Annotated in this window: 98 protein-coding genes and 2 pseudogenes (2 of these 100 only partly in view); 6 read left to right on the top strand and 94 right to left on the bottom strand. The window is 44.1% G+C overall.

What is annotated here, in order from left to right; all coding sequences use genetic code 11:
• A protein-coding gene (locus ACAW68_04020) for a DUF6020 family protein (protein ID XGA16733.1) crosses the window boundary here: on the bottom strand, positions 1–559 show its 5' portion. 437 nt of this gene lie to the left of the window's left edge; 559 of the gene's 996 nt are visible here — the first part of the coding sequence; the start codon lies at positions 557–559; its stop codon lies off the left edge, out of view.
• A gap of 180 nt (positions 560–739) precedes the next feature.
• Here ACAW68_04020 and lexA point away from each other — a divergent pair, with 180 nt between their 5' ends.
• On the top strand, positions 740–1,372 hold the full coding sequence (gene lexA / locus ACAW68_04015) for a transcriptional repressor LexA (GenBank protein XGA16732.1): 633 nt from the start codon (positions 740–742) through the stop codon (positions 1,370–1,372).
• 47 nt (positions 1,373–1,419) lie between these two features.
• Here lexA and ACAW68_04010 read toward each other — a convergent pair whose 3' ends face one another.
• The 49 genes from ACAW68_04010 to ACAW68_03770 all read right to left on the bottom strand — a co-directional run bounded on the left by ACAW68_04010 (position 1,420) and on the right by ACAW68_03770 (position 62,235).
• Complete coding sequence (locus tag ACAW68_04010; GenBank protein XGA16731.1) at positions 1,420–1,935, bottom strand: adenine phosphoribosyltransferase; 516 nt, start codon at positions 1,933–1,935, stop codon at positions 1,420–1,422.
• A gap of 4 nt (positions 1,936–1,939) precedes the next feature.
• A complete protein-coding gene (gene recJ, locus ACAW68_04005) occupies positions 1,940–4,246 on the bottom strand; it encodes a single-stranded-DNA-specific exonuclease RecJ (GenBank protein ID XGA16730.1) in 2,307 nt (768 codons plus the stop codon).
• 12 nt (positions 4,247–4,258) lie between these two features.
• Positions 4,259–5,248: a ribonuclease Z gene (gene rnz, locus ACAW68_04000; protein ID XGA16729.1), complete on the bottom strand. Its 990-nt coding sequence runs from the start codon at positions 5,246–5,248 to the stop codon at positions 4,259–4,261.
• 125 nt (positions 5,249–5,373) lie between these two features.
• The gene (locus ACAW68_03995; protein ID XGA16728.1) at positions 5,374–6,120 is read right to left on the bottom strand and encodes a hypothetical protein; all 747 of its coding nucleotides are present in this window, start codon (positions 6,118–6,120) and stop codon (positions 5,374–5,376) included.
• A 12-nt stretch (positions 6,121–6,132) separates the two neighbouring features.
• Positions 6,133–6,405, bottom strand: coding sequence for a hypothetical protein (locus ACAW68_03990; GenBank protein ID XGA16727.1), 273 nt, complete (start codon positions 6,403–6,405; stop codon positions 6,133–6,135).
• Between the two features lie 211 nt (positions 6,406–6,616).
• Positions 6,617–7,528: a DnaJ C-terminal domain-containing protein gene (locus tag ACAW68_03985; GenBank protein ID XGA16726.1), complete on the bottom strand. Its 912-nt coding sequence runs from the start codon at positions 7,526–7,528 to the stop codon at positions 6,617–6,619.
• Positions 7,529–7,642: 114 nt separating this feature from the next.
• Positions 7,643–9,472 carry a molecular chaperone DnaK gene (dnaK, locus tag ACAW68_03980; protein ID XGA16725.1) on the bottom strand — a complete coding sequence of 610 codons (1,830 nt, stop codon included), beginning with the start codon at positions 9,470–9,472 and terminating at the stop codon, positions 7,643–7,645.
• 57 nt (positions 9,473–9,529) lie between these two features.
• Complete coding sequence (grpE, locus tag ACAW68_03975; GenBank protein ID XGA16724.1) at positions 9,530–10,090, bottom strand: nucleotide exchange factor GrpE; 561 nt, start codon at positions 10,088–10,090, stop codon at positions 9,530–9,532.
• 15 nt (positions 10,091–10,105) lie between these two features.
• Complete coding sequence (hrcA, locus tag ACAW68_03970) at positions 10,106–11,131, bottom strand: heat-inducible transcriptional repressor HrcA (protein XGA16723.1); 1,026 nt, start codon at positions 11,129–11,131, stop codon at positions 10,106–10,108.
• Positions 11,132–11,274: 143 nt separating this feature from the next.
• Entirely contained in the window at positions 11,275–12,759 is a 1,485-nt protein-coding gene (locus tag ACAW68_03965; protein ID XGA16722.1) for a polysaccharide biosynthesis C-terminal domain-containing protein, read from the bottom strand.
• A gap of 113 nt (positions 12,760–12,872) precedes the next feature.
• The gene (locus tag ACAW68_03960) at positions 12,873–13,850 is read right to left on the bottom strand and encodes a 1,4-beta-N-acetylmuramidase (GenBank protein XGA16721.1); all 978 of its coding nucleotides are present in this window, start codon (positions 13,848–13,850) and stop codon (positions 12,873–12,875) included.
• A gap of 175 nt (positions 13,851–14,025) precedes the next feature.
• Positions 14,026–15,993 (bottom strand): LTA synthase family protein, encoded by a 1,968-nt coding sequence (locus ACAW68_03955; protein ID XGA16720.1) that lies wholly within the window; start codon positions 15,991–15,993, stop codon positions 14,026–14,028.
• 250 nt (positions 15,994–16,243) lie between these two features.
• Entirely contained in the window at positions 16,244–18,508 is a 2,265-nt protein-coding gene (locus ACAW68_03950) for a GDSL-type esterase/lipase family protein (protein XGA16719.1), read from the bottom strand.
• A gap of 188 nt (positions 18,509–18,696) precedes the next feature.
• Positions 18,697–20,631: a GDSL-type esterase/lipase family protein gene (locus ACAW68_03945; protein ID XGA16718.1), complete on the bottom strand. Its 1,935-nt coding sequence runs from the start codon at positions 20,629–20,631 to the stop codon at positions 18,697–18,699.
• 176 nt (positions 20,632–20,807) lie between these two features.
• Complete coding sequence (locus tag ACAW68_03940; protein XGA16717.1) at positions 20,808–22,268, bottom strand: polysaccharide biosynthesis C-terminal domain-containing protein; 1,461 nt, start codon at positions 22,266–22,268, stop codon at positions 20,808–20,810.
• Between the two features lie 86 nt (positions 22,269–22,354).
• A complete protein-coding gene (locus tag ACAW68_03935; GenBank protein ID XGA16716.1) occupies positions 22,355–24,259 on the bottom strand; it encodes an NlpC/P60 family protein in 1,905 nt (634 codons plus the stop codon).
• An 88-nt stretch (positions 24,260–24,347) separates the two neighbouring features.
• Positions 24,348–25,379 carry an acyltransferase gene (locus tag ACAW68_03930; GenBank protein XGA16715.1) on the bottom strand — a complete coding sequence of 344 codons (1,032 nt, stop codon included), beginning with the start codon at positions 25,377–25,379 and terminating at the stop codon, positions 24,348–24,350.
• Between the two features lie 7 nt (positions 25,380–25,386).
• A complete protein-coding gene (locus ACAW68_03925; GenBank protein XGA16714.1) occupies positions 25,387–26,286 on the bottom strand; it encodes a glycosyltransferase family 2 protein in 900 nt (299 codons plus the stop codon).
• A gap of 191 nt (positions 26,287–26,477) precedes the next feature.
• Positions 26,478–27,425, bottom strand: coding sequence for a glycosyltransferase family 2 protein (locus tag ACAW68_03920; protein XGA16713.1), 948 nt, complete (start codon positions 27,423–27,425; stop codon positions 26,478–26,480).
• Complete coding sequence (locus ACAW68_03915; GenBank protein ID XGA16712.1) at positions 27,418–29,145, bottom strand: hypothetical protein; 1,728 nt, start codon at positions 29,143–29,145, stop codon at positions 27,418–27,420. Before ACAW68_03915 ends, ACAW68_03920 begins: the two co-directional genes overlap by 8 nt.
• A 16-nt stretch (positions 29,146–29,161) precedes the next feature.
• Entirely contained in the window at positions 29,162–30,097 is a 936-nt protein-coding gene (locus ACAW68_03910; protein XGA16711.1) for a glycosyltransferase family 2 protein, read from the bottom strand.
• A gap of 138 nt (positions 30,098–30,235) precedes the next feature.
• Positions 30,236–31,945, bottom strand: coding sequence for a hypothetical protein (locus ACAW68_03905; GenBank protein ID XGA16710.1), 1,710 nt, complete (start codon positions 31,943–31,945; stop codon positions 30,236–30,238).
• A 94-nt stretch (positions 31,946–32,039) separates the two neighbouring features.
• Positions 32,040–33,218, bottom strand: coding sequence for a UDP-galactopyranose mutase (gene glf / locus ACAW68_03900; GenBank protein XGA16709.1), 1,179 nt, complete (start codon positions 33,216–33,218; stop codon positions 32,040–32,042).
• A gap of 132 nt (positions 33,219–33,350) precedes the next feature.
• Positions 33,351–34,124: a DUF4422 domain-containing protein gene (locus ACAW68_03895; protein XGA16708.1), complete on the bottom strand. Its 774-nt coding sequence runs from the start codon at positions 34,122–34,124 to the stop codon at positions 33,351–33,353.
• Positions 34,124–35,506 (bottom strand): hypothetical protein, encoded by a 1,383-nt coding sequence (locus ACAW68_03890; GenBank protein XGA16707.1) that lies wholly within the window; start codon positions 35,504–35,506, stop codon positions 34,124–34,126. Before ACAW68_03890 ends, ACAW68_03895 begins: the two co-directional genes overlap by 1 nt.
• A gap of 24 nt (positions 35,507–35,530) precedes the next feature.
• Positions 35,531–36,157, bottom strand: a complete 627-nt coding sequence (locus ACAW68_03885) for a YveK family protein (GenBank protein XGA16706.1) — start codon at positions 36,155–36,157, stop codon at positions 35,531–35,533.
• A gap of 158 nt (positions 36,158–36,315) precedes the next feature.
• On the bottom strand, positions 36,316–36,789 hold the full coding sequence (locus ACAW68_03880; protein ID XGA16705.1) for a hypothetical protein: 474 nt from the start codon (positions 36,787–36,789) through the stop codon (positions 36,316–36,318).
• Between the two features lie 40 nt (positions 36,790–36,829).
• Positions 36,830–38,479, bottom strand: coding sequence for a GH25 family lysozyme (locus ACAW68_03875; protein XGA16704.1), 1,650 nt, complete (start codon positions 38,477–38,479; stop codon positions 36,830–36,832).
• A gap of 219 nt (positions 38,480–38,698) precedes the next feature.
• Entirely contained in the window at positions 38,699–39,328 is a 630-nt protein-coding gene (locus ACAW68_03870) for a sugar transferase (GenBank protein ID XGA16703.1), read from the bottom strand.
• A gap of 13 nt (positions 39,329–39,341) precedes the next feature.
• The gene (gene map / locus ACAW68_03865) at positions 39,342–40,124 is read right to left on the bottom strand and encodes a type I methionyl aminopeptidase (protein ID XGA16702.1); all 783 of its coding nucleotides are present in this window, start codon (positions 40,122–40,124) and stop codon (positions 39,342–39,344) included.
• A 168-nt stretch (positions 40,125–40,292) separates the two neighbouring features.
• Positions 40,293–41,816, bottom strand: coding sequence for a hypothetical protein (locus tag ACAW68_03860; protein ID XGA16701.1), 1,524 nt, complete (start codon positions 41,814–41,816; stop codon positions 40,293–40,295).
• Between the two features lie 168 nt (positions 41,817–41,984).
• Positions 41,985–43,352 carry a hypothetical protein gene (locus tag ACAW68_03855; GenBank protein XGA16700.1) on the bottom strand — a complete coding sequence of 456 codons (1,368 nt, stop codon included), beginning with the start codon at positions 43,350–43,352 and terminating at the stop codon, positions 41,985–41,987.
• A gap of 10 nt (positions 43,353–43,362) precedes the next feature.
• Complete coding sequence (locus ACAW68_03850; protein ID XGA16699.1) at positions 43,363–44,004, bottom strand: hypothetical protein; 642 nt, start codon at positions 44,002–44,004, stop codon at positions 43,363–43,365.
• Between the two features lie 19 nt (positions 44,005–44,023).
• Positions 44,024–45,157, bottom strand: coding sequence for a CDP-glycerol glycerophosphotransferase family protein (locus ACAW68_03845; GenBank protein ID XGA16698.1), 1,134 nt, complete (start codon positions 45,155–45,157; stop codon positions 44,024–44,026).
• Positions 45,158–45,188: 31 nt separating this feature from the next.
• Positions 45,189–46,211 carry an alcohol dehydrogenase catalytic domain-containing protein gene (locus tag ACAW68_03840; GenBank protein ID XGA16697.1) on the bottom strand — a complete coding sequence of 341 codons (1,023 nt, stop codon included), beginning with the start codon at positions 46,209–46,211 and terminating at the stop codon, positions 45,189–45,191.
• Positions 46,204–46,911, bottom strand: a complete 708-nt coding sequence (locus ACAW68_03835; protein XGA16696.1) for a 2-C-methyl-D-erythritol 4-phosphate cytidylyltransferase — start codon at positions 46,909–46,911, stop codon at positions 46,204–46,206. Before ACAW68_03835 ends, ACAW68_03840 begins: the two co-directional genes overlap by 8 nt.
• A 26-nt stretch (positions 46,912–46,937) precedes the next feature.
• The gene (locus ACAW68_03830) at positions 46,938–47,744 is read right to left on the bottom strand and encodes an ABC transporter permease (GenBank protein ID XGA16695.1); all 807 of its coding nucleotides are present in this window, start codon (positions 47,742–47,744) and stop codon (positions 46,938–46,940) included.
• A gap of 1 nt (position 47,745) precedes the next feature.
• A complete protein-coding gene (locus ACAW68_03825; GenBank protein XGA16694.1) occupies positions 47,746–48,843 on the bottom strand; it encodes an ABC transporter ATP-binding protein in 1,098 nt (365 codons plus the stop codon).
• Positions 48,836–49,645 carry a phosphorylcholine transferase LicD gene (locus tag ACAW68_03820; GenBank protein ID XGA16693.1) on the bottom strand — a complete coding sequence of 270 codons (810 nt, stop codon included), beginning with the start codon at positions 49,643–49,645 and terminating at the stop codon, positions 48,836–48,838. The genes ACAW68_03825 and ACAW68_03820 overlap by 8 nt, the downstream gene beginning before the upstream one ends.
• A complete protein-coding gene (gene tagD / locus ACAW68_03815) occupies positions 49,645–50,067 on the bottom strand; it encodes a glycerol-3-phosphate cytidylyltransferase (GenBank protein ID XGA16692.1) in 423 nt (140 codons plus the stop codon). Before tagD ends, ACAW68_03820 begins: the two co-directional genes overlap by 1 nt.
• 299 nt (positions 50,068–50,366) lie before the next feature.
• A complete protein-coding gene (locus ACAW68_03810) occupies positions 50,367–51,575 on the bottom strand; it encodes a glycosyltransferase (protein XGA16999.1) in 1,209 nt (402 codons plus the stop codon).
• Positions 51,576–51,620: 45 nt separating this feature from the next.
• Positions 51,621–51,848, bottom strand: a complete 228-nt coding sequence (locus ACAW68_03805) for a hypothetical protein (GenBank protein ID XGA16691.1) — start codon at positions 51,846–51,848, stop codon at positions 51,621–51,623.
• A 185-nt stretch (positions 51,849–52,033) separates the two neighbouring features.
• On the bottom strand, positions 52,034–53,140 hold the full coding sequence (locus ACAW68_03800; protein ID XGA16690.1) for a CDP-glycerol glycerophosphotransferase family protein: 1,107 nt from the start codon (positions 53,138–53,140) through the stop codon (positions 52,034–52,036).
• 97 nt (positions 53,141–53,237) lie between these two features.
• Positions 53,238–56,642: a DUF5776 domain-containing protein gene (locus tag ACAW68_03795; protein XGA16689.1), complete on the bottom strand. Its 3,405-nt coding sequence runs from the start codon at positions 56,640–56,642 to the stop codon at positions 53,238–53,240.
• A 16-nt stretch (positions 56,643–56,658) separates the two neighbouring features.
• Positions 56,659–56,853 carry a hypothetical protein gene (locus ACAW68_03790; GenBank protein ID XGA16688.1) on the bottom strand — a complete coding sequence of 65 codons (195 nt, stop codon included), beginning with the start codon at positions 56,851–56,853 and terminating at the stop codon, positions 56,659–56,661.
• Between the two features lie 343 nt (positions 56,854–57,196).
• Positions 57,197–58,933, bottom strand: a complete 1,737-nt coding sequence (locus tag ACAW68_03785) for a hypothetical protein (GenBank protein ID XGA16687.1) — start codon at positions 58,931–58,933, stop codon at positions 57,197–57,199.
• A gap of 127 nt (positions 58,934–59,060) precedes the next feature.
• On the bottom strand, positions 59,061–60,389 hold the full coding sequence (locus tag ACAW68_03780; protein XGA16686.1) for an O-antigen ligase family protein: 1,329 nt from the start codon (positions 60,387–60,389) through the stop codon (positions 59,061–59,063).
• Positions 60,390–60,392: 3 nt separating this feature from the next.
• Positions 60,393–61,004: a hypothetical protein gene (locus ACAW68_03775; protein ID XGA16685.1), complete on the bottom strand. Its 612-nt coding sequence runs from the start codon at positions 61,002–61,004 to the stop codon at positions 60,393–60,395.
• Positions 61,005–61,143: 139 nt separating this feature from the next.
• The gene (locus ACAW68_03770) at positions 61,144–62,235 is read right to left on the bottom strand and encodes a glucosaminidase domain-containing protein (GenBank protein ID XGA16684.1); all 1,092 of its coding nucleotides are present in this window, start codon (positions 62,233–62,235) and stop codon (positions 61,144–61,146) included.
• 304 nt (positions 62,236–62,539) lie between these two features.
• Between ACAW68_03770 and ACAW68_03765 the strand changes: the two genes are divergently transcribed.
• A complete protein-coding gene (locus ACAW68_03765) occupies positions 62,540–63,433 on the top strand; it encodes an LCP family protein (GenBank protein XGA16683.1) in 894 nt (297 codons plus the stop codon).
• A gap of 45 nt (positions 63,434–63,478) precedes the next feature.
• On the opposite strand, the gene ACAW68_03760 is transcribed toward ACAW68_03765, so the two are convergent.
• The 6 genes from ACAW68_03760 to ACAW68_03735 all read right to left on the bottom strand — a co-directional run bounded on the left by ACAW68_03760 (position 63,479) and on the right by ACAW68_03735 (position 70,867).
• Complete coding sequence (locus ACAW68_03760; protein XGA16682.1) at positions 63,479–63,907, bottom strand: GtrA family protein; 429 nt, start codon at positions 63,905–63,907, stop codon at positions 63,479–63,481.
• Between the two features lie 56 nt (positions 63,908–63,963).
• Positions 63,964–64,683 carry a PucR family transcriptional regulator gene (locus ACAW68_03755; protein XGA16681.1) on the bottom strand — a complete coding sequence of 240 codons (720 nt, stop codon included), beginning with the start codon at positions 64,681–64,683 and terminating at the stop codon, positions 63,964–63,966.
• A gap of 155 nt (positions 64,684–64,838) precedes the next feature.
• Complete coding sequence (locus tag ACAW68_03750; GenBank protein XGA16998.1) at positions 64,839–66,047, bottom strand: arginine deiminase; 1,209 nt, start codon at positions 66,045–66,047, stop codon at positions 64,839–64,841.
• Positions 66,048–66,052: 5 nt separating this feature from the next.
• Positions 66,053–67,102 (bottom strand): hypothetical protein, encoded by a 1,050-nt coding sequence (locus tag ACAW68_03745; protein XGA16680.1) that lies wholly within the window; start codon positions 67,100–67,102, stop codon positions 66,053–66,055.
• A 107-nt stretch (positions 67,103–67,209) separates the two neighbouring features.
• Complete coding sequence (locus ACAW68_03740) at positions 67,210–68,706, bottom strand: helix-turn-helix domain-containing protein (protein XGA16679.1); 1,497 nt, start codon at positions 68,704–68,706, stop codon at positions 67,210–67,212.
• 340 nt (positions 68,707–69,046) lie between these two features.
• On the bottom strand, positions 69,047–70,867 hold the full coding sequence (locus ACAW68_03735; GenBank protein XGA16678.1) for a helix-turn-helix domain-containing protein: 1,821 nt from the start codon (positions 70,865–70,867) through the stop codon (positions 69,047–69,049).
• Positions 70,868–71,009: 142 nt separating this feature from the next.
• On the opposite strand from ACAW68_03735, the gene ACAW68_03730 reads away from it, so the two are divergent.
• On the top strand, positions 71,010–72,248 hold the full coding sequence (locus ACAW68_03730; GenBank protein XGA16677.1) for an aminopeptidase: 1,239 nt from the start codon (positions 71,010–71,012) through the stop codon (positions 72,246–72,248).
• Positions 72,249–72,361: 113 nt separating this feature from the next.
• Here the strand turns inward: ACAW68_03730 and ACAW68_03725 are convergent, their stop codons facing one another.
• From ACAW68_03725 to ACAW68_03560, 34 genes and pseudogenes are all read right to left on the bottom strand, one after another.
• Complete coding sequence (locus ACAW68_03725) at positions 72,362–73,393, bottom strand: CAP domain-containing protein (GenBank protein ID XGA16676.1); 1,032 nt, start codon at positions 73,391–73,393, stop codon at positions 72,362–72,364.
• Positions 73,394–73,536: 143 nt separating this feature from the next.
• The gene (locus ACAW68_03720) at positions 73,537–73,875 is read right to left on the bottom strand and encodes a hypothetical protein (protein XGA16675.1); all 339 of its coding nucleotides are present in this window, start codon (positions 73,873–73,875) and stop codon (positions 73,537–73,539) included.
• 57 nt (positions 73,876–73,932) lie between these two features.
• Positions 73,933–74,826, bottom strand: a complete 894-nt coding sequence (locus tag ACAW68_03715; protein ID XGA16674.1) for an RluA family pseudouridine synthase — start codon at positions 74,824–74,826, stop codon at positions 73,933–73,935.
• Positions 74,827–74,892: 66 nt separating this feature from the next.
• Positions 74,893–75,093, bottom strand: coding sequence for a cold-shock protein (locus ACAW68_03710; protein XGA16673.1), 201 nt, complete (start codon positions 75,091–75,093; stop codon positions 74,893–74,895).
• Between the two features lie 176 nt (positions 75,094–75,269).
• Positions 75,270–75,581 (bottom strand): ArsR/SmtB family transcription factor, encoded by a 312-nt coding sequence (locus ACAW68_03705; GenBank protein XGA16672.1) that lies wholly within the window; start codon positions 75,579–75,581, stop codon positions 75,270–75,272.
• Positions 75,582–75,593: 12 nt separating this feature from the next.
• Positions 75,594–76,490 (bottom strand): cation diffusion facilitator family transporter, encoded by an 897-nt coding sequence (locus ACAW68_03700; GenBank protein XGA16671.1) that lies wholly within the window; start codon positions 76,488–76,490, stop codon positions 75,594–75,596.
• Positions 76,491–76,632: 142 nt separating this feature from the next.
• A complete protein-coding gene (locus tag ACAW68_03695; protein XGA16670.1) occupies positions 76,633–77,394 on the bottom strand; it encodes a LysM peptidoglycan-binding domain-containing protein in 762 nt (253 codons plus the stop codon).
• Between the two features lie 369 nt (positions 77,395–77,763).
• Positions 77,764–78,708, bottom strand: a complete 945-nt coding sequence (gene coaA, locus ACAW68_03690) for a type I pantothenate kinase (GenBank protein ID XGA16669.1) — start codon at positions 78,706–78,708, stop codon at positions 77,764–77,766.
• A gap of 6 nt (positions 78,709–78,714) precedes the next feature.
• Positions 78,715–80,997, bottom strand: a complete 2,283-nt coding sequence (helD, locus tag ACAW68_03685) for an RNA polymerase recycling motor HelD (GenBank protein XGA16668.1) — start codon at positions 80,995–80,997, stop codon at positions 78,715–78,717.
• Between the two features lie 228 nt (positions 80,998–81,225).
• Positions 81,226–81,480 (bottom strand): hypothetical protein, encoded by a 255-nt coding sequence (locus ACAW68_03680; GenBank protein ID XGA16667.1) that lies wholly within the window; start codon positions 81,478–81,480, stop codon positions 81,226–81,228.
• A 239-nt stretch (positions 81,481–81,719) separates the two neighbouring features.
• Positions 81,720–82,865 (bottom strand): recombinase RecA, encoded by a 1,146-nt coding sequence (recA, locus tag ACAW68_03675; protein XGA16666.1) that lies wholly within the window; start codon positions 82,863–82,865, stop codon positions 81,720–81,722.
• A gap of 84 nt (positions 82,866–82,949) precedes the next feature.
• Positions 82,950–83,426, bottom strand: coding sequence for a nicotinamide-nucleotide amidohydrolase family protein (locus tag ACAW68_03670; GenBank protein ID XGA16665.1), 477 nt, complete (start codon positions 83,424–83,426; stop codon positions 82,950–82,952).
• 126 nt (positions 83,427–83,552) lie between these two features.
• Positions 83,553–84,137 (bottom strand): CDP-diacylglycerol--glycerol-3-phosphate 3-phosphatidyltransferase, encoded by a 585-nt coding sequence (pgsA, locus tag ACAW68_03665; GenBank protein ID XGA16664.1) that lies wholly within the window; start codon positions 84,135–84,137, stop codon positions 83,553–83,555.
• 21 nt (positions 84,138–84,158) lie between these two features.
• Positions 84,159–85,079 carry a helix-turn-helix domain-containing protein gene (locus ACAW68_03660; protein ID XGA16663.1) on the bottom strand — a complete coding sequence of 307 codons (921 nt, stop codon included), beginning with the start codon at positions 85,077–85,079 and terminating at the stop codon, positions 84,159–84,161.
• Between the two features lie 51 nt (positions 85,080–85,130).
• On the bottom strand, positions 85,131–86,420 hold the full coding sequence (yfmH, locus tag ACAW68_03655; GenBank protein XGA16662.1) for an EF-P 5-aminopentanol modification-associated protein YfmH: 1,290 nt from the start codon (positions 86,418–86,420) through the stop codon (positions 85,131–85,133).
• Complete coding sequence (yfmF, locus tag ACAW68_03650; GenBank protein ID XGA16661.1) at positions 86,413–87,681, bottom strand: EF-P 5-aminopentanol modification-associated protein YfmF; 1,269 nt, start codon at positions 87,679–87,681, stop codon at positions 86,413–86,415. The genes yfmH and yfmF overlap by 8 nt, the downstream gene beginning before the upstream one ends.
• Before the next feature lie 152 nt (positions 87,682–87,833).
• A complete protein-coding gene (locus ACAW68_03645; protein XGA16660.1) occupies positions 87,834–88,064 on the bottom strand; it encodes a hypothetical protein in 231 nt (76 codons plus the stop codon).
• A gap of 124 nt (positions 88,065–88,188) precedes the next feature.
• A pseudogene (locus ACAW68_03640) lies at positions 88,189–89,690 on the bottom strand (gluconate:H+ symporter).
• 903 nt (positions 89,691–90,593) lie between these two features.
• Positions 90,594–91,973, bottom strand: coding sequence for a gluconate:H+ symporter (locus ACAW68_03635; protein ID XGA16659.1), 1,380 nt, complete (start codon positions 91,971–91,973; stop codon positions 90,594–90,596).
• Between the two features lie 116 nt (positions 91,974–92,089).
• Positions 92,090–93,631 (bottom strand): gluconokinase, encoded by a 1,542-nt coding sequence (gene gntK, locus ACAW68_03630; protein XGA16658.1) that lies wholly within the window; start codon positions 93,629–93,631, stop codon positions 92,090–92,092.
• 201 nt (positions 93,632–93,832) lie between these two features.
• Positions 93,833–94,783 (bottom strand): 3'-5' exoribonuclease YhaM family protein, encoded by a 951-nt coding sequence (locus tag ACAW68_03625; protein XGA16657.1) that lies wholly within the window; start codon positions 94,781–94,783, stop codon positions 93,833–93,835.
• A complete protein-coding gene (locus ACAW68_03620; protein XGA16656.1) occupies positions 94,780–97,107 on the bottom strand; it encodes an AAA family ATPase in 2,328 nt (775 codons plus the stop codon). Before ACAW68_03620 ends, ACAW68_03625 begins: the two co-directional genes overlap by 4 nt.
• Complete coding sequence (locus tag ACAW68_03615) at positions 97,097–98,290, bottom strand: exonuclease SbcCD subunit D (protein ID XGA16655.1); 1,194 nt, start codon at positions 98,288–98,290, stop codon at positions 97,097–97,099. The genes ACAW68_03620 and ACAW68_03615 overlap by 11 nt, the downstream gene beginning before the upstream one ends.
• Before the next feature lie 309 nt (positions 98,291–98,599).
• A complete protein-coding gene (locus tag ACAW68_03610; protein XGA16654.1) occupies positions 98,600–98,944 on the bottom strand; it encodes a YlbF family regulator in 345 nt (114 codons plus the stop codon).
• Between the two features lie 54 nt (positions 98,945–98,998).
• Positions 98,999–101,104, bottom strand: coding sequence for a transglycosylase domain-containing protein (locus ACAW68_03605; protein ID XGA16997.1), 2,106 nt, complete (start codon positions 101,102–101,104; stop codon positions 98,999–99,001).
• 4 nt (positions 101,105–101,108) lie between these two features.
• Positions 101,109–101,567 carry an arginine repressor gene (locus ACAW68_03600; GenBank protein ID XGA16653.1) on the bottom strand — a complete coding sequence of 153 codons (459 nt, stop codon included), beginning with the start codon at positions 101,565–101,567 and terminating at the stop codon, positions 101,109–101,111.
• Positions 101,568–101,697: 130 nt separating this feature from the next.
• Positions 101,698–102,729: an anion permease gene (locus ACAW68_03595; protein ID XGA16652.1), complete on the bottom strand. Its 1,032-nt coding sequence runs from the start codon at positions 102,727–102,729 to the stop codon at positions 101,698–101,700.
• Between the two features lie 158 nt (positions 102,730–102,887).
• Complete coding sequence (locus ACAW68_03590; protein XGA16651.1) at positions 102,888–103,556, bottom strand: diphthine--ammonia ligase; 669 nt, start codon at positions 103,554–103,556, stop codon at positions 102,888–102,890.
• Positions 103,557–103,569: 13 nt separating this feature from the next.
• Positions 103,570–103,725, bottom strand: a pseudogene (locus ACAW68_03585) (DNA-3-methyladenine glycosylase I).
• A gap of 84 nt (positions 103,726–103,809) precedes the next feature.
• Positions 103,810–105,495: an arginine--tRNA ligase gene (gene argS / locus ACAW68_03580; GenBank protein ID XGA16650.1), complete on the bottom strand. Its 1,686-nt coding sequence runs from the start codon at positions 105,493–105,495 to the stop codon at positions 103,810–103,812.
• A gap of 3 nt (positions 105,496–105,498) precedes the next feature.
• Positions 105,499–105,843: a hypothetical protein gene (locus ACAW68_03575; GenBank protein ID XGA16649.1), complete on the bottom strand. Its 345-nt coding sequence runs from the start codon at positions 105,841–105,843 to the stop codon at positions 105,499–105,501.
• 117 nt (positions 105,844–105,960) lie between these two features.
• On the bottom strand, positions 105,961–107,487 hold the full coding sequence (locus ACAW68_03570; GenBank protein XGA16648.1) for a UDP-N-acetylmuramoyl-L-alanyl-D-glutamate--2,6-diaminopimelate ligase: 1,527 nt from the start codon (positions 107,485–107,487) through the stop codon (positions 105,961–105,963).
• A 33-nt stretch (positions 107,488–107,520) separates the two neighbouring features.
• Entirely contained in the window at positions 107,521–108,126 is a 606-nt protein-coding gene (locus tag ACAW68_03565) for a non-canonical purine NTP pyrophosphatase (protein XGA16647.1), read from the bottom strand.
• 3 nt (positions 108,127–108,129) lie between these two features.
• The gene (locus tag ACAW68_03560; protein XGA16646.1) at positions 108,130–109,425 is read right to left on the bottom strand and encodes a folylpolyglutamate synthase/dihydrofolate synthase family protein; all 1,296 of its coding nucleotides are present in this window, start codon (positions 109,423–109,425) and stop codon (positions 108,130–108,132) included.
• 322 nt (positions 109,426–109,747) lie between these two features.
• Here ACAW68_03560 and ACAW68_03555 point away from each other — a divergent pair, with 322 nt between their 5' ends.
• From ACAW68_03555 to ACAW68_03545, 3 genes are read left to right on the top strand one after another with little or no spacing between them, the layout of a single operon-like run.
• On the top strand, positions 109,748–110,497 hold the full coding sequence (locus tag ACAW68_03555; GenBank protein XGA16645.1) for a metal ABC transporter ATP-binding protein: 750 nt from the start codon (positions 109,748–109,750) through the stop codon (positions 110,495–110,497).
• Position 110,498: 1 nt separating this feature from the next.
• Complete coding sequence (locus tag ACAW68_03550) at positions 110,499–111,347, top strand: metal ABC transporter permease (protein ID XGA16644.1); 849 nt, start codon at positions 110,499–110,501, stop codon at positions 111,345–111,347.
• A 10-nt stretch (positions 111,348–111,357) separates the two neighbouring features.
• Positions 111,358–112,308: a metal ABC transporter solute-binding protein, Zn/Mn family gene (locus tag ACAW68_03545; GenBank protein XGA16643.1), complete on the top strand. Its 951-nt coding sequence runs from the start codon at positions 111,358–111,360 to the stop codon at positions 112,306–112,308.
• A 54-nt stretch (positions 112,309–112,362) separates the two neighbouring features.
• Here the strand turns inward: ACAW68_03545 and ACAW68_03540 are convergent, their stop codons facing one another.
• The 4 genes from ACAW68_03540 to gatB form a co-directional block, all read right to left on the bottom strand.
• The gene (locus tag ACAW68_03540) at positions 112,363–112,752 is read right to left on the bottom strand and encodes an MmcQ/YjbR family DNA-binding protein (protein XGA16642.1); all 390 of its coding nucleotides are present in this window, start codon (positions 112,750–112,752) and stop codon (positions 112,363–112,365) included.
• A gap of 136 nt (positions 112,753–112,888) precedes the next feature.
• Positions 112,889–113,332 (bottom strand): hypothetical protein, encoded by a 444-nt coding sequence (locus tag ACAW68_03535; GenBank protein XGA16641.1) that lies wholly within the window; start codon positions 113,330–113,332, stop codon positions 112,889–112,891.
• Between the two features lie 51 nt (positions 113,333–113,383).
• A complete protein-coding gene (locus ACAW68_03530; protein XGA16640.1) occupies positions 113,384–114,337 on the bottom strand; it encodes a diacylglycerol kinase in 954 nt (317 codons plus the stop codon).
• Between the two features lie 106 nt (positions 114,338–114,443).
• Positions 114,444–115,343: the 3' portion of an Asp-tRNA(Asn)/Glu-tRNA(Gln) amidotransferase subunit GatB gene (gene gatB, locus ACAW68_03525; protein XGA16639.1), read on the bottom strand. Its footprint extends 543 nt past the window's final position; the window shows 900 of its 1,443 coding nt (coding positions 544–1,443); its start codon lies off the right edge, out of view — the gene reads right to left on this strand; its stop codon occupies positions 114,444–114,446.

The raw sequence follows: 115,343 nt of genomic DNA, 5'->3' as shown, positions 1-115,343 counted from the left end.
TAATACTTAAGCTCATCAAAATATATTGACCTAACACCACGGTCGCAATAGCCCCATTTGCATTTTGGAACACTGTTTTTCCTAATGAAAAAAGAGTCGCCAAAAATAAGCTAGACATAAAAGGATGATGATTTGTTAAATAGAATTGCTGATTTGGAAAATTATAATTTGTTCCATAAAAGTGAATAGCCTGTTTAGGCATGTCCACTTGGAAAAAAGCATTTAATTGATCCGCACCATCCCAACCAACCACTCCTGGAAATGCCAGCATCACATATGGCGCCCAAAAAATTAAAAGCAGCGCCCAAACCTTCCACCATGGAAAATCACCTTCAAGATAAGTAAATCGCTTTTTATATAGTTGTTCTAAAGCGTAGATTATCCCAGATATCACAATCGTCATAAACAGGAACAAAAATACATTACCAAAAATTAGGTCGCTGTTCATAATACCAGCAAAAGGATCCCCGGTTTTAGAAATCGAATTTGCCATTACCCAACCAGCGCTAATAAATAATATGACCACAATTTTTAAAACAACATTTTTCTTTTTTATCATTTTCCCGCCTCAGAATTAATTGCATTTTTCACTAACCATTTCATTCTACCAAAAACCCTTACCGAAAATCCTGATTTTTTAAAAATAAACTTCAATTCCATTCCTGCCCCTACTTTATTTCCACCCGAATTAAAAGTAAAATAGATAGTAATATATTCGAATTAGGAGGTCCTTCAGCTTATGGCCGAAAAAGAAAGTAATCAAATTGCGATCCTCCGTTTTGTTTACGAGAAACAACTCGAAAAAGGGTATCCGCCAACTGTTCGTGAAATCGGTGAGGGCGTTGGTCTTTCATCATCTTCAACGGTTCACGGCCACTTAAGCCGCTTGGAAAAGAAAGGATACATTCACAAAGACCCTGATAAGCCGCGCGCTATCGACGTCACACCAGAAGGCATCAAGGCACTTGGACTACACGAACCAAATAAAACCATGATGCCCATTATGGATGAGAATGAGCCCATCACATCTGATGAGCATCTCAATAACCATATCGTCGATTACTTCCCAGTACCAGATGATTTGATTCGTTTTGAAGGTGATTTGTTCATGATTCGCAATCGAGGCAACGCCATGATTAACATTGGGATTCTAGATGGCGATTATATGATTGTGCGTCGACAAAATGATGCGGATAACGGTGACATTGTTGTCGCAAAACCTGATAACGGGCAAACGCAAATCAAACGTTTCTTCCGTGAAGCATCACAATATCGATTGCAACCAGAAAACGATAACCACGAACCGGTCATCACAACTGACATCACTATTCTAGGTAAAGTTGTCGGTTTGTATCGCGATTCAATTTATTAAAAAATAAGGACCATCCGTTCAAATTTGAACAGATGGTCCTATTTTTGTTAGTAATTCATCAATGCCAACAACTCGTAACCGTCAAGACGATCACGACCGTGCAAAGCGTTAAGCTCAATCAAGAAAGCCAAACCAACGACTTCACCACCAAGGGCTTCAACCAACTTAATCGTGGCTTCAATCGTACCACCAGTGGCCAACAAGTCGTCCGTAATCAAAACCTTATCACCAGGCTTGATAGCGTCCTTGTGCAGTTCCAAAGTTGCTTCACCATATTCTAGCTTGTAGCTTTGGCTAATAACTTCGCGAGGCAACTTGCCTGGCTTACGGGCTGGAACCAATCCAATTCCCATTTGGTGGGCAACTGGTGCCCCAACCAAGAATCCGCGTGATTCTGGGCCAACAATAACGTTAACACCACGCTCCTTAGCGAATTCAGTAATTTGACGCGTTGCTTCCGCATAAGCGGCACCATCAGCCAACAAAGGCGTAATGTCGCGGAACGTAACCCCTTCTTCTGGGAAGTTAGGGATTGAGGCAACGTAATCATGCAAATCCAACATCTGCTTAGCTCTCCTGCTTACTTAGGTTCGTGAGCAATGATTCCAATTCAGAAGTTGAACTGTAAATCAATTGCTCTTCAAGTTGCCGACGAGCCAGGAATTGCTGATAACTAGCAGTTTCCTCTAACGCCATTGGCGCTGGCTCAGGTACGGCATTTAAAACACCATCAACTATTGTAACAAACTTTGCGTCCAAAAACACCTGTAATATCAACGTTAACATTGAACGTTCCATCCCCAAGTGCGCCAAAACCGCATCATATTGCGTTCTCAGTGCGATATCTTGGAATGAACGGGCAAACTTGTACACCTTCGCAAAGTCGGCTTTTGAAGGGACTTTTTGCAAATATGCCGGTGTCTTCGCATAAAAGATTGGTGCCAAACGACCCGCTGGCACAAACTTTAGCAAGTCGGCCAATTGTGACATATCGTCAGGGATATCCACAAAGGCCATTGTGCCGACGCTTGTTCGGTTAAAGGCATCTTCCCAATACAACGCTTCAGCCGGCGCCTTAATTGTTGGCGCTAGTTGTTCATAATGCTTCTTGTTAAAGAAAATATATGTGGCTGGGTTGGCAAACGTTTGCGTCGTCAAACGCGTCGTACGCCAATCTAACAATGAAGATCCCTTAGCTTCGATATCCGTGAGCATCATTTGATATGACACATCCCCACGGAAACTATTTTCACTCATCGTCCCGACAATGCGAATTGACTCAAAACGGCCCGCTAGATCTTCAGCAAGCGGCCCACGACCAAATGCAACTACCGGCAATGTACCGGCAGATGTTTCAGCCGTAAAGCGCAAGTGCTTGCCTTCACTCATTGTCTTAACGTTCTGGACACCTGCCAAATTAACGGCGAATAATGGCTCAGGATTCCCTTCACCAAATGGTGCCAGCACCTGCAATTGCTCGTAGTTTTGACGGTTAAAGTCCTTGGCTGTCACTTCAGCGGCGATTCGAATTTCTGGCAAACCAGCTTCCGCCAAATGTTGATTGGCTGCCTCTTCGCGCAAAACATCACGTACCGCTTGCAAGTTGGCCGTGGGAATCGTCATACCAGCCGCACTGGCGTGACCACCAAACGCAGTCAACAAGTCACGGTGCCCGTCCAACGCAGCGAACAAATCAAAGGCCGCCACTGAGCGACCAGACCCCTTCATTTGACCATCTTCGTTATTCAAGACAATCGCCGGCTTACCCGTCGCTTCAACTAACTTACTAGCAACAATACCCAGTACACCTTCGTGCCAGCCACTACCGGCAACCACCAATACTGGATCAGTTGTTAGCTCGGCCGCTTGAGCAAGTGCTTCTTCAGAAATCGATGCCACCAAGTCTTGACGCTCACGGTTCAACTTATCAATGCGCTTGGCTAGTTCACTGGCTTCCTCAGGGTCATCTGACAACAATAGACGCACACCATCTGTTGCATCAGCCATACGTCCCAATGCATTCAAACGCGGACCAATCGTAAAGCCGATAGTCATTGAGTCGATATCCGCCTGGGCAGTGCCAGCAACTTCTAACAAAGCCGCCAAACCAGGGCGTGGATCTTCTTTCAAGTTCGCCAAGCCCATCGCCACAATCGCACGATTTTCATCGACCAACTCCATGACGTCAGCCACTGCACCTAAGGCCGCTAAATCCATCACCTCATCGGCTGGTTCTTCTAGCAACGCTGATGCCACCTTAAAGGCGACACCGGCACCAGAAAGTCCGCCGAATGGGTAATCACCTTCCGGGTGACGTGGGTGCACAACTGCAACCGCATCAGGTAATTGTTCTGGTAACTCGTGGTGGTCGGTCACAATAACATCAACGCCATTGGCCATCAACCAATTCACTTCTTCACGACCAGAAACACCGTTATCGACCGTAATCAACAACTGCATGCCTTCGCTAGCCAAACGTTGATATTGCGCCATGTTAGGGCCATAGCCATCATTAAAGCGGTTCGGCACATAGTAACTCACATCAGCGCCCATCAATTCAAGCGCCCACGTCATAATCGCCGTACTGGTAATTCCATCGACGTCATAGTCACCGTAGACCACAATCTTTTCACCGTTGTCGATAGCTGTCATAATGCGGTCAATCGCCACATCCATGTCATGCAACAAAAACGGATCATACAACGCATCCATCCCCGGACGCAAAAAGGCATTGGCACTTTCAACAGTGTCATACCCTCGATTAACTAAGATTTTAGCGACCAAATCTGAAACACCGAATGTCTCAGCGATTTCTTTGGCAGCCCCTTCATTGGCTACAGCTGGAAAATCCCATTGATAGCGTGGTGAAATCATCGTTTGGTCCTCCTATCCTTCTAGTTCTTCATCATCTACTGGTGTTAATTTAATTGGCTTGCTGTTGCTTTGCTTCCCGAATGGAATTTCAAAGACATCAAAGTCATTCACAACTCGCGTGTTTTCAAACGTCGTACGCGCTTGATAGGCCAACTCATTTGCTGACTTACCCGCATAGCGCGCTGAAATGTGCGTCAATAGCAAACGCCCAGCACCAGCTTCCTTCGCCACATCAGCTGCCTGCATGCTCGTTGAGTGGTAGTGATTACGGGCTTGCTTCCCTTCACCCTTACCGTAAGTTGATTCGTGCACCAAAACATCGGCATCACGTCCCAAAACAACTGAATTAGGTGTTTTACGCGTATCACCCAAAATCGTCACGGTACGGCCCTTTTTGGCTGGTCCAATAACATCAGCGCTCTTAATTGTGCGTCCATCAGGCAACGTGACGTCCTTACCACGCTTCAACTCACCATAAAGCGGTCCTGCGGGCACGTTCATCTCGCGCAAACGGTCAACCAACAACTCGCCGGCGTGATCATGCTCCACCACGCGGTAGCCAAATGACAAAATCTTGTGATCCAAAGGCAAAGCCGTCACCGTAAACTTATCCGTGCGCAACACTTCGCCACCTTCATTAGGCAACTCCACAAACTTCAGTGGATATGTTAGGTGGGTTTGAGCAACGCGCAAACTCGTTTCAACGAATTGCTTGATACCATGAGGCCCATAGATAACCAATTCATCTTCACCGCCTTGGAATGAGCGTGATGACAACAATCCTGGCAGTCCGTAAATGTGATCACCGTGTAAGTGGGTCACAAAAATCTTATCAACCTTTCGTGGTCGAATCGTTGAACTCAACATTTGCATTTGCGTACCTTCACCGGCATCAAACAACCAAACGGAATTAATTTCTTCAAGCAGGCGTAGCGCGATACTCGTCACATTACGAAAACGCGCTGGAACGCCGGCACCAGTTCCTAAAAACTCGATTTGCATGGCTTCGGAACTCCTTATCTTTCATCTTTACCAAATAAAAAACCGTCAAACTGACGGTTTACAGCTAACTATTAGTTTACCATTTTTAGCAAGGCTTTTATAGTCAATCACCCAACGGTTTCCGACTAGAACGTCACGGTCATCGCACGCGTTGGTTTCGTGACCTGTAAGCCATTCGAATCAAACAACGCTGAGAATTGCAAATCCACGCGATTCACTTTTTTGCCGTATTCCTTTGGTACCAAAGCAGTCATCATGGCTGTTGATGACCCACCGGAAATAACACCAGAGGTCGTCGCCAAACCACTATTCACCAGTCCTGTCAGCATTGACATGGCAACTTTGTTTTTATACGTCGCAGCGGTTACGCCACGTGTCACAACGGTATTCGCAGAATCGTTTGCAACGGTATACGAAAGCGTCAACGTATAGTACTCAGAGGATAATCCATGGTCGTTGTACAAACGACGGGCGATTTGCAAGGCATGGTTGTCACGGGCACGCTCACGAACCAACGCAACGCCAGTAATATGATACGTGAAATCACCATCGGTCATGTACTTGTTCAGCGTCTTCATCTTCACCAGCTTCTGCTCAATACCATCAGCAGTTAATCGATATTGCCCCACCTCGGTCAATTGCGCAGTCCCCACGAAGTTAGATGACGCTTGATCAGTAGCCGTTGGCTGGTTACCAGCGCCACTCATGCTATCATCATCACCAGTCGGCGACTTAAATTGTTTTGTGAACTTCTCTTCAGCAATCGTATTTACACGCGTTTGCATATGCCCGGTGAAATAAAAAAACACCATCACACTACCAACCACGACCAATAATAAGCTAAAAATCAGCCATCCTAAACGTTTCTGCATGTCTCTCTCCAATTAACCCAGCACCAATTGCTCCGCCACCACGCGGTAGCCAAAAACAGGGTGCAACTGTTGTGCCTCATCGCGCACAACCAGGTTTAAATTATTATCTTCTAAGGCAATGACATCCGACAACGTCACTTGCCGGTCAACATCGGTACCCAATATCAATTGATCACCATCAATCCCGACCAATCGCAATGGCACGATGTCACCATCAACCCTAGCTGCCAACAACCGGTCAATCGGCATACCAGCCGTCGACAATTTAAAATCTGCTAGCAACATGTTTATCACCTTTTCCTATTAGCCTATTTTGCCATAAAAAAAGATGACGAACCTTAAACGGTTGCCATCTTCCCTTAAAATTCTGGAGTATTATCACAGCAGCTGTTGGTCTAAACCCCCTGACTGAAGTCAGGGGCAGACCAAAAACGCACCTGATAAGGGCGACTTGGTCACGTCGAAGGTCTAAAACCTCCGACATTCCCAGTCTACTTTATCCGAAGAAGCCCTTCTTGTGCTCGCCATTCATCGCAGCTTGGAAGGCTTCAAGGGCCTTCTTTTGGTCCTTGTTCAACTTCTTAGGCACATCAACGTAAATTGTCACAATGTGATCACCTTGACCACCACGCATAAATGGCGCTCCTTGACCACGTAGACGGAAGTTCGCTTCAGTTGGCGTTCCTGCTGGAATCTTCAACTTCTTCAAACCATTAACTGTCTTAACCTCAATTTCACCACCAAGAACAGCTGTGGCATAATCAATCGCAACACGTGAGTAAATCGTGCCACCATCGCGCTCAAAACCATCCTTTGAAGGTGCAACACGGAAGACCACGAACAAATCTCCGTAAGGACCACCGTTGTAGCCGGCCTCACCTTGACCAGACAAGCGCATTTGTTGACCGTTCTCGACACCGGCTGGCACCGTCACCTTCAACTCCTTGCTTTCTTGGCCACCGTTCTCCGTTGAACGCGTGTATGAAATCGTTGTTTCCTTACCAAAAACAGCTTCCTCAAACGTCAAGTTCATGCGATATTGCAAATCTTGACCCTTGCGAGGACGGTTAGGATCTTGGAAGCCACCGCCAAACATTTGGCTAAAGATGTCCCCAAGATCTGAGAAGTCGCCGTATTGGCCACCACCAAAGCCACCGAAACCACCTTGACCGCCAAAGCCACCAGCTTGACCATCAGTTGCACCGTATTGGTCGTACATGGCACGCTTTTGCTCGTCACCTAGCGTCTCATAGGCTTCTTGAATTTCCTTGTACTTCGCCTCGGCACCTTCCTCGTGGTTGATGTCTGGGTGATACTTCTTTGATAGCTTACGGTAAGCCTTCTTAATCTCATCTTGTGAAGCGCTCTTATCAACGCCCAAACGCTCGTAGAACTCTGTGTTGTTCATGAGGCCAATCCTCCCAATTTTCTCAATATGTATCACAAAGCGAGGCATTGCGGCCTCGCTTCGTGTCACTCAGTAACCATAGGGGTAGTTAAGAGTGTGTTTTTAGTTACTAAATTACTTCTTGTCGTCAGAAACGTCTTCGAAGTCACCGTCAACCGTGTTGTCATCGTTTGATGCAGCACCGTCAGCAGCTTGTGCACCTTGCTCAGGAGCAGCTTGTTGATACAACTTAACTGCCAATTCTTGGGCAACCTTCTCCAAAGCTTCCTTCTTTGTCTTCATGTCATCCAAGTTGTCAGCTTCCTTAGCAGCCTTCAACTCAGCAACTGCGTCTTCAACTGGCTTCTTGTCAGTATCAGGCAACTTGTCGCCAACTTCTTCCAAAGTCTTTTCTGATTGGAAGATCAATTGGTCAACATCGTTACGCAAGTCAACTTCTTCCTTACGCTTCTTGTCGGCCTCTTCGTTAGCCTTGGCGTCGTTCATCATACGCTCAATTTCTTCTTCTGACAATGAACCTGAGCTTTGGATTGTAATCTTTTGCTCCTTGTTCGTTCCCAAATCCTTAGCAGATACAGAAACGATACCGTTACGGTCAATGTCAAACTTAACTTCGATTTGTGGAACACCACGTGGTGCAGCAGGAATGTCAGTCAATTGGAAGCGACCCAACGTCTTGTTGTCGGCAGCCATTGAACGCTCACCTTGCAAAACGTGGATATCAACAGCTGGTTGGTTATCAGCGGCCGTTGAGAACACTTGTGACTTTGACGTAGGAATCGTCGTGTTGCGGTCGATCAACTTCGTGAACACACCACCCATCGTTTCGATACCCAATGACAAAGGTGTAACGTCAAGCAAAACAACGTCCTTAACATCACCAGTGATAACACCACCTTGTACAGCAGCACCCAAAGCAACGGCTTCATCAGGGTTGATTGAGTGATCTGGCTCCTTACCAGTCAAGGCCTTAACAGACTCTTGCACAGCAGGGATACGTGTTGAACCACCGTTCAAGATAACCTTGTCGATATCGTTCATCGTCAAACCAGCATCCTTCAAAGCGTTGCGAACTGGCTCTTCAGCACGCTTTACCAAGTCAGCCGTCAATTGGTTGAATTGGGCACGCGTCAAAGTCGTTTGAATGTGCAAAGGACCTTCGTTCGTTGCCGTGATAAACGGCAAGTCGATTTGTGCTTCGTTAGCTGATGACAACGTCTTCTTTGCCGTCTCTGCAGCATCCTTCAAACGTTGCAAGGCCAACTTGTCAGCCTTCAAATCAACACCGTGCTCGTTCTTAAAGTTCTCGGCCAACCAGTCGATAACCTTTTCGTCGAAGTCGTCACCACCAAGGTGCGTGTCACCATTCGTTGACAAAACTTCGAAGACACCGTCACCCAACTCAAGGATAGAAACGTCAAACGTTCCACCACCCAAGTCGTAAACAAGAACCTTTTCATCGCTCTCCAACTTGTCCAAACCGTATGCCAAAGCAGCAGCCGTTGGCTCGTTGATGATACGCTCAACTTCCAATCCAGCAATCTTTCCGGCGTCCTTCGTAGCTTGACGTTGGGCATCGTTAAAGTATGCAGGAACCGTGATAACGGCCTTATCAACCGTCTCACCTAGGTAGTCTTCAGCGTACTTCTTGATATATTGCAAGATCATTGCTGAGATTTCTTGTGGTGTGTAGTCCTTACCGTCTACAGTTACCTTGTAGTTGGCATCACCCATGTGTGACTTGATTGACAAAATCGTGTCTGGGTTTGTGATGGCTTGGCGCTTTGCCGTGTCACCAACTTGCACTTCACCGTTCTTAAATGAAACAGCTGATGGTGTCGTGCGACCACCGTTAGGGTTAGTGATAACCTTTGGTTGTCCACCTTCCAAAACGGCAACAGCTGAGTTTGTAGTTCCCAAATCAATTCCAATGATCTTTGACATAATTACTTTACCTCTTATTGATCAGTTTTTTGTTTTAATAAATAAATGAATAGTTGTTTAGTTATAAACAGCTACCATTGCTGGACGAATCACACGGTCCGCCAACACATAACCCTTTTGAAGAACCTGAGCAATTGTATCTGCCGGGTGATCATCATCCGCCGGTACAGATTGAATTGCTTGGTGGAAGTTAGGGTCAAACGGTTCACCTTCGGCTCCAACAGCCTTGATGTCGTTATCTTCCAAAGCAGATACAAGCGTCTTGTACACCATCTCGACTCCCGTCTTGATTTGTTGTGCCGCTGCATCATCTGCTTCAACTTGCAAAGCACGTTCCAAATTATCAAGCGCTGGCAAAACTGACTTTGCCAAGTTTTGACTAGCATACTTCACTGCCGTCGCTTGTTCCTTTGCATAACGTGTTTGCATGTTTTGCATTTCTGCGTGAGCACGCAAGTACTTGTCTTCTGCTTCAGCGATTTTTTCTTCCGCTTCTGCAATCTTCGTTTCTAGCGCAACGATTGGATCTACATCCGCCGTTGCGTCGGTGTCAACATCCGGTGTCTCAACCGTTTCTTCTACAACTTCTTCTTCAGGAGTTTGCTTATCCTCTGCCATGCTAACACCTCTTTTCTAACGATAATATTCTAATAACTGTGTTGATAATGTACTGCGGTAGGCATCTACCAAATTAACAACATCCGCGTAACGCATTGCCGTCGGTCCAAGCACTGCCAGCGCACCGACACCATGCTGTGGCACGCGGTATGTGGCTGAAATCAAACTGTATGGTGACAACAAGCTGTTCCCGTTTTCATCCCCAATTTGAATTAACACCCCATCGTTTGCGTTCCCCATTACCTGGCGCATTGCACTTGGTGCATCAAGCAATTGCAATAATTGCTTGATTTCTTGCAGCTCCGTGTCATCCGTGTAATCCAACACATTTAGTCGACCACCAACAAACACTTTATCGCGAATCGAGCGGGCCAAAACATCACCGAACAATTGCAAGAATGCAACTGGTGTACGAATTGTTCGCTCCATCTTTAATGGTAAATCTCCTGACAATGTTCGCAACACATCCACAATCGGTTGGTTAACCAACGTTTGATTAATGTAGCGCACCATGTCATCCAGACCACGTACATCCATTCCCTCGGGTAGTCTAAAACTCTGACTCGTAACCTGACCGTCATTTGTGACGATTATCGCCATCACTTGTTGACCGTCGACCGGTACCAGCCGGAACCCAGACAATCGCGTGTCAACTGATTCCGGCTTCAATGCAACCACCGTGTAACCTGTTATATTTGCTAATTCAGTCACCATCGTCTGCATCAAATCGTCAATTTGCTGAAAATTACGATTGAAAACACGTTCAAGGGATTGTTGAGCAACCTGGGTCATATGTTCACTACGCATAATCTTATCTACATAGTAACGATAACCACGTTGTGAAGGTACCCGCCCCGACGATGTATGTTCCTTTTGCAACAAACCTTGCTCTTCCAATGAGGCCATCTCATTACGAACCGTGGCTGAACTGACTGCCAACCCTAATTCTTCAAGCAACGTTTTTGATCCAACAGCTTTACCGGTTTTTGCGTAATCTTGAATTATTGCGGCTAAAATTAACCGCTGCCGTTCTGTTAACATACGCTTCACCTCTCTTAGCACTCTCAAGTACTTCGTGCTAACGATTATTATAATACACGTCTCATACACCCTTGTCAACATTTTTAGCACTCTAAATTTCAGAGTGCTAAAAAGCGTCGCAATCCCTTGCGACGCTTACATTTCTATTTTTTAATTCTTAGCACAATGCGAATAAACTCAATCGTTGATTCAAACATTCTTTTACCAGAGAATAGCAAGACTTGGTTAGTCGCCTTCGCAACCGGTGTATCGAACGAAACAACCACCAATGCATATACAACTAATCCAACCGCCGCTTCTAATGCTGAATACTTTGGATAAGCAGGTACACCAGCACGCACCATCGCAATCAACACAACCGCTGTTACAACGCCAGCTACAATGTAACGCCAGACGACTGCTACCAAACGCCATAAATGAATAACGTGGCGCAATGAGAGCAATTGCAACACCAACGCCACAATTTCACTCACGAGCGCAATCCACGCAGCGGCCATCACACCTAACCACGGAATCAAAGCTAAGCTCAACACCACATTGAGACCAGTCGCAATTTGAACTGGCATCGATAAATTGCGGAAACCACGTTCAGCTGCCAATTGTTGCAACGCTAAACTGTAACGCCATGAAGCGACCACAATTACGAACGCAAGCACATGCAAAATTGCCCCCACTTGTTCGTAGTCAATTCCTAAGAACCAATACACAGTTTGTGACCCAACAATTGCTACACCGACCGCAATAATAATCGCCAACGCCGTACTATTCTCCACAGCATCATAGAACGATTGCTGCACGCCTGATGCATCTCCTTGACGTCGTTGTTCAACCACTCGGCCCATCATTGCAATTCCGATGCCAAGTACCAATGCAATCCCGACTTTCACCATCAACTCAGCACTATAATAAGATGCAACCTCGTCAACGCCATCATGCCAAAACAACAACACTTTATTCAAGTACAACGCCAATTGGGGCAAAATAGCCGCCAAGAAGAACGTTGTCATCAAGCGCATATGCCGCCGAATTGGAATGCGCGCCACATCGACACGCACTAGGGTCTGTGGCAACTTAAACCACATCACCACATTTCCAATAATCGTCGTAATCGCCAACAATAAAATGAACGCTGCCAAGTCATCCGGACTTTTAACGAATATGATCAACGGCACAAAACGAGCCATTTGGATAATCGCATCACGACGCACAACAATCCGTGTCTTATTAATCCCATTGAACAACCATGAAATATCTAACATCGCCCCAACATAGAACAATAATTGTAATCTGATTGCCCCTTCGTACGGCAAATCAAACAGTTGCACGAATCCATAGGTCAATAATGCTAGGACTGCGAAAGTTAAGACCTGAATTGACCAAACACCCCAAAAGAAATGCGAATTCCCTTTTTTATCAGGCGGCATCTTATTCAATTCAGTCTGCGCATAAAGACGAATAGCGGTTGAAAAGATGCCAATTGTTAGCATCACCAGCGCATACGTCCAAACCTGAATACCAAAAGCATGTTGTCGTAAAATATGGGCAATGTAGGTTAAGAAGAAAAGCGGCACCAGCTCAGTCGGCAACCGCATTCCTGTTTCTTGTAAATAAACTTTTAATAATTGCATGTGAAACTCATTTCTGCACTCTAATATCTGTTTCTAATGATAACAAAAAAACTGGCAGTTATCGCATAACTCCCAGTTTAATTACAGAATATTACTATTATCGACAGTTCAGATTAGTACCAACCATGTGAGCGGATGTGACCCCATGCATTTTGGGGGTTACCGTAACGGTTTGCAATGTAAGCCAATCCAACACGTGCTTGTCCTTCAACAGACGTATCTGTAATACCCGTTGTTTGGAAGAAGCCGAAGTATTGACCGTTTTGAGCGTATTGGTTCCAACCTGATTCATAACTAATCAACAAGTTCAAGTAGTATTGTTGATTGTGACCCCAACCATACCATGATTGGGCAAAGTTATTCATTTGGTCTTGCACTGAAGCAGAACCCGTACGCGTTACAACACCATTGCCATCAGCTGAATACGTTGCCCCATTCAATGAGAATTGCGTGTTCTTACGCATGTTAAACGTACCGTCATTACCGAAGTAGTATTGCTTACCACCAATGTTTACCAAACCTTGGGCAGCACGGCCGTCGCCACCAACCCAGTATGTGTTACCCCAAGCATATTCCCATTGGTTATCTTGACGCACACCATTTTGGAACCAGTAGTAGGCACCCATGTAGAAGCGGAATCCTGTGAAACGTGAACCGTTTTCCATCCACAACCATTGGCCGGCCGCTTGATCAAATACATAGCCATTTGAGCGACCACGCATGTAGAACGTGCCGTTGTCACCGAAGTTATATGCAACACCGCCAATTGAGTAGTGACCCTGTACTGAGCGACCATCGTTACCAACGTAATATGTCAGTCCCCATTCTGTTTCCCAGCTGTTTTCTTGACGCACACCATTTACAAAGTAGTAATATGCCCCCATGTAGTTACGGAATCCCGTATACTTTTGACCACCTTGGAACCAGTACCAGCCTGTACCGTCGTTCAAGTAACCTGTCTTTTGTTGTGATTGAATTGACTCAAGTGTATCGGCAGAAGCTTTAGTTTCAAGCATGTTACTGTTCAAAGCAACCAAACCCGCTGTCGCCGCCATCGCTGTTAATGATAACTTTACTCGTTTACTAACCACGTTCATCTCTCCCGTTTTTCGGTCTCTATTTTTAAATTACAAATTAAATCCTAATTACATAAAATTGTACCGGCCTAAAATAACAGTCCGTTAGACGTTATTTCGCAGTTTTGTGTCATAAATTTCACGTATGTAACAAAGGACCCAGAAACTAGGTTCCTGGGTCCTTTGGTGTCTATTTATTGTTTTTAAAGAACGACGTTTTACTTAGATAATTATCACCAATTGAGCTGTCATAATTTATCAGTTCTAAGTCATGCCAAAGCTTTTGTTGATGTGTTGTCAACTTATTCAACGGCTTTTCTTTACCATCAACCACAAACAGCGGATTACCTTCCGCATCATGTCGGTAAGTAATTGCCGTTGGCAACTTATTCGCTACTTCCGTTTGCAATGCAAAAAATGGCGTGACATTCATATTATTCACTTGCAACATCATCGAATTAAATTCATTTGGCGACACAACCGACTTATCAACCGTTTGCGATCCGTTTGCTGCCTTCGCAGCATCGTTCTGCCAGATAAAGTATTGTGTCTTATGCGCCTTGATTTCATTTTTCTTCTCAGAAGCTCTCACGAATGTAAAAATGCCTGGCCAGTGATCGCCATACCAAACTACAGTAACAGGCCGGTCCAATTCATTTAACGCATTAATAAACGAACGTGTTGCAAGATCGGTGTTGTACAAACCATTTAAGTACGTTGTGACTTGCTCATTGGTATTTTCTCCAGGCAAAGCCTTCGTTACCTTAATCGGTGCATTCTCTCCGGTATACGTCCCGTCGTAGTATGGCAAGTGATTCTGCATTGTTAGCAATTGCAAAAACTGACTCTCATCCTTACTCTTGCTAATCAAATCTAGCGTATCTTGGTAAGCCTCCGAGTCCTTAACATTACCCCCTTGGAACCAAGTGCCTAGGTGATTAAGTTGCCCATCAGTTTCCTTATCCGTCGTTAAAAACTTTTGCATGCCCATCTGATGGTATGCCCCCCGGCGGTTATACAAGCTACCGTTATACGGGTGTACTGTCACACTCTTATCAAAGTAAGACAGAATGCTTGGCATTTCGTTAACGTGTCCGGTCAATTGAACGTAAGGTGTATCCACTGCCGGGCTAAACGCAGACAGTGGCGTACCGGTTAACGTCATGTACTCAACATTCGCTGTTCCAGCACCATATCCTGATGATAACATTTTCCCAGACGCTGGCGATTCAGCTGAAATGTCTTCAATATTCGTTAGCGGATCTTGATTGATTTTAAGGCCCGGCACATTTTTAGGGTTCGTCAACGATTCCGACAAAACGTAAATAACGGTTTGACCATCAAAATTCGCATTACCACGACTTTCGTTAATCGCAGCCGCTTCTTTTTCGTACTTGTCGGCCAATTCTATCATCGTCTTTTTGGAATAATCGGCTGGTTCCGTCATAATAATTGCCTTTAAATTAGACGTGAACGTCATAATCGGACCATTGTACGCCGCATCTGCCGATGACGACCATGATTGTCTTGAACGATCAAAAACACCATAAAATTCTTCATACGATTCGGCTGGGATAAAGAAAGGCGTGACCACAACAGCCATCGAAACAAGCGACACAGCAATTCGTGTTTGTTCTCGTTTAAAGAACTGACCACCTACAAATTGAAAAAAACTTTGAACAGCTTTGGGCATAGCCGACAAGCGCCCTTTATTAATCAATCTGGCGACAATTAGCAGCACAAACATCACAATGATGACGGCACCCAAACTAATCAGTGTCACTTTTAAAATCTGAGGATCAATCATCTTGGCTAATTTTGCACTTGAGCCAATCTCTGAAATATCAGCCGGAACAATTCCTTCATTTCGTAAACTTATTTTTTCATACTCAGCCACAACGAAAGCGACACCACTGGTTAAAAAGATTGCTAGCGATACAACAAAGCGATTGATAATCCCAACTAACATGGCAAAAAACGCAATAAGCCACAGCACTGAAAACCACAGCACCCTAGATTCAAAGAACATTGACCACGCCATCTCTTTTGCTTCTTTGTAGTCAGAAACAGTGTGCGGAGCACCCCACACTTGCCAAACTGCCGCCACTTGCAATGCATAAGTCAACGCCACTGCTAACAAAAAAGCGACAAGTAGCATAATAAACGCTCTGCTTTTAAGTATACGAACTACTTGTTTTCTCACTATAAAGTCTCCAATTTTGAAATTTAACAACTACACCGTCGAGTCATCTGCGCATCAACGGTTGCGAAAAATTCCATTTTTCTTCATTTAAAAAATAAAATATAAATACATATTATTCTTTTCAGTTAACGGTGTCTTGTTGATGGTTTTGCAATGTTATTACGAAAAAACAAAAAAGACCGGCCGGAGCCGATCAATTCATCTATTAACGTAGGTAGTATGTGCCGTCATTTCCAAAGAAATAACGTTGGCCATCAATTGTTTGCCATCCTTGAACTGCACGTCCATCCTTGTCAGTCCAGTACTTATAACCCCAAGCAGTACGCCAACCTTCATTTTGTCGAACACCATCTACGAACCAGTAGTACGTGCCCATGTAGAAGCGGAAGCCGGTGTACAATTGACCGTTCTCATACCAGCGGTAACCACCGTTGAACTGAGAACCGTCATACAAGTAACCACTCTTGGCACTGCTTGCGCTACCGTTATAATCACTTACATCACCAGTAAACTTCGATCCGTCAGCATTACGCAAGAAATAAGTGCCATCATTTCCAAAGTAGTAACTTTGTCCATTAATTGTTTGCCATCCTTGGACAGCACGTCCATTAGCATCCGTGTAGTACTTGTTACCCCATGCTTCACGCCAACCAGCATTTTGACGAACACCGTCAACGAACCAGTAGTACGTGCCAGTATAGTAACGGAAACCGGTGTAAAGGGTACCATCTTCGTACCAACGGTACCCACCGTTAGACTGTGATCCATCGTACAAATAACCGCTAGCTGTACCACGAAGGTTAAACGTACCATTCGTGCCGAAGTTGTAAGCTACACCATCAATGATGTAGGCATCACCTTGAACTGAACGACCGTCAGCACCAACGTAGTACGTGTTGCCCCATTCCTTCACCCAACGATTTTCTTGGCGAACACCATTGATGAAGTAGTAATAAGCACCATAATAGCTACGGAAACCGGTGTATAGTTGGCCATTTTCAAGCCAGCGCCAACCATCTGACGTGTTTAGATAACCTGATTCACCGCCACGAAGGTAGAAAGTGCTATCCGTTCCAAAGTCATAGGCCACGCCATTGATTTTGTAAGCCTTCCCTTGCACTGAACGCCCATCGGCACCGACATAATACTTCTTGCCCCATTGTGATACCCATTGATTTTCTTGACGAACACCATCTACAAAGTAGTAATAAGCACCATAGTAGCTACGGAAGCCGGTATAAAGCTGTCCATTCTCAATCCAGCGATAGCTATTATCCCCCATTTGAATGTAACCAGATTCGTCAGACTTGTATCGCTTATAGTACGTATTGTTATCACCGTAGTAGTTAACTTGTCCATTAACAACAACATAACCCTGAATCAACTTACCATCTGCACCAGTGTAGTAAGTCTTGCCATTTTCGGCAACTTCGCCAGCTTTCTTAGCTAGCACATTGGTCTTAGGATCGAACCAATAGTATACACCGTTAATCTTGGTTTTGCCGCTAGCTAGCGTAACGTTGCCTTTATCATCTTTCATACTATATTGGACATCACCGTTATCCAAAGATTGCCACCCAACTGATTGATAATTACTCGTTGTATCAGTTTCAGTGTTATCCTTCAAAAGGCCGGCATTAGCTTGCAAAAACTCAGCGACAACTGCTGACATCTTTTGATAAGTTTCGGCTGTTGGGTGAACAACCTTATCTCCTAGCGCATCAGGCGAACGGTCAATATCATACTTTGACCAGTCCAAAACCGGAATGTTAAAGCCTTTGTACACATCGGTCAATGCATCAGTTAGTTGGTTGTAACTGTATCCACCACCATGAACAGTATTGAAGTCACCGCCCAGGTAATCTGCAAATGGCAAAATACCATAAATCACAATGTTAGGATTTGCTGCTCGTAACGTGCGGATATTTTGTACCAAACGTTGTTGCACGTAACCTAAATTATTTCCGCTGTAATTTAGATCGTTAACACCTAGTTCAATAATGACAATTGGTTGTTGCTCAGCCTTAAAATCCGGATCAGCAATAACATCTGCAACTGTTTTCGTAAAATTGATTGGATTTGTTGAAGAACTTGGTCCAGAAATTTGAGAACCTGAGTGTGAATGTCCACGCTTAGAACTTCCATAATCCATTACCGGCTTCAAATTTTCTTCTGATGACCAAGAGTCGACCGTATTGCTGCCAGTGTAACCGACTGACAAAGAATCACCCAATGCCCATAGGTTTCGACCATCAAATGCTTGCTTAGTATGTGACGTATCATCAACCGGAACTTTTTGATCAGCATCTGGTTGAGTTGGCAATACTCCTTCAATCGCTTGTGTCGTTGTCAAACTTTCACGTGGCGTTGTACCCTCATCCGCAGATGCCATCTGCAACGATCCATTCACCAATAAACTTGTACTTAATGCCAACCCAGCAAGTAACAAGTTTTTCCCAACTTTTCCCATAACCTAACAGACTCCCCTTTTAATTAATGCTCTTATACAAAGAATAACAAGCAACGGATTAACGTCAACCTATTGATAAATTGTACGTATTTTTCATTACCATTTCGTAACAATTGCTAAACACCTATTCACACGGAAGTAAAAAATAAAGAACAGCACGCATGCTGTTCTTTACTAAAACCCTTAAATTATCGTAGGAAGTATGTACCGTTGTCTCCAAAAAAGTAACGCTTGCCGTCGATTGTTTGCCAACCTTGCACTGCGCGACCGTCCTTGTCAGTCCAGTACTTGTATCCCCAGGCTTCTCGCCAACCTTGGTTTTGACGAACCCCGTCAATGAACCAGTAGTATGTGCCCATGTAGTAACGGAAACCGGTAAATAACTTACCATCTTCATACCAGCGGTAGCCACCATTCTTCTTTGATCCATCATACACGTAACCAGATGTACGACTACGCTTATAGAATGTCCCGTTATTACCAAAGTCATAAGCAACGCCATTAATCATGTAGGCATTTCCTTGAACTGACCTTCCATCGCCACCAACGTAGTATGTGTTGCCCCATTCTGAGACCCACTTATTTTCTTGGCGAACGCCCTTCTTAAAGTAGTAGAACGCACCCATATAATCACGGAAACCTGTGTACGGCTTACCGTTTTCATACCACATCCAACCACTTGGTCCGTTTAGGTACCCAGATGCTGCACCTCGCAGGTGGAAAGTGCCGTTTGTACCAAAGTCGTATGGCACGTCATCAATAAAGACTGCTGAACCTTGCACTGATCGACCATCAGCACCAACGTAGTACTTGTTACCCCATTCTGAGACCCACTTGTTCTCTTGACGAACACCGTTGATGAAGAAGTAGTAAGCCCCCATGTAACTACGGAATCCAGTGTACAATTGGCCCTTTTCGAACCAGTACCAACCACCATTCAATGGTTGCAAGTAACCAGTTTGGTCATTTTGGCGCTTGTGGTACGTACCATTGTTACCATAGTAGTTAATCTTGTCATTAACCATCACTAGACCTTGAATCAACTTACCATCTGCACCTGTGTAATAACCCTTACCATTATGCGTCACTTCACCAGCGCGATTAGCCAATACACCTGTTTTAGGGTCGAACCAGTATGTGACGCCAGCAATTTTTTGTGGACCGGCTGCTAATTGCGTTACGCCATTAGTTCCCTTACCCAAACCATATTGCGCTTGGTCATTATCATTGTATTGCCAACCATTAGAATAAAAATATTTATTCTTATCCGTTTGAGCACCAGCAACTAAGGCATTGGCATTCTTATCCAAAAACTCAGCGACAATTTCAGACATGCGGGCATACGTACTGGCAGTCGGATGAACCGTCTTATCACCAAGTGCATCCGGTGAACGATCAATATCATAATCAACCCAATCCAAGACCGGAATGTTGAAACTTGTATAGACTTCCGCCAAAGCATCAGTTAGTTGATTGAAGCTGTAGCCACCACTATGAATGGTGTTAAAGTCACCACCTAGATAATTTGCAAACGGCAAAATACCATAGATAACAACATCCTTGTTTGCAGTTCGTAACGTTCGAATGTTCTTTGACAGTCGCTCCTGCACATAGCGCAAATTATTTGAGCTATAGTTCAAATCATTAACGCCCAATTCAATCATCACAATTGGTTGCTTTTCAGCTTTAAAATTTGCATCGTTGATAACTTGTGAAACTGTCTTCGTAAAGTGTACCGGCTCTGCTGAACTTGTTGAACCAGCAATCTGCGAGCCAGAATGCGCGTGGTTGTTGTACAGCTGGTCAAATGTCATATTATTGGCAAGATTCACTGACCACGATGGCACGGTTGACATACCATCATAGCCGACAGATAGTGAATCACCCAACGCCCATAAATTACGACCAGCAAAAGCTGTCTTTTCACCCGACTTGTTTGCAACAGTTGCTTGACCCGAAGTTGATGCAACAGCCGTAATCCCTTCAATCGCCTGCGTCGTCGCTACTGTTTCAGTCGCCGGCACAATCGTGTCAGCAAATACTGGCTGACTCGTACCCGCAAGTACCCCACCAGCACTCAATACCAAAACAGCCATCAGTAGCTGTTTGCGTGTATCTCCCATGACTAGAAAATACCTCCCTAAAAATTCGATATGTATCAGAATACGGGGCGGTTTTAACCAATTTTCTATCAATATGTGAATATTCTTGGTTGCTTACAAAACGAAAATGAACTGAAAAGGCATGTTAGCAAAACGCTAACATGCCTGAAACATAATCTATTTATATGACGTTGCTGTTACGCGCGGTGAAGCTTCCCCTTCACGAAATCAATAATGATACCAGCGAAGTTCGTCTTCAACACCACGATTAAGACTGCATAGATAATACCACCGATGGCAATTTCAATCATTGACCACAAGGCCGTTGCTGGCATCGCCAATTGAATCGGCCATACGACGATGAACATGGCTGCGCCCGCAATGAAGTACTTCCAAACACCACCAAACAATTGGTGCATGTCCAAATCTTTACGGACAACCCAAATTTGATAAACCGTTACGATCAACTCTGACAAAGCCGTCGCATAGGCCGCACCATACAAGCCCCACAACGGAATGAACCCGAAGTTCAGCACAATATTAACAACCGCACCTAATGTTACAGACACCGTGTAATCACGTACGCGGTTAACCGGCATCAAATATTGTGTGCCAATCACATTACTCCATGCAATGAACAAGATGATTGGTGATAAGAATGCAATCGTCACACCAGTTGGCGCAAACGGTTGACCCAAGAACCACAAAATCAACTTTTGTGACACAGCGGCCATACCGAACATCAAGGGCACCGCCAAAGCCGTCACAAAGTCCATTGAACTGTAGATTGCCTTGTTAACGCCCTTATGATCACCATTCGCAAATTGGTTCGCGACACGCGGCAACATCACCGTCCCCATCGCCGTAACCAAAGCCAATGACACCTTAACAATCTTATCAGCATTGTCATAGAAACCTGACAAGTCAGCTGAACCGTGTGCCAACATTGGCAACATCGTCTTGTTCAGTTGCAAATAAATTTGTGTGGCAATCGTTGGAATGAACATCGCCACTGTTGGTCCCAAGTGGCGCATGATTTGCATGTCAGACCACTTTGGCAGCTTTACCTTACCAGGCAAGTAGAACCACATTGTGATGTTTCCAATCACTTGCGTCAATGCCAACAGCAAGATGTACTTGTTAACGTCGTGACTTGACTTAACCAAAACGAAAATCAAAATCACCATGGCAATTTTAACCAAAGAATTACGGACAACCGTCTTCTTAAAGTCTTCAAGTCCCATGAAGTACCATGAAATATCCAAGATACCTGAGACAATCACCCACCCTTGTAGAATCAATTGTGGATAATACTTATGGAATTCGTTAGTCATCACTTGTGACATGCCAAATATGAACACGAAGTAAATGATTAATGCAATGACTCCGACGATGATATGTAGGATTTGGATTTCCCAGAAACGCTTATCTCGTTCAGCGACATCATCACGAACATACGCAATTTCACGTTGACCGTACAGGGTAATTCCCAGCGTTGCTAGCAACAAGAAGTACGTCACAACGGAATTTGTCCAAGCTTGGATACCAACACCTTGCGTACCCAAAACGTGCGCTAGGTAGGTCATCGTAAGCAACGGCGCGATCACCGTCAACAACTGATACCCTACGTTGTACAAATAATTTTTAACAATTTGCATGTTATTCACCTAATTTACATAATTAAAAACACTTCTTCCAGTTTAGCACGGAAGAAGTGTTTTGAGTATGCTATTCCAATACCCGCCTAGCCTTGCACACGGCGTGTTGCCCATGTGTCAGCGATTGACGCCCATGAATAACGTGCATCATGTTGGTTAACGATATCATTCAAGTGTGACACGCCAACCCCACCAGTTGGTGAGTTTGGCGAATCATGCAAGAAGTAGCCGCCACCAAGGTATAGACCCACGTGACCCAAACTACCGAAGAAAATCAAGTCACCACGACGCAAGTTACCCCAGTTAACGCCACGGCCACGGTTTACTTGTGAGTAAGTCGTTGTGTAACCAACCGGCTCCAACGTTAACCCTGCGTTGGCATATGACCAGTGCACGAATGATGAGCAATCAAACTTGCGACGCGCAATTGACCAGTCGTTACGCCCACCACCCCAAACATATGGCGAGTGACCAACCAACGTTGAACCAATGTTGATGGCGTTATCAATTGTCCAGTCGACTGTCACGTGTCCTGAACCATTTGCCCAGTAACGGTTACCGTTTTCATAAACGTGTTGGTTAACTGCCTTGGTGAACGTGCCACCGTGGAAGTAGTACAACTGACCGTACCAGTACTTGTATCCTGAAATCACACGTCCTGAGCCATCAAACATATACCAGTCGCCCCAACGCGCCAAGTCATATGAGTTCGTGTGCTTTGTATAGGTATTATGGTCGAAGTAGTAGTATGATCCAGCCCACTTCACCACGTCAGTCAAGATGCGACCGTCACCACCAAACATGTACCAGTCACCCCAGCGAGCCAAATCATATGAGTTTGTGTGCTTCTTAAACGTGTTGTGATCGAAGTAGTAGTACGTACCGGCCCAGTGATAAACATCAGAAACAATCTTACCGTCTTCACCGAACATGTACCAGTTACCATCTTGGGCTTGCACGTAATTGTGCTTCACCATTTGCTTTGTGTTGAAGTCAAAGAAGTAGTACGTACCATCAATCTTTTGACGACCAGCTTGCTTTACACCGTTCTTGTACAAGTACTTTGTCTTCGTGTTGTCAGCCATGTAACCGTTGGCTGCAACACCATTCACGTAGTATGTGTTGCCGTTATAGCCCGTCAAGACCACCCCGTTTTGGTAGAACTTACCATCAGAGTGCTTCCCTGTTAGCAAAACACCGTTCTTGTACACCTTGCCGTTCTTCGTACCGTTAAACTTAGCACCATTCGCGTACAAAACGCCATCCTTCGTACCATTGAACTTCACACCGTTCACGTACAAGATGCCGTTCTTTGTGCCATTATACTTGGCACCGTTTTCGTACAAAACGCCATCCTTTGTACCATTGAACTTCACACCGTTCACGTACAAGATGCCGTTCTTTGTACCGTTGTACTTGGCACCGTTTTCGTATAGAACACCATTCTTTGTGCCACTAAACTTCACACCGTCAACGTAGAGTAATCCGTCCAGCGTACCGTTGAACAAGACACCATTCTTGTACATCTTCTTATCGACTGAAGAAATCCCTGACAGCAACTTACCAGCCTCATACATCTTGCCATCTGCTTTGGCGATCCCCGTCAATACCTTGCCGTCTTGATAGTACAAACCGTCTTCCTTATTCACACCATCAGCAATTTCTGGCGTTGAAGGCACTGTTGGATTCTCTGGTGTTGTTGGGTTTTCTGGTTCAGCCGGCGCCGTTGGCACAACTGGTTGCGTTGGCACTGACGTTGGCGTTTCCGCTTCATCATTTGGTGTCGTTGGGGCGACATCCTTTTCCTCTTCAACTGGTTGGCTTGGCACCTCCGGTGTTACCGGGTCCGTTGTCGGCTTGTTAACAAGTGCCGTTTCCGTTGAAACACCTTGATCAGCTGATACGGATGCGCCACCAGCTAACCCAATTCCGGCAATCGCTACTGCGGCAGCAACCCAGTGCTTGCCGACCTTGTACATCTTTTTACGCATGTTCTACTCCCTGAAAATTAAAAAAATACTCGATACGTATCAGAATACGCACCGAGTATTAAAAATTATCAGTTAATATGTGAAAATTTTAAGGCATCAAGCGGTTAATCACTGGAATCTTTTGCAATGCCAACGTAATTGCGATTGACAATACCCAGACAAACCATGGGAACACAATCATGTGCCACCACGATCCCGCTTGTAGGTGGTATGTGTTTTCCGCGATGTAAATAATAAACTCGTGGATAACATAGACACCGAGTGATGCACCAGACAGGCGCTTTAACCAGGCTGCCATCTTTGGTGATGGTTCCCAATTTTCTAACGCATCGCGAACATATACCCAGATACCGAGTGGCAAAAAGAAGCCCCCAATACTGAAGATGCTGTAGACTGCGTTAATCGTCTTACCGGCTTGGTGTGACATATATACGGTCAACCCTAGCATAAACAAGAATGCTAGCACACTACCAAGTGCATACCACTTCTTTTGTGACTTTGCTGGTGGAAATTGTTGCAAATACCAACCGGCAAAGAAGAAGCCAATTCCCGTCGACATAATTAATGGCATGTTTGAGAAGAAGGAATCAAGCGGCGTTGCACGCAACGAATGCGTGTAACCCACGATACCAACGCCCAAAACAAACCAAGCGATTACGTACAATACCGTCTTCTTATTCTCGCGCGTCGTAATCAATGACAAAAACGGCACTGCGAAGTAGAACGGAATAATAAAGTAAAAGAACCAGAACACTGCTTGAATTTGACCATGCATCAACAAATCAAAAAAGTTACGGATACCCCAATCATGATTCAAAAAATAGAAATGATTAAAGATATACCAGATCAAAGACCAAGCTAAGAAAGGTACCAAGACCTTCCCTAAACGCTTTTTAAAGAACGTCTTCGTGTCATATCGCTCTCGATAATTCAGCAAGTTAGCGCCTGAAATCATAAAGAAAATCGGTACGGCCCAAATAAATGCGATTTGAATAACAACCGCAACACCCCAACGAAGTGTTGGCTCATAATTAAAAGCAAATTCGGATGTGTGCAAGAACATCACAGCCAACGTAGCGATGATGTTCAGTACATCCATATAATAATACCGACGCTTCATTGGCAGACTAGGCCTCCTTGGCGTTCGTTGCGTGTTCAACTACTGGGTTGAACTTACGGCCATCCTTAACACCCTTTGCCAAAATCTTTAGCTTAGCTGATCGGTCTTCAACACCAGGTGTAACAGCCAACTTAATCCATTCCATCGTGATACGTGCATTTGACTTCATGTGGCCCACGAAATCACGCTTGCGACCATAATAAACCTTGTTACGGTATGAGTAGTAGTAACGTGGCGTACGGTCCTTCGTGTCGTTCAAGATGTTTGATCCAACGTTTGTGGCCATCTTGTGTGTTACCTTAGCCTTTGGAATAAAGTAACCAGGGTAAACACGTCCAGCACGTTCTGTGTACTCAATGTCATCGCCCCAGATGAAAAAGTCCGTGATTGGCAAACCAATCTTGTCGACTACTTCACGGCTCATCAACAATGACACGAACGTTGCATTACGCAATTGTTCTGGTTCCGTGGCATCCTCAGGGATAACACGCAAACGGTTCATTGGTGCCGGTTGATTCATCAAAGCACGGTGACCATCAGTCCAGCGCACGTCTGATGACAAGAAACCAAACTTAGGGTTTTCAGCAGCGTATGCCGTCAACTCAGTCAACGTGTCAGCATGTGGCACAGTGTCGTCGTCCATCAACCACACGTAATCGTCAGTCGTGTTTTCCATGAAGTAACGGACACCGCGGTTGAATCCACCGGCTCCACCAAGATTTTCTTCCAAGCGGACATATTCAATTTGGTCACCCAAGCTCGTCAAGTATTCCTTCGTGTCTTCGTTTGACTTGTTATCAACGATGATGATGTGATCAACAGGTGTTTCAGAAGCTTGCAAAGCGGCAATAACTTCCTTCAACATTGGCAAACGATTATATGTAACGACGACAGCACTAACTGACATGTTAAGTTCCTCCTATTTGAATTACAGTGAATTCAAGCAATCTCTTCTTTATATTTTTCGTTTAATATTTTTTCTGGTAACGAGGACTAAAACTCGTTAAGGGTCTAAAAAACCACCGTATTTAATAATACCATTAAACACGGTGGTAGTTAAAGCTAATTTAGCTTAGTATTTTTTTAACATTCAATCCGTTACTCGTGATATAAATCATCCTGGACTGTGAAGCGTGGTCGACGCTTTACTTCCGTGAAAATCTTACCGATATATTCACCTAAGATTGCAACTGAAATCAATTGGGCACTACCAACGAACCAGATTGAAATCATCAATGACGACCAACCCGTTTCTGTATTTCCCGTAAAGTGTCGAACCAAGGCCATCACGATTAACACAAAAGCAACAATCACACCCAATACACCCAGCCCAAAAATCAGCTTCAACGGTGTCGTCGAATAAGATGTGATTCCATCCAAAGCAAATTTCAGCATCTTTGACAAAGGATACTTTGACTCACCCGCTTCACGTTCCAAGCGCGTGTAATAAACATTCGTTGATGGGTAACCTACTTGTGGCACCATACCACGCAGGAACAAGTTACGCTCAGGGTATGACAAGAGTGTTTTAACAGCACGACGACTCATCAAACGGAAGTCCGCGTGATTAGGAATCGTGTGTGTGCCCAAAGCCTTCATCAAGCGGTAAAACGCCATTGCCGTACCACGCTTAAATGCAGTGTCACTATCCCGATTATTGCGAACACCGTATACAACATCGTAACCGTCGTGATAAGCATCAACCATTTTTTCAATGGCATTGATATCATCTTGCAAATCAGCATCAATTGATACCACCATATCAGCATCCTGGGCTGCTTCCAGCCCAGCTAGAACAGCGTTTTGGTGACCGAAATTGCGAGAAAAATTAATTCCCGTAACCAATTCGTTCTCACGATGTGTATTCTCAATAATTTCCCATGTCTTATCACGAGACCCATCGTTCACAAACAAGACACGACTTTCAGCCGAGATTTTCCCCTTGCCAATCATGTCTGTTAAAATGCCGGTCATAGCCGGAATCGTGACAGGTAACATTTCCTCTTCGTTATATGCAGGAATTACGATTACCAATTTGTCAGTCATATTCTCTTTCCACCTTACTCTTATTACTCATACCCAAGGAGCGAATAAAAATGACTACCGTAAAAACGGTAATTGCAGCCCACAGCAACAATTCAAATCCTAGCATCGCTGTATACCAAACTGGTACCGGTGTTTTGATTTGAATATCATTTTGTCCTTGTTTTAACTTTAACTGCATAAAGCCAGCGTCGTTCGTTTTTGGTGCTATACGCTCACCATTCAACATAACGTTGTACTTCACACCGTCATATTTAAATACTGGCAATGTTACCAGCTTTTTTTCATTAACACTAATCTGTGCACGAATTCCGTCACCCGAAACTTGTGTGACATGGTAACCCATCGCTTTCGCATCATTCAATGTCTGATACATACGATTACGCCCCTCGTCCACAGTTGCATTCGAATTAACAATGGCACTGTAGGCAAAGGAAGGCGCCAAATTCATTAATTCATGCTCGTAGTTTTGATCCGTATATTGGAAAATAGCTGTACTTGCAGTTGCCTGCTTGACATACGCCCCGACGCTTGTATACGTTTGCAACGACACTAGACCAAGTGCAATGACAAATAGCCCAGCTAAAATAGTATTCGTCGTTTTCTTGACCGGTGCTACCGTTAGGCTACTTCCAACAAAGATTGCCGCAAAGAACACAGCAGGCAATAAGAGACGACCAGGAAATTGAAACACACCTAGTCCCAACTTTGTTAGCAATCCCCATGGTGCCCAAGTCGAGCTTAAGAACCCAAACACAACAATGCCGATAAATGACATAATTTGCGTTTTGTTAATCTTTTTGAAGTTAACTACTGAATAGACAAGCGCAATAACCACAAAGATTACGACAACCAAGCCGGGATTCCAATCGGTCGTTCGATTAGCCTGCCACAAGCTGCCAGAAACCATGGTTTGCCAAGCGATTCGTGGGTGCACCGCCAATTCAAACATACTACCCCAATAATCAGATGGAATGATGTGATTCTTCATGTGAATCATTCCGAGCGTCAACAACGGTAGCATCGATAGTAAGAATGACAAAACAGCCGCAAGAGCTTCCAAAATCAGCGTTTTAAGATCAAATTTAACCCATACCTGATGGATTGCTTCCGCTATGGCGGCCAGAGCGACAACTACTACTGTTGAAAGTAAGTGTGAATTAATCGTTAACGCCACTCCACTGGCCAACCAGATGATTCCCGTTTTCTTGTGTTGCCAGATTTGTACAATTCCAATTGCAGCCAAAGGTAACATTGCATAACCCAGTACCTCGCCCACTGATTGTCGTTGATACAACTCAATTAAGTGGTACGTTGAATACAAGTAAATCATGCTACTGAATAGAGCCGCGATACGTGTGCTATTTAATGTACGTACTAATTTGTACATACCGATTGTCGTCACCAAATTAATGATGTACATGCCCACCGCGTATCCAGTAACTGACCCAAACAACATTTGTGGAATGGCAATTAATAGTAACGTTAGCCATGGATAGGTCATATTCACCGCAAATCCCATGTTGCCTTGACCAGCCCAGTCAATCCATCCAGGAACAGTCCCAGACTGCATCTCAGTTAGTAAACTTTGTAATCTAGAGAGGTGGAAGACCATGTCGTTTCCAGAAGTCGCCAATATTCCAAATCGGAAATAACTCATCACAACAAACGCAGGCATTACCACCAAGATAGCGTAAACAAGCCAATTTCTATATTTAGTCACTTAACCAGCTGCCTCTCTATTTAACTTTTCGTGCGACATAAAGCGGACGCTTCTTCACTTCTAAGTAAATACTTGAGATGTAGCGACCAACAATGCCTAGGCTTAATAGTTGAATACCGCCCATTCCGAGCATAATCACAACCATAGATGGCCAACCGAACGCAGACGTGCCAGGGATAGCTAGCGCACGAACAATTACAAACGCAGCACCAATCAAGGCTAAGATGAACGAAATCAATCCGAGCACCGACACCAGCATCAATGGGAATTGTGAAAAGGCAACAATCCCTTCAATTGAGTACTTAACCAGCTTCCAGAATGACCAAGACGTTTGTCCAGCAACTCGCTCAGTGTTCTTATATGCCAAGTACTTTTGACGGAAGCCAACCCACGTAAAGATCCCCTTTGAAAAGCGGTTGTACTCAGGTAGTGACATAATGGCGTCAACAACTTGGCGTGACATGACACGATAATCACGAGCGCCGTCAACAATATGGTTACTTGAAATCTTGTTAATCAACTTGTAAAAGAGCTCACTGAAAAACGTACGAATTACCGGCTCACCTTCACGTGTTTCACGGCGCGTTCCAACGACATCCCATTCACCACTTGCGACACCGTCAACCATTTCAGGCAACAATGCTGGCGGATCTTGCAGATCGACGTCCATTACCGCGACGTAATTTCCGGTTGCATGTTCTAGTCCAGCGTAAAGCCCGGCTTCTTTTCCAAAATTGCGTGAAAATGAAATGTAGTGCACATTTTCATCATGTTGCTGAAGTTTCTCAATAGATGCAACGGTGCCATCTGTCGATCCATCATCAACAAACCAATATTCAAATGCAAAGTTTTTTAAAGACTCACCGTGAATTTTTTCCACTGCATCATAAAACAGCGGCACTGATTCTTCTTCATTAAAAACCGGCACGATAATTGAAAGCATATCAGCCATTTGATTCTCCTAGTCATCCAAAATAATCTAAATTCTAGTATACACGTTACAAACAGCAAGAAACAAGCCTTCCTTAGTGATTTAAAGCATAAAAAAACAGATAAGCGGCGCACCTGGTGCCACTTATCTGTATAAAGTCTAACGACGCTTTTTAATTAAGTTCACAGCATACAAAACCACAACGATTAACCATCCAAATAGTGCGCTAATCCATGGCAAGTAAAGCCATTTAGGTGTGACATACGAAACCGAAATTTCGTGTGTTCCTTTATCAACTGAGACCAAAGTTGTTCCGCGTTGACTTAATTTAGCTGGCACAGTCTTACCATCTACCTTCACAATCTCATTACCATAATGGAAGATTGGCACATCGACTTGGTTTGCCTTTTTCAATCGAATGTTGAACGTGGCATTGGTCAATGAATACGTATCCTGTGCCTTATGCTCCTTACCATCAACCCATACTTCATGTGCCATCACGTGGTGAATATACGATGTCTTCCAAACATCCTTTGGACCATAATCCACCGAACCAATGTAATCGTGACGCGATTGATTCAATAGCTTCAAATCGTTTGAATTAGCTTTGAATGATGTCTCTAGCTGAACATCTGGCGCATTAAACCGATCATTAATTACCAATTCAGCTTGATCCTTGCGTGCGTACATCAAGTCATAAATCTTGCTTGAAGTCATCAGAACTGAAAATGCACTAAACAACACAATCGTCCAACGACGTTGTCGTGGTGTGTTAAGCATTTCTAGCAAAGCACCAGATAAGTATACTGCCAAAAAGAATGACGCTAATCCGAACAAACGATACGGGAATTGAATCACATATTGCACGTTTAAATCAAGTGAACGCCACGGGAAAATAGTCGTTCCCATGATAAACAGTCCTGCACCAAGCATGCCAAATACGACATTAAGTTGCCACTTTTTCTTAAAGACTTGCACAAAAGCGATAATAACCGCTAAAACACCCAGCGGACCAATGTTTTGTGCTTTGGCATCCAATGAGTTTTGTAAATTCTCACCGAGACCACCAAAGAAAGCAACCGGCTGTTGAATTGTTGTAATGATTTCGGTTTGGTGCATTTGGTAGATAAATGGCACGTAAATCACTGAAACAAGTAACAACGTCAGCAGTATCGCCTTAAGCAAAGCGAAAATGCGTACCTTACTAAATTCAATTTTGCGCCCGATTAACATAATTAGCACTAAGAATACAAATAATACTAAAACAAGTAACGTACTTAGCATATGGGCGTATGAGATAAGCGCCAAACCGGCAGTTAGTGGTACCCACTTTTTAGCATCGCCAAGGAACACATTGTAAAAACCTAACAATGCAATTGGAATAAAAATATATGCCAATGCCTCGCCTAACACAAATTGATCAAATGCCAAGTAATTTCTGTAGCCAGCATAAGCATACAAAAACGCAAACAGCACACTACGGCCACGTTGATTTGAACTAAACGACATCATGACACGATATGCCACAACCAATGTTGCCAGCAGCATCAAGGCTTCACCAATATAGAAGGCCGTCACCAGATTCGGAACGACTATGAACAAGGCCGCAAAACCTAGCATAAATACGAATGGATAAAAGAAGTTAACTGCCGAACCTAAATTAGACAGTACATCAAACATTCGATACGGAATTGTTCCAGCTTTAAGTCCCTCGGCTAACCCTGTAATACGATTTAAGTGAAATAGCAAATCACCTTGACCATATATAGCGTTTGCTGTCTTCAACGGCATAATGGTAACGTATGTAACCACCAAAAACGTGACATATATTAATACGCTTAACCAGCGTGATTTCAAAAAATCCTTCATTTTATTCTTTGCTCCCCCTTCTATACAACACTACCAAACAAAAACGGTCAATAACCAAAGTGTTTCGGATACTGACCGTTTGTTTTTAATAAAATTAGTGTTCTTCGTCGTGAGCAAAGTTAAAGCTTGATGGAATCTTGAATTCCTTACGCACTTCATTCAATGCTGCGTTGAAGACTTGGTCCATGTCAAAGTAACGGTATTGTCCCAAACGACCACCAAAGATGAATTGATCCTTGTGTTGGCGCGCTTCCTTAGCGTATTCCTTGTACAAGTTCGTGTTCTTCTCGTCGTTAACTGGGTAGTAAGCTTCCTTTGAACGATCCCAAGTTTGTGGGTATTCCTTCGTAATGATTGTCACACCATCGTCTGACAATCCATCGAAGTGCTTCCACTCCATCACACGCGTGTATGGCGTCTCAGCATCCGTGTAATTGATAACTGAGTTACCTTGGTAGTTATCTGATTCGATAACTTCGTGCTCGAAGCGCAATGAACGGTACTCCAATTCACCGAACTTGTAGTCGAAGAATTGGTCGATCATTCCCGTGTACAAGATGCGTGGGAATTCGGCAATGTACTCATCCTTGTGCTCGAAGAAGTCTGAGTTCAAACGAACGTCAATCAAATCGTTGTCCAACATCTTCTCAAAGATTTGCGTGTATCCACCAATTGGAATACCTTGGTAACGGTGGTTAAAGTAGTTGTTGTCGTAGATGAAACGAACTGGCAAACGCTTGATGATGAACGCTGGCAATTCAGTTGCCTTACGTCCCCATTGCTTTTCAGTGTAACCCTTGATCAACTTCTCGTAGATATCAGTACCGATCAATGAGATAGCTTGCTCTTCCAAGTTACGTGGCTCACGGTCACCCAAGTCAGCCAAAGCAGCGTTCTTTTGCTCTTCGATCTTAGCCTTAGCTTCTGCAGGAGTCTTAGTTCCCCACATCTCGTAGAACGTGTTCATGTTGAATGGCAAGTTGTACAACGTACCCTTGTAGTTTGCCACAACTTGGTTTTGGTATCCGTTAAACTCAGCGAATTGACGGATGTAGTCCCAAACTTCCTTGTTATCAGTGTGGAAGATGTGTGCACCGAAGTCGTGAACCGTAATTCCGTGCTCCGTGTGTGTGTACATGTTTCCAGCAATGTGTGGGCGCTTTTCAATAATCAATGAGCGCTTACCACGCTTGGCCGCCTCGTAGGCAAAAATTGAACCAAAAGGTCCAGCACCGACGATTAGGTAGTCGTAGTTCTTATCATTCAAAGTCATTTTTGATGATTCCTTTCAGAATATAAATCTTCCTATTTACTTTACCATAAACTACCCGTCAATGGGTTAAAAAGTTAGTCATAGAGCACAAAACACCGCAGATTTGAAAAAATCTGCGGTGCTTCATTCGGTTTAGAAGTGAACCTTGCGTTCGCCATTCTTGATAAACTTACGCTTCAAAAATTGCGTTCCCTTATCCAACCAGTTTGTCTTTTCAGTTGTCACCACTGGGTACTCCTTAACACGCAAGTTTTGCGTGTTAACCCAGGTGTCCATCAAACGTTCAGCCAAGAAACCTAGTGAACGGCGATCTTGCCCTTCGTACTTGGCAACGTCGATGCGTTCATCAACCTTACCCAATACATCAAACAAAAAATCCGTGTATGCCTGGAACTTATCTTGACGCATCACACTCATGTTAAATAAGTGCGCCTTCGTTGACTTACCCAACGCATCGAATGCTGGTACATAGTCTGGATAGAACTCTTCCAACACTTCACGCATTGCGTAATAAGGCTCGTTAATGTGAGCATTCAAGTAGTGCTTTTCTTGCGTTTCGATAAAGTAGTTACGTGGCTTTGGCAACAAAATATCGGCCTCTGCCAACCCCTTACGAATATCATCTTCAGACAAGATATCAGCCAAATCGTGACTCGCCTTACGTCCTAAATAACGACGGTAGTGCGCCAATCCAAGGATATCCTCATCTTGCAAGTTGTACTTAGCCCAATACAAGGCTGTCAACTCATTGTAAAAACCATTCTTATCAGACATGTTTTGGCCAGTGTTGTCAGGCGTATATCCATCAATTACCTTGTCATGCAAGGCGGCACCCACCATTACTGGTAAATAAATATCTGAAGTTGGCATTTGATATGGCTTGTGGGCCGCAATCAAAATCTTCATTACTGTAGTACTCCGTTATTCAAATCATCTTCCGCCATGTGGATAACACGCCAATAGAAGAATCCCATTAGCATCATTGGCCAGCCCGTCGCATTAGCTGGTGTGATAGAAGCCACAACGATTACCAAGAACACAGCAACGAAGAATGACTTCACCGTGACACGATAGAACATCGTCTTAAAGTTGGCGCCTGAACCCAAGCGCTTCAGCACGAGTGCCGCACGCTTTAGCAAACCAGCCAATAACCAGAACGCCATCAAAACAAACACCAACCCAAAACGGGTCAACCACCCCAACATATCATTCAAAATTGGGTACGCCGTCTTCTTATAAACGTAAATATATTCCAAATTATCCTTAGACCACTTTGGCAAGAACTCATTAATGTAGTGACTTTCAAAACCAAATCCAACACCCAAAATTGGGTGGTGCAACCAAGCTTGCAACAAACCGATTGTTCCGCCGAGACGATTGTCCGTCCCACTCTTTTCGAACAACCACGTGTTCAATTGGTGGGTTACCGGCGGTACAAATTGGTAAGCCAAAGCGACCAGTACCAAAAAGGCAACGGCTGCTGAACCAAACCAAATCTTTTGGGTCTTTGGTGCTGAAACCAAAAAGATTAATCCAAGTAAACCAATCAACAAGAAACCAGTCGTTGTCTTGGCCAACATCATCACGACTAAGATGAAGGCGATTAAGCCCCATCCAAGCCAGTAAAGCCACCGCTTGTTGCGGAAGTTCTTGATTGGCTCTTGCACCAGCATAATCAGCGCTGGTGAGAAGACCATCCCCAACAGCAAAGCCAAGAATGATGCTTCTGGCTCAAAGCCGTTCAAACGGTGCAATGTCGTCACATATGAACCGTTGTCATAGAAGTCACGATCTTGCCAGTGACGTTCAAATACCTTTGCCAAGCCATTCACGTAAAAGTCCAACTGATGGAAGCCAACCATGACCAGCATTTGTGGTAAAACAATCAACGCCAAGTAGACTACCAAAGCAATCAAACCTGACTTCGCAAACTTAACGGCATCTTCAAAGCTTTGCAGTGACATCTTTTGAATCGTGTACGCTACCCAGATAACTAGCAACATCGTCATAAAGGCTACGAAGCCGTGAATCAGGCCGTAAACCTGTACAGACTCACCTATCTTTAAATACTCCCAGCCCATCAATGCGAGCTGAACTACAATAAAAGCACCCCAAATACGTAGAGTGCTTTTCTTTGGCAGAACTGTCTCCAACTGAGTTGGTTGCAGATATAGCTTCACCAAAATGAACAAGCCGAAAAGTGGCAAGGCCAATTGGGCAGAGCTATCAAAGAGATAGTATGTGTAAGTCTTTGGTAATAGTGCGATTGGTAATAACCAAGAAACCATCACCATACCCCTTTCTATACTCGCTTAGGCAGTTGCCTTCATATTCTTATAAATTCCCGTAAAGAATGCCAATACAATACCGATTAGCAAACCAGCAGCGGCACCGAAGACCAAGGCCTTCTTTGATGAGCCACCTGGCGTCGTTACAGCAACGGCCTTCTTAGGTGCTGAGAACAATACGGGTTGTGGCATAGCTGACAACTTTTCAGGCGCAACCGTCTTAAAGGCCTTTGCGTAAGCATTAACGTACTTAACAGCCTTCTTGTTTGAGTTAGCCGTGGCACGCACCGTCATCAACAATGTGTCCTTCTTAGGTGAAACATGAACTGCATCTACCAAAGCGGCTGGCTTAATCTTGATGCCATCGGCCTTTAGGTCTGCAACGGCCGCATTAACAACCGCATCGTCCTTTGCCAATTGTGCGTACGATTGCAACAACCATGAATCCGCCATCACACGAGAGTTAGGATCCTTTGCGTCAGTGTTGTTCTTGCCAATGTACATTTGACGGGTCGCCTCGTACGTTGTCGTCGCAACTTTGTTCGTTAAAACAAACATCGCTGCACCACCAACAATTCCTAAGACAATAATCCACCAGGCATTGCGCAACATGTGCTTGAACAATGCGCCTACGGTAAATTGATTTTCCATGATATCTACCTCAATACATATTTAAAAATTAAATCCGTTTTCAAGTATACCGTAATAAAGGCCGGATTTACAGCCTATATCGTGTTTTTACGAGATTAACCCAAACTTAAAATCCCATAGAAAAAGGATTGCAATAATCTGCAATCCTTTCTTAATCATTATTGATTAAAACTTTGCTTATACACTTCGTAAACTGACATGTTTTGTGCTTGACCAATCTTAATCAATTGTTGCACATCCCCATCACCCAACGTTGTGTCGTCCACACCGTTTTCTTTCAATTCAGCACGTGCTTGCGTGACCGTCTTAGCAGTGATAGTTTCACCAGCATCAGTGCGGTTTGGGTTAGCCCAATCGCTGTTAGCATCTGCTTGAGCTTGCGCTGATGAACTTGATTCAACTGGTGCCGCTTCAGAAACGGCTGGTGCTGAAGAAGATTCAGGCGCAACTTCACTAGAACTTGATGAAGAAGATGACGAAGAAGAACTTGATGATTCGCTCGACGTTTCCTTCTTTGCAACTGATGAAGATGACTCCTTCTCAGGTGCGCTCTTGTGCGTCATAACAGCGGCAGTCACCCCACCACCTACTACGACTAGCACAGCAATAATGCTGATAATAATCTTTTTCATGTCGAAACCTCCTGTGGTATCAAACCCCTATGCCTTTATTTTAGCGTAGGTAGAACGTTCCGTCAGTACCAAAGTTATATGTTTGGCCATTGATGTTAACGTTTGAGCCTTGAACCGTACGTCCGTCAGCACCAACGTAGTACTTGTGTCCCCATTGCTCAACCCATTGGTTCTCTTGGCGAACACCGTTTTGGAAGAAGTAGTAGGCACCGTAGTACATACGGAAGCCAGTAAACTTCGCACCGTTTTCGAACCAGTACCAACCAGTACCATCATTTTGGTAACCAGAGTATGGTGACAACGTTCCGTCTGCTGCTGCACGGTACTTAATAGCTACGCCACCTTCGTTACCCGTCGTCACAATTTGGTTCTTACGAGCAAAGTATGTGCCATCGTTTCCAAAGAAGTATTGCTTACCATCCACTGAACGCAATCCTTGAACGGCACGACCTTCGTTATCTGTCCAGTACGTGTAGTTCCAAGCTGAACGCCAGCCTTCATTTTGGCGAACACCCTCAACGAACCAGTAGTAAGTGCCCATGTAGAAACGGAAACCTGTGTACAATTGACCATTCTCGTACCAACGGTAACCACCATTGTATTGTGAACCGTCATAGTGGTAACCAGAGTTAGGCGTTAATGAACCATCAGCGGCTGCACGGTAATCAACGTTATCAACCTTCACGATTTGGTTCGTACGTAAGTTGAATGTTCCGTCGTTTCCGAAGAAGTACTTCTTGCCGTCAATCGTGCGAACACCATCGTACGCACGTCCATCTGAACCTACGTAGTACGTGTTACCCCGTTGTGAAACCCATTGGTTTTCTTGGCGAACACCTTGCTTGAAGTAATAGTAGGTTCCCATGGAGAAACGGAAGCCAGTGTACTTCACACCGTTTTCAAACCAGTACCAGTTACCATCCTTGTCTTGCAAGTAACCTGTCATGGCACTGCTTGACAACTTACCTGAGTAATCCTTTGAAACGTCAAAGAATCCGTTCACGCCTGGGAACTTAGTAGCTGAATTCCATTGCCATGCGCCATAATTTGTGTACCACAAGTTGTTCTTGTTTGGTGCAAATGGGTATGACGCCATCCAAACACGGTCGTTACCGTAACTTGAAACGTTCAGACCAGTTGCGCTCATGTATGAAGGATACGTGTACAACATTTGATTGTTGTAGCCATTAGCTGACAATTGATCCTTAAATGCATTGGCGTTGGTCGTTGATCCACTACCACTCGTTGATGAGTCTTCCAAATCATCAACCATCAACGTTGACTTTGACAAGCCCAAAGCCGCTACTTGCTTGGCAAAGTAGTTAGCTTCTGACTTCGCACCGCTTGCGTTTGAGAAACGTGAATAGTGATAAACACCCACGGCCAAACCAGCAGCTTGTGCATTCTTAATTTGCGTTGAAGCGTATGGGTTTACGTAATTCGTACCTTCTGACACCTTGACGATGACAGCCTTAACGCCATACTTCTTCATTGTGTTGTAGGCACTGACTGACAAGTTTCCTTGATATGATGCCACGTCGACAACGTCCATCGCTGGGACAGTTGAATCACCAGCTGTAATCGTTGGGATACCATCCGCCGCAAAGGCAGATGAGAATGGCACCAAAGATACACCACTCACGGCAACTGTCGCAGCTGCAGCCCCAAATAGAACCTTCTTAAAGTTCATAATTTCCTCCCTAATCGTTCTGACTCTCCCGTTTTATAAGTCCAAAGTCAATACTAACCGACATCAGTTTCATTCTTGTTACAGACAGCTCTTAACCGTCTTACGAAACTTTAAACAAGATTGGTTTATTGTTTGAATTTTTTATATCTGCAAAAAAACGTATAGAAACGCGCTGCTAAAACACAAAATGACGACTCGAATCTCGAAGTCGTCATTTTACTACATTGCACCGTCACCCTTGAAGATGGCGAGTACTGTCATAAACAAAATTTTAAAATCAAACCACAGGTTAGCATGCTCGACGTACGAAATTTCAAGGTCGGCACGCTCTGGGTATTGAATATCACTACGACCACTTGCTTGCCACAAGCCCATCGCGCCAGGCTTTACTGACAAAAATTCATCAACGCGATCGCCGTATTCCACCAACTCGCGTTCAACAACTGGACGCGGTCCGATAATACTCATGTTCCCAATCAAGATGTTGATGAATTGTGGTAACTCATCCAAAGATGTCTTACGAATAAACGCACCAAACTTGGTGATACGTGGATCTTCTTCGGTTGGTAACTTATAGCCATTCTCAACGAACTTAGCATATAAGTCCTTATCAGCGTATAGCTTCTCTTCAGCGTTCACCACCATTGAACGGAACTTGTAAATACCAAACTCCTCATGGTTTTGCCCGATACGACGTTGCTGATAGAAAACTGGTCCTTTGTTATCGCCAAACAAGTAGAACAAAGAAATAACCAAAAAGATTGGTGAGAAAATCACCAATGCAAACAACGCAGTTGAAATATCCAAAAAACGCTTGGCGAATAAATAACTCTTACTTTGCTTCGTCATAAGCGCTCCTTTATTACAAGTACTTGGCATCGAATTCTGGGTCTTGACTCGTCAAAATCTTTGGTCCGTCATTAGTAATGGCAATCGTGTGCTCATATTGCGCTGACCATGAACCGTCTTCAGTCGTTACAGTCCAACCATCTTCTTCTGACGTGTCAACCTTCCAACCACCAACGTTAACCATTGGCTCGATTGTAATCGTCATACCAGGCTTCAAACGCAAACCGTGACCGGCAACACCGTACGCTGGTACCGCTGGCTCCTCGTGCATCGTTGGTTGGATACCGTGACCGATGTACTCGCGTACGTTTCCGAAACCATTTTCGTCAGTAACGTACGCATCGATAGCTGCACCGATATCACCAATACGGTTACCAACCACCGCTTGGTCGATTCCCAAGTACAACGCCTTCAACGTCACATCCATCAAACGCTTGATTTCAGGTGACACCTCACCAACGGCGTATGTCCAAGCTGAGTCTGAATAGTAACCATCAAGATCAACAACCGTATCAACCTTAACCAAGTCGCCATCCTTCAAAATCAATCCCTTACGAGGGAAACCGTGGGCAACTTCATTGTTAACCGAAACAGTCGTCGCAAATTCAAAGCCCTCAAAACCGATTTGAGCAGCGCGTGCGCCGTGGTCTTCAATGTACTTACGACCAAATTCTTCAATTTCCCAAGTAGAAATACCTGGCTTGATAATGTCGCGCAAACCCTTGTGCATGCCGGCAATGATGGCACCTGACGCCTTCATACCCTCAATTTCACGATCTGACTTAATAGTAATCATCTTGATTTCCTTCTTTAATTCGTAAATATCAAATTCATCCCGAATGTCTTCAGAATTACACATAATGATAGTATAGCGCAAAATGGCGACATATTATAGAACAACTATATTTTTTTAACGAAACAGCCGTGTTCAAATATCGAACACGGCTGTTTGCATAACCTGAAATTATCGTTTTTTAAGTAAAGCTAACTGCGTGTAATTCCCTATTGTATCAATTGGTGCATACGATTCAGATGCTTTCACAAATTTATAATTCGTCAATAGTTGTGGCGGAATACGCCCCATCACTTCGCGTGTATTTTCAACATTAATCGGGGTCATACCGCCCCAATTGAGGCCGACCACAACGTAGTCAGCGCGCTTGTTATCAATGACTCGCTGCACATATCGCGTTTGTGCTGGGAACTTTGAATCATCAACATTAGTGTGTTCAAAGTATTTAAAATGCCCTGCTACTGCCACGTCCGTGTATCGTTCCACGCCCGCATCAAGCAAATTATAGTAAATCAAAGACTGTTTACCTGGTGTCTTGTCTATGTAACTCGCTAAAACTTGCGTACCAAGCGTGTCATTGTTCCAGATGTATGGTACGTGACCAATAAACGGATTAGCCCACGCCGTTAGCGTAATTGCGACAACAGATACAGCAAAAGCAAACCTGCGATTATTAAGTGTTTCACCGAATCCTTGCAGCATCAACATCACAATCATGGCTGCAATCAACAAAAATGAGTAAGCGTTAAAACGTCCAACTCCGTATGTGATGAGATAGGCCGTTATTACTGATACAACGAGCATCGCTGAAAGCCTATTAAATTTTCGCTTGAACACCAATGCCAGCAGCGCAATCAGTCCCATGACCAAAAGCACGGCATAATCTGACCACAATGATGTGTTAGCGTCACTCAGGAACGCCAACCTTTTCGCAAACGTAACTGGCTTCCCGTACGCACTCAGATTGACGCCAAAGTAAATCGTAATTAAATCCTTTGCCCCGCTAAATAACTGGAAAGCCAGTACAATCAGCGCACTAGAACCAAGAAACGCAACTAAAGCTGACGCTCCGAATAAGATGAGTTGCTTAAACTTTTTAATTACACCAACGACGACTATGACTAACGTTGTCCCAATTAAGGCACCAAGCAGTGTGTACTTAATCCAAAAAATAACTGCAATTGAAAGACCAAATAGTAGCCCCAACTTCCAATTCGCAATCTCTGATGAATCATCCAAAAACCGATATGCAAGCAGTATACCTAACAATGTCCATAAAATAGCGAATTCTTCTGGCGCACCACCGTATTCAATTGCCTTACTTACTAGCAACGCAATCGGTAACAACGTCGCAAATCCTTTCGCAAACAATCGATTAGGAATTTTGTCGAGCAAATTGTACCCAACTAGCCAGATACCAATTAGGTTTAAAAATTCAATGATGAAGATACCAATGTAACCTCGTGAACTAATTAGGTTCGCCACGAGGTAATAAAAGAACAGCACTGGACCACGTTGTTCAAACACATCTCGATACGGCAGATAACCATGCTTCCAAGCGCGTCCGACTTCCAACATTGCGTTTGTATCAGTCCAGGCATCCCCTTTGCTTAATGGGCTAGAAAACAGCGTTACCAGTGCAAAGACCCCAATCAACGCTACCCAAAAAATATTGTTTTTTGCTACTCTAACCACAATCCTATATAACCCTTCAATTCACTTTCAGCCTTATAAACACCATATTCGAGAATATCAAAACCTGTCATTATTGGCAACGTCCAGTAAATACCACCATCAAAATTTTCCAGAACATGTCATACGATAAAAATCCCCACACAAAATGTGCGAGGATTACTTACTTTATCAATTCTTCGATTCTTCTGCCAAGTGAATCACACGCCAGTAGAAGAAATACATCAATAACATCGGCCATGAAAACGCGTTGATTTGCGTAATGCATGACACAATCAACGTTAGCGGCACCATAATCGTGAATGATCGCAATGCAATACGATAGTAACTCGCGACAGGGCGCTCATCTTGTAAGATTTTTTGGTAAGCGCGCACTGCACGAACCACCAAACCACCTAGCAACCACAATCCTGATAAAACTACTACAGCACCATAACGTGCTAGCCACCCCAGCATATCATTCAAAACCGGATAAGCCATCTTGCTGTATACATTAATATACTCACTGTTGTGCTTACTCCATTCTGGCAAGTATTGTTCAATGAAGTATCCTTCATTACCGAAACCAACCCCTAAGAATGGATGTGACAAAAACGTCTTTGCCAAGCCGATTGTACCACCCAAACGGTTGTCAGTGCTTGACTTGTTAAAGGTCCAACGATCCAACAAGTCGTGAACAAATGGTACAACCATGTAGGCAGCGATTACAGCAACCACACCGGCTGCCATAATTGATAACCAAATCTTGCGATACTTACGTGGCGCTGAAGCCACCGTAAAGAATCCAAGCAACGCCAACATCATATAACCACTTGAAGCACGGACGCTTAGGAAGACAAATGTTAGCAACACCATCAAAAACCACGTCATGTACTGCAATTGACGACCGATTCGCAACCGACGCAAGATTGGTTCGTGAACGATACCAATCAAGACCGGTGAAAAGACCAATCCCAACAGCATCACCAAGAACGGCGCTTCAGGTTCGAACCCGTTTACTCGGTTAATCGTGGCAACGTAACTCCCATCGTCATACCAGCCACGATCCGCCCAGCGACGTTCGAATAGACCAGCCAAGGCGTTTGTCCACCCGGTAAACGGCAAGTGTAACGTTACCAGCAACTGTGGCACAACCACAAACACCAGGTAAACCGCTAGTGTCACAACCAATGATCGAATGAACTTCTCAACGTCGATGCCGTCACGGATAAACACTTTTTGAACTGCGTAAGCAGCCCAGATAATGATCAACAGTTGGACAAAGGCCATCCACCCGTGAAGCAACCCATATGTATGGATGCTTTCATTGTGGCGAATAACTTGCCAACCAAACAGAATAAATTGGATGCCGACCATGGCACCCCAGATTTGCAACGTACGTCGTTCCGGTACTAATTCGTTAACTAAGGCTGGTTGTAAGTACAGCTTTACCAACACAAAGATTAAGAATATCGGAAAAGCAATCTGCGCCATGTTTTCAAAGAAGAAATTCGTAAACGTCTTTGGAAACATCGCAACAGGTAATAACCAGTTAACCATACGCCACCTTTTATGCTTGTTGACGGCGCATGTTACCAGCGATTCCTGTAAACATCGCTAGAATGACACCAAGTCCCAAACCAGCAGCACCACCGTAGATAGCAGCCTTCTTGTTAGACAACTTCTCACCATCAGTACTTGCAGCTCCCTGAATAGCACGCATCAAGCGTGGTGCAGGCATACCGGGAACAACCTTTGGCCCATTGGCAGCAAAGGCATCTGCATAGTTGTTAGCAATCGCGATGGCTTCCTTCTCATCATCATTCAAAACGTGAACACGGACGATCAAAGTCCCCTTCTTTTGCTCCAACACAACGCTTTCACGCACTTCAGCGACCGTTACTTTTGTAAATCCAGCTTTATGCAGGCGTTGTACAGCATCGCTGGCGATAGCCATATCTTGTTGCACAGCAATGTACGTCTTAATTGCGTTCAAATCAGACTTCAATGATGACTCTGGATCTTGTGACTTGTTGTAATTTGCATGCCCGATGTACATCAAACGAGATGCAGACCATTCTGCAGAAGGTCCTGCGTGGCGATTAGCCATAAACATCACACCGGCACCGATTAGTGCCACGATGATAATCCACCAGGCATTCTTCAATAGATGACGGACCAAGCCGCCCAAAGTATTTTCTTGCTTCCCCATAACTAAATGCTCCCCATTTTTAATTTGCTAAAATCTCGTGTAGCTTAGCTAATGAAACCGTTGAATCATGTGGGTTATAACGGTCTGCCAATCGCACTACACGTTCAGTATCATAATTTTCATAGTCGTCCAGCATTTCAGCTAGTGACGCTTCGGAATGTGCCACTGGCAAATCTAAGTTTTCAAAATTGATATAAAGACCGCGCTTATTCTCATATTCCTTAACGTCTGGTTGGAATAGATATATCGGACGATGCAATGGCGCATAATCAAATAATGTACTTGAGTAATCAGTAATCATAAAGTCCGCCACAGCCATCAATTTATTGAGCGACAGCTTGTCCGCAACAATGAAATCATCCGAAGGGCGCATATGATTAAAGTAATGTTCGCGATATAGCACTGTAAACTTATCCGATAGTTGCGCCAAAAACTCTTCCGAGCAACCCGTTTGTTGTACTGTTTCATAACCTCGGAACGTTGGTACATAAAGCATAATCGGCTTATGCCCCTTGATACCAAGCTGGCGCTTCAATTTCTCTTTTTTACGCTTCAATTCACGTTCAAGTGTTTGTTTACGAAGTTGACCCACTTGGCAATAATTCTTCGTCCGCGGGAAAATACGCTTCATCTTTTCCGTGTCATAGCCGCCATAAGTGAACAAGTAATCAAATTGCACTTTCTTATACCAGTTACGAACCAACGGTGACAATCCCGCTTCATCCAGGCCTAGTTTCTTCATCGGCACACCGTGCCAAAATTGAATATAGACGTTGCGTGGATGTGAAAACGGAATCAAGCGATCAATCGTTGAATTTGCAATCCAGTACTTCGACTTCAACAAGTGATAGAAGTACAACGGCGTGTTTGCACGCACGATATGATCAACATCAGCGTTAACAAAGTCATCTGGGTTATTAAACGACCAAACGAATTTATAGTCCGCAAACGCCGGATCCTTACGAAGTTGCAAGTATGCTTCCTTCGGTGAATCAGAGTACTGACGGCCACTATACGAAATGAACAAAATTTGCTTTTGATTTGGTCGTACAAAAATCTGTAAGAACTTAATCCATGACAAAACAATCACGTAGTACATCAACCCAAAAGCAGTCGATTTTTTGATCCTGTTTTTAATTTTCTGTACTAGCATGAAACAACCTCACTCTTCTCTACTACTTTCTCTAGATATGCCAACGCATAATCGTCTTTCCCCAAGACATGTTCAAATCAGAATCAAATGCCTCGATAATGTCGGCTACTTCACGCACATCGCGTACGTTTTGAACCAACAGTTCCAAACGCTCTTGCGCCTCTGGATTGTTAGCTACCAATTCAATGGCATCTTTAAAATCTTGAACAGTTGAACGCGTTGTACCGACCAACGCAATTCCCTTTTCCAAAACCATACGAGTATTAATGGCTACTGGGTGCTCTGATACGCCAGACAAAACAACTGATCCGCACGGCTGAATCAAGTCGATAATTTGATTAATGGCATCTTCAGAGCCACGTCCACCAACCGCCTCAATTGCATGGTTAATAACAACGTCTTCCGGTACATCATTAATCAAATAAGTATCAGCAAATGTGATGTAATCCAACTTTTCAGCATGCTTTCCAAAGACCGCAATCTTGCAGTCTGGGAACATTACATGGGCAACCACGGCCGTCATGTAAGCAACGTTTCCGTCACCCCAGATACCAATCGTGCCTTCTTGCGCCATCATGCTACCTTGCAAACGACGCACGGCTTGAACGGCAACTGAAACAACTTCAAAATAAGCGGCCATTTCAGGGTTGATATGCCCCGGAATCTCTACCAAACGTTCAGGTTCGATATCGACGTATTCACGCATAAAGCCATCTTCTGTTGAAGACGCAAACGTTGAAGAACGTAGATAATTTTCTGTTACCTTCTCGTGCTTTTCTTTAGCGTTCGTAGGCACCATAGCAACTAGTGTCCCAGTTTTAAATGTGCCAGTTTGATCACAAACGACCACACCCACTGCTTCGTGAATCAACGCAAGAGGCAAGCGCTCAGCTAAAACCTTTGCATCACGAAGCCCAAGATAGTATCGTTCATCGGCACGGCAAATTGCCATATTTAATGGTCGAACAATGACTTCACCCTTAGATAAGTCGATTTGTGAAGTCACGCGCTCAATTTGCTTGATGCCCGTCAAACGATACACATTATTAAACATCCATACTCTCCCGAGCGAGAATGTCAGCAACGCGCAAATCGAACGGACGCGTTACCTTAATGTTGCTTTCCTCACCTTGCACAATGCCGACTTCGTAACCAGCCAACAACATAACCTTGGCTGAATCACTTAATGACATGCGTTGCTCTTCTGACATTTGGTTGTAGAAGTCACGGAACGCAGCCACATTTACTGTTTGTGGTGTTTGACCTTGGTACATCTCATCACGTACTGGAATGTCATTAATAACGCCATCATTGGCACGGACAATCGTGTCAGTTGCGCCAACGACCGTATCAACTGCCTTAAAATCTGCTGAGGCAGCGATATTGTCCGCAATGATGCGGGCCGTGATAAACGGACGCACTGCATCGTGCATCACCAAAGTGTGTTCGTCGCTTGCACCGTAATTCTCTTCAATGTAGTTGATTGCGGCCATCACAGTGTCATTGCGTTCAGCACCACCTTCAATCACAACAACACGTTCGTCTGAGATGTACTTGGCGACCAAATCCTTTGTGTATTGCACCCACTTAGGATGTGATGACACGATAATCTTTTCAAAGTCAGCCGTTAACGTGAACTTCTCTAGTGTGTGAATAATAATTGGCTTACCAGCCAAGTTCAAAAATTGCTTTGGGCGTTCAGTGTTACCCATACGCTTGCCGGTACCACCGGCCATAAATTGCGCAAAAATCATATTTTCTCTCCAAAAATTCTCTTATCTTATAACATATCGATGAAGCGTTCGCGGAAACGCAAATGTACAATCGATCCAACCAGTAGCATAAAGAACGTTAATAGCCAGAAGAAAACAACATTCGATGAGTTTTCAAAAAACCAAACGTTATAGAGCAATGCATCACGGAACGATTCAATCACGTAATAGAACGGGAACATCTTGATAACCTTCACTAGGACGAACGGCAACCCTCTCTGATCTAAATTAATAATCACTCCAGACGTGAAAAACAGCACTCGAAATAGTGCGTTCATCGCTTGCTTATAATCAGGAATCATTACCGCCAACGTTGAATTAATCAAATTATGTGCCAATACCGTAGCAAACATCGCCACGAAACTGTAAAGTAATCCAATCCACGTAAGTGATGGCACACGTCCGAATGACAAGACTACAACAATCGTCAATCCGGCCATAACCAAGAATCGTCGCAACTCCTGCAACATTGGCATAACAGGCGCCACACTCACAGGGAATTTTGTCTTTGTTAACAAGCGCAACTGTGAAGAAATACTTGTTAGCCCCTTATTAAATGATCCTTGAATGAAATACCAAGGAACTATTCCAACCAACAACCAAACGATATATGGCGTGCCGTTTACAGTTCCGTTATAAAGCCCTAAACCAAAAACGATAAAGTATGTCGCGATGTAAAGTAGCGGCTCCAAGTAGTCCCAAATTGATCCAAGATAGTTGTCCGCAAATCGTGATTGAACATTAAAAGCAGCAATACGACGAATGATAGGCAGGTTAGTCCAAATTTCTTTTAAGACTTGAATCAAGCTTTTCATATTACTTGTCCTCCTTATGCTTTTCATCTAATTCGTGCAGTTTATCTGGCGCCCAATTCGTAATCATGTGCGTTGGATTTTGCATGATATTGTGCATACCAAGATTCAATGCGATTTTATCCGCAACAAACAACATTGCTAAGATCACAAATACAATTAGGAACTTGTCAAATTTTGACCACACTGCGACGTTTTGCTTAGTGTGCACAGCTTTGTAGATGGCCGTCGCTTCCTCGTCGCTTGGCTCATGGCCACTCTTACGCGCCTCACGAAGTTCACCCGTGTAAATGTCGTCAAGTGAAAACTCTTCTTGTTCGGCACGCTTTTCACGACGATAATCCGCTTGCTCTTTAGCGTTCAAGCCTTTAAATTCATTGACAAACTTATCGTATTCATCCATGACAGTTTTCGTATCGCCAAACATGCGAAGCTCACCATAGTGCATCCATAAAACTCGGTCCGCCATTTCGCGAACCTGTCCGAGTGAGTGAGAAACGAAAAAAATCGTCTTCCCTTGCTTTTGGAAATCTTTTATTTTATTTACAGACTTTCGATTAAACGTTGCATCACCAACCGATAAAGCCTCATCGACAATCAAAATATCCGGGTTCGTATGAACTGAAATTGAAAATCCGAGTTTTGACTTCATACCAGACGAATACGTCTTAACAGGTTGATCAATGAACTTGCCAAGCTCTGAGAACGCAATGATGTCATCCATCTTTTCGTTAATCTCAGCATCAGTCATGCCCATCATCAACCCCTTAAGCCTGATGTTTTGACGGCCTGAAATGTTTCCTCGAAGTCCAGCGTTAATTGCAATCAATGATGTTTCACCGTTGATATTAATCGTTCCTGAAGTTGGTGGCACAATGCCTGCCACCATCTTCATCAACGTTGACTTACCTGAACCGTTAGTTCCAACGACGGCAATTGTCTCACCTTCATAGGCTTCAAAACTAACACCGCGAACCGCCCAAAACATCGGAAAGTTCGTCTTGAAGAACACACTCTTCGCTTTATCTATTTTTGTAGGAGCTGTTTCATACTGCTTTGTCACGTATGAAACGCTCACCTTTGTCTTACGTGTTTCAACCATTCTCTTTTTCTCCACTCGATTCGAAGAATGCTGCGTGTTGCCCGAGTTGTTTAACTGGGGTACGCCAATCTCCAAAAATTTGCGTCAGGTATTGATCAACGTTGCCGATGATTGCTACCTTGGTGTTTTCAAATTGAGCGATTTGCCACATCTCCCAATTTTCACGAACAAAAAACTCTCTTTTCCCATGTACACCGTTTATAACGCCCAATTGTGTCCCGTTAACGTTGCTTACCCGCTTAGCCAAATTCGCTTGCGCCAACGCCCATGTATGCGCGTTAGTGTGCTTAATTACTGGCCAAAGCAGCCGTTTTATATGCTTTAACTTGGCATCGTCCGGCAGAACGCCTGTTGAACGAGCCATGTTGCGCATAATGTTTAACCCTTTTTGGGTGGCAAATATCAATCGACTTGACAATTTTGCCGTATCAATGGCATCGATTGGGAATATATCGATGAATACGCCATGATTCATGTTGTAGTATTCAGATTCAGCCTTGGAAGGCACGTACACTAACCTTGCGTACGGCACCCAACTGTCAGAATCAAACTCCGTCATTAACCTAATTTGATTATCTGAAGAAACAAAATCATCGATAAATTGATCGTAGTCTTGTCGCAGCAAGCCTAGGTCCATATCATCATCCCAACCAAGCTGATGACCTTCCCGTACAGCACCCAGCAATGTGCCACCCAACAAATACACTGGCACATTTTTAACCGTCAACTGCGCCATTAGCTCACCAAGCATTTTGTGTTGAATTTGTTGAACTGATTCAATTGTTAGTGCTTGCTTATTCATTACCCGTTCACTTTAACCTTCTTCATATCGACTTCTTGCAAATCCTTTTTAATTTGCGTTGTTGATATGTCGGGGGTCCTTTCTAGATAAACAACTTCAACCCCTGTTTTTTCGGTTAGGTAATCAAACTTACCTTCCCAGTCGTCACCTATAACAAAGGTAACCACATCGTTGTCTTTGATATCGTTAATCTTTTGTGCCCAATTTACTTCTGGGATAACCTCATCCACATAACGGATTGCTTGTAACAAAGCTTTTCGCTTGGAATAAGGAAAATAACTCGTTTTCTCTTTTTCGCGATTAAACTCATCTGTAGATAGCCCCACAATTAAGTAATCACCCATTTCACGTGCACGGCGCAGCAAATTAATGTGGCCATAATGCAGGAGATCAAACGTGCCATATGTAATGACCTTTCTCATGTCACACCGACCTCTTTCTCTTTTTTCTGCTATTACTAATAGCAAATGAATACGAAACCCTACTCAGTGCTGTTTCTATACTTGATTATTCTAACTAAAGATGACTGCCTGTTTTGGTGCTATTTGTGAATATTTTGTGATTAACGAAAAAGAAGTGCACCCTACATGGGTACACTTCTTTTTATCTAAATAAATATTCCATTGCTGCCAGCATCTTTTAGTACAGAATTCTTAACAATGTATTTAATTAGCTGGTGAAATTTACAAAACTTCACCGTTACATCCTAATTGCAAACGATCTAATTCTTTAAGAACTCTTCCCAATATTGATTGAATCGATCTTCTGAAAAATTCTTAGCAATGTATTGAGCTGCTCTTTCTCCCATTTGTTCTTTGCCTTTTTCACTTAGACGTGCGAATTTCATAGCCGCGTCTGCTAAATCTTCAGGAGTGTTGCCAATCAAGTATCCATTCACTTCATCTATAACAAGCATGGATGGCCCGTATTTTACATTCATCGCAATAACAGGGATTCCTTGTTCTAACGCTTCTGCTATTGAAAGCCCCATAGCTTCATACCTCGAAGCTGATACAAAAACATCTATTTCGGATAACGCTTTAGAAGTATTCGTGCTATAACCCAAAAAAGAAATGTTTTTTAATCCTGATTTAGCAATTAAGTCTGTCAGATACTCTGTTTCTCCACGTCCCCAGATTTTCAATTCGAACTGATCCTCCGGCAACTTCTTCATTGCATCAATCATTTTATCGAAGCCTTTGCCGCGTGTAATTCGAGAGATTGTTCCCAACACTATTTTGTCATTTTTAGTTTTAGGATATTTGTTCTTCCTGAAAATTTGATTCGGTATAACTGAAGCTTTAACATTTGGAAAATCAGCAATAACATCTTCGGCCTGTTCTTGTGTGAAGAACAGTACGTCATTAAAGATGCCTGAGTCTGCATATTCAAACATTTTTTTATGTAATGCTTCAATTCCAGTATAAAACTCTCTATTTTGGAAGTGACTTGTATGAACAACTGCAACTTTCCGGAGATTATCTCCCTTTACCTTGGCTAATTTATCTACTTGCACTTCATAATCAAGCAAAAAAACTACCTGATTATCACTGTCCGATTGTAGTGCAAGTTCATTAAGCCAGTAAACTTGAAAATCTTCCACGGATCCAAACCGAACACCCTCTTTATGCAAAAAAACGGCGCCTGTTTTACCATCATTTTTATAAAACTGTGTCATATATGGACTACCCTCTATGTTAAAGAAAATAGTTTTATAAGTTTTCCCATTTTTTAAGTAACTCGCCGAAAAAACACGATTTTTTCTGTACTCATATTTGATTTTTGGAACATCATTATCGATAACCAAAATAAAGAGACGGTTAGAGTTGCCATCAGGTCGTTCAAACTTTGCAACATAATCCCCAGTTGCTTTATCCAAAAAATACTCTATGTCATTATTTTTTACAATATCTGACTTTGACCTGAGCATTTCAATCAAGTTTTCCTCGTTGATTTGCCCGCTTCGAGATTTCTTCTAGTAATACTCATTAATATTAAGGATTACATCTCCTTCTTGCATTTTTTTCTGATCAATTAAGGACCTTCTGACATTATCCACATCAGTTGTTGGAACGTTAAACGATAAGACTGTGTAATCAACACCAAGTTTTTTAAACATCTTAAACCGAGCTAACACAGCTGATGTCATTCCTCCCGGGGTGGGACTAATTCCCCCCATTACACTATATACCTTGTGCTTCATTTTTAATTTGCCCTACAAGCAGGCCTGCAAATGTGCAAGCACGCTCGTCTCTCCCTTTTATAATAATCTTAAAAGCATTCTAAATGCCTACTCTATTTGTCCTCCAGCGGCTACTTCGTTATCAGAGCCCCAATAAAACGCATAGACAAAAAGCTTATCTGAAACAGGTCACAGTCTAATGCGACTTAATTAAACTTAACGAAATTGGTCTCCAATGCATCCACAAACCTTTTCGATGCTTTACCATCTAAGTCATCAAAGTAGTATTCAAGGAACTCATCTAGACTTCTAGCGTCGAACTCATCTACCTTCTTAATTTCAGTAATCAGTTCATCATTGTTTCGAACAATTGGCCCAGGGACAAATTCCTTGTAATTCACGTAGAAATCACGTGACGCCGTGTATTCTTCAAGATCCGGAACGAAGAATATTGTCTTTTTCCTGAGCAAGCTATACTCAAAAACTACTGACGAATAATCTGTAATTAACGCATTCGAAATTAGTAAAAGATCGTTTATTTCTCGGTATGACGAGACATCATAAAAAAAGTCTGCGAATTTGTCTGGTATATCAACCTTGTTTTTGACAAATGGGTGAATCTTAAAAAGCATGACGTACCCTTTTGATTTGAGATTTTGATATATTTTTTCAAAATCAATCCAGTCAAAGTCATAATAGGCCGATTGCTGACCATTCCCACGAAACGTCGGAGCAAATAGAATAACTTTCTTATTCTTAATAAAAGGCAGATCTTCATTAAGCCGAGTAACAACATTTTCTTTATACGTTTCATCAAAAAAAGCATCTGTCCTTGGCGCCCCTAATGGAAGCACCTTTTCTTCGTCAATACCAAACCCTTCCGCGTAGAATGGGGCCACGTTCTTTGAAGAAACAATCGCCCACGTATAGTTTCTGTGGTTTTTTGAATCTTTTTTGGGGCCACCTGGCAACCCTACACGGCTAAACCCAAAGGTCTTAAAGGCACCTACCGCATGCCAGACCTGAATGAGGTTAACTCCATTTCGAATCTTTAATGGATACACCAATGGATAAAAATCATCCAGTAAAACGTGCCGACTAGTTGCGATTAACCAAGCTATTTTCGTGTACTCTCGTAACGTTTTCTTAGTAGAATTTGTCTTTTTGAGCATATAGCTCATCTGCAAAGATGATGCACGGGAATTTATTTCATTCTCAATATACTCAAAGTTTCCTGTCATGTCAGAACGGGAGTCAGACAGAAACGCTACTACATTTTCTCGTATTGGCATTAACGAAAAAGCTTTGTACACTATCCTAAAATAGGCTTTTTTGACTTGTTAAGATATTTTTTAGTTTTTATTAACTTTTCTAGTTACTTTAACTAACATTTCTGACGGTTCACTTTCATTACTTAGTCAATCGCTTAACGATGCCTCTAACAGCTTTCTTTCGAAGTGCGGTTAACTTTGCGTCATTAGATACAAAATTTTTATTAGCAGTCAAATATCCGGCAGCCGTAAGCAAACGTGGAGTTCCATTATTCGTCCATTCAACTGACTGAACCGCAATTTTTTGTCCACGCTTGGTTTTATTCTCAGTTCGTTGCGAACGGTCAAATGACAACGACTTATAGTAGTATGAGGATGCCGTAACAACAACATTTGCAACGTCCTTGTACAAATACTGATCAATATCATCTCGCATCGTCGTCACAAAGCGCTTATTAGCCGTAATATATCCCAATTCTGTTCGAAGTCGTGGCACTCCACGTTCACTCCAATCAATTCCGGTAACGGTCAAAATTGTAAACTTTGATAATTGAACTTTACTCTTAGAATTTTCTGTCCACTTCACGCTTGCATACGTTGGCTGATCAGCCAGTAACACCACTTCTACAGGGAATTTTGTAGGAACCAAGTAATTTTCTAAATCATTGACAGGGAAATCACGAACGGACTTTTTAGCTGGCTTTAAATTGATGTTTTCCACCTTTTTACGCAGTTCGAAAGCCTCACGTGCTTCATCAGATGATCGACTTAGAGAAATATCCAGATTTTTTGTCATCTTCTTCAAATCGGCAATAGGAGTATTCAATACTGTTTCTGCATCTAATTCAGGAGCAAACTCCTGCACTTGGTCATACATAGCTACATTGTCTTTATAATTTGCAAAGACAGATGTGATAAATTGATCCTCCGGATGGTTGAAATAGTAATCATACTCTGTTTCACCAACGAATCGATCAAAGCGCTGCGCATCTTCAACATGAAGATCTGCGTAATCAGAAGCGAACTTCTGTATGTTCTTAGAAATTGTGCTATGGAATTCATTCCATTGCGGAATAAACACAGGTTTCACACTACCATCTTCCGAATATTCGTAACCAGGAATGCTTTTGTATGGAGTTGTTGCAAATATTGACTCAAAATCACTAAAGTTTGCTGGCATTGTGGTATAACGATGGCGAATTGAATGTCCGATATCATTCGTAAAGTTTCGAACATAGTAAAACGGATTGTCCACCTCGCGACCTGCAGCATCAATTAACAGGCGAGTTAAGGTATCTTGAGTGTATCCACGGCCCCAGAATTCTACAAAAGCAAAATTCTCATCAAAATCAATTTCTTGTTTCAAATACTCTCGTACAATTTCCCGACGCTCCGCTGCAATTTCTAATAGACGTGCCTTGTACTCTTCGGAATTTTCAAATATTTCGCGAATTCCAATAGCAATGTCTCCCTTTAATGTCGGTTCGTTTCTATATCCTTCCAACTCAGGAAGCATTTGTAACAATTCATCTTCTGGAAGTTGGCTTGACTTCACCAGATCATCAAATCCATCCATAGATGAAAACATCCCAAACGGAGTAAATGATGCCGGATCAACTTCATTGATAAACGAAGCAACACGCCATGCTTTACGTGAACCGTAAATGAATTTCGCCGAAATCGTAAGATTTTGCTTCGCTATTAGCACATCTGCAATTTGCTTCAAGTAGTATCCGTCACGTGATATGAAGTATACAGTTTGATATCCACGATTAATTGCATCACGTAGTGCCCAATTTACGTATGGAACCAACGTAGGTCCGATAAATGAATATGCATAATAAGCAGATTCATCAAACGTCATTTCTTCCCCACTCATTAATTCCCAACGTCGGCGTTGGAATAGAGTGGCTAATCTGTAAGCGTCGTATTTAAATGTCCAATTTGCCTTATCGACAAACCACTTCTCATTTTCCAAATATGAATCCATATCGTGATTGATTGTTGTAATTCCTAATTTACGCGGAACCACACCATCTGCATGCTTGTTATCTCCGTGGTGCACCCACTTTGAATAGTGATAATCCGTCGAGAAGAAAATATGTCTAAACAAGCGACCTGTCGACTTCTGATAGCCGACCTTGCTAGAAAGATACAATGGTAACTCACTTAAACGTGAATCCGCTGCATTTAGCATGTCCTTAATTACAGTCTCAGGCAAGTACATATCAGAAACCAACATCACATCGTTTCCAGCCCCTAGTAATTCGAAAAGCTCTTCTATTCTGAACGAAATTGGTTCAACTGCCTTTACCTCTGCTTGCGTTTCTTGATCATAAAGAAATGCTACTTGTTCATTGGTCAAACTATAATTATTCTTCAAACGATCTAAGATTTCGTCTAGAGTAACTTCTATTTTATCGGTATTTCGTTCATACGTCGTTTTCCTAAAACTATCTCGCAAATCAAATTCAACTTGGTTACGAATTTTTGGATAATTTTCCGTCAAATAGCTTTCAAACTTCAAGTTTGATGACAACATGTTCTTTTGAACAAGTGCAAAAATACTATGCGGATGCAGGGTGTTACGCTTAATCAAAGTATCAAAAATATCGAACGTATGTAGCTCAGGATATGATATGTTCGAAGGCTTAGAATTATCAACACTCTTAATCAGGTCATTTAACGTATTTGTTGCCTCAAACCCGAAGAAATAGTCCATCAAATAGTCCTTACGTTCGATATTCTCAACTCCAGTTGAAAATAATTCTAGCAATCGTTCAAACGTGTAAGCGACTGTTCCATCTGTCAAATCGAAATAATCACCAATCAATTCTCGTTCAGTGACATACTCCTTGTAATCCGGAATAAAACGAATAAACTTAGACACTCCAGCTTCTAGCAAATCATAGAAAATAGATGAATAATCTACAACGCCCACTGTAATTCGATGCATAATCTCATACATGTCATCTTCATCTTGCCAGAAAAGGATATTCTTGTTCTCAGAGTACTCTTCTTTTGCTGCTAAAAAGCTTTCATCTGATTGCATCTGTGGATGCAACTTTACTATGAATAACGAATCCGTTTTCTCCATTTTAGATACAACTTCTGCTAAATTTGGAATTAACTTTTTGAATTCACCTTGGCTATTCGAAAAGCTACGATATGTCGGAACAAATGCATAGACATCATTGTAGGAATCCAAATCATAGCCACTCACTTTAAGCTTCTTTTCTAAAGAACTTTCCATCAATGAGTAGACCACATTGCGTGGATAAGGTCCTCTTACCACTTGATCATTGGAAAGCTTCATGTCTGACTTAAAATGGCTTTCCATAGCCTCGGAAGTGGTTAAGAACTTTACATTGTTTTTGAAAAGCGAATAGTTTCGAGCCCATTTACGGACGATGTTATCTGCCACATCTACTTTCTCATCTAATCCAAGTTCTACGTGTTTTAGTCCCACTCCATGCCACAAATTAAGCACAATGACATTAGGATTGATTGTTTCAGGATAACTTTCGCGATAATTTTCAGTCACGTACACGTCTGCGTTTTCAAATAAATCCTTTGGCTTTTTTCGAATTAATTGATACGGAATTGTATCCTAAATTCGCAATATAAGCCGCATCTTCCTTATTATCAGCAATCCACCAAACTTCATGTGTATCTGCAAAATTTGACTGCATATACATCATCAACGCTTTTGGATTCCCCTGCCATTTATATGAACCAAATAACCAAAGCTTCATCTTCTTACTCCAATACCTTTTGAATTAACTGAATGCACTTAAACAATTAGATATACGTTAAATGTTTGTAACGTTGGACCCGTATAAGGGACTAAATCTTTTAAAAGTCTAAATACCAATGCATCTACGTAACCGTTCTCTAAATTCTGAATAGTCAAACCAATAGATTAAATACAATGGTAGTTTTCTAAAAAATCAAACATTCATATATATTCCGCTTTATCTACGCTTTTTATGCACTTATAACAAGTTAACTATAATTTATGACCTTTTTTAGTCCAACAAACGGTTATCATACGAAACGCCCCTTTCAATCATTAGAAAGGGGCGTTAAATCATATTTTCAGTTTTTTCTCAATGATTTAATAACATAAATCAGTACAAAGACAACTCCCGCGCTCCAACAAATAAGACTAATAACAAAACCTACCAAAGTAGGTTTCATCGGAGTATAAGCAACATTCAATTCATTAATTCCTTTTTTATCAGAAATAGATATAGCACCAACGTTATTTCTGATTAGTTCGCTATTTTCTAGTCGCTTCCCATTCAAAGTCAATTCCGTACGCTCGTACGCGACAATCGGCACCTGACGATTTTTATGTGCTTCTTTGCTCTTCCATTGCAGCGTCATAGTTCCATCCCCATTCACAATGTGTTGATACGGACGCCATTGCTTTGAGAAAGCGTTCATGTACGCATCATATGTTGGCTGATGCGTCTCTTCAGTTGTATCAACTGGCAAGTAGTCTGGAGTGCTACGATCCACATGATAGATCAATTTACCTAAATCGCCTTCGTGGAACAATGGTTGTAGCTGCACAAACGTATGAATATCTGGTGAATACACATTCTTAGTCGTTACCTGTAATCCGGCATACAACGGCGTTTTTTCATTCTGAACATAATAAACATTGTTAGCTACCTTTTGTGTCAACAGCAACACTGACACAATTGCAAGAGTAACCGGCAACGCCCCATGTGCCAAGCTTTTCTTTGGTTGCGATTCAACAAACAATTTTCCAACCGCAATTAATGACAAGCTGTAGCCTACTAATGAAATTCGTCTTGGCATTTGCAAGAACGAACGCAATCCTGGGTATGCAGTCTCTAGCGCATGCCATGGCACTAGAGATGTACCTGCAACTAGATACACAATCGCCACTGCACTCACAAACCGAGTAAAAACAGTTAATTTCTTCCAGAACGCAAACATCATCCCCAAAAGCAAAAATGCCAAAATAGACATCACAATATCGCTATTAGAATTAACACTTGAATACACCGGCCTAAACACACCACTGGTTTGAGGTATCATATCCATTGCAACAGGTGAAATCAACGTATTTCGATACACTTCGACCAAAGGCATGATTGCATTTAAACTCAACACAATTGCCATAACAGCCGATAAACTAACGGATGCAAGTAACTTCACCTTTTCTTTGCTTACCCACAATCCGTGTACGAAAAACGGCACGAGCATTGGTAAAACAATAGCGACAGTTAATACTTGAAATTGTCCTAATAGCGCAATACCGCCACCCAAGTAAACCGTTCGGCGCCAATTAAATCGTCCCTCAAATAAATGTAGCAAGCTTGGAATGACCAGTGGCACAATCGCCAGCGCAATCGACTTCCAAGTCGCACCAAACACGAATCCATACACTGCGGCAGATGAAGTATAAATTACACCTAACCCCAACGCCCACTTTTTCGTTAGTCCTACCTTAATCGCAGCAAAAGCCGTAGTTAGGATGCCCAATGCATAAACGATGTATAACGTTACAACCTGAAATTTAAACCAAGTTCCAGCAACCAATAGTAATGCACCGAATAAGTATGTCACCAACGGACTATATACTTGGTTTACAATTCGACCAGATTGCTGAAAAGTGTATAAATTCAAAAAACTAAAATTGCGATCGCGTATTTGCATCGCTGCTTCAAAAATACGGTTGTAGTGGAAATATCCGTCTACCCCCAATAGCGCCGTATCATTAAACAATATTGGACTCATAATCACTAGTGGCACAACCAATACCACGCCTAGTGTCTGCCAATCAACCTTCTTAAACATCCCTTTCTCCTTTTAAAGCTAGTGGTTTTTAATACGTGAAGCATCAAAAATCCTCCCTTACTTGTAGCCCTAAAATATAGAACATCCCAAGTAACTATCTAACTATACAAAAAATGTTCAATTGTATTCACAGTTCCTTCACGAACCGTTTTTCACTAACAACGCCCTTAAAATGGTAATTCAATACAAACCAAACAATCAATACCGGCCACGCAAATACAGAGAACGTAAACATTGACGTCACTATCGCCAACAGGACGAAATACATGTATGCCCAACTAGCAGCGCTTTGATTCTGCCAAGCCACTTTAAATCGCTGAACAACAACATACAGCATCGGAAATACCAAAACTAGTCCAAACCGTGCAAACCAACCAAGAAATCCAGATAGGATTGGATAGCCGTAGATTGCATAGACATTTTGATACTCAAGATTACCTTTTGACCAATTCGGTACGTTTTCTACTATATATGGTGACTCAAATCCGTACCCAACTCCAAACAACGGATGTTGCATGATGGTTTTCGATAACCCAATTGTGCCACCGAGCCGATTTTCGGTACCGTGTTTCTCTAGAAGGAATCTGGTAAACATATCGTGAACACCTGGTAAATATTGATATAACCCATATCCGATACCGGCCCCTGAAACTGCAATAATGAGCAACCTCACTCGTTGCATCCCCACACCAGTAACCAGCATCAGCAGTACACTCACAAATACCAGTAACATCCCTGTTGTGGTTTTAGCAGCTAACAATACCAACCATGCGGCGATCAACGTCACCCATAAAAGTAACGTATTCGCCACACCCGGTCGTCGCCAGATGATCAATGACTGTCGAACCCCCATCATAAAGATTGGCAGAAACACCACACCAATCAAAATAGCTAAAAACGGCGCTTCCGGCTCAAAGCCATTCAGTCTCATTTGAGTCGTGACATAACTACCGGCTTGATAGAAATCATCACGACCAATCCAATGACGTTCAAACAGTTGCGCCAATCCATTCACATAGCCAACCGTCTCTGTTCGACCAATCATCACCCAGAACTGCGGTACCAATACCACGATGAAATACATCCAAAAAGCAGCGTATGCACCACGGACAATCGTCATAAAGCTTTGCCCACTTAACTGCACTGTTGCCCAGGCTAGCCAAACAACAATTAATAGCTCCACAAGTCCAATCAATCCGTGGAGCATGCCCGCTGTTGTCGTATCAATACCAACCTCATTGTATGAAATTAGTACCCGTACTGCTTGTACGATAAACACCGCTACGCCGATCATCAAAGCGCGATTACTCGGCACAATCTCTCGCCACCGCCCTTTAATCGCCTCGATAAACACATAACTACCAAACACTACCATCGGTAACTGCGTAAAGACATCCAGCCACCAATACGAATGCGTTTTAGGAAACAGAATTACAAAAAACAACCAAAACGCCATACGCTAGCCCTGCACACGTGACGTTCTGGTACGACGTTGTTGGCAGGTTTCACGCACGACGCGACGCCAAAACATAAACACCAGTCCAACTGCCGCGCCAATCGTGCCACCGTATACCAGTACCTTCTTCGTCTCATACAACGCCACATTCTTCGCTTCAGATGGTCGCGTGGCTGACAGCAATTCTGGATGTGGCATGTCCGCCATCAATGTTGGTGCAACTTCCGCGAAAACTTCAACATACGTGTTTGTTAAACTGGCCGCTAACTCCGCTGTTTCTGCTTTCGCTGATAGATCCACAATCAACGTATTTAAATCTTGTTCAAAGGTCACCATTTCACGTAATTGTTGTCGTGATAGATGTGCCCCACGCTTTGCCAGACGTCCTTGCACCTCATCAACAATTTTTGAATCCTTCGCCGCTTTCAGATACGACTTAATCAGCAAGCTATCCGCATTAAATCGACCAATATCCCCAGTTGTTTGTTTATTCCCGATATACATTTGTCGCGTCGCCACATAGCTATCCGGCACATTACGCGTCGCTAGCCACAGACTTGCTGCGCCAATCACGGAACACACCACTAAACAAACGCCCCACTTTATCATCCCCATTGTCTATTTCTCCCCTACATTTACTGACAAACTGTCATTATTTAAAATAACCCTTCGCCACTGTATCAGAATAAAAGACAAATAAAAAGCGCACACCATAGACAGTCTATAGTGTGCACATATTTTTTAGATGATTAAATTAACGCAAGTAGTACGTGCCGTCGTTACCGAAGTAGTAACGTTGTCCGTTGATTGTTTGCCAACCTTGCACGGCGCGACCTTCCTTGTTAGTCCAGTACTTGTAACCCCATGCTTCACGCCAACCTTCGTTTTGGCGAACACCGTTAACAAACCAGTAGTACGTGCCCATGTAGTAACGGAAGCCTGTGTACAAAGATCCCTTTTCGTACCAACGGTAACCACCGTTAGCTGGTGAACCATCATACAAGTAACCTGAAGCCTTACCCTTCAAGTTAAACGTACCATTCGTACCGAAGTCATATGGGACACCGTCAATGAAGCGAACGCCTTCAACAGCACGGCCATCGTTCCCAACGTAGTATTGCAAGCCCCATTGTGAGACCCATTGGTTTTCTTGACGAACACCGTTAATGAAGTAGTAGTACGTCCCCATGTAGAAGCGGAAACCTGTGTACTTGACACCAGATTCAAACCAGTACCATTGGTCATCTGAATCTTGCAAGTAACCCGTCTTGGCTGGCTTGTCCAACTCAGTCAAGTTGTACGTCTTGATGATGTTAATCAACTTTGACCCATATGATGGATCCGTCGCGTACTTACCCGTCAATGCATTGGCAGCATCAGCATAGGTCTTGGCCTTTGACTTCCAAGTACCTGAGTAGTAACCACTATCCCACGTCAAACCATTACGCAACAACTTGGCATTGGCTTCCAATGAGTCGTAACGTGAGGCATACTTCACAAATGGTGCCTTAATTGTCACCCACTTACCGTTTGACCATTCCAACGTATCAGCCCAGTAAGTTGGGTTATTCGTGTTGGTTTGCTTAATTCCGAAGTAGTTGTTGGCTTGTGTACTTAGGGTACTTAGCCCCCATGAACTCTCCAAAGCCGCTTGCGCCATTTGAACTGAAGCGTACAAACCGTACTTGTTCGTCACATTGATAACGTCAGCGCGGTTGCTATTAATAAACTGTTGCACTTGCGATGATGTCGCAGCTGTTACATCTAACGGTTTAGAAATCGCCGCACCACCGGCAACTGCAGCTGTTCCAGCAACAACAACCGCCATTGTCTTCTTAATACCCATTTAATATTCCTCTCAAATACGGACAGTCCCCCGTTCACAGCCTGTCCGATAATCCATACTACTAATAATGTATCAGTTTGTATGGCTCCTTGCAATTCTGACTATTTTCTGCACTTCTAAAAAAGCATTAGGTATTAAAAAGTATACGCAACAAATGCCATCGTTACCAACAAAACGGGTTTTTATGCCAAAATTGCTCATATTTTTCACCTATCGTCAATTATTGTTCATAAATTAATAGTGCCTCACGCATAAATCTCCCCTATAATAATCATCGATTGACATTTAAGGGAGAATTGACAATATGAAAAAAGTATTGCTTTGGATACTAGGAATTGCATTGGCTGGTATCGTCATTATCGGTGGCGTGGCGGCCTACAAGATTCACAACACCACGTCTAAGATTTACTCAAACAACGAGCAAATTTCAAAGACATCAGATAAGAAGACCGGCGACAAGAAGCCAGTTGCTTACCTATTGCTTGGTACGGACACTGGCGCACTTGGCCGTGATTACAAGGGTCGTACCGACACCATGATGGTGATGGTCGTTAACCCATCAACGAAGTCATCAACCATGATGTCACTCCAACGTGATACTTTGATTTCATTGAACGGTCAAAATGCGAAGTTGAATGCTGCTTATGCATATGGATCAGCCGACTCTGCCATGGAAGAAGTTGAACAATTGCTCGACATCAAGTTAGATGGTTACCTATTGGTTAACATGAAGGGTATGAAGCAACTAGTTAACGCCGTTAATGGTGTTACGGTTAAGTCACCTTTGACGTTTAGCTACGAAGGATACAGCTTCGTTGAAGGTCAAAGCTACCATGTTGACGGTACGGAAGCCCTTGCCTTCTCACGTATGCGTTATGACGACCCACGTGGTGACTACGGTCGCCAAGAGCGTCAACAATTGGTCATTAAGGCCGTGATGGATAAGTTGCAATCTAACCCAACGACAGTGATGTCAGATAAGTTCCTTGGCGCCGTTGCTGATAACGTTCGTACTGACGTGTCACTAACGTCAATTAAGAACTTGGCATCAAACTACCGTGAGGCCGGTAACAACGTGAAGTCTGACCAAATGGTTGGTACTGGTACGATGATTGATGGTGTTTCATACCAAATTATGGATGAAACTGAAATCAACCGTGCGCACAACGTAATTGAAAACGCACTTAAGACAAAGTAAAACCAAAGCGGCGCTCCCGATTCATTCAGGAGCGCCGCTTTTAGTTTAGTTTTCGAATTCTTGCTTGGCCTTGAAAATAACCAACTTACTCAAAACGTAGTTCGATACAATCACGAAGACATTTTGAATGATATTCCAAATCATATCGTTTTGGTGCAACCAGCTAACCCCGATCCACATAATACCAGATCCGATAACACCAGTAGCCAAACGTGCCACATAGAACTTGACGATTTCATCGAAGTACTCGCGTGGCGTGCTAGCTTGACTGTTAAAGACCCACTTGCGGTTCGTTAGGTATGCGACCAACACCGTGATAAACCAGGCCAACCAGTATGACACTTGCACTGGCATATCCGTCATACGCAACAAGGCGTACACCACAATATTAACAACGGTCGTTAAGACACCAAAGAATAAGTACAAAATTTGAGAGCGGAACTTGACCAGCAAGTCCTTAACCATTTCGACCATGAGGACATCTACTTTCTTTTTATTCACTCAAATTATTGTACCACACCGTTGCAAGCCTAGCTGTTCACAACTTGACGGCGCTCGCTCTGCATCATAACGCGGTCAAATTGTTCAATCAACGCTGGCACAATCACTGACGTACGGCGACGGACATAAGCCAGCAGCAACGTGCACGCTTCAGATGTAATGCGTGGATTCAAGCCCGTTACTGTCATAATTTTATCGAGACGATATTGAATCGTGCGACGGTGGACGTGAAGTGCGTCACTCAAAGCGCACATCGACTGACCAAACGTCGCATACAACCACAATGTCAGCATCACCTCATCATCCAAATGATCATGAATGAGCTGCTCCGTTTCTGGATAGATAACTCCAGCATCGATGATGGTAGCTAAATCCATCATATGCTCGTAGTACAGCGTTCGCATCTCATCGACCATTGGGTGAGTCATCGCCAGTGCAAAAATCCCCTCTTTCACACTTTCTTTGATGTCATCATGTGGCATCCCCACCCCAGCCAACGCGCGCTTTGGCAATCGTGGCAAGAAGTCATCGACCTCATCTGCCGGCAACACATAGACGCGTCGCAAATAATCTAATTCAAATGCCAAGCGCTCATCTGGTAGTTGCTGCTTGTCACCTTCGACCACAACTGCAACATACTTTTCACCGAAATCGACGCCATATGCGCGCGCCTTATTCACGAACGACTTATCTGCGCTGATATCGTTCTCCGGCAAAGCCAACCAGTTTTGCATAAATGTCTGAAGCATAAATTATACCCTCCCAAAATTCATGAAACTCTTCATGCCTACAATTTGAGTATACCGAATATCGGACATTAAATTAACTGGTTAAATGACTAACCTTTTAAGCGCTTACATGAAATTTTAGCTTGCTTTTTTATCGATTAAAAATTTTTGGTGAGTCAATCACGCCAAATTGGTTGCGTCATGCAGCGAGGTCCACCCCGTCCACGTGAGAGTTCACTCGACCGCACTTCATGTACAATGATGCCGTGTTCTCGCAGCAAGTCATTGCTAACATGGTTGCGGTCATACGTAACAACCTCGCCCGGCGCAATGGTTAATGTGTTTGATCCGTCATTCCATTGTTCGCGTGATGCAGCCACTGGATCACTATCACCAGTCAAAATCAAATCCAGCTCAACTTCACCTGTCACTTCACGCAACGTGGCAAGCAAGTCCGTCCGACGCCCCAGTACGACTTCTCCTGAAGATTTCTTACGTGCCAATACCATCTCGATTTCATTTCCGTCAGCTAATATGCCGGGATACATCGTGAATTGATTGGTATTCACCATCGTAAAGACCGTATCCAGATGCATGGTGGCGTGGCTATGCGGAATCTGCATCATCAGAACCGTATCGATTTGACTATCGGCTGATTTAAACAACGTTTCCTCCAACTCTGACACCGCAGCCTGCTCCGTCCGTTCAGATAGACCAACCGCCAACGTATGCGCATTCAAAATCAACACATCCCCACCTTCCAGGCAGGTTTCGACGTCCCGCGACCGCCAAATATTCACATGCCCAGCAAATCTGGGATGATGGGTCATCACCAATTCCGTTAACAATGACTCCACCTGGCGTACTGGATAAGTCATGCGATTGATCGTTAAACCGTTTCCGATGACTGATTGTGGGTCACGAGTAAAGTACGCATTTGGTAATGGTTGCATCAAGAATGGTGTCCGCATCGGCTGTTCTAAGCGATGATCAAATTCATCGACGCGCACCCCGGCATATAGCTTCGCGACAAGGTCAGTCACATTGAAGCCACGTAAATACCCCATTAATGCCGTAAATGCTGGCGTATCGGGCTGATGACCTTGTTCCGCAATGAACTGTGCGACGAACTGCGCTCTAATGTCGGCATCCGCCAATACGTCGGCAACTAACTGCTCAATATAAAGCGTCTCAATACCTTGTTCACGTAACGTCGCCGCAAATGCATCGTGCTCGGCCTGGGCAATTTTTAAGTACGGTGTGTCATCAAACAATAGGTCAGTCATCGTTGCCGGGGTGATGTTTTCTAATTCGTCCCCAGGCCGTTTTAACAAAACGGTTCGTAAGCGCCCAATTTCAGAATTCACTTGTAAGGCTGGTTCCATCTTGCTCATTCCTCCGTTTCAAATAATTCCGCATGCCCTAACACGCGCATAAAATGACGCCCCGTGCGCAATTCTTCTCCCAAGTTGCGCGCATTTTCAACCATGCGATCCACCTGTTGTTCAGTCAAAGCCTGAATCTTTGGACCTAATTCATCAATCCGGTTTAACAAAATGCCACAACGATATTGGGTGATCACATCCGCAACGGCAGACCCGCGCCAAGCAATCAGCGGCATCCCCAAACTCAAATAGAAGGACGCCTTGTACGGGTAGTTATACTGCGTATACCGACCGACGCGTGACAAGATTGGCAAATTATCACCATCCCAAATCAAGCCAAATCCGGTTTCAGCCATTAATTTCTGGGTTAAGTCAGCATGCGCAAATGACCCATGATAATTGAGACTCTGATTAGTGGTGATTTCTTCTGAAACATTTGGGCCAAATACTTCCAACGACACTGCGTTTTGTTGAATCGTCTTTAAAAACGGTCCTTTGTTCAAATTCCCCGTGTAAAACACCTTGTCACGGTTGAACGTGGCACGCGGAGGCATTTCATGGGTTGGCTTGATTGGATATAGACCCTGATGCAACATCGGTGTCGTGACACCCATATTGATAAATTGATCCCGCATTTTGTTATTCGGCACAATCAACACATCCGCACTGTTCAAAGACTTTAATTCACCCTCACTGCAGGCGACTTTCTCACGCAGAATCAAACTGTCACCGACAAGTAACACCACTCGTGCACCACGCATATGCAACGCTTCGATGATGTCGACCTCATATTTACCATCAGTCTCAATCGATAAGTAAAATGTTGGATAAGCCAGATATACCACATCCCCCGCTTGAATCGTCAACGCATCCGACCAATTCAAGAGGTCTTCCGGACAGTCCAAGCAGTTAAACCCTAATTCAGTTGCAAAATGTCTAATCGCTTCATTAGCCGGATTCAGTGCGTTCTGATCCGTAAATGCTTTCGTGATGACCCAGCGTTTCGTTGGTCGCTTTGGTGCTTCATCCACCGTTTTCTCTAATACCATTTCCATCGCAATAGCCTCCTTAGTTGGTTACCTCTACTATAGCTAATTGCTGTCCGGCTGGGCAGTCGTCACCAACATAAAAAGACCAAACGCGCAAACGTTTGGCCTTTTTGCTAATGATTCTTCTTTGTGGCTGCGTTACCCGTTAGTTGGTAGAAACGCGTGCTTGTGATGTCGATTAATTTATCAAGCAAGGCTTGCACCGCAACCGGATCTGGAATTGCATGCCAGACAAATCCCGGTACTTGATCAGATAATTTAATATTTGACACATACAAATCCGTATCGTTGGTGAAATATTTCGTGAAGTTCAGATTAACAGCATGCCAATCCATAATCCGTTCACGCAAAACACGCTCCAATGACGGCATATCAATCAAATCCACCGTTACCGTCACGACCGGCAAAATTTCACTGGCATCCAAGGCTATTACAAATGTGTTAAGGTACTCATTGTATAGGGCCTTGATTATTTTATCATGTGGCAGGTCAAAGTACGGCGCGATTCTTTCAAGCACCCGACGTGTAAATTCCGCGTGAATTGGGTAAACACGTTCTGAGAATTGTTTACGTGGCTGCGTTGAAATACCAGTCATGCGGAAGTATAGCAGACGCAAATTCAAGGCGAACAATGCCTTACGAATCACCGCTAATTCCGCTTCAGTCATCGACAAGCCAAAGAACTCTTCATAGGTCTTTGCAATATCTTGATAAATGTTGTCAAAAGTTTTCGCCGCCTTTGGTGCTAAATTATCAATGCGGTACGTCCCAAAACCAAGGCCAAGCGAGTACATCGATCCTAAGCCGAAACGCAACTCGCTCTCACACCACGGTTCATTCACCATGTACGCGGATTGCAAAGCCTCTTGTAATTTACCAACAATCATCTTGGCATTGGCCGTCAAATCTTCTGTTGGCTTGAAAACATCCGGTTCACTCGATGAAATCACATGACCATTGCGAATACGCGTCATCCAGATACCGAAGAAAATACGGAAAGCGCGCTTCACCGTCGCACGCATTGGCGTATGTTCTTCGACCAAGTGTTCCACCTTGGCTGCCAGCGCCCGAATGTCATCTGGGAATGGTGATGGTTGGTCAGCATAAGCCGTGTAAAGCATTTCAAACAAGAGAATACGAATATTGCGCTCATCACCAACCAATTGGTAGTCATTCGAAATGTGAATATCATACTTAGCCAGTTCATCATTCACTTCCACTTTTGTTACGCGGGCAACCGTCGTACTTGATGAATGGCGGAAGGCAATCGTTTCATTTGACTGGGCCACTTCAAAAAAGATGTCCATCAACACATCAAAGCGTAGTGAGTTTCGAATATAGTAACCCAACAATGCGGTATCACTAATCGTTTGTAGCTGTTCAATCTGCAAGGCACGGTTAGAATCCACCAGAGTCAAGTAAGGTACGTTGCCATCCCCTATCTGCTGGCAATCGATGCGCAACGTTTCCACGTTGTGCAATACCATGTATCTCGACCAACCCAAATCAGCCATAATATCTTTAATTAGCACCGCGTTACTTTCTTGCGCATTGAGGTAACGGTGCAATGACAAACGTTCTTGATTTTTTTTCGGTAGTAGCCATTCCATGATCTCTGTCTCTCATTTCCTTTTTGTACTAAATAACTTCAGTCTAATATTTTTACCAAATTGGATTAACGGAAATATTTTGCTTATTCAAAAAATCCGCTATTTGGGAAGTAGCCCATAAAAAAAGGCGACTCCATTACGAAGTCGCCACAAACCAATCTCACGTATACCATAGGGGTTACTAAATGGTACTGTTTCATCTTATCGCGAAGACGAAAATTGTGCCGACGTAGCTTTTAATGATTTACTTTTTTTGCGCCAAATTGGCCGGCGCATTCAATTCACTACTATCAAGTTATCTAAAGTACGCATTAATTGCAAGTAATAACACTTGGGATGCTTACCGGTACTGACGCCATAAATTATCAAACAAACTAATATAGCGGTCGACCAAGGTGTTTGGTCCGAGTAACACTTCATAGTTTGTATAGTAAGCATACAATTTACGAATCGCATCCACTGGGTTGTCAGATAAGCGCCGGTAAATTTCATACGAGGCCATACGCCAGCGCCAAGCCATATAACGGCTCGATTCTTCACGCTTCGGATTCGCATCAATGGCGTTGGTGACCAGCGTTTTAACACGTGCCCAGTCCCCTTCAAACAGCGCTCTGAAGATAGCAAATTCCACCGCGTCGATCAAACGATCAGTGTAAACACGCGTGTGGTTAGCTGCGTTTCCGTCATGTCGAATACGACGCAACCATTCCCCAAGTTCTTCCGGTTCTGTCACGTCCATCAAGCCAATTTTAACCAAACGGTATTCATTTTCATGCCACTCATCAATGTGACGCAACAAATCCGCCACGTCTTTAGCATGCATTTTGGCGTCATCGGATGCAATCCATGTGGTGTCATGCTGGAAACGGACAATCGTTTCCAGTTCATATGCCCCTTCCAAATCACGGATGTGGCCGGATTGCTCGTACTTCTGCCGTAATTCTTCCGCCGTTTCAACCAGCATCTGTTGTTGCACCCCGTACAAATTGTAACGGACGTCCAATCCCTTATCTGGCAGCATCGTGAGCAACGGGTCTAAATCACCCGTTTCCAAGCCCCCAATACGCATTAAATCGAGCATATCGTTCACCATTAGCGATTGTGAGTCCTCGTATAACCGATACATCTTTGACTTTGAGAAGCCCAATTCTGCCAACCGGTTAATTGAAATCCCTTTGTCGCGCACCGTTTGATGCATCAACTCGCCAAACGTTTGGCTAATTGGCTTAAACGACAATTGATCATACATAATATCATCAACTGGGCTTAATGATTGTGCGTGCAACTGGCTAATTTTATCCTGAATTTTACGCCAAGCATCGGTCAGTGACACACTGACAAAGTTCATTTGCAGTGTCTCCACCCCCATTTGTCGCGCAGCCAATAAAAACGTCGCCATCATCGCCTCAGTGACCATCGAATTGGTCTTCAAAAATGTCGCAATCAAATACGCATAACGCTTGAGCACCAACAATTCGACATTCGAATCCTGCACGGGGTGATTTTTGATGGCCGTTAAGATTAACCACACATTCGCGACTTTCGGTATGCGTGGCTTAATAATCAATAACTGAATTGCAGTCATATGAATCATCAAGCTGGTCTCGAACAAGCTCCGTGGCATATAGTCACGGAATACCTGGACGCTCTCGATGAACTTCTGATACAGCGTCAAAAACCGCTTAGGAGTTAAATCAATCCCGATTAGTGAGGTCACACACATTTCGAACAGCGAAAAAGATTTTAACTTACGAAAGTCATCGTAAAGCGCTTTGACATCATCTGCATAGTCGCTTCCCTGACGTCGGGCCAAAATAATGTTGATGACGTGCATCACTTGCATCCCCAACGGAAAGCGCTGGGCATCGTATGCATTGATCACCCGTTCACGTTCACGAATCAAGTCGGCATCTGGCAGCTTGGCCAATTCACCAATATTAAGTTGATACGGTTTTTCGGCAACGCCATCCATCAATTCAGAAAACGAAATCGAAAATAGCGTTTCAATATGCCATAATTCCACCGCCGTAAGCGACGCCTCACCACGGATAAACCGATAGTACTGCGAACGTGACACCCCAGCGGCTGCAATTTCATCGATTGTAATATTTTTCTCGGCACGAATCTCGTTAATTCGTGCCGCTAAACTCTGTGTCCCCATGATTTCTCTCCCAATCACTTTCACTACGTTAATCATACGATAAGAAAGCGGATAATTTATGAACAAATCCCCTTGTCGGCTATGCAAACCGGATTTTTCGTGTAAAATGAGAATATCTTAATAATAGAAACGGGGAATTCTTATGACTCTCGCAAATTTTGACGTTTTGTCACAAAAGTACGCTGACTTGATTACGTCAGTTGGTGTTAATGTCCAAAAGGGCCAAGACATTGTTATCTACGCTGATGTTGAGCAGGTGCCATTGGTGCACAAGATTGTTGACTCAGCTTATGCCCGTGGCGCAAACAACGTCATGATTGAATGGCAAGACATTCACATTCAACGTGAATTCTTGAAGCATGCTAGTGAGGATTCTCTAACGAACATCCCTGCATGGGTTTCAGTTCGTGCCGAAGAATTGATGGGCAAGCACACAACGCGTATTTCATTGATTTCTGCTGATCCAGATGGCCTTGGTTCAGTTGATGGTGACCGCGTGTCAGCTTACCAACAAGCCTACCAACGTGCTAACCAAGCCGTTCGCAAGGCAACGATGAACAACGACGTGTCATGGTTGGTTGTCGCTGCTTCAGGTCAAGCTTGGGCCGAAAAGGTCTTCCCTGAATTGTCAGGCGAAACTGCAACTGACCGTTTGTGGGAAGAAATCTTCAAGATTACACGTGTCGGTGTTGAAAACGATGTTATCGCCGACTGGATGGCTCACGTTAACAAGTTGAAGGAAAAGGCCCAATGGTTGAACGACTTGAACTTCAAGGAGCTCCACTACAAGTCAGCTGTGACTGATTTGACGGTTGGTTTGGCCGAGGACCACTTGTGGGAAGCTGCTGATTCAATCGACAAGGCTGGTAACATGTTCGTGGCCAACATGCCAACTGAAGAAGTCTTCACTGCCCCTGACTACCGCAACATTCACGGTACAGTTACGTCAACGAAGCCTTTGTCATACGCGGGTGTGTTGATTAACGACATCAAGTTGACGTTTGAGAACGGTCACGTTGTTGAAGCCCACGCCTCAACTGGTGAAGCTGTGTTGCAACAATTGATCAAGACGGACGAAGGTGCTTCATCACTTGGTGAAGTATCATTGGTACCAGATCCATCACCTATCTCACAATCAGGGATTGTTTTCTATAACACGCTGATTGATGAGAACGCATCGGATCACTTGGCACTTGGTGCTGCTTACCCATTCAACTTGAAGGGTGGTACACAAATGGACGTCGAGGCTCGTAAGGCTAAGGGACAAAACGATTCACTTGTTCACGTTGATTTCATGATGGGATCAGCTGACATGGACATTGATGGTATTACCTACGACGGACAAGTCGTTCCGGTCTTCCGTAATGGAGATTGGGCATAATCGCATTTTTGAAGTCATTCACATTTTGTGGATGGCTTTTTTGTTTGGAAATATAACAAAAAGAGGTCGCAAAGGAAATAACATCCTTTACGACCTCTAGTTATTATTAATGATTAACCTGCGATACCAACGAACGTTCCAGTTGCGGCATCGTATCCGAACCCAACACGTGAAATTGATGAGTTCAAGATCCAGTTACGGTGAGCTGGTGCAGCGGCCATGTTGGTCTCGTTGTACCATGCGTCGATTGCAGCTGCGCCTGATCCGAATTGGATAGCAACAACTTCAGGACCGTATGATTGTGACCAGTGTGAACCGTCAACTGAGCCAGCCATTTGGTTAGCACGCATTTGTGCCGTTGATGCCAAACCAGCATCGAACGTTACGGGTGCCAAACCAGCGCCTTGACGGATAGCGTTCATGCGGTTAACAGCTTCAGCGTATGAACCAGTAGCAACTGGTGCTGATGGCGTCGTTTGTGCTGGTGTGTTAGGCGTTGCAGCTGGTGCTTGTTGTGCAGGAGCTGCTGATTGTGCAACGTCTGATGAAACAGCCGTCGTTTGCGCTTGTGCATCTTGAGCAGCGGCTACTGAAGCGGCAGCAGCTGATTCTGCTTGTGCTTCTTGTGCAGCAGCAACTGAGGCAGCGTATGCTGAATCGGCTGCAGCTTGTGATGCGGCTGCTTCTGAGGCTGCAGCTACTGAAGCGGCGTATGCTGAATCAGCAGCGGCTTGTGATGCAGCGGCAGCTGATTGTTCGTCAGCTTGTGATGCAGCAGCATCAGCGTCTGAAACAGCCGTTGCTTCTGATGAAACAGGCACAACAACAATTTGGCCGTTAACAGCTTGACCAGCGATGATCGATTCTGGGTTAGCAATACCATATTGTGCTGAGAAGTCTTCAACTGACATGTTCAATGCCGTTGCCAAAGCCCAAACAGTGTCACCGTTTTGGATTGTGTAGTTTGAAACGTTGCCAGCTTGTTGTAATTCAGCAGCAACTTGGTCAACTGACTTTGCTTGCCATGAATCAGCAGATGCTGATTGGTTACCGGCGAACATAACACCAGCGGCTACAGCAGCAACTGCTGCAACAACCAATTGCTTACCTGACTTATACATCTTGTAGTGCTTTTTCAATTCCATGGATATTAATTCCCCTTAGATCTTCAATTAATTCATATACTGTTTTCCCTAACGATTTACAAGTATAGCAAAAGATTTTAACAACTTCATTACATCTTCAAGAAAAAAGCAACGCCTTTTCGACATTGCTTTACAAAAATAATTCATTTAGTTGCGTTTTGTAGGCGTTCTAATACCTTTGTTGCTAATGTAATATTAGCATCAGCTTCTTTGACTGAGCACTTCAAGCGCAAGGCATGATTTCGCGTATCAAAGGTCATTGGGGTGCCCTTCAGTTGCTGCTTAATGCGTTTAACATCATCTTCAGACAACTGGCTTTGCCCTTTTGCATTCAGTAAATCTTCAACGAAGTAACCACCATCAGTGATGGCGACCCGTTCACCAAGTAAACTAACTGTCTGATAGACATATAACGGCACTGCTTCGCCGGTATTGTCTAGGACATCCGTATCAATCCTAATCATCTCTGCCATAAATCTCATCCTCTGTCCCCCAGGGTAACAAGTGATGTCGAAATACGACAGTTTAGTTTTTTCACATCATTTAAAATTACGTGGAAAAGAGGCTGGTAATGGCGCCCCGATTGACTTCACTTCATTCGTGAACGGCAAAGGAATCTTAATTGAAGCCGCATGCAACAATAACCCACCCTCATAGTCATCCGTTGGATTATAAAGCGGATCACCGACTAGCGGATGCCCAATTGATTGCATATGTAACCTAATTTGATGGGTGCGCCCCGTTTCCAAATCCAAGCGGACAAGCGTGTTTTGATAAACTGTGTGCACCTTCGCCCAGTGCGTCACTGCAGGAACTGCGTTAGGGCCGTCTACACGGCGGGTTCGGTTATCGTCGGGGTTTTCCCCAATTGCCGCCGTAATCGTCCCTGAAGGCTCATTAATCGCACCACGGACCCAAGCCAAGTATGTCCGACGGATTGTCTTGTCACGCAACATTTGGTTCAGCATCGGCACAACAAACGGATTTTTAGCAATAATCAACGCACCAGTGGTATCGCCATCTAGTCGATGCACCATGTAGGCAGCCTTTCCTTGAGCTTGTAAATACGATTGCGCGAAATTCATCATCGTACCATCTTCACCCGGTGAATTAGGATGCGTCTTCACCCCTTTGATCTTGTTAACGACCATTAAATCATCGTTCTCAAATAAGACGTCGACTGGATGGCTGTCATCGGTCACATAATTCGATGTCGCCACTTCAAAATCGTGTGGCAACCACGTCATCGTTAACGTATCTCCTGGTTGTAGAATCGTTGATGTTGGCTGATACCTCCCGTTTAACAAAACGCGACGCTCCATGCGGAAATTACCGCGAATACGGCGTGGTACCAACCATTGTGTTAATTGTTCTTTAATTGAAATTGCCGGTTGATCAGACGGCAAGACAATCTGCTTTGTCCAAGAATCCATGGGCAACTCCTTTGATATGTATAACAAAAAGGCAACCTGTTTTACCAGGTTGCCTTTAAGCCGTTATTACAACTTAGTAACGTTAGCAGCTTGCAAGCCACGGTCACCTTGTTGAACTTCGAATGATACAGCTTGTCCTTCTTCCAATGACTTGAAGCCGTCACCTTGGATAGCTGAGAAGTGAACGAATACATCGTCACCTGACTCACGTGAAAGGAAACCGAATCCCTTGTCTGCGTTAAACCACTTTACTGTTCCTTGTTCCATGTCTGAAACCTCCTGGCACATTGCCAAATTTTCTAATAATTCAAAAATGAAAATGCCAGATATTTCGGTGAAACATAAAACAAAATCTTTTAAACTATGTGATTAGTATAGCACGCGTTTCCTGATAAAGATATAGTGAGTTTCGACTAATTATTTTTTAATTTCACAAACCCTTGCTACTGTTGGTCCGACAACATATGTTTCATGTGCTCAAATGTTGCTTCTAACGTCTGTTTAAGGTGTTGATCATATATTTCGTAGTAAACACGGTTGCCGACTTCCTCACGCGTCACCACTTGTTGCTTCAACAACACTGCTAGATGCTTTGACACATTCGGCTGTGAAATCCCAGTCCGCTCAACTAGCTCGCTCACATGGACTGGACCAGGATGCGTCACCATGTAATCCAATAGTTGCACGCGGCTTTCATTACTGAGCACCTTGTAAAAAGCAGCCACGGCACTGATTAGCTGTTGTTCCTGTGTCATCTTAATCCCTCGCTAAATACTATTGCAGTTGACCTCTGTGTGTAACTCGGTCTGAATCGTCGTATGCGCGATACCATAGTCGTGTTTTAGCGTTTGCGTAATCTCATCTAGGTCTGCGTCGTTAAAGCTCTCCTGCACCCCTAAATGTGCCGTTAACGCTGCTTCAGTCGTTGAGATACCCCAAATATGCAAATCATGGACAGACTTAACTGCCGGGTGGTTGGCTAGGTACGATTCAATCCCCGCTTCATCAATACCGGCCGGCACCCCATTAAGCAACAAGTTCAACGATTGCTTAAAGACGTCCCACGAACTGACCACGATGACAACGCCAATGAGAACTGAAACGATTGGATCAATCCAATTCCAGCCCGTAAACGCGATTAGGACACCTGAGACAACCACACCAACTGACACGCCAGCATCGGCCAATAAGTGGATGTACGCCCCTTTCGCGTTCAAATCGTGCTCCTGCTGGCCACTCTTCGCAAAGAAGTACGCCGATAGGAAGTTAATCACGATACCAACCAGCGCGACCCAGATGATGATGTCACCGTCGACGTGGCTTTTACCGTTAATCAACTTAACGATTGCCTCAAACCAAATAATGCCCACCGCAATCAATAGTAGAATGGCGTTCACCGCACTCGCTAAAATCGTTGTGTTGTGAAAACCATACGTACGCTTGCGAGTTGCTTTCAAACCAAACACAAGCACTGCGAGCCATGACAGAATCAAAGATGCCACGTCACTCACACTGTGCAACGCATCCGCAAACAAGACAGTTGATCCAGCTAGCTTGGCAAAAATCATTTCACCGATAATAAATGCCAGATTCAACCCAATTCCAATTAAGTATGGCGCTTGCTTGTTTTGCTCAAATTCGTGATGATGATGTTCGTGCCCCATGACATGTTCCCCCGTAATCCTAAAAAATCTATATGCCGATTATGGCATATAGATTGTGATAATTCAAACTAAAGGATACAAAAAAATCGCATCCGGTCGAAACCAGATGCGATTTAGATAATCTATTTGATTGGGTAAAATCTTACCACCAACCGTTAGCCAAACGGAATTGGATGGCACCATCGATTGAACCGTAACGTGATACGGCGTAGTTAACCAAACCAGCAGTTTGCGTTGCAACTGAACCAGTTCCCCATGCTTGCTTAGTTTGACCCAAGCCACGGTAACCGTTTGGTGAAACGGCGTCAGGGTTACCACCTGATTCAGGCATAACGATTGCGTTCCACAATGCTGCAGTACCACCAGCAGCGATGAATTGGTCGTAAACTGAACCTGATCCGGCTGCCGTTGAAACAGCAACTGGCGTAGCAGTTTGTTGTGCGGCTGCGGCTGCTTCTGAAGCAGCGGCCTTTGATGCGGCAGCTGATGATGCTGCGGCAGAAGATGCAGCTGATGAAGCGGCAGCCTCTGAGGCAGCGGCTTCTGATGCGGCTACGCTTGAAGCAGCGGCAGCTGATGAAGCAGCTTCTGATGCGGCAGCTGAAGCAGCGTTGGCAGCAGCTGAGTTAGCTGATGAAGCAGCAGCTGAATCCAAGTCAGCTTGGTTAACTTTTGCTGAAGCTGGTACTTCGATTTGTTGGTCAACGAAAATCATGTTGGCGTCTGAGATCTTGTTAGTCTTAACCAAGTCCTCAACCGTCAAGTTAAACTTGTCGGCCAATTCTGACAAAGTATCACCGTTTTGTACAGTGTATGTTGATGCGGCGTGAACAACTTGTTGTCCTGCTACCAATACTGATGCCAAACCGGCAACCGTCAATGCTGTTTCTTTCATCTTGTTCATATCTTTTATAACGCTCCTACGGATTGTTTTTCATGTGCGAACACTATTGCTCAAGCACTTCTGTATATGCGGCTTACCTCGCCTCAACCACAAGACATAGTTTACCAACCTGACAAGGCTTAAAATTACAGAAGCATTACATTTGATGTCGAAACCGGCCGAACGACCCGCTTTATTCGTTACATTATCGTCACATAGGGACTGTTACACTTGTAAACCCGCACCATTTAAGGTTTCTTGGCAATATGCTTAACCAGTTAAATAACCCGAAATTTGTAACGAAACTCATAAAATAAACGCCAAGAAACGGTTGTTTCTCGGCGTTTGTCGTTTTTTGTCATATTAGCGTTACGTTGAAAAGTAATGGTTTTAGAATTTTCGTAACCAAACTTCGTCAATTCCGTGCCCAATTGTCTTGTGGAGAATCAAATCGGCACGTTCGCGCGTTGGCAAAATGTAGTCAACCAAGTTAGGCAAGTTAACTGTTTCCCACACTTTCTTCGCAGCTTCAATGGCTGTTTCGCGCGGCACTTGCGTCCAAGCGTAAAAGAAATTGTCTGGATCATCGGCCTCAGCTGTTTGTTGCAACAACGCTTCAAAACGATCCAAGTACCAGTGTTCAATCAATTCTGTCTCGGCGTCAACGTAAATTGACAAGTCAAAAAAGTCTGACAAGTACACTGGCGAATTTGGCGCCGCCTGCAAGGTGTTGATTCCTTCAACAATAAAGATTTCAGGACGCTCGAATGTGTCGAACTCATCGACCAACACATCAGAAATGTCGTGTGAGTACTTTGGTGAGCGAACCACCTCTTCACCATCCTTCACAGCGTTCATGAATTCTAGCAATGCTGGCATGTCATATGACTCTGGGAATCCCTTACGGTCAAAGAGACCTTGCGCCTTCAATTCGTCATTGGGCAACAAGAAACCATCTGTTGTCGTCAAGGCAACGTTATCTTCACCATATTCAGCTTGCAACATAAATTGTAGCAAACGGGCTGTCGTTGACTTACCAACTGCCACAGAACCGGCAATCCCGATTACAAATGGACTTGGCTTCGTGTTACGACCCAAAAAGCGTTGGCGTTCTTCACGGTCACGCAAGTATTGCGCGTGGCGTAGCTTAATGTAGTGAACCAATGGATCATAGAACATTGCAACGTCGGCCATTGAAATTTGGTCATTAAACGCCTTAATCTCACCCAAAATAGATGGCGTAACGTGTGACACGTCACGGTCTGCAGGTGGCTCAACTAAGACTGACCAATCATCGCGATTAAATACCGCATAGTTAAGTGGTGCCTGACTCATAGTCAATTACCCCATTTCGTATAGTTGTGAATCCACGTTTGCCAACAATGGCGTTAGCTTGTTAATCGCAAGAACCGTCAATTGGTGCATAGCACGTGATGCAATTGTGTAAACCAGTTGACGCTCGTCATCACCGTGGTAAACACCTTCTGAGGCATCCCACATAATAACAGCATCAAATTCTAGTCCCTTGGCCAAGTAGGCAGGCACAATGATAGTTCCTGGTACCAAACGTTGGTTTTCAGTACGAATGATTGTGACATCAGCTTGGTCACGCAAGGCTGCATAAGCAACTTCTGCGTCGGCCAACGTCTTCGTAATGATTGCGGTTGTTTCTTCAGCTGCATCATTAGCTGCCAATTGTGACAATGTCGCCGCAATCATCGCGTCTTGATCTGGCAATACCTTAACCAGTGGCTTGTCACCTTCACGTTCGAAGGCATCAATTTGCGCACCGTTAATCAAAATAGCCTTTGAGTAGTCTGTAATTTGTTGCGTTGAACGATATGTTTGCGTCAATTGCACATATTCAGACTTCTCTGGATCAAATAAGTGTGACAACTCCTCTTGCAAACTAACGGCATTTTCCTTTGTAAAGATGGCTTGGTTCAAGTCACCCAACATCGTAAAGCGTGCACGTGGGAAGCTGAACTTCAAAAAGGCCAATTGGAATGGCGTGTAATCTTGGATTTCATCAATGAAGACAAAACGGATATCACGCTCACCACGGCTACCCTTAATCAAATCGAACAACAACATGAATGGCGTCATGTCGGCCATTGGCAATTCACCATTCTTCATCTTGTTGATTGTGTTCTCAACAGACTTTGTCCAATCTTCTAGCGTGATGCCATATGCAGACAAATCCATCAACTTAGGCACTGTACGCAAGAAGTGAATGAATTGGTTGTTTATGTTAATGAATCGGTTACGGTTAACACCCTTTGCAATTGGTGCCAAAGCGTTCGTCACAATAATCTTGGCCAAGAACTTCGTCTCTTCTTCATCAGACTTAAACTCACGTGGGTTGTCCCCCAACATTGAGTCATATTGTTCCTTCGTCAAGTTTTGGATTTCAGCTTCAACCCAATCAGCTTGCATTTCCGTCCCAATACGACCTTGCAACATCTTCATCAAACGTTCCTTGGTTGCTTGGAGACGGTTACCCAACTTATAGTTCTCGTTGAATGAGTAGTAAATCTCTTCAATCTTAGCCTTTGAAATAATTTCTTGGCCACGGAACTTAATTGGGCGCACCTTAATATCAGCCTTGTTCAAGCCATCGGCGTATGCGTTCATCACGTTGAAGTAGTCACTCGTACCCTTCATGTCGATGATGGCCTTTTGAGCACCTTCTGGTTGCGCTTCGAAACGCTCTTGTAGCGTCTCAAGTTGCAACTTAGGCAAACGACGTGATGCATATTGGTAGTACGTCATTTGCACCATGTTTTGCTCACCCAATTCAGGCAGCACTTGGTCAATATAGTCGTTGAACAATTGGTTTGGTGAGAACATCACCACTTGACCAGACGTCAAGTGACCACGGTAACGGTATAGCAAGTAAGCCACACGTTGTAGCACGGCAGACGTCTTACCAGAACCAGCTGCTCCTTGCACGAACAACAAATCAGCTGCCGTGTTACGGATAATCTTGTTTTGTTCCTTTTGAATCGTCGTAACGATTGACTTCATCTTAGTTGTTGACTCACCAGAAACGGCGTTCAACAACATTTGATCCCCAACAGCTTCGTCCGTATCAAAGATGGTTACAATCTTACCGTCTTCAATTTGGAATTGACGCTTCAAGTGGACCGTTGCTTCTTGCTTACCATCTGGTGTCTCATAAGTCACTTGACCCAAACCAGCATCATAGTAAATAGAAGAAATTGGTGCACGCCAGTCGTAAATCAAGAAATTGTCAGGTGAATCTGAGAATGATGCCAAACCAATATAAATTGGCTCAACCGTTTCAGAACCGTTTTCTTGCACATCAATACGGGCAAAGTATGGACGAGCTTGCAAGCGGTCCAATACCACGGCTTGGTGTTCAACAGAGTTCATGGCCAATTCGCGTTCTTGCAACATTTGTTGTTGTTGGCGAACAGACATGGCTGTTTCGAACAAGCTACCGTAAGTAGATGACTTGAAGCGGACGTCGTTCCATCCAGCTTCAACATCAGCCTGCTTTTGCTCGTTATTTTGTCGATCTAAATCATTTTTTACCTTTGCGTCTTGAATCTTTTCCAAGACCACATCCAAGCGTTGTTGCTCGGCTTCGTATGGTTCCATACTGGGTCCCCTCCAGCTAAAATTAGTGATTCCATGGTACTACACTTTAAGGTTATTTACCAGAGTGTTTTTAACTAGTGTGTGCTGTGTGGCCAGCAACCGAGATATTCTATGTTAGTTCGATAGTCATAGATAAAGGTTTCCACTATATATAGTAGAAACATCTATAAATAAAAATTGCTTGCCTTACATTTCTGTTAGACAAGCAATTTAGAATTATCGTTAATATTAATCTTCTTGGGCGTAATCAGTAACGATCAAGTGCTCCAAGAAGTCGCGTGCGTCTGTTTCGTCAGTAGCGCCGGCTGCGATTTCTGCTTCGACAGCTGCCTTAATCTTTTCGGTAACTGCTGCACTTTCCATATCAGCTGCAATGACATGAACACGGTGGAAACTCTCAGACCAATAAACCTCAGTTGGTCCCCAAGTGTTCAAATCCAACTTCTTTGCCCAATCTTGAACTTCTTGCTTTGTGTATGCCATGATAAACACCTCCAACTACTCATACGTAGCGCTTTTTTTATTTCTTTTTTATTACATGATTAGTATAGAACAACCGAAATCTAATGGCGAAAATAAGGTATCCAAATTTGCGTCAGAAAATAGACATCTTCAATCTAATTTTTCAGACGCCCTTTGGATATGATTTTTCGCATAAATTCAGTGGATACTCAAAACGGCAAAGTCCCCATTGTGGAGGCTTTGCCGTTTGTTTTTAATTATTAATCTTCTTCGATTGCCAATTCGATGTCTTCTACGTCATCTGCTGAGTTATCTTCAGCAGCGTCGTCCGATCCATCGTGGCTTCCGATGTATGCTTCGCGAACTTGTGCGTAGATATCATCGTAAATATCCTTGTGTTCTGGGTCTTCCAACCAACGAATAACGTTGACCTTTCCTTGACCAATCTTCTCACCGTTGTATGAGAACCATGATCCTGACTTCACGATAATATCCTTATCAGCAGCCAAGTCGATCATTTCACCAGTCTTTGAGATACCCTTACCAAACAAGATTTCAACTTCCACTTCACGGAATGGTGCCGCAACCTTGTTCTTTACAACCTTGATACGGGTAACGTTACCAACTGACTTCACATCGTCACCGTCAGCCTTGGTAGCATCGATACCACCCTTACGACGAACGTCCAAACGTACTGATGAGTAGAACTTCAAAGCACGTCCACCAGGTGTCGTTTCTGGGTTACCAAACATGATACCAATCTTTTCACGCAATTGGTTGATAAAGATAGCCGTCGTACCAGTCTTCAAGATGGCACCTGACATCTTACGCAAAGCTTGTGACATCATACGGGCTTGCAAACCAACTGTTGAGTCACCAATTTCACCGTCGATTTCGGCCTTAGGCGTCAAAGCGGCAACTGAGTCGACAACAACCATGTCGATGGCACCTGATGTAATCAAAGCGTCCGCAATGGCCAATCCTTGTTCACCAGTATCTGGTTGTGATAGCAAAAGCTCGTCAACGTCAACACCCAATGCCTTGGCGTATTCAACGTCCATGGCATTTTCCGCGTCAATATATGCGACGATTCCGCCGTTACGTTGCGCTTCAGCAACCGCGTGCAAAGCCAACGTCGTCTTACCTGATGATTCAGGTCCGTAGATTTCGATGATACGTCCCTTAGGGTAACCACCAATTCCAAGGGCTACGTCCAACTTCAATGATCCCGTTGACGTTGATTGTACCTTCGTGAATTGGCTATCACCAAGCTTCATAACTGAACCCTTACCAAAAGACTTTTCAATCTTCTTCAAGGCTTCGTTCAACGCAGCTTGACGCTCCTTTGGGTCCGCAATCTTTCCTTCAAGCTTCTTATTTGGGTTAATGTTCTTTCCTGATGCCATTTTTATCGGCCTCCACTTGTTAACTTAAACTTAATATACACCTAGTGTAACCTAATTCAATTTATAATTCAATTCTTTTTCGTGTTAATTCGCGATTTGTTTGATTTTGTCTGCCAATAAGTCAAACGCAGCTACAACCGATTGGTCGCGAACTTGCTGACGATCACCATCAAACTTAAACTTTGTTGCTACTACTGTCCCATCTGGCGCTGCAACGCCGATAAACACTGTACCAGCTGGGTGTCCTTCCAACGCATCGGGTCCAGCCACACCAGTAAAACTAACGCCCCATGCCGTATTCAATTCACGTTTTGCCCCACTTGCCATACTTTCGGCGACTTCGGCTGAAACGACGCCCACTTTATCAATCAACTCAGCCGGCACCCCAACCAATTGGGTCTTTGCTGATGCTGCATAGGTCACGAATGCCCCTGGCAACACAGCTGAAATGCCCGGCACCTCAGCTAACGTACTGACAAACAACCCAGCCGTCAGAGACTCGGCGGATGTGATACTTTCGTGCCGTGCAATTAAGGCTTGGCCAACTTCAATATTTTTCATTCTGCACCCCTTTCAGTAATAAAGACGCAGTAATCGCTAATTTTTCCAATTTTTGTTTGATTTAATTGTATAACAAAAGAGGTAGTCCAACACAATGAGTGTCAAACTACCTCTCCATTCAGTTAATTACTTGAAACCGTCAGAGAAAACTTCGCGGTTCTTGTAGAAATAATCAATTCCTGAGTAGATTGTTGCAAGCAAGGCAATCCAAATCATAATCATCGCAAATGGGATGTTGAACATTGCAAAGACAATGTCGTGAAGCAAGAAGAATGAGATAGCAACCATTTGTGAAGCTGTCTTAATCTTACCAGGCATCGCTGCTGCCAACACCTTACCATTGTTTTCAACGATCAATGTGCGCAAACCAGTGATGGCCAACTCACGAATAACGATGATTGCAACCATCCAAGCTGGCACCCAACCGAATTGGACAAAGAAAATCAATGCCGTCATAACCAACAACTTGTCGGCCAATGGATCAGCAAACTTTCCAAAGTTCGTTACCAACTTGTACTTGCGCGCGATTTTTCCGTCTGCAAGGTCCGTCAACGAAGCAACAATAAAGATAATTGCTGCCACTAGGTGTGTGACTGGCAAAACTGCTCCAGCCACTTGCAACGTTCCCCAATCAAGTGGCAAAGCAAGTACCAACATGAATACAGGGATCAAAATCATACGGAAGACCGTCAACTTATTAGGCAAATTCATTTTTTATCCACCCCACTAAGTTTAGCGTTGGAACGTCATGTTGGCGTTCCAAACGATGGCATTGTTGTTCATCAAGTTAACTTCTGAACCGTCCAATGACATCGTCGTAACCGTTGCGTTACCGATTGAAACACTGACACCAGTTACCGTAGCAGGAATCTTAACGTCTTGGTTACCGTTAGCTTGCAACGTACCGTTCCACAAAACAGTGCCGGCTGCATCCTTAACTTGGATCCATGACGCACCAGTTGACTTCAAGTTCAACGTCATTTCCTTGTCGGCTGGCGCCTTAACAGCAGCGTACGTTACTGTGTTACCAGCTGCCGTACCAGCACCAAGGTCAACCTTGTCATCCTTCTTCTCTGATGACTCCTTCTTTGAAGATTCCTTCTTAGAAGATGACTTCTTTGATTCGTCAGTCGTTGACTTTGATTCTGAAGATGATGCAACAGATGATACCTTTGAAGTTGTCACTGAAACAGATGACTCGTTCTTGCTGTGTTGCTTTGCTGAACCAGCAAATGAGGCAACAACAGCCCAGATAACGGCGATGATGGCGATAACAGCCACACCAATCAAAATCTTTGGCATCATTTGGCGCGTCTTATCAGCAGCCGTTTCTTCAACCTTGTGCATCCCCGCACGCGTAACGTTATCTGCATCAACGCGCGCACCGCTCAAATCAGGTTCAACTTGTTCCGTGGTGATATCGTGATTTTGCATAAAATCAGCAACATCAAGACCAACCGCAGCAGCATATTGACGCACGAATGCACGTTCATAAAATGCCCCTGGCAATTGATCAAATTGGCCATTTTCAATCGCAGCTAGGTAGCGCTTTTGAATCTTTGTCGTTTGTTGAATATCGTCAAGGGATAACCCCTTATCAAGACGAGCCTTTTGTAGCTCTTGTCCGATGACGCTGTTGCGTTCTTCGTTCATTAGTCTCTCATCCTTAACTATTTTTTATCAGTATAATTGCATATATCTATACTACCACATATTATCGACATTCGGACGCGCAATAACGGTCGAATGGTCACTAATTTCGGCATGCATAAGTATGTCGTAAACGCTTTGCACATCTAAGCTCTGCAAGACATTAATTTCATCACGCAATGTGGCAAAATCAAAAGTCTGCCCTTCAAATCGCGTGACAATTTCTTCGAGTTGATTGAACTTGCTAATCAAGCGACCTAAGGCATCCTTTTTCACCAATTCAAAATCAGCAGACAATTCCTTGAATCGTTCGGCCAAGTTCGTCAACTCATCTGAAACTGCATCAATCAATTCATCAGCTTCAGGCGTTTCAGCAGCAATGGTCAAAAAGGCCACGCCACGTTCCCAGTCAAACTCAGCGCTGAATGTATCATCAATCATCCCCGAGTCGTACCACATCATATAGGTTGGTGAAAACTCACCGAACACCAAATCGACGGCCAAGCTACCGGCAATGGCAATGCGCAAGGCATCCATGCCAGTCGGCATTGTCGCTCCGTCATACCAACGTTGACCAATTGCAATCTTCGTTCGCACGATGTCCATGTCCACTTCAAGCGGTTCTGTAATAACCGGTGCCAATGTCTTGGCCGGCACCGTGATATTATCAGTTGCTTGTCGTGAACTAATTGGTGCATCCATAACCAGTTGACGAACTGCTTCTACGTCAAACGCACCCGCAACGACAATATCCATATTTTCTGGGCGATAGAACGCGTCAAAGGCAGCCTGTAAATCAGCTGGTGTCACGCTGTGGATCGATTCAGTGGTTCCGGCAATATCATCAGCCATCGGATCACCTGGGAATAATTGGCCCAAAATCATGCGATACAAGCGGGCATTCGTATCATCTTGATACATATCCACTTCTTGTGAGATGATATCGCGCTCACGGACGACCGAACTCTTTTCAAAATAAGGTTCTTGCGTGAAGTGCAACAATTCTGAGAAAGCAGCATATTCGTTAGCTAGTGCCGTCATGAAGTAGCTAGTACGCGTCTGCGTCGTAAAAGCGTTGGCATTTGCCCCAAGTTCACTCATACGTGAAAAGGCATCATAGCCAGGTTGCGCAAATAACTTGTGTTCCAAGAAATGCGCTAGACCAGCCGGTTGCTTTACCAATTGGCCATCCTTCATAAACATTTGGTCACGCGCACCAAAATCAACCGTCACCATCCCCACGAATTGGTGGAAATCAGGTCGTGGCAAAATGTGCAAACGTGCCCCATTTGGCAACGTTTCATGACGCTCATTAGGCGCAAAACGACTTAATGCATCAACCATTAGCCTTACCTCCTACCAATTCATAATGTAGCTGCTTCGTCACTGCTTGCGCAACTTGTTGCACCTGTTCGGCCGTCACGGCATCGACTGCAGCCAACCACTCTTCAGGTGTCGTGTGATACCCAATCAGTTCTTGATTTTGAACGCGTTCCGTAATGCGTCCAGGTTGGTCAAGTGAGACAACATAATCAGCCTTCATCAGACGCTTAATCATGTTTAACTCATCATCACCTACGAGTTCCGTTTGCAAACGTGTCAATTCAGCATCGATACGTTCCTCGGCTTCAACCAATTTGACGTGATCAACACCTGATTCCACCATCAACAAACCGGTGTACGGATTGTAGTCAGAATAAATCGAGTAGGCCAAACCAGCTGTCTCACGCACGTTCATAAACAAACGTGAAACGGCAAGTCCACCAAACAAGGCATTAAAGACGAAACCTTGGAAACGGTTAGTCTGTTCCAGCTTCAATTGATAAGCCAAGATCAAACGTGCTTGATTCACCTTATCTAGTTCCACCGTGCGCTTCACAGCTGGGAATAAGTCTTGCTCATAGTAAGGATTACCAGCAATGGCACGTGGTTCCAATGGCAATTGTGCCACTGCTTGTTCAACCGTTGCTGTGTCCACGTCACCCAATACGATAATATCAACACGATCGTGCGCCATCGTATCCTGCCAAGCATCCCACGCTTCTTTTGGTGAAACCTTTTCAAGAATTTCAGTTGTACCGTAAGCTGGTACGGCCTGCACTGGATCAGTGAAATAAGCATTAATTGCTTGGCGAGCCGCATAGAATGGCTTTTCTTCTTGCAGTCCAGCAATTTCATCTAACGCAATTTCACGTTGACGTTCAAAAACAGTTGGATCGAAGCCTTGTTCGGCATCACCCAATGGGTTGCACATCATCTCGCGAATAAACGCAAAGCCATCACGCAACAAACTCTGTGAATCCGTTGCAAAATCATCATGCACCAACGTCATACGTAAGCGTAGTGTGTGCAAAGCACCTGTCTTCAGAACATCAGTGCCGAATGATGCCCCATATAAGTCGCTTAGGACACGCGCCAAAGCGGTTTGTGAGGGATATTTTTGTGAAGCTGTTTCAAGCATGTTACTTGCCAACACACGACCTCCCAAAGAAGCCACGTCATGTTGGCTGGTAAAGTTAATTAATATTCTTGTCGTTGCAAATTGCTGAGTTGGCAAAATATGCAGAAAAACGCCAGGTTGAACGGTTACTGTAGTCACTGACATACCTTCTTTTCCAAACTAAAAGCGCGCTGGTAATGAACGCGCTTGTTTTTTTATTGTCGTACAATTGGAGTCTGCGAACTCGTCATAGTAACGAATAATTTGTGCAGAAACTAATACTATAAGTATAAACTTCTGCGTCCTATTTTACCAACTCAATTTCCTTGATCGTCAGCTTCTTCCGATGTCTCTGCGCTCACCGGATGTAAACGCATATATTCAGATACAAACATAAATACGCTAACTGCTGCCATACCAACTAATAAGACAACAACACTCCATGTATTCAACACGGGCGCTGTATAGTGCAAAAGGTACAAAACAAACAGAATGCCCGTCAGGTTGTACCACACCCATCGGACCCCTTTATTATGCCAAATCATCATGATACTCTCCCTGAATCATTTAGTTTGTGAAATATTTAATATGTTTATATTTACAAATAAAAAAGCGCAAACTTCGATTAAAGTTTGCGCTTTTTATGAATTGACGTCAGAAGTAAGTAAAATTTTATGAGAACAATGCTGACAAAATCAAGATAACAATCAATCCAACAACTGAAATAATTGTTTCAAGCACTGTCCAAATCTTCAACGTTTGTGGCACATCCAAGTCAAAGAATTCCTTGAACATCCAGAATCCGGCATCGTTAACGTGTGAAGCAGCCAATGAACCGGCACCGATTGCCAATACCACGAAGGCTGGGTTAACAGCCGTTTGGTTAGCAACCAATGGTGCGACGATTCCGGCAGTCGTCAAACCAGCAACCGTAGCTGATGCAACTGAGACACGCAAGATAACGGCAATCAACCATGCAAAGATGATTGGTGACAATGACGTGTGTGAGAATGCTGAAGCAATGGCAGTTGAGATACCACCAGCAGTCAAGATACCCTTAAAGGCAGCTCCACCACCGATAACCATCAACAAGTTAGCGATTGACTTCAAAGCTTCTGACATTGATGAACCAACTTCACCCATCGTACGTCCTTGCTTTGGTCCCATTGACCAGATAGCAAAGGCCATTGCGATAACCATGGCGATAACTGGGTTACCAAGCATGGCGATGATGCGATCAAGCACCGTTGGGTCAATCAAGTAACCGTGTTGTGCAGCAGGCGTCAAAGCCTTCCAGGCTGCATCACCAACCATACCACTGTAAACTTGCTTTCCGCCGTTGTGAGCCAACGTGTAAATCGTTGAAATCAACATGAAGAACACAGGCATCAATGACGTAACAAGTGACAAACCAAATGATGGCGTGTCTTCCAACTTAAAGGTCTTAACTTCACCAATAGCATCAAGCTTCTTAGTAATCTTAAATGCCTTTGGCTCAACCTTTTGAATCAAACGTATAAACAAAGGTCCAGCAACCAATATTGCGACGATGGCAACGATGATACCGTACATCAATACGACACCGATGTTAGCACCCAATGCGTTCATAACTGCAGTTGGTGATGGCTGTGGTGGCAAGAATCCTTGCGCAGCTGACAAGGCAGCGGCCATTGGGATTCCCAAGTAAAGCAATGACACACCGGCTTCCAAAGCGATTGTGAAGACGATAGGAATCAAAACGACCAAACCAACTTCAAATAGCAATGAAATTCCGATGATGAATGATGCACCAGCAACCGCCCATTGCAACTTTGACTTACCAAACTTGTTAATCAAAGTTGAGGCGATGCGGTATGATCCACCAGCATCCGAAACCAAGCGACCGATCATCGATCCAAACCCAAAGACAATGACCAACTCACCCATCGTACCACCGATACCATTCTTCAAGGCATCAGCGATTCCGGCTGGGTTCATTCCCAAGCCCAAGGCGACCAAAATTGAAGTAATGATCAACGCAACGAATGTGTTAATCTTTGCCTTCAAAATCAAAAATAACAATAATGCAATACAATCACCAAAATCAAGAATGGCCAAACGTTAAAGCCGTTTGTCATCCATTGGAATAATCCTGTCTTAGGATCAGTAGTTAGGCCAGCGAGTAATGTAAGCATCTCGTCTTACCCCTTCTCAATTAAAAAATATCTCAAATGCGTCCCACTTATGAAACCGATTACATAAGTCAACTTAAATATTGCACACCTTTTGTAAGCGCTTGCGGGTAATAAGTCCATTAAATTTTTCATCAGCGGTATTTCATTGTTGGGATACCAGAATAAAAAAAGTCCTATTTTTTGGCTTGCTTTTTATACGAGATATTGCTTCTTACGTTGAGTTCTACATATTTTTAAATTTATAAATTAATGTTGATTTTGGGTCGTCGCTTACGCGCCGAAGCATGTGGGTTGGTTGGGGTGGCGGTGCTCCGTCCTGCAATATAAGCTGGTGGCAACGGAGTCCCATTCTCCCTAAGCCTCAGCGTGTTTCATCGCCTGCCGGCTCGAAATCCACTGTTGCTAAGTGATAATTGGTGCTCCTTTCCTTGCTTGGTCACCGGCTAATATCGCAGGAGCTCCGCACCACCACCCCAACCAACCCACATGCTAGCAGCCAAGATATTCTCAACCTATTTCCTGTGTCATCCACGATTCACTAAGGCAATAGATACTTCCCCTATTTATTAACCCGTAGATGTAAATCTCATACAGACAAGCACCACTTGGCTGCTATCGTTTTGGGGCGAGTTGGAGCGGTGTGGAGCTCCTGCTGTATTAGCCGGTGATTAAAGCGAAGGAAGGGAAACTAGAGATTCCTTAGTCAGGGTGAATTTCAAGCCGGCAGGCGCGGAAATACGCCAGGGCTTAGGAAGAGCAGGTTCCCGTCGCCACCAGCTAATTCAGCAGGACGGAACACCGCTCCGGCTCGTTCCAAAACGATTTGTGCGCTAGCACAACACTCACAACCAAAAAGGCCCACACAGCAAATGCCATGTGAGCCTTAATTGAATGTTTATTTTGTTATAGCAAGATCATTGCCATTGCCAAGATAACAACCATACCTGTCAATGAAATAATCGTTTCCAAAACAGTCCAGATTTGGAACGTTTGCTTGATTGACAACTCGAAGAATTCTTGGAAAATCCAGAATCCAGCGTCGTTAACGTGTGATGCGATCAATGATCCGGCACCGATTGCCAAAGCAACCAAAACTGACAACGTTGGGTTGTTTTGTGATTGCACGATTGACAATACGATTCCAGCAGCCGTCATACCGGCAACCGTTGCTGAACCAACTGAGATACGCAATACGGCAGCAACAGCCCAGGCGAAGATAATCACCGTGATAGCTGACATGTGACCGTTAGCTGAGAACAATGAGGCAACCTTGTCTGACAAACCACCGTTTACCAAGACACCACGCCATGCTCCACCACCACCGACGATCAACAAGATACCAGCAACTGCGCTCATACCGTTGTTCAATGATGCACCGATTGATTGTGCTGACTTCTTTTGCCATACACCCATTGAGAAGATGGCAAAGATCAAAGCAATCGTCATAGCAACAGCTGGCGTTGCCAAGAACTCAACAACCTTATCGAAGTTTGATGGGTTCTTTGGCGTAACACCACCCGTGTAGATCATCTTGTAAACCGTTGCGATGATCATGAAGATCAATGGGAATACTGACGTGATAACTGACAAGAAGAATGATGGCGTCTTGTCCAACTCGTATTCCTTAACTTCACCAACAGCCTTGATTTCCGTCTTAAATTGGAATGCGTCAGGGGCGTACTTTTGAGCCAACTTCGTGAACAAAGGACCCGCAACAACGGCCGTAATAACTGACACAATCAAACCAAGAATCAACGTCAAACCAATGTTAGCACCCAATGACATAGCCACGGCCGTTGGAGCTGGCTGTGGAGGCAAGAATCCTTGTGCTGATGACAAGGCAGCCGTCATTGAAATACCCAAGTAAAGCAATGGCACACCGGCTTCGATGGCAACCGCGAATACGATAGGAATCAAAAGCACCATTCCAACACCGAAGATCATTGAGATTCCGATGATGAATGAGGCAATCAAAACAGCCCATTGCAAACGCTTGATACCAAACCAGTTAATCAACGTCTTAGCAATTCGGTATGAACCACCGGCATCGGCAACCAATCGACCGATCATTCCACCGAAGATGAAGATAACTGAGTTTGAACCCAAGATATTACCCATACCTTGGTCACCCAAAACAGCGTTTGGAACATCCATTGGGTTCATACCCAATAGCAATGCCAAGATAAATGCCGTAACAACCAATGATACGAACGTGTTCAACTTGAACTTAACAATCAAAACAAGCAAAATCAAAATTGAAATTGCCAACATAACGAATTCCATCGTTTAATTACTCCTTAAGTAGGTAAAATATCTATTAAAAACGATTGCTCACAGTACCGGCAGATTGTCATGCACTGTGAGCAATATTTTATTTTTTATTTGCTTTTCGCTCAGGACTACTTGTCGCCCTTGTTTACGTGCTTACGTTGGAAGTTCGCAATGTTTGCGTACTCCGTTTGCAATTGACGTGCCAAACGAATAAAGATTGGCGTCAACTCACGGTAAGCTTCGTAGTTTTCTGGGTTTGGATCGTACGTGTTTGAATCACCGACCATGTCGCCGATAACATCCAAACTGTCAACCATTCCCAAAGCCTTTTGTGCCATAACCGTAGCGGCCAAAGCACCTGACTCGAAGGCCGTTGGCACCGTAACTGGTTGCTCGAAAATGTCGGCCGTCATTTGACGCCACAAAGCTGAACGAGCAAATCCACCAGTTGCTTGAACTGACTTCAAGTCACCAACAACTTCTTCAAGGGCCAAAGCAACCATGTAGATGTTGAAGATGATACCTTCTAGCACGGCACGTACCATGTGGGCACGCGTGTGGTTGTGCGTCAATCCGAAGAATGAACCACGTGCGTTGGCATCCCAGATTGGGGCACGCTCACCACCCAAGTATGGGTGGAATAGCAAACCATCGGCTCCGGCAGGAATCTTTGAGGCGATTTCCGTCAACAAGTCGTACGTATCAACACCCATCAAGGCAGCCGTTGACTTCTCGGCGTCAAACATCTTGTCGCGGGCCCAACGGAAGACATCTCCACCGTTGTTAACTGGTCCACCGACAACCCAGTGATCCTTGTCCAAGGCATACGTAAACGTACGTCCCTTTGGATCAATCTTAGGTGCGTCAGTTACGACACGGATGGCACCTGACGTACCAATCGTCACAGCGGCAACACCAGGTTGCACAGCGTTAACACCCAAGTTTGACAAAGGACCATCACCAGCACCATAAACGAATGGTGTGTCGACATCCAAGCCCATGACAGCAGCGTATTCCGCAACCATGCCACGCTCAATCTCGTATGGCTCAACTGGTTGTGGCATTTGCTCCTTCTTGATACCAGTTACTTCTAGGGCTTGCTCATCCCAATCCAAGTTGAAGATGTTGAACATACCCGTTCCTGAAGCAATTGAAATATCCATCTTGTTGGCACCGAACAAACGGTTGAACAAGTATTCCTTAATTCCCAAGTAGTGCGCAGCGTTGTTGTAGATGTCTGGTTTTTCGTTCTTCAACCACAACATCTTTGACAAAGGCGCCATTGGGTGAATTGGTGTACCCGTCTTGCTGTAAATCTCTTGGCCCAAGCCAGTTGACTTCAACTCTTCCGTGTACTTAACAGCGCGCGTATCAGCCCAAGTGATAACACGTGTCAATGGTTGCCAATCCTTGTCGAAGGCAATCAATGAGTGCATTGCAGAACTGAATGATACACCCAAAATCTTGCCGCCGTTTGCGCCGCGAACGACCTCAGTCATAGCATCAACGAAGGCTTCCCAAATCTCGTTTAGGTCCTCTTCGGCCATGTCTGGTTCGTCACGGTAAAGCTTGTAACCCTTGTTGGCACTGGCAATAACATGCCCTTCAGTGTCAAACAAAACAGCCTTAGTTGACGTTGTCCCCAAGTCAACTCCGATCAAGTATTCCATTGTAAGACCTCTCAAATCTTCACTAATCTTAATTACTTCTGAATAGTACTTTACTATTTTATGTAAAAACCTTTCACAATGCAAACGTTTTCGGCGAAAATGTTTTTCTCATTATCCCTGTACTGGTACATTCTACTAAAAAAAAGAATGTAAAAAGCGTCACAATTATGCTTCATACATTCTTTATACATACTATTTAGTTTATTTTGTTGGCTTGTAAATCGCGCGGTTATCCAACGCCCATTGACGTTGTGAAAACTCACCTGGTTCGGTTTCAGCCAATGCATTATCAAAACTTTGGATATTGGCATCCAATTCATCCAGTTGGTGCAAAATGTTTGCTTCCTTAACGACTGGGCGAACTGGTGAACCGTACTCCATCAAGCCATGGTGCGCCAAAACGGTGTGACGCAACAACAACATTTCTTCGCTGTATAAATCCATGTTCATTTCATTGGCAGCTAAGACAATTTGCTCATCGATCAAGACGATATGTCCAATCAGGTTTCCGGCCGTCGTATATTGCGTGGCGATTGGCCCCGTTAATTCGATGACCTTACCCAAATCGTGGAGCAAAGCACCAGCGTACAGCAAACTAGCATCCAAGCCAGGATATTGCTTCACCACCGCTTGCGCCAAGTGCACAATTGAAAGTGTGTGGAAACCCAAGCCCCCCGCAAATGCGTGGTGATTACTCTTAGCTGCTGGATACTTGTAGAACTGGTCGTGGTACTTGGCAATCAAGTGACGCACGATACGTTGCCAAGTGGCATTCGTGATTTGGAACAAAATCGCTGAGACTTCTTCTTCCATTTCAGAGGCCTTCATTGGGGCCGCACTCATAAAGTCAGCCGGATCTTGTGGTTCACCAGCATGCGTTGGGCGCAATGACAAGACCTTTAATTGAGGCTTGTCTTGATAAACTTGGCGAACTGCTGTCATAAAGACGACCATGCCATTCTTCAATGTGTTCGCTTCTTCTTGTGTTGCATCCCACTTCATGCCGCGGATTTCCATTGAACGGTCCGCAACCGAAACTGCCAAGTATCGCTTGCCTTGTTGCGTTACACGCGGATCAACTTCCTTCAACAAGACGTAAATCTCCATGCGTTCATCAACTTGATATTCTTTTAGTTGTTTTGCTTCTGTCATTTCGAAGCCCCCTTTAGTTCATTCAAATCCAACACATGGTTCGCAGCGACTTGGTGTGCCGTGAAGTACAAGACTTGTTGTTGGTTGCCTGCCATTTCTTGCAACATATCAATCATGGCTTGGCGTCGTTCACGATCGAAATCAACAAACGCATCATCAATTAACAGTGGCAACTGAATGCTTTCCTTGACTGCTTGCACGAATGCTAAGCGCAAAGCAACATAAACTTGTTCCGCTGCACCCTTCGATAACTGACTGACATTAAAGATTGCACCATCATGACGCATTACTTTAATTAAAGTCTTTGTTTGTGAAATTTGCGTATAGTTTCCTTGCGTTAAGCGTTGCAACAAATCGCCGGCATAGTGAATCAATTGTGGGAATCGATCACCGATGGCGGCATCCAACGTTTTAGCAACCCATTCGTTAGCCAAACGGTTCACGAAATACGACTTCAAATCAGCTGTGATAGCCGCCGTTTGGTCCGCAATTTGCTGTTGTTGCGTTTCAATTGACGTATCCGTCATCAAACGTTGTTGTTGAGCTTCCAAACGGGCCAACGTTTGTTGCACCTCATTCACTTCTTCTTGCAAACGTAACGTCACTGCCGATGGATCAGTATCATCAACCGTCTCACTGGCAGTGGCCAAAGCATTCAAATCAGCATCCCCAAGTTGTTCACGCAACAAATCAGCTTCTTGCATCATGGCTTGCGTGCGTGTTGCCAGTTCGCGTTGTTGCAACAGTTCGCCAACTGATGTGACGCCCAAAACTTGCAGTAGCTCATTCAAACGTTGTTGAAGTTTCGCCTTTTGCACCACTTGCTGGTCGGCCGTGCGGTTATTCGCCCGTAACTCAGCCAACTTTTGACGATAATCGCTTTCAGACAATTGATATCCCAACCAAGCGAGCTTTTCTTCCAAAGCCTTGTGTTGTGGCATCATCGCCTGTTGCGCAGCCATCAAATCAGCTAATTGCTGAGCCATTTGGTGACCCAAACGGACGTCAGGCTGGGCATTCAACACCATTTCTGGTGTCATATCACCATATTCGGCTGGTAAATCAGTCGATGCGGTTACGCGCTTAGGCAACTTGAAGAATAGGAATGCCCCGATGGCACCCAATAGAATAATCGCCAAGATTCCCGGCAAAACTTGGTGGCCAAGAATCAAGCCTAGCCCGGCAACGATTCCAAACGCAATTGCACCAATACCGGCGCGCTGATATTGCCCAGATACGGCAATTTGTGGGCCACCTTGTAATTGGTTGACTTGGAATGGCGTGAGTTCTGGTGGAAAGACTTGCCAACGGTACTTTGCTAACAACAAACTCGTTTGGTTTTGAATGTCAGCTTGGCGACGGGCAGCTTCACGTTGTTGTTGATTCAATTGATCCAACGCATTAACCGCTTGGGTCGCATCATCTAATTGTTCATCAGAAACAGTTGCTTCAACTGATACTGTTTCTAGCGCCAGCAATTGTTGTTGCACCTGCTCGGCCTCATCAGCTAAGCGAGTATCAATCGGCTCCGGTGCATCTGCAAGTTGCGCCGTGAGCTGTTGCCAACGTTGGTAAATTGGTACCAGTTGTTGTTGCTTAGCCTGTGATGACAAATCGGTTGATAGATTGCGTTGGCGTTCAGTTAGCGTGGCCAACCGGGCTTGCGCAGCCTGCTGTTGTTCAGACAAAGCACGCAAAGATGGTCGCGCTGCAATAGCTGTTTGTAAGTTATCTTGCGCTGTCTGCAATGTTTGTAGCGCTTCGTTAATCGGGCGACGAGCTGTTTTCGTGACACCAAATCGGCTCACCGCCTCTTGCTCCCATTGATTTGCAATTGCTAACCATTGCTCCGACCCCGGCGTTGCCAGCAAGCGCAAGTGTTCCGCAAATTCATCAGGACGTAGCGCAAAGATTTGCGTCAGCGCATCCTGATCGAAACTGAACACCGCTTGGTACAAGTCACGATCAACTGGTCCCAACAGCTCCGATAACATCCCCTCTGGGTCCGCAAATTCTTGTTGCGTGTCAATCGCTACCAAGCGCGTCGTGGTTTGTGTACGTCCCAAACGGGTTAGTTCATACGTTGTGCCATCTACTTCAAACTGCAGATGACCACCGTAAGGCCCTTGCTCAAGCGGTTCGTAAGTATTGACCTTGCGTCCTTTAGCTTGTGGAAAGCCGAACAACATCCCCAACAAGAATTGATGCAACGTCGTCTTACCCGCTTCATTCAGTCCTTGAATAACTTGTAAGCCATCCACGAAATCAAACCGTTGTTGCTGCCATTGACCAAATCCGACAATGGTTGCATTTTTAATCCACATCCGTCTGGCCTCCTTGTTCCGCAACACGTAATTTTGTTTCGACGGCTTCTTTGATTTCGGCCATCATGTCAGCTGACAAAAATGCCGTCAAAATTGAAGCGTCAGTCACCTGCTTCAAGCCCAAGCGTTGCAATGTTTCAAAATCAAACACCGTATCAGCCGTCTCATCCCAATAATGTTGATCTACTGCTGGCAATGTCGCCTTTAGTGGCGTGCTATCTAGCCGAACATCAAACACATAGAACGCATCATTCGACTGTGATGCACGCGTCAACGCTGCCAACAATTGACCGTTTTCAATCATTGATAATAATTGTGGCTCATCAGTCTTAACAGTTAATGACACCAATTCAAATTCTTCTGGCGTCCCTAGTTCACGACGAATTTGAGCAACTGCAGTATTTAAATCACCTGTCAACATTACGTCATGGGCCGTCCACACAATCGGTGCGACTGGCGTAAATTCCGGCACCAAATGCGTCCCTTGATTTTCAACCAAGTAGTAACCCTTGGCCCCGCTTTCGTTACGGTTAAGTCCTTGCAAGCTACCTGAATACCCAACAAACGGTTCTGTTTGCAATGTTTGCCGTACGTGAATGTGTCCTAATGCCCAATAGTCATAGTGATGTGCCTGCATATCGCCTAAGCTGAACGGCGCATAATCACCTGTGCCATCTTGGCCAACAGATCCGTGGTACATCCCGATGTGGAATGCCACGCCGGGCAGCTTGTTCGGGAACTTAATCGCCATATTTTCAGTAATATGACGCGTTGTGTATGAGAACCCGGTGATAGCAACTTGCTCACCATTCGTTGTCGTTAACTGCGTTGTCGTGATGTCAGCAGGCAAAACTGTGACATTCGCCGGCCAAACTGGTAAGGAATGCCAATCTTGCACGAAGTCATGATTACCAAAGCCCATCACGACTGGAACGTTCGCTTCATCCAAGCGTTGCAAAGCCGTCACCAACGTCAATTGCGCGCGTGTGTCAGGTGTTGTCGTATCGAACAAATCACCAGCCAACAAAACGAAGTCCACTGATTCCGCAATGGCGTCATCAACCAAGCGAGCCAACGCCGTTTCACTGGCCGTTTGCAAATTATTTTGTAGCCATGCGGGCACATTGGCCAACCCCACAAACGGATTACCCAAGTGCAAATCGGCTGCGTGAATAAATTTCATGCGGTCCACCACTCCTCTTAAAGTCTTTGTGTTCTATTATCCCTGATTAGTCAATATTAGGAAATACCTAACGTTGTTTCTTAATAAAAAGCAGTACTGATTATCGTAGCCAGCTAAGACATTGGTTGCTTTCCTGGATAGCTAATGTTACTCTTAAATCCAGGAAATAACGGTACGACCGTTAGCCGATGGAGATAATGTCAAAAGTCTGGTTATCGAATTGAGCTGAGTAACTTTTTGTTACTCGGCTCTTTTCTTTTGCCCACAAGAAAAGGCGTCGCAAAATTTGCGACGCCTTTGTCATAGCTATTAGTCTTGGCCGTACAATTCAGCGATTGGCTTCGTGATGATGTTGTTGATTTCCATCAACAATTGGTTAACAGCTTGCTCAGCTTCCATCATCTTCTTCAAAGCATCGTGCTTGTCCATCTCACCAGCAATTTCTTGCCATTCTGCAACTTGCGCAGCTTCTGGTTCTTGACCAGCTTGCATGGCTTGATTGATTTGCATTTGGGCAGCTTGGAAGCGTTGGAACACATCCTTAACAGCTGCGTCGGCGTTCAATGCTTCAACTGCATCACGCAAAGTCTTGTATTGTGCCGTCTCACGCAAATCAGCAGCAACTGCGTTTACGTTGTCATAAATGTTAATCATATTAATTAATATCCTTCTTTAAATTAGTATATCCATTATCGCATACTTTGGGGGCTAATTACCAAACAGACTTTGAATACCTGACCATGCCGCATGCGCACCGTCCTTCACGTTTGACCATGCTTGGCTCGCACCATCCTTGATGTCTGATTGAATACCATCAATGGCGTTTGAGAAACCATTTGATGATGAACTACCACTACTCTTACCGCTATCGCCCGTTACGGTGCTCATCTTTTGACGCACACTCTTAACGCCGAATGCGGTTTGATCAGTATTTGGAATCACTTGCTCCAAAGTCGTCTTCATCAGCGGTCCAGCTGTCATACCAAGTGAGACTGGAATCGATTCACCGTTAGCCGATGAATCGTAACCCGTCCACGTTGTAACCACCACATCAGGTGTGTAGGCGATTGCCCATGAGTCCGTAGCGTTCGTTGCCGTTGAATCGCTTCCCGTTACCTCGGTTGTTCCAGTCTTTCCAGCCACTGTGTAACCGTATGGATCAGCTGCCTTACCAGTTCCGTTCGTGTAAACGCCCATCATCATTGACGTCATCTCATCAGCAACCTTCTTTGACCAAAGACGTGTTTGCTTTTCCTTCGCTTTGACAATCACCTTGCCGGAAGAATCCACAATCTTCGTAATGAAGTGACTTTGACTCATCACCCCATCGTTGGCAAAACTTGTGTAAGCTTGGGTCATTTGCAAAGGCGTCACGCCCTTTTGTAGACCACCGATTCCCATGGCCAAGTTCTTGTCAGACTTCTTCAATGGCAACCCTGCCTTAATTCCTGCGTTATATCCAACAGAGACGCCCATTTGATCAAGCAACCAAACAGCTGGAATGTTGTATGAGTTTTCAAGTGCGACATACATTGGGACATCTTCACTGGTGTAATCCGCATAATTCGATGGTGAATAACCATTCGTTCCAAAACTTGTCTTCTCATTCTTCAATTCAGAATCATATGAGAAACCACGTGATAGCGAAGGCGCATAATCAACAATTGGCTTAATCGTTGAACCAGGTGAACGATACATGCTCGTTGCGCGGTTGAAGCCACGGAAGACGTGTTCGCCACGCCCACCAACAACGGCACGCACCCCACCAGTTTTCGCATCCATAACGACTGACGCAGCCTGTGAATCCCCACCAATTGGGTTCAACCAGCTAGTCTCATAATCGGCTTGCAAGTTTTGTTGGTCGGTTTGATTCAATGTCGTATAAATCTTATACCCATCGTTCAAAATTTCTGATTCGGTTAAGCCATATTTGTTAATGGCCTCATCAATAACCGCGTCGAAGAAATATGGATAGTTATAGTTCGAATTATCGACGTTGTGATCAGATGCGCCAATGGCAGTTGCTGCATATTGATCAGCTTCTGATTGGCTCAACTTCTTGTCATTCACCAAGTTTTGCAAAACTTGATTACGACGATTCAACGCATTCTTTGGATAATTCAATGGGTCATAGCCGTTCGGTGATTGCAACATCCCCGCCAGCATAGCACCTTGTGTCACTGACAAATCCGAAGCGTTAACCCCGAAATACTTCAGTGACGCATCTTGAATTCCCCAGACACCTTGACCGAAATATGCATTATTCAAATACATCGCCAAGATATCGTGCTTTGAGTATTCCTTTTCAACCTGAATCGCTAAGAACAATTCACGGATTTTACGCGTGATGGTTTGGTTTTGCGTCAGGAACGCATTCTTAACCAACTGTTGCGTAATGGTCGAGCCACCAGCTGACGCATTGATACCACGAATACGGTACCAAACTGTCGTCAATGCACCACGGGCCATACCCGTCACTGAGAATCCTGGTTCATGATAGAAATTACGATCCTCAGTTGCTAAAACAGCATTCACAGCATTCGGTGAAATCTTATTAAATGAGACATACGTCCCCTTTTGACCGGCAATTGAGCCCGCCTTATTATCTTTTACATCGTATATTTCGGTGGATGATTGCAGGCGCGTTTTTAGGTCTGACACGTCGGTCGTCTTAGCTTCAAAGGTTCCGAGAACACTAATCACCAAGATACCCGTCAGAATCAAAACACCTATCCAACGATTAATTTGGAACCGTGTCCAAAACGGTCCAAACTTGCGTCGTATCCACGCGAAAAATGCTTTCATTCGCGTCATCATATTATTGCATCCAATTTGTAAAGCGTTGTGCTAACTTCTCAGCGTCCTCTGCAGATGGGCTAGTCACGTAAATCGTGTTGTGACCAGCCAACGTGGCAATGACTTCTGACAAGTTTGCCGCGTCAATCAAAGCTGCCAAACGGTTTCCGTTACCTTGTGTCGTCTTCACGACCGTCATAAATTCAACGCGCGTCACCGACACAGCTGTTTCGGCAAAGCCCTTTTGAACTTGTTCACTATCAACAACTGGCGCATCTGACATCACTTGATAACGTGGACGACCTGATCCGTCAGCGCGACGAACAATGCGCATTTCCTTGATGTCGCGTGAAACGGTTGCTTGCGTGACTTCAATGCCAGCCGCTTGTAACGAGTTCATCAAACCTTCTTGTGAATCAATCACCTCGCGTGACAAAATATCCAAAATCAACGCTTGGCGTTCTTGCTTCTTTAATGCCATGGTTTTCAATCCTTCTTTTTTTGCATATATAAGTTTAATTATACAGGTTTTTCGGTTTTCTGCCTTAAGTTCGGGCGGTAATGAAAAAGACGCTACCCGCCTGCTGGCAAGTAGCGTCCTACATGTTTAATTACATAAATAGCATACGGAAGATTTCTTCAAACATGAAACCAATCAATCCGGCTGATGGCACTGTAATGATCCAAGCCATCACAATGTTCTTCAACGTACCCCACTTCACGGCGCGAATATCGTCAGAAGCACCCGTACCAGCGATTGCTGACGTAACCGTGTGCGTCGTTGAAATTGGTGCGTGAACGAAGTAAGCAGAGATGAACAACACTGCTGATGAAACAGCTTCAGCAACGAATCCCTTTTGTGGGCTCAAAATTGTAATCTTGCTTCCCAACGTGTGAATGATACGTTGTCCACCGGCCATTGTTCCAACTGAAATGGCCAAAGATGCCATCAAGATAATTTGGAATGGAATTTCCGTTTGCCCTGGCTTAATACCAAAGAATCCAACTGGGGCAGCCGCCATAAACATCAATCCCATTGACTTTTGGGCGTCTTGCAAACCGTGTCCCAACGCCAATGACGCTGACGTGAAAATTTGTGCCGTGCGGAAGTACTTATCCGTTTCCTTCAAGTTAGCCTTCTTGATGATCTTGTTCAAAATCACCATGATTAGTAGCGCTAGTCCGAATCCAACAACTGGTGACAACACCATCGGATCGATAACCTTTTCAACGACCTTAGCCAACTTAATGTGTACGTTGTTACCAGCGATTTGTTCGGCCAAACCAGCTCCCATCAATCCACCAATAATGGCGTGAGTTGATGAAGATGGTAGACCGAACCACCAAGTAATCAAATTCCAACCAATTGCACCAAGCAAAGCAGCAATAACCAAGAACAATTGTTGCTCGGCGCTCACCTGCGTCATATCAACGATGTCACGTGCGATAACCGCAGCAACGGCCGTTCCCATCAAAGCACCAATCAAGTTCATGACAGCAGCCATAATGATTGCTGTCTTCGCCTTCAAGGCACCCGTTGTAATAGCCGTAGCGATTGCATTCGCCGCATCGTGGAATCCGTTAACCCCATCAAAAATCAGGGCAACGATAATAACCACCGTTGCTAATACGTAGACTTCCATGTCTTTCTCTCCTGAAATACATTTTTACTTTTAATTTTTTATTTGCTAAAAAACAACAAAAATAATTATATCAGTAAAAACGCGCTTTCTCGGATTTTGTAACAAAATTTACACTGCCGGTTTATGGTGTGATATACCTAACTAAAATGTAACTTTAACTATGAAACGTCCTGAACCAAATACCCATTATGTAGTTCCTTTTGTTCACCAAGAATCAACTCTACTGAGTGCTTAAAGAGTGGCCCATCAAATATCACGGTATGATATTCACCAGTTTCACCACACATATCCGCCCCGGTTGCAGCAATTTCGTCTAACGTTTGCTTTGAAAGTGTGGTTGCTAGAAACTTACTAGGTAATTGTTTCGTATCAACAACTGTCACTAAACTTTTAAACCCAGCATCCACAAACTCATACGCTAACGTTTCACGATTAGTTTGCCAAAGCGGAAACACCGAAGCTAAACCAACATGTTCGCATCGCTCTTCACACCAACGGCGATTCTGTTCAAAGTCAATATCACCAAAAATAACCGTGGTAATGCCCGCCACCCTATATGTTGCCAATTGCTTTTCGAAATCAGTCGCGTAGTCAGCCGTCCAAAAATTTGTGGGCACAACATCGATTGGTAGCCCCAATGCATCACCAATCTTGGTCAACACATTTCGATGTGTACCATGAACCCACGACCGATTATTTTCTGCATTCATCGTTGTAAAAAGTCGTTGTACTTCATACCCGGATTGCAAAGCGCGATAGAGCGCTAACGTACAGTCCTTACCCCCGCTAAACGACACAACAGCCTTGTAGTCATACTTATCCCCCAACTATTTGATTATTTCAGTATACATCATGGAAGGCACACGTAACTTCGTGATCATTGATTAATCCGGCACCTTGCAAAAATGAATAAACGGTAACCGGACCAACAAATTTGAAGCCGAGTTTTTTCATAGTCTTTGAGACTTGTTGTGATAAAGCATCTTGGGCTGGTACTCCCCCACTTCGTTTCATTAATACCCATCATACATGAAAAAAGGCAGTCGACTTCATAAATGAAATCAACTGCCTTAATCTTAATTACATTTCCTTTGGCGCCTTAACACCCAACAAACGCAATGACTCAGTCAAGACTTGTGAAACAGCCGTAACCAAAGCCAAACGTGCGTTCAATTGACCGTCGTCTGCCAAAATCTTTGAGTTAGCGTAGTACTTGTTGAACGTACGAGCCAAGTTCAAAGCGTACTTTGCGATAACTGATGGTTCGCGATCACGCCATGCGCGACGAACAACATCGTTAAAGTCACCCAACAACTTTTCAGTCTCCCAAACGTTCTCATCAGTGATGACAACATCTGACAAATCAAGTTCAGGGTTACCCGCCTTACGCAAGATTGATTGTGCACGGGCATTTGCGTATTGAACGTATGGACCAGTATCACCTTCGAAACGAACCACTTCTTCCAACTTAAAGTCGAAGTTTCCGATACGTTCGTTCATCAAATCGTGGAACACAACGGCTCCCGTTCCAACTTCGTGGGCAACCAATTCCTTGTTTGCCAAAGTTGGATTCTTCTCTTCGATTTGCTCCAAAGCCAATTCAACAGAATCCTTCAAAACATCCTTCAACAAGATGATGCGTCCTGAACGCGTTGAAAGCTTCTTTCCATCGACAGTAATCAAACCAAATGGGATGTGCTCAACGTCATCTGACCACTCGTAACCCATTTCCTTCAACACGGCCTTCATTTGCATGAAGTGCTCACGTTGCTCACCACCAACGACGTACAATGACTTCACGAAGTTATAGTTCTTCTTACGGAAGATGGCAGCAGCCAAATCACGCGTCATGTACAAAGTGGCACCGTCAGTACGTTGAATCATGGCAACGTTCAAGTTGTACTTATCCAAGTTAACAACTTGTGCACCTTGAGACTCAACCAACAAGCCTTCTTCCTTCAACTTGTCGATAACGCCGTCCATCTTGTCGTTGTAGAAAGCTTCACCGTTGAATGAGTCAAACTCGATATCCAACGTCTCGTAAAGCTCCATGAATTCCTTCAATGACTCTTCACGGAACCATGACCACAATTGGCGAGCTTCCTCATCACCGTCTTCCAACTTCTTAAACCAAGCGCGACCCTCATCATCCAATGCTGGGTTTTCCTTAGCTTCTTCGTGGAAACGCACGTAGTACTTAACCAACGTGTTGATTGGGTCAGCCTTAACTTCAGCTTCTGATCCCCACATCTTGTAGGCAACCATCAACTTACCGAATTGCGTACCCCAGTCACCCAAGTGGTTAATCTTGATTGGTTGGTAACCGTTGGCCTTTGAAATTTCAGCCAATGAGTTTCCGATAACCGTTGAACGCAAGTGACCCATTGACATTGGCTTAGCAATGTTAGGTGATGACATGTCGATTGTTACGTGTCCTGCTTCACCATCCGTGTTGTGACCGTATTCTTGGTTTTCCAAGATAGCGTGCAACACATCAGCACCAAAGTTTTCTTGGTTCAAGAAGAAGTTAACGTAAGGTCCGGCAGCTTCAACTTGCTTAAAGTTTGACGCATCGATTGCCTCAGCTACTTCAGCTGCAATTTGGTTAGGCGCCATGTGGCGTTCCTTTGCCAACAAGAACGTTGGAAAGGCAAAATCACCCATTGATGAATCCTTAGGCACTTCAACCTTTGACAAAATCGTTGCTTCATCTAGTTCAGGCACAACCGCAGCGACGGCTTGAGCCACTTGATTCTTGTAGTCCATCGGTTACTCCTCTTCTTCCTCTTCTTCAGCATCATCATCTTCAAGCTTGATGTCTTCAGGGATTTCTTCTTCGTCTTCCTCTTCAGTTTCATCAGCCTTACGTGGTGCTGGATTATCCGTCTTCACCAAAATCTTAGTTTCTGACATGCGGACAACAGCGCGGTGGTTGTATTCGTTAACCGTCGCTGTATCTTCTGGGTCGTTTTCAGTAATCAAGACCAACAATGAGTGCTCGTAAATCTTTTCAACGATACCCTTAAAGTCGTGTTCGAAGTTGGCAAACTTCTTACCTTCAACGAAGTCACCCAAGTCGAACTCTGACGTATTTTCTGCAGGTTCCTTAGCCATGGCACTATCCCCTTTTAATCTCTGCACATTTAATGCATTTATTCACTGTTTTAAACATAAAAAATCACCGATACTATCGGCAATTCTGTATATTATACCAAATTTTGTGATTAAAAACTAGGCTTCCAATTCGTTAACAACGCGTTGTGCAACTGCCCAGTCGTTTTCATATGGTGTATCTACGCCACCAATTTTCTGGTATTCGTCCAATCCCTTAGCTGCCAACACAACCACATCGTTTGGTCCGGCAGCAGTAATTGCTTCGGTAATCGCGATTGTACGGTTCATTTCGCGGTTAATCACCACATCCTTGTTAGTGATGGCCGCTTGAATTTCATCCGCAATTGCATTTGGATCTTCAAATTGTGGATCATCACTCGTTAGGTAGACCACATCGGCGCCTTCACTGACTGCTTGGCCAATACCAGGTCGACGTGACACACCCTTGTTTCCAGGTGCACCAACGACAATCGTCAACTTTTCAACCGTTTCGTTTTGACGAACAAAATTCAACAACGCAGCGATTGATGCATAGTTGTGCGCATAATCCACGTAAATCGTACCGTGGTTAGCTGACGTCAACACTTGCATGCGACCAGGAATTTTGACAACTTCTAGTCCTTCACGCATGGCATCGGGATCAGCCCCCGTCAAACGTGCTGCAATCATCGCCGCGACCGCGTTTCCTTGGTTGAAATCACCTGGCATATCCAAGTGGTATTCACCGGCAATGCCCAGACGGTCAGCTTGTTGACCAGCTTGGCGAACCGCAAACGTGCTACCTTGCAAGTCGGCTTCGACCGTTTCGTAATAAACGTCAGCCTTTGGTGAATCCTCATCTTCGCGACCATATAGCCAAATACCATCACGTGGCACGGCCATTTCAGCATGTTCAATCAATTCGCTAAAGTGGTCTGAATCAGCGTTCAAGATGATTTGTTCTGAGTGATCGAACAACATCATCTTGTGTTCCAAATAATCCTCGAACGTTGGGTGTTCGTTTTCACCAACGTGATCTGGACTAATGTTCAAGAAAATACCTACGTTATAACGCAAACCGTAAACACGTTCCATCTTGTAGGCTTGTGATGACACTTCCATTACCATGTGCGTCATACCGTTATCAACGGCCTCACGCATCCAACGGAACAAGTCCAATGACTCGGGCGTCGTCAAGTGCGCGCGATAGTGGAACTTTGGGTCAGCCCCCGTAATCACTTGCAACGTTGATGACAACGCAACCTTGTCGTCCGTTGCAACGCGTAGCATTTCGTAAGCCATGTACGTTGCAGATGTCTTACCCTTCGTACCTGTGATACCAATCAAAGCAAGGTCGTTTTGTGGATAGCCGTAAAACGCCATACTCAAAATACTCATGGCCGCCGGCACATCATCAACTACCCACGTTGGTAGCGTTGTGTCGTGAACAAAAGTTTCTGGGGCGACCAACGCTTTAACACCCTTTTGGATGGCGTCAGTCAAATATTCAGCCTTAAAACGTCCCTTAATAAAAAGCAACGTTTCAGGTTCAACATCATTTGAATTATAGGCTAAATGCTTGACCTCACCATCAAAGTCCGGCGCTGAAATCAATAAATCTTGATCGGCCAACAACTCAGTAATTTGTTGTGCTGTGAGTTCCATTTATCCTATCTCTCCTCTTCATTATCTATATTATTATTGCCATTCACCAGCTGCTTTAAGCTGTTGCAAAATCATGATGGCAGCGCGACCGCGGTGTGCATAATGAACACGCTCTGGCATATCGATTTCTGACAACGTCATGCCATTTTCCGTGACCATTAATTCATCCAAGCCGTTGCGCCCACCACGCGGTTCAGTTGCCAACGTGATACCTCCACGCGCTTGACTGAAATACGTCTTGCCTGATGGTGCGGTGACGACAAAATCAGCTTGCAAATAAGCCGTTCGGTCAGCATCATCTGGCAACTGCGCTAATACATACGCGTTAATTTCCGCATCCCCACGTAATTGGTGCGCTTGAAACTCGCGCATCGTCGTCACACCAAAATGATCCGGAATCGCTGGTACAAACAACGCTGAATCATCTGCCAAAATATATTCGTCTGGCAAAATCTCATGGACTGTTTGGGCCTTTACACGTGCGTTTTGAGCCATATCATCAGTGGTCTCATCTGGAAATGCAATTTGCTCATGTAGGTCACGATAATTAATCGCTTCAACACCCAAAACTGCCAGATAATCAACCATTTCTGCTGTCTTATGTGAATTGTTCGAGGCAATTACCAATCGCTTTAACATGTATTACATCCCTTCAGATTCAATCGCGCGTAGTGTGTAAAATGAACCGGTAACCAGAATCAAGGCTTCTGATGATTCACGAACACGACGCGCCAACGTAATCGCAGCACTTGGATCGTCCGCGATTTCAACGTCAACGTTACTCATCATCACAATCTTAGCCGCCAACTCATCAGCTGACATGGCACGATCAGAATCAGGCGTAACAGCAATCACCGTATCGACGTGTGGCAATAATTCTTCCAACATGTCGTGGTAGTTCTTACCCTTTAGCAAGCCCAAAACAACGACTGGCTTAAATGGCAAGTGCCATGAACGAATTGACGCAACCAAACTGATAATACCGTCTGGGTTGTGCGCACCATCATACAAAATGTTGCGTTCCGCATCAAATTCCATACGGCCTTGAATCTTAACGTGGGCCAATGCTTCAGCGACATCCACATCCTTGATTTCAAAGCCACGACTCTTAAGCACCGTGACAATTTGCAAAACCGTACTCAAGTTATTCGCTTGGTACGCACCAGTCAATGACAACTTCAGACCTTCGAATTGGTCAGCATTCAAGACCAAGCCGCTTGGTGATGATTGTACAATCGTAATCACTGGCTTAGGGTTTGGATTCCAAATTGCACCCACTTCTTCTGCCTTATCGTGCAACAAGTGGTACACTTCAATATCCTGGCCTGGGTAATTGACGATACTTGCACCTGACTTGATAGCACCAGCCTTATCCTGTGCAATTTCGAGCAGGTCGTTACCCAACAAATCAACGTGGTCATATGAAATCTTGGTAAAGGCCACGACTAATGGCTTTTCAATCACATTGGTTGCATCACGTGCTCCACCTACGCCGGCTTCAAGAATCACGAAATCCATCTCTTTACGGGCTAAGTAATCCAAAGCCACAAGTGTCCACCACTCAAACTTTGATAGCGTATCTTCATCCCCACCGTGTGCTGTGACTTCTTCTAGAACGCGCTTGTAGCTGCTGACAAAATCAGCTTCACTAATCATCTCGCCGTTAGTCGTGATAACTTCACGATCATTCAAAATTGCTGGCGTTGAAAAGTGACCAACCTTGTACCCTGCTGTAACCAAAATTTTGGCCAACATCACACCAGTTGAACCCTTACCATTCGTTCCGACGATGTGAATCACACGCAGCTTGCTTTCAGGATGTCCCATCCAGCGCAAAATTTCTTGTAACATGCCAACGCGATTACCTGCTTCTGGTCGAACTCGCCAGGGACCGTCCATCTTCTTTGTAATCTGTTGATAAGTCTCAGCTGTACCCATATTTCCCTGTCCTTACTATATATAGTAGCTTTTAAAGTGTACAAACACACATTACGTGTTGGCTTTCGCTATAATAATGCCAACAAACTCGCTTTTCTAATGGTTAATTCTACCATATAAAGCGACCCTCGGAACAATTGGACGAATCTTTTCTGCGATTGTCCTTTTAAACAAGCAATGTTCGGATATATAAAACATGTTATTTATTTCATATATAATATGATGACAATTTCATTTGTCATTCCGGACGAAAACTGTTACATTGTTACTCGTTATTCTATTTTTACTTTGGATAAGTAAGTACGCATGAAAGGAATGGCATATGTTAAGCGTTGATCACTTGACGGTTGGCTATGAATACGGACCTGTTTTTACAGATTTGTCCCTTTCTTTTAATCCAAATGAGCTCATCGGTATTATCGGTCCTAATGGTGCTGGTAAGTCGACGCTTATTAAAGCGATTCTAGGAATTATTCAACCAACCGCCGGCATAATCACTTATGACGACTCGCCTGTTACTGGCCGTGTTCGTCGCGATAAATTCGCCTACGTTCCTCAACGAAGCGATCTGGACTTAGATTTTCCAGTGAACGTTTTCGATTTGGTGATGATGGGCGTGCTATCGCAAATCTCTCGTTGGCATTCGGTCGGTAAAGCTGAAGAAGCAATTGTTCAAAACGCCCTTGAGAAAATGGACATTGCCCACTTGGCTAATCGTTCGCTAAATGAACTTTCCGGTGGGCAACGTCAACGTGCCTTGGTAGCCCGTGCACTTGTACAAGATGCAGATGTCTACCTATTAGATGAGCCGTTCGTCGGTATCGACGTGGCCTCTGAAGCACAAATTATGGATGCGTTGCGTGATTTACGTGATGCAGGCAAGACAATCATCATTGTGCATCATGACTTGAGTAAGGTTGCAAACTACTTTGATTCAGTCATTCTGCTCAACCACGGTCTGCTCCGTCAAGGCAAGCCCGAAGACGTGATGGATGCCGCCACTTTGTCCGAAGCCTATGGTGATCACTTAATTATCATGGATCGTCATAATCACATCGTACAGGGAGGTTAATATGTCTGCGTTTATGAATTTCTTTCACGCACTCGGCGAATATACCTTTCTCCAAAACGCGCTGACTGCCGGCGCCATGATTGGTCTAATCGCTGGTATTATCGGTGCGTTCAGTATCTTGCAAGGTACCGCTTTGATTGGTGACGCGATGTCCCATGCGGTGTTGCCTGGAATCGCCATCGCAGCATTGATGGGCATTCCCTACTACTGGGGTGCTGGTGTGTTCGGCCTACTAGCCGCATTAGTGATTAACTTCATTTCTGAACACACACCATTGAAGACAGATGCTGCGATTGGTTTAACGTTCAGTACTTTCTTCGCTTTAGGAACCATCATTATGACGGCCGGGCATTCAACAACCAAGCTAACTGATATTCTATTTGGAAATATTTTGGCCGTTTCAAGCGATGATTTGATTTCTAGTTTGGTCATCGGCTTGATTGTCATTGCGGTTGTGACGACTTTCTATCGCGAATTGTACTTAACAACATTTGATCGTTCATATGCCCAAGCACAAGGGATTCACGCTAATCTATTCCGCAACATCTTAGTGGTCTTGATTACGTTGGTTATCATTGTTGCTTTGCGTGCGGTTGGAGTTATCTTGGTGACAGCTTTGCTCATCACCCCCGCTGCCAGCGCTCGATTGGTGGTTAAGCGATTCCAACCAATGATTTGGCTATCATCATTCTTCGGTTTGATAAGCGCCTTTGTTGGCTTGTTCCTCAGTTACACTTTTGACTGGCCATCCGGTCCAGTCATCGTTGTCACTGGTGCGGTTATTTTTATCATTTCGTTTTTGATTCACTTGGTGACGCGTCGTCGTATGCATGACCAAGCTACTAAATAGGAGTTTTATTATGAAGCGAGTTATTGGGATTATTGTTGCTATCGCTGTTATTGCCGGTGTTGCCTTTGGGTTGACACACCGCAATTCAGCTTCTGACGGTCGTTCAAGCGACGGTCGTTTGAATGTTGTTTCTTCATTTTCAATCATTAACGAAATTAGCCAAGAAGTTGGTGGTAAGTATGTTAATGCACACACGATTACAGCGATTGGCGCTGACCAACACGATTACGATCCTACGCCTACTGACGTTAAGCGTACGCAAGACGCAGCCATCGTCTTTGCAAACGGTTTGAACCTTGAAAAAGGTGGTTCAGGTTGGTTTGATAAGTTGATGAAGACAACTGACAAGCACTACGGTAAGCAAATTTTCAACGTGACTGACGGTATCGACACAATCAAGTTGACGACGGCCGGTGTTGCTGGTCAAGATAACCCTCACGCTTGGAACGGTATCTTGGAAGGTAAGACTTATGCTGCTAACATTGCTAAGGTGCTTGAGAAGAAGGATCCTGAGCACAAGGCTTACTACGCAAAGCGCGCTGCAGCTTACGAAGCTAAGTTGCAAGCTCTTTACGAGAAGTGGGACGCTAAGTTCTCTGCTCTACCTGCTGATGACAAGAAGTTGGTGACGCAAGAAGGTGCCATGGCATACTTCGCTCGTGACTTTGGTTTGAAGCCATACTTCATTTGGGAAATCGATACAGAATCAAACGGTACGCCTTCACAAATCCGTACGCTAGTTGAATCATTGCAAGGCGAAAAGGTTCCTGCAACCTTCGTTGAGCAAGGTGAGTCAGACAAGCCAATGCAAACTGTTATTTCACAAATTGATTCACACATCGCTGGTGAATTGTGGACGGACTCAGTTTCAAAGAAGTCTGGTGTTGTGCCAACGTACTACGATTTGTTGAACCACAATGCTGAGACAATCTACAACGGATTGACTGGTAACGATAAGTAAACAATTAAACGCCTTGGATGTCATTTTCGACGTCCAAGGCGTTTTTATGTGTCGTTATAGCTGCCCTAAATCAATGCGTAATTGTAATTCAGCTTGTTGTTTCTTACTCATGTTCTTAACGACCAAATCATAGGAATCATGAATCAACTTCTTGACCCCATCATCTGGAAATTCGTTTTTATCAACAACAATACTATTCCAGTGTTGCTTATTCATGTGATAGCCCGGAATGATGAATGGAAACTGTTCGCGCAACTCGGTATTGATATATGGATCATTCTTTAGTGTGATGACATTGTCATGCACAATGCCAAACATCTTTCCCATGATATCGAAATAGTAAGTTTCCCAGTCATCACGCCAATACGCCTTGGCCCCCGGCAATGAATTTGCATACGCGATTGCCATCTTTTGTAATGGTTGGAGTTTATCTGTTTTATTCATGGCGCTTTCCCTTTCACTAAAAAACGGCATCCCTGGTGCAGGATGCCGTTTAAGATTACGCTGTATATTTATAATAGTCCAATTCTGTGGAAAAACAACTATTTACGCTCGATGGTTGTATGTTAATTTCATGAATTTAATGCAAATCATGACGTGTGACCACATTATGGTTCAACAACGTCTTTAGCATGTCCGCCAATTTACCAGCTTGTTGCATTTCACGAAGCTCCGCTACCAACGCTTGATCATGATTGGTTAATGAATCGCTTAGTTCCAATGATTCCAGATATTCATCAGCGACTGACAACAGGTCATTCAACTTTTTCTCAAGTAGTGGCACCATATCTGCCGCCTCAACGTACATGGTGAACGGCGTTACCCCATTCTGCTGCTTAGCATTTGGTTGTTGCACTGAGACATATAAACTTTGTGGTGTTAACGCATCCTTTTCTTGGGCAGCAATTTGGCTAATGGCGACTTGCATATCCCAGGCACGCTTTATATGATGCGCCAACTGTTTATAATACGTTTGCTTTGAACTCGCCGGTTGCTCGACTTTTTTAGTTTTTCCAAACATCATTCCATCTCCAAAAAAGAGCCTACCTTCGTTCGGCAAGCTCTTGTCTACTAATTAATCTTCATGTAAGTACAAAGGCAAATCAATTAGGCTATCATCTGGCATTTCATCCACGTTGGCAACCATTGCAATGTGCGCCTTGTGATCCTTGAATACAACGGGTGCATCCCCACCATATTCACCATCCAAATTAATCATTACCTTAGCATTCTCATCCAACGGCTTGATTGTGACGTTTTCTGACTTCACGTAAAGCAAGTTTGGATTATCAACGTGCTTTCCAGTCAACACTTCAGAAATCAATTGCAAGATTTCGGCAAACTTTGTCGTCTTAACAACCAACAATGTAAACTTACCATCATCCAATTGGGCATCCGGCACGATTTGTTCGAAACCACCAACTGAGTTCGTCAATGCCAAGAAGAACATTGATGAACGACCTTCAAAGACACCATTATCGTATTCAACACGCAAGTTCATTGGTGCGACACGCGTCAACATTTCGGCGCCCTTAACGACATAGGCCAAGTAACCGTACATTGACTTCAACTTTGATGGCACTGAATAAGTCAATTCTGACAAAGAACCACCAGCTGCAATGTTGATAAAGTAGGTGTCGTTGGCTTGTCCAACGTCCATTTGCGCTGCCTTCCCCTTCAAAATCACCTTTGCGGCTTCCAAAGGATCTTCACGTGGGATACGCAAAGCACGTGCGTAGTCATTAGTTGTACCAGCTGGAATAATTGCCAACATTGGACGCTTCTCCAAAGGTGCAATACCATTCACAACTTCGTTAATAGTACCGTCACCACCGGCTGCAACCAACAACTCAAAACCAGCTTCGGCAGCACGACGCGCCTCATTCAATGCAGAATTTGGTTCAGCAGTCGTCGCAAAAGCACTCGTTTCATAACCAGCCTTCTCATAGACATTCAAAATATCAACCAAGTCGCGACGAATGGCTTCGCGACCAGACGTTGGATTGTAAATGATACGCGCACGCTTCATGGTGTTCTCTCCTCAAGTTTTCAATATATGTATTGCAGACACCAAGTATATCGATGTCTGCATAAATTAATCTTATGTTTTGTAATCGCAGATGTCTATGCTCTTATTATGGCTTACGTGCATTTAGACCAGCCATCAACAATTCGTTAACCACGTTAGGGTTGGCGTTACCCTTGGTTTCCTTCATGATCTTTCCGACCAAGAAACCAACAGCACGGTCCTTACCGTTGTGGAAGTCAATGATTGATTGCTCGTTGTCATCCAAAATGCCGTCAATAATTGGCGTCAAAATAGCTGGGTCTGACAATTGCTTCAAGCCGTTAGCTTCAACGTATTCGACTGGGTCTTCACCTTGCGTAATTGCTGCAAAGACCTTCTTAGCCATCTTCGTTGAAATCGTACCGTCATCGATCAACTTGATCATGCCGGCCAAGTGAGCTGGGGTCAAAGCAGTCTCTTCCAAATCAACTTGCTTCTCGTTCAAGAAGGCGTTAACGTCACCCATCAAGTAGTTAGCTGAACGCTTTGGATCAGCACCCTCAGCAACCGTTGCGTCAAAGAAGTTAGCCATAGCCAACGTTTGCGTCAACACTTCTGAGTCGTACACTTCCAAACCAAGTTCATCAACGTAACGAGCCTTACGTTCAGTTGCTGATTCTGGCAACTTGGCACGCACTTCTTCAACCCATTCGTCCGTGATGTGAACTGGCGTCAAATCTGGCTCTGGGAAGTAACGGTAATCATCAGCCGTTTCCTTCTCACGCATCAAGACAGTCTCGCCCGTCGCTTCATCGAAACGACGTGTTTGTTGCTTGATTGTGCCACCAGCCATGTAAATCTTAGCGTGACGTTCTTCTTCGAACGCCAAAGCCTTACGAACATAGTTGAATGAGTTCAAGTTCTTCAACTCGACCTTAGTTCCGTATTCCTTAGAACCAACTGGACGAATTGAGATGTTGGCGTCAACACGCATTGAACCTTCTTGCATCTTAACGTCTGAGATACC

The organism is Weissella confusa (assembly GCA_041871065.1).
Lineage (GTDB): Bacteria > Bacillota > Bacilli > Lactobacillales > Lactobacillaceae > Weissella > Weissella confusa_A.
Note: the sequence above shows the minus strand (reverse complement) of the source record. Positions and strands in the feature narration are given on the sequence as shown.

Excerpts from the sequence above, each read along its gene's own strand:
- lexA (XGA16732.1), top strand. The coding sequence starts at position 740 with ATGGCCGAAAAAGAAAGTAATCAAATTGCGATCCTCCGTTTTGTTTAC.
- ACAW68_04010 (XGA16731.1), bottom strand. The coding sequence starts at position 1,935 with ATGTTGGATTTGCATGATTACGTTGCCTCAATCCCTAACTTCCCAGAA.
- recJ (XGA16730.1), bottom strand. The coding sequence starts at position 4,246 with ATGATTTCACCACGCTATCAATGGGATTTTCCAGCTGTAGCCAATGAA.
- rnz (XGA16729.1), bottom strand. The coding sequence starts at position 5,248 with ATGCAAATCGAGTTTTTAGGAACTGGTGCCGGCGTTCCAGCGCGTTTT.
- ACAW68_03995 (XGA16728.1), bottom strand. The coding sequence starts at position 6,120 with ATGCAGAAACGTTTAGGATGGCTGATTTTTAGCTTATTATTGGTCGTG.
- ACAW68_03990 (XGA16727.1), bottom strand. The coding sequence starts at position 6,405 with ATGTTGCTAGCAGATTTTAAATTGTCGACGGCTGGTATGCCGATTGAC.
- ACAW68_03985 (XGA16726.1), bottom strand. The coding sequence starts at position 7,528 with ATGAACAACACAGAGTTCTACGAGCGTTTGGGCGTTGATAAGAGCGCT.
- dnaK (XGA16725.1), bottom strand. The coding sequence starts at position 9,472 with ATGTCAAAGATCATTGGAATTGATTTGGGAACTACAAACTCAGCTGTT.
- grpE (XGA16724.1), bottom strand. The coding sequence starts at position 10,090 with ATGGCAGAGGATAAGCAAACTCCTGAAGAAGAAGTTGTAGAAGAAACG.
- hrcA (XGA16723.1), bottom strand. The coding sequence starts at position 11,131 with ATGTTAACAGAACGGCAGCGGTTAATTTTAGCCGCAATAATTCAAGAT.
- ACAW68_03965 (XGA16722.1), bottom strand. The coding sequence starts at position 12,759 with ATGCAATTATTAAAAGTTTATTTACAAGAAACAGGAATGCGGTTGCCG.
- ACAW68_03955 (XGA16720.1), bottom strand. The coding sequence starts at position 15,993 with ATGCTACTTGTCGCTTTTTTGTTAGCAGTGGCGTTGACTTATGCATTG.
- ACAW68_03950 (XGA16719.1), bottom strand. The coding sequence starts at position 18,508 with ATGGGAAAAGTTGGGAAAAACTTGTTACTTGCTGGGTTGGCATTAAGT.
- ACAW68_03945 (XGA16718.1), bottom strand. The coding sequence starts at position 20,631 with ATGGGAGATACACGCAAACAGCTACTGATGGCTGTTTTGGTATTGAGT.
- ACAW68_03940 (XGA16717.1), bottom strand. The coding sequence starts at position 22,268 with ATGCAAATTGTTAAAAATTATTTGTACAACGTAGGGTATCAGTTGTTG.
- ACAW68_03935 (XGA16716.1), bottom strand. The coding sequence starts at position 24,259 with ATGCGTAAAAAGATGTACAAGGTCGGCAAGCACTGGGTTGCTGCCGCA.
- ACAW68_03930 (XGA16715.1), bottom strand. The coding sequence starts at position 25,379 with ATGAAGCGTCGGTATTATTATATGGATGTACTGAACATCATCGCTACG.
- ACAW68_03925 (XGA16714.1), bottom strand. The coding sequence starts at position 26,286 with ATGTCAGTTAGTGCTGTCGTCGTTACATATAATCGTTTGCCAATGTTG.
- ACAW68_03920 (XGA16713.1), bottom strand. The coding sequence starts at position 27,425 with ATGACTGACAAATTGGTAATCGTAATTCCTGCATATAACGAAGAGGAA.
- ACAW68_03910 (XGA16711.1), bottom strand. The coding sequence starts at position 30,097 with ATGGCTGATATGCTTTCAATTATCGTGCCGGTTTTTAATGAAGAAGAA.
- ACAW68_03905 (XGA16710.1), bottom strand. The coding sequence starts at position 31,945 with ATGAAGGATTTTTTGAAATCACGCTGGTTAAGCGTATTAATATATGTC.
- glf (XGA16709.1), bottom strand. The coding sequence starts at position 33,218 with ATGACTTTGAATGATAAGAACTACGACTACCTAATCGTCGGTGCTGGA.
- ACAW68_03895 (XGA16708.1), bottom strand. The coding sequence starts at position 34,124 with ATGAAGATTTTGATTGCGGCCCACAAGCCATATCAAATGCCAACTTCA.
- ACAW68_03890 (XGA16707.1), bottom strand. The coding sequence starts at position 35,506 with ATGGTTTCTTGGTTATTACCAATCGCACTATTACCAAAGACTTACACA.
- ACAW68_03885 (XGA16706.1), bottom strand. The coding sequence starts at position 36,157 with ATGGAAAATCAATTTACCGTAGGCGCATTGTTCAAGCACATGTTGCGC.
- ACAW68_03880 (XGA16705.1), bottom strand. The coding sequence starts at position 36,789 with ATGAAAAAGATTATTATCAGCATTATTGCTGTGCTAGTCGTAGTAGGT.
- ACAW68_03875 (XGA16704.1), bottom strand. The coding sequence starts at position 38,479 with ATGAACTTTAAGAAGGTTCTATTTGGGGCTGCAGCTGCGACAGTTGCC.
- ACAW68_03870 (XGA16703.1), bottom strand. The coding sequence starts at position 39,328 with ATGACGAAGCAAAGTAAGAGTTATTTATTCGCCAAGCGTTTTTTGGAT.
- map (XGA16702.1), bottom strand. The coding sequence starts at position 40,124 with ATGATTACTATTAAGTCAGATCGTGAAATTGAGGGTATGAAGGCGTCA.
- ACAW68_03855 (XGA16700.1), bottom strand. The coding sequence starts at position 43,352 with ATGGTTAACTGGTTATTACCTGTTGCGATGTTTCCAAAGACGTTTACG.
- ACAW68_03850 (XGA16699.1), bottom strand. The coding sequence starts at position 44,004 with ATGGGGAAGCAAGAAAATACTTTGGGCGGCTTGGTCCGTCATCTATTG.
- ACAW68_03845 (XGA16698.1), bottom strand. The coding sequence starts at position 45,157 with ATGCTAGTACAGAAAATTAAAAACAGGATCAAAAAATCGACTGCTTTT.
- ACAW68_03840 (XGA16697.1), bottom strand. The coding sequence starts at position 46,211 with ATGTTTAATAATGTGTATCGTTTGACGGGCATCAAGCAAATTGAGCGC.
- ACAW68_03835 (XGA16696.1), bottom strand. The coding sequence starts at position 46,911 with ATGATTTTTGCGCAATTTATGGCCGGTGGTACCGGCAAGCGTATGGGT.
- ACAW68_03830 (XGA16695.1), bottom strand. The coding sequence starts at position 47,744 with ATGAAAAGCTTGATTCAAGTCTTAAAAGAAATTTGGACTAACCTGCCT.
- ACAW68_03825 (XGA16694.1), bottom strand. The coding sequence starts at position 48,843 with ATGGTTGAAACACGTAAGACAAAGGTGAGCGTTTCATACGTGACAAAG.
- ACAW68_03820 (XGA16693.1), bottom strand. The coding sequence starts at position 49,645 with ATGAATAAGCAAGCACTAACAATTGAATCAGTTCAACAAATTCAACAC.
- tagD (XGA16692.1), bottom strand. The coding sequence starts at position 50,067 with ATGAGAAAGGTCATTACATATGGCACGTTTGATCTCCTGCATTATGGC.
- ACAW68_03810 (XGA16999.1), bottom strand. The coding sequence starts at position 51,575 with ATGCTCAGGTCAAAGTCAGATATTGTAAAAAATAATGACATAGAGTAT.
- ACAW68_03805 (XGA16691.1), bottom strand. The coding sequence starts at position 51,848 with ATGAAGCACAAGGTATATAGTGTAATGGGGGGAATTAGTCCCACCCCG.
- ACAW68_03790 (XGA16688.1), bottom strand. The coding sequence starts at position 56,853 with ATGAAGCTTTGGTTATTTGGTTCATATAAATGGCAGGGGAATCCAAAA.
- ACAW68_03785 (XGA16687.1), bottom strand. The coding sequence starts at position 58,933 with ATGTTTAAGAAGGTTGATTGGCAGACACTAGGCGTGGTATTGGTTGTG.
- ACAW68_03780 (XGA16686.1), bottom strand. The coding sequence starts at position 60,389 with ATGGCGTTTTGGTTGTTTTTTGTAATTCTGTTTCCTAAAACGCATTCG.
- ACAW68_03775 (XGA16685.1), bottom strand. The coding sequence starts at position 61,004 with ATGGGGATGATAAAGTGGGGCGTTTGTTTAGTGGTGTGTTCCGTGATT.
- ACAW68_03770 (XGA16684.1), bottom strand. The coding sequence starts at position 62,235 with ATGGGTATTAAGAAGACAATGGCGGTTGTTGTTGCTGGAACAGCTGCA.
- ACAW68_03765 (XGA16683.1), top strand. The coding sequence starts at position 62,540 with ATGAAAAAAGTATTGCTTTGGATACTAGGAATTGCATTGGCTGGTATC.
- ACAW68_03760 (XGA16682.1), bottom strand. The coding sequence starts at position 63,907 with ATGGTCGAAATGGTTAAGGACTTGCTGGTCAAGTTCCGCTCTCAAATT.
- ACAW68_03755 (XGA16681.1), bottom strand. The coding sequence starts at position 64,683 with ATGCTTCAGACATTTATGCAAAACTGGTTGGCTTTGCCGGAGAACGAT.
- ACAW68_03750 (XGA16998.1), bottom strand. The coding sequence starts at position 66,047 with ATGGAACCAGCCTTACAAGTGAATTCTGAAATTGGGCGCTTACGAACC.
- ACAW68_03745 (XGA16680.1), bottom strand. The coding sequence starts at position 67,102 with ATGGAAATGGTATTAGAGAAAACGGTGGATGAAGCACCAAAGCGACCA.
- ACAW68_03740 (XGA16679.1), bottom strand. The coding sequence starts at position 68,706 with ATGGAATGGCTACTACCGAAAAAAAATCAAGAACGTTTGTCATTGCAC.
- ACAW68_03735 (XGA16678.1), bottom strand. The coding sequence starts at position 70,867 with ATGGGGACACAGAGTTTAGCGGCACGAATTAACGAGATTCGTGCCGAG.
- ACAW68_03730 (XGA16677.1), top strand. The coding sequence starts at position 71,010 with ATGACTCTCGCAAATTTTGACGTTTTGTCACAAAAGTACGCTGACTTG.
- ACAW68_03725 (XGA16676.1), bottom strand. The coding sequence starts at position 73,393 with ATGGAATTGAAAAAGCACTACAAGATGTATAAGTCAGGTAAGCAATTG.
- ACAW68_03720 (XGA16675.1), bottom strand. The coding sequence starts at position 73,875 with ATGAGATTTATGGCAGAGATGATTAGGATTGATACGGATGTCCTAGAC.
- ACAW68_03715 (XGA16674.1), bottom strand. The coding sequence starts at position 74,826 with ATGGATTCTTGGACAAAGCAGATTGTCTTGCCGTCTGATCAACCGGCA.
- ACAW68_03710 (XGA16673.1), bottom strand. The coding sequence starts at position 75,093 with ATGGAACAAGGAACAGTAAAGTGGTTTAACGCAGACAAGGGATTCGGT.
- ACAW68_03705 (XGA16672.1), bottom strand. The coding sequence starts at position 75,581 with ATGACACAGGAACAACAGCTAATCAGTGCCGTGGCTGCTTTTTACAAG.
- ACAW68_03700 (XGA16671.1), bottom strand. The coding sequence starts at position 76,490 with ATGGGGCACGAACATCATCATCACGAATTTGAGCAAAACAAGCAAGCG.
- ACAW68_03695 (XGA16670.1), bottom strand. The coding sequence starts at position 77,394 with ATGAACAAGATGAAAGAAACAGCATTGACGGTTGCCGGTTTGGCATCA.
- coaA (XGA16669.1), bottom strand. The coding sequence starts at position 78,708 with ATGAGTCAGGCACCACTTAACTATGCGGTATTTAATCGCGATGATTGG.
- helD (XGA16668.1), bottom strand. The coding sequence starts at position 80,997 with ATGGAACCATACGAAGCCGAGCAACAACGCTTGGATGTGGTCTTGGAA.
- ACAW68_03680 (XGA16667.1), bottom strand. The coding sequence starts at position 81,480 with ATGGCATACACAAAGCAAGAAGTTCAAGATTGGGCAAAGAAGTTGGAT.
- recA (XGA16666.1), bottom strand. The coding sequence starts at position 82,865 with ATGGCATCAGGAAAGAACATTAACCCAAATAAGAAGCTTGAAGGAAAG.
- ACAW68_03670 (XGA16665.1), bottom strand. The coding sequence starts at position 83,426 with ATGAAAAATATTGAAGTTGGCCAAGCCTTAATTGCACGGCACGAAAGT.
- pgsA (XGA16664.1), bottom strand. The coding sequence starts at position 84,137 with ATGAATTTGCCTAATAAGTTGACGGTCTTCCGTATGATTTTGATCCCT.
- ACAW68_03660 (XGA16663.1), bottom strand. The coding sequence starts at position 85,079 with ATGAACGAAGAACGCAACAGCGTCATCGGACAAGAGCTACAAAAGGCT.
- yfmH (XGA16662.1), bottom strand. The coding sequence starts at position 86,420 with ATGGTTGATGCATTAAGTCGTTTTGCGCCTAATGAGCGTCATGAAACG.
- yfmF (XGA16661.1), bottom strand. The coding sequence starts at position 87,681 with ATGTCAGTGACTACAGTAACCGTTCAACCTGGCGTTTTTCTGCATATT.
- ACAW68_03645 (XGA16660.1), bottom strand. The coding sequence starts at position 88,064 with ATGATGATTTGGCATAATAAAGGGGTCCGATGGGTGTGGTACAACCTG.
- ACAW68_03635 (XGA16659.1), bottom strand. The coding sequence starts at position 91,973 with ATGGAATTCGTTATGTTGGCAATTTCAATTTTGATTTTGCTTGTTTTG.
- gntK (XGA16658.1), bottom strand. The coding sequence starts at position 93,631 with ATGGAATACTTGATCGGAGTTGACTTGGGGACAACGTCAACTAAGGCT.
- ACAW68_03625 (XGA16657.1), bottom strand. The coding sequence starts at position 94,783 with ATGACAGAAGCAAAACAACTAAAAGAATATCAAGTTGATGAACGCATG.
- ACAW68_03620 (XGA16656.1), bottom strand. The coding sequence starts at position 97,107 with ATGTGGATTAAAAATGCAACCATTGTCGGATTTGGTCAATGGCAGCAA.
- ACAW68_03615 (XGA16655.1), bottom strand. The coding sequence starts at position 98,290 with ATGAAATTTATTCACGCAGCCGATTTGCACTTGGGTAATCCGTTTGTG.
- ACAW68_03610 (XGA16654.1), bottom strand. The coding sequence starts at position 98,944 with ATGATTAACATTTATGACAACGTAAACGCAGTTGCTGCTGATTTGCGT.
- ACAW68_03605 (XGA16997.1), bottom strand. The coding sequence starts at position 101,104 with ATGACGCGAATGAAAGCATTTTTCGCGTGGATACGACGCAAGTTTGGA.
- ACAW68_03600 (XGA16653.1), bottom strand. The coding sequence starts at position 101,567 with ATGGCATTAAAGAAGCAAGAACGCCAAGCGTTGATTTTGGATATTTTG.
- ACAW68_03595 (XGA16652.1), bottom strand. The coding sequence starts at position 102,729 with ATGGAAGTCTACGTATTAGCAACGGTGGTTATTATCGTTGCCCTGATT.
- argS (XGA16650.1), bottom strand. The coding sequence starts at position 105,495 with ATGGACTACAAGAATCAAGTGGCTCAAGCCGTCGCTGCGGTTGTGCCT.
- ACAW68_03575 (XGA16649.1), bottom strand. The coding sequence starts at position 105,843 with ATGGCTAAGGAACCTGCAGAAAATACGTCAGAGTTCGACTTGGGTGAC.
- ACAW68_03570 (XGA16648.1), bottom strand. The coding sequence starts at position 107,487 with ATGGAACTCACAGCACAACAAATTACTGAGTTGTTGGCCGATCAAGAT.
- ACAW68_03565 (XGA16647.1), bottom strand. The coding sequence starts at position 108,126 with ATGTTAAAGCGATTGGTAATTGCCTCGAACAATTCACATAAGACAGCA.
- ACAW68_03560 (XGA16646.1), bottom strand. The coding sequence starts at position 109,425 with ATGGGTACAGCTGAGACTTATCAACAGATTACAAAGAAGATGGACGGT.
- ACAW68_03555 (XGA16645.1), top strand. The coding sequence starts at position 109,748 with ATGTTAAGCGTTGATCACTTGACGGTTGGCTATGAATACGGACCTGTT.
- ACAW68_03550 (XGA16644.1), top strand. The coding sequence starts at position 110,499 with ATGTCTGCGTTTATGAATTTCTTTCACGCACTCGGCGAATATACCTTT.
- ACAW68_03545 (XGA16643.1), top strand. The coding sequence starts at position 111,358 with ATGAAGCGAGTTATTGGGATTATTGTTGCTATCGCTGTTATTGCCGGT.
- ACAW68_03540 (XGA16642.1), bottom strand. The coding sequence starts at position 112,752 with ATGAATAAAACAGATAAACTCCAACCATTACAAAAGATGGCAATCGCG.
- ACAW68_03535 (XGA16641.1), bottom strand. The coding sequence starts at position 113,332 with ATGATGTTTGGAAAAACTAAAAAAGTCGAGCAACCGGCGAGTTCAAAG.
- ACAW68_03530 (XGA16640.1), bottom strand. The coding sequence starts at position 114,337 with ATGAAGCGTGCGCGTATCATTTACAATCCAACGTCTGGTCGCGAAGCC.